Source organism: Staphylococcus sp. FSL W8-0305, assembly GCF_037966415.1.
GTDB classification, from domain to species: Bacteria; Bacillota; Bacilli; order Staphylococcales; family Staphylococcaceae; genus Staphylococcus; species Staphylococcus aureus.
In genome coordinates, this window is sequence record NZ_CP150198.1 from 288,357 (window position 1) to 403,699 (window position 115,343).

The window sequence follows — 115,343 nt, forward strand, 5'->3', positions numbered from 1 at the left end:
TTCTTTAACTAGTGCGATAAAGTTTATAAGGTCCGGTAAAGTGGACTTATATGTTGTTGCCAAATTATTTGGTTTTGTATTTTTGGCATCTGCATGTGGCGCATATATTGCAACCATGGTTCCGTCACAAATATTGAAACCTTTAATCATTATTGCACTTTCGTCGGTGTTTATATTCACATTACTTAAAAAAGATTGGGGCAATACACGTACGTTTACTCAATTTACATTTAAGAAAGCCATACTATTTGCAGCACTTTTTATTTTAATCGGCTTTTATGATGGATTTGTAGGTGGAGGAACAGGTTCATTTATGCTTTTTGTATTGTTAATCTTTGGTTTTGATTTTTTAAGCGCTGCAGGAAATGCTAAAGTTTTGAATTTTGCTTCTAATATAGGTGCGCTTGTATTATTTATGGTATTAGGACAAGTAGATTATGTAATAGGTTTAGTTATGGCTGCGAGTATGATTGTAGGGTCATATGCTGGGGCTCATTTTGCTATCAAACAAGGTGTTGGCTATGTGAAAGTATTATTTATTATTATTACTGCGATTTTAATTTTAAAAAATGCTTTTGATTATATTCAACAATTTGTATAAAATTAAATTCGCTTTTGATTAAAGCATGAAAATTGTAATCAAACCATAAATTGTCGTATGATGTAGTTAGAATTTTAAAATGCAGGAGGTCAAGTATATGACTGAAATAACATTCAAAGGTGGACCAATCCACTTAAAAGGTCAACAAATTAATGAAGGTGATTTTGCACCTGATTTTACAGTGTTAGATAATGACTTAAATCAAGTAACATTAGCAGATTATGCTGGTAAAAAGAAATTAATTAGTGTGGTACCATCAATTGATACAGGTGTTTGTGATCAGCAGACTCGCAAATTCAACTCTGAAGCTTCTAAAGAAGAGGGGATTGTGCTTACAATCTCAGCAGACTTACCATTCGCACAAAAAAGATGGTGCGCTTCAGCAGGTTTAGACAATGTCATTACATTAAGTGACCACCGTGACTTATCATTTGGTGAAAACTATGGCGTTGTTATGGAAGAACTTCGCTTATTAGCTCGTGCAGTATTTGTATTAGATGCAGATAATAAAGTTGTTTATAAAGAAATCGTTAGTGAAGGTACTGATTTCCCAGATTTTGATGCTGCTTTAGCTGCATACAAAAATATTTAATCATTAAAGAGATAAATCTTAAAATGTATACATCGTGTCCATCGTTGTCAACAGCATTAAAATAGAATTGTTTTCTATGATTGCTAAGACCTATGGGCACTTTTTATTGGAGAGGGACGAATATGGCAGAACAACAAACAATTATGGAACGCTTGTTTCATTCATTAGATGAAAAAGCTAAAACATTAAATAATGAAAATGGCCAAAGTTTTATTGAAAATCTTGGGCTAGCAATGGAACAAGTTTATACAAATGAACGAGGATTGTTAGAACAATCGACGTTACAAGATCGACGTAAAGCATTCCAATTTGCATATTTAAGTTTAATGCAGGAAGAAAAGATACAAGCAAATCATCAAATTACACCAGATTCAATTGGATTGATATTAGGATTTTTAGTTGAGCGATTTATGAACAATCAAGAAGAATTACATATTGTTGATATTGCAAGTGGTACCGGTCATTTAAGTGCTACTGTAAAAGAAGTGTTACCTGAAATTGCGGTTATGCATCATTTAATTGAAGTTGATCCAGTTTTATCACGTGTTAGTGTACATTTAGCAAACTTCTTAGAAATTCCTTTCGATGTGTATCCTCAAGATGCCATTATGCCACTACCGTTAGAAGAAGCAGATATCGTTATTGGTGATTTTCCAGTAGGCTATTATCCAATTGATGAAAGAAGCAGGGACTTTAAGCTAGGTTTCGAAGAAGGACATAGTTATTCACATTATTTATTAATAGAACAAGCAATAAATGCATTAAAAGATGCTGGATATGCCTTTCTAGTGGTACCAAGTAATATTTTTACAGGTGAACATGTAAAACAGCTTGAAAAATATATTGCAACAGAGACAGAAATGCAAGCATTTTTAAATTTACCACCAACTTTATTTAAAAATGAAAAAGCGGGAAAATCTATATTAATTTTACAAAAGAAAAAATCGGGTGAAACAAAGCCAGTTGAAGTATTATTGGCAAATATTCCTGATTTCAAAAATCCTTCACAATTTCAAGGATTTATGACAGAGTTAAATCAGTGGATGGACACAAATCGTCCTAAAAAATAATCTGTAATAGTATAGTCATAAAACTGTATGAATGATAAAATGAAAATGAAATAGTATAAAAAGCAAACGATGGAGGATCATTACTTATGTCAAAATTAATCTTGGCTATCAACGCTGGTAGTTCATCATTAAAGTTTCAATTAATCAGAATGCCTGAAGAGGAATTAGTAACAAAAGGATTAGTAGAAAGAATCGGATTAAAAGATTCTATTTTTACAATTGAAGTAGACGGGGAAAAAGTTAAAACAGTACAAGATATCAAGGATCATGTTGAAGCAGTTGATATCATGTTAGACGCATTTAAAAAACATAATATCATTAATGATATTAACGATATCGATGGAACTGGTCACCGTGTTGTACATGGTGGTGAAAAATTCCCTGAATCAGCAGCAATTACTGATGAAGTTGAAAAAGAAATTGAAGAATTAAGCGAATTAGCACCGCTTCACAACCCAGCTAACTTGATGGGTATTCGTGCTTTCCGTAAATTATTACCGAATATCCCTCATGTGGCGATTTTTGATACAGCATTCCATCAAACAATGCCTGAAAAAGCATATCTATATAGCTTGCCATATCATTATTATAAAGATTACGGTATTCGTAAGTATGGCTTCCATGGTACAAGTCATAAATTTGTGTCACAAAGAGCGGCAGAAATGTTAGATAAACCAATTGAAGATTTACGCATTATTTCTTGTCATATTGGTAACGGTGCATCAATTGCAGCTATCGATGGCGGTAAATCTATTGATACATCAATGGGCTTCACACCACTTGCTGGTGTAACAATGGGTACTCGTTCTGGTAATATTGACCCTGCTTTAATTCCATTTATTATGGAAAAAACTGGCAAAACTGCTGAACAAGTATTGGAAATTTTAAACAAAGAATCAGGTTTATTAGGATTATCAGGTACATCTAGTGATTTACGTGACTTATCAGAAGAAGCTGAATCAGGTAAAGCACGTTCACAAATGGCTTTAGATGTATTTGCTTCTAAAATTCACAAATATATTGGATCATATGCTGCGAGAATGCATGGTGTTGATGTAATCGTATTTACTGCAGGTATTGGTGAAAATTCAGTGGAAATTCGTGCAAAAGTTCTTGAAGGTTTAGAATTTATGGGCGTTTACTGGGATCCTAAGAAAAATGAAAACTTACAACGTGGTAAAGAAGGATTTATTAACTATCCGCATTCACCTGTTAAAGTTGTCGTTATACCGACAGACGAAGAAAGTATGATTGCTCGTGATGTTATGACATACGGTGGTCTAAAATAATTTTTTAATAAATATTAAGCGTCTATCTCCGCTACAATTATAAGTAGGAGGTAGACGCTTTTTGTATTGTTTGAAAATTAACTAGTGTAATGTCTTTTTTCACGAATATCTTAAAAAAATTAAGTAGTCGAAGAAGATTATGACAACATTATTAAGTGAGTTTTATTTATAAACAATAAAAAACCAAGTGCAGAAAGTTGCACTTGGTTCATAATGATCAAGTAGTTATCTAATGATCATCTATATTTAATTTTGATATTTTTCACGTAATTGAGTTGTTGCAACTTGTGGTTGGAAGTCTGCTGGTAACTCTTCAGTACGAACAACTAACACGTCACATGGAGCATGACGAACGATAGATTCTGATACAGAACCAACAATAAATCTTTCCACGGCATTTAAGCCTGATGTACCACTCATAATCAAGTCTGCATTAATTTCATGTGCAAGCTTTTTAGGAATGATAGATTTAGGAGAGCCAAACTCTAGACGCGTTTCTACATCTTTAACACCAGCGTTAGTAGCTACTTCTTTATAACCATTTAATAATTCTTCTGCAAAATGCTTAGATTTTTCAGTAAATTGAGCATCATAAACTTCATAAGAAGAATACGTTCTTGAATCAATTACATTCACAATTGTTAACTTCGCATCGTTACGTTTAGCAACACCAACTGCTCTGTTAAATGCCCATTCCGCTTCATGTGAACCGTCAACTGCGATTAAAATATTTTTGTAAGTAATCATAGTAAGTGCCTCCTTGTTCTTTCTTAATTTTATTTTACCACAATTTTCGGAAAAGTCAGTGTAATAACCTTTACAATTTTGTGGATTTTTGATTGCGCTTTCAAAATGTTCGCGTTAAGATGATTATGGAGGTGGATGGTATGAAAATTGGTATACCAAGGGAGATTAAAAATAATGAAAATCGTGTTGGTTTATCACCAAGTGGTGTGCACGCTTTAGTAGAAAGTGGACATACTGTTTTAGTGGAAACAAATGCGGGTTCAGGATCGTTCTTTGAAGATGTAGATTACAAAGAAGCAGGTGCTGAGATTGTTGCTGAACAAGCAAAAGTTTGGGATGTGGATATGGTTATTAAAGTTAAAGAACCTCTTGAATCAGAATATCCATATTTTAAAGAAGGACTAGTATTATTTACTTATCTTCATCTAGCGAATGAAGAAAAATTAACACAAGCTTTGATAGATAGAAAAGTAATTAGTATTGCATATGAGACTGTGCAGTTACCAGACCGATCTTTACCATTATTATCACCAATGAGTGAGGTAGCAGGAAGAATGTCAGCTCAAGTTGGCGCAGAGTTCCTACAAAAACTTAATGGTGGTATGGGAATTCTACTAGGTGGCGTTCCAGGAGTACCTAAAGGTAAAGTAACTATTATCGGTGGTGGTCAAGCAGGAACAAATGCAGCTAAAATTGCACTAGGACTAGGTGCAGATGTTACGATTTTAGATGTTAATCCAAAGCGTTTACAACAATTAGATGATTTATTCGGTGGACGTGTACATACAATTATGTCAAATCCGTTGAATATTGAGTTGTATGTTAAACAAAGTGATTTAGTAATAGGTGCAGTTTTAATTCCAGGTGCTAAAGCGCCAAGACTTGTAACAGAAGACATGATTAAACAAATGAAAAATGGGTCAGTTATTATTGACATTGCTATTGATCAAGGCGGTATTTTTGAAACAACTGATAAAATTACGACACATGATGATCCTACATATATCAAACATGGTGTGGTTCATTATGCAGTTGCAAATATGCCGGGTGCAGTACCGCGTACTTCGACGTTAGCTTTAAATAATGCTACGCTACCTTATGCGCTCATGCTAGCTAATAAAGGGTATAGAGAAGCATTTAAATCAAATCAACCATTATCATTAGGTTTAAATACTTACAAAGGTCACGTAACCAATAAAGGCGTTGCAGAGGCATTTGAAATGGAATATAAATCTGTAGAAGAAGCATTACACTTATAATTTAAATTTGATGAAAAGGGAATGAATTACAGCGTATTAAAGAATGACGTTATCATCTCCTTGGTTATTAAAATTAAATAATGATAAATTAAAGCTAGAAACAATGCGAAGAAATCATCGAACATGAATGATATTGATTCATTACATGTTACTGATGAACATACCTGCATATGTGTTTCTAGCTTGTTTGTTACATATTGCATTTAGACTTGGACAAAAATTTATGTCCTAGGCGCTACAATGTTATATTGGCAGTGTTTGACTGAATGAGAATGCGCTAGTAACAAGCTTTTCATTTTTGTCCCACTCTTATTTTTCGTAATGTGTTAATACTTCGTATCCTTCATTAGTGACAAGTATGTCATCTTCAATTCTTACACCTGCAACACCTGGTACATAAATACCTGGTTCGATTGTAATGACCATGCCAGTTTCTAACAAATTAGAATTAGTACTTGAAACATCTTGATATTCATGTTCCTGTAATCCTAGACCATGACCTAAGCGATGAGGGAAATATTCACCATAACCTTTTTCTGAAATAATATTTCTAGCGATATGATCGATATCTTTTAAAGGTATTCCAGGTTTAATTGCTTGGATTGCAGATGTTTCTGCTTCTAATACAATATTATAAATTTCTTGTGCTTCTTGGCTAGGTTCACCAAATTTAATGGTACGTGTCATATCGCTACAATAATGCTCATAAATTACACCTAAATCAAATAGTACATACTCATTGCTTTTTAATCTGCGATCTCCTGGTGTGCCATGAGGTGATGCGGCATGATCTCCAAATAAAACCATCGTATCAAAACTCATTTCATTGACGCCATATTGTTTGATTGTTTGCTCAATATGGTTGACTACTTCACGTTCAGTTACACTTTCTTTTAAATAAGAAACACCTATTTCGATACACTTATCTGCTAACTCAGCAGCTTTACGTATTTTGTTAATTTCATCTTCAGATTTAATATTTCTCAATTGTTTGATTGTTAAATCAACATCTCCGAATGAATTGACATTGAAACCAGAGATTAATTGTTTTTGGCGTGCTACTGTTAAGTGCTCGCTTTCAATTAGTAATTTATTGATTGTTTGAGGATAAAGTGAAAAAGGATTTTCAGTGTCTAAATATCCAACGATTTCACCTGTGAAAGGTGATGCTTTGACTTCTTCGACTTCCATTTTTGGACAAAATAGTACTTGTTTACCATCTTTCTTAATCAATAATGCAAATAATCTTTCATGGGGTTCGCTACGGTATCCAGTAAAATAATATACATTCAACGGTGTTGTAATCCATGCTGCATCAGCTTGTTGATTGTTCAGTTCGTCTATTATTTTTGATATTTTTGTCATTTTATAAACACTCCTCAACATAATATTACTTACATTTTATGCTAATTATTATTAGATTTCAAAATCGAGCTAATACATTAACTAGATTTTCAATTTTTAAAATTTGAGAATTTGTTATAATTAAGAGGCAAAAGGGTACTAAATTTATATAGCAATTGATAGGAGGATGCTCAAATGAAGTTATCATTTCACGGTCAATCAACGATTTATTTAGAAGGGAACAACAAAAAGGTTATCGTAGATCCGTTTATTTCAAATAACCCTAAGTGTGATTTGAATATTGAAACAGTGCAGGTAGACTATATCGTTTTAACGCACGGTCATTTTGATCATTTTGGTGATGTTGTAGAACTAGCAAAGAAAACAGAAGCAACAGTAATTGGAAGTGCAGAAATGGCTGACTATCTTTCTTCATATCACGGTGTTGAAAATGTTCATGGTATGAATATTGGTGGTAAAGCAAACTTTGATTTCGGAAGCGTTAAATTTGTTCAAGCATTTCATAGTTCAAGTTTTACACATGAAAATGGTATTCCAGTTTATTTAGGTATGCCAATGGGTATCGTGTTTGAAGTTGAAGGAAAAACAATTTATCATACTGGTGATACAGGTCTGTTTAGTGACATGTCACTTATTGCGAAACGTCATCCAGTTGATGTATGTTTTGTACCAATTGGAGATAATTTTACGATGGGTATTGATGATGCAAGTTATGCTATTAATGAATTTATTAAACCAAAAATTTCTGTACCGATTCATTATGATACATTCCCATTAATCGAACAAGATCCACAACAATTTAAAGATGCTGTTAATGTAGGGGACGTGCAAATTTTAAAACCAGGTGAATCTGTTCAGTTTTAAATAGAATATAGATTTTACACTAAAAAACACCTCGCTAATCTATGTGGAAGTTATCGTCTGCATATTTTTAATGGGTGTTTTTATATTCTACTGATTCAGTTGCGACGTGGACGGGGGAGACATCAGTGGTTCTTTATCATTTCTGACCTACTCTCGTAATTTTAGTTTTATACAATTAGACATTGATTATAAATTTACTACGATATAAAAAATCCAGAACCACAGTCATAATCATTTCTTGTGTTTACTCAGTCGTTTGAGACTGCATCATGATTGAAAGATTATTTGTGATTCTGGATAAAAATTTTATTTAACGATTAATACAGGGATAGTCGCACGTTTTGCTACTTTGTGGCTGACACTTCCAAGTACAAATTTCTTTTTGTCTTCTGCTTTACGGTTACTTAAAACAACAATTTCGTATTTACCGCTATTAGCATGTTTTAATAGTTCTTCTTTTGCATTACCACGAACAATTATTTGGTCATAATCAATACCATAATCTTCTAAAGCTTTGCGTGTTTTTTCCAATCGCTTGCTTCGTTCTTCAGTAAGTTTGTTTAAATGAACACCTGCTTTAATTGATGCTTGAGCATCTTGTTCGCTGATTGCGTTTAAAACTGTTACGACTGTACCTTCGCCAGCTAATTTAGACACTTCTTTTAGTGCTTTTTCATTTTTTAACTGAGTGTCTACACCAAGTAATATATTTTTATACATTAGTACATCCCTCCTCACTTACATTCTAATAAATAATAATGGATTTTTCCATTTAAAATTAAAGATTTTGTGATCTTTGTGTTTGTTGTATATTTTCAAAAAATAAAATAGGTGAAACGATCATTATTTCATTTCACTTCAATGCTTTTTATCCAAAATAAAGTTATAATGTAGTTAATACTGTTCGAAAAGAAGAGGTAAAGAATGACAAAACATGAACAAATTTTAGATTATATTGAATCGTTATCTATAGGCTCTAAAATTTCGGTGCGTAAAATCGCTAAATTTTTAAACGTATCTGAAGGGACAGCATATCGTGCAATTAAAGATGCTGATAAAATGGGCATGGTCGCAACGATAGATCGTGTTGGTACGGTTCGAATCGAAAAACGTAATCGTAATGAAATTGAACATTTAACTTTTAATGAAATTGTCAATATTATTGATGGCCAAGTGTTAGGTGGCAACAAAGGTATCACTAAGATGGTATCTAAATTTGCAATTGGAGCAATGGAACTCAAAGATATTTTAAAGTATATTGGGCCAAAGACATTATTGATTGTCGGAAATCGCGAAGATGTGCAGATTGAAGCTTTAAAAAGAGGCACGGCTATATTAATTACTGGTGGATTTAAGCCATCTAATAAAGTTATTGATTTTGCGAATGAACATGATTTACCTGTTCTATCATCAAGTTATGATACATTCCTAGTTGCAAATATTATCAACAAAGCACTTTTTAATCAGAAAATACGAAAAGATATCTTAATAGTTCAAGATATAATGACGCCATTAGATGATTTATCTGTGCTGTTTGATACGATGAAAATAGCAGATTATAAGCGTATGGCGAATCAAACTGGCCATACAAGATTTCCGGTAGTCAATGAGTCTTATAAATTAGTAGGTATTGTAACAAGTCGAGAGATGATTAATACGAAGGACGACGACGAAATAGATAAAGTGATGACGCGAAATCCTATTTATGTAAATGCTATGAGTACAGTAGCAAGTTGTGCGCATATGATGATTTGGGAAGGTATTGAATTGATTCCTGTCGTTTCGAGTAATAAAAAGACAGTGGGTGTGATTAATAGACAAGATGTTTTGAAGTCTATGCAACTTTTAGGAAGACAACCTCAAATGGGTGAAACAATTAACGATCAAATCGCCAAATATATAACAATGAATCAAGATGGAATTACAGTAGAAGTTTCACCACTGTTAATCAATCACTACGGAACAGTAAGTAAAGCAGCATTTGTAAGTATTATAGAAGAAACAATACAATATGAAATGCGTAAATTTAAAAAAGGTAATGTTATGATAGAGAACTTAAATATCGTGTATATTAAAACAGTACCTATTGAATCACATATAACAGTGCGCTTTGGCATACTAGACGTCGGAAGAAACTTCGCCAAAATAGAAGTGAACATGCATAGTCAAAACGACAAAGTAGCGAGCGCTCTCGTGATATGCCAAATGTTTGACGAAGTATAGGAACTTAGCAGAGAAAATAGGCATACGATAGATTTCACACAAATGTTGGAGTCCAACTTGCATTGTCTGTAGAATTTCTTTTTGAAATTCTCTGTGTTGGGGCCCCACCCCAACTTGCACATTATAGTAAGCTGACATTACGTCACCTTCTGTGTTGGGGCCCCTGAACTAATTAGTATGAAAAAATATATATCTAAATAATTAAATCGGGCAAATAGTTTAATATGGTAGAACAATTTTTATAATTTAGATATTTTGATATAGACTAATGCTTAAATTAAGCAATTTTTCTAAAAAAGGGAGAATGAAAATGATTAGTACGATGAATGAAATTATGAAATGTATCGAAGACAACGATACAATTATTATACACAGACATGTTAGACCAGATCCTGATGCATATGGTTCACAACTTGGTTTAAAATACTATATTCAGCAGAAATTTCCGCAAAAGCAAGTTTTTGCAGTGGGTGAAGCGGAATCATCATTAAGTTTTATTGGAGAGTTAGATAACATTGATGATAAAACATATCAAGATGCGCTTGTAATAGTATGTGATACTGCCAATGCTCCACGAATTGACGATGAACGTTATAGTACAGGTCGTAAACTTATTAAAATAGATCATCATCCTGCAGTTGATCAGTATGGTGATATTAATCTAGTTAATACGAACGCGTCATCTACAAGTGAAATCATTTACGATTTAATCTCACATTTTAATGATGAAGCAATTGTTAATAAAGATATCGCGAGTGTTTTATACCTTGGTATCGTCGGTGATACTGGGCGATTCCTTTTTAACAATACCTCAGAACATACTATGGAAATTGCTGGAAAGTTAATTGGGCATGATATTGATCATAATGCGCTTTTAAATAAAATGATGGAAAAGGATCCAAAAATGTTGCCGTTTCAAGGTTATGTTTTACAACATTTCGAACTTATGGATGACGGATTTTGCCAAGTTAAAATAACTGAAGATGTATTGGAGCAATTCGGTATTCAGCCAAATGAAGCATCTCAGTTTGTTAATACAATTGCTGACATCAAAGGTTTGAAAATATGGGTGTTTGCAGTTGATGAGGGTAGTGAAATAAGATGTCGCTTACGCTCTAAAGGGCAATTGATTATTAATGATATTGCGCAAGATTTTGGTGGCGGTGGTCATCCGAATGCGTCAGGAGTTTCAGTGAACAGCTGGGATGAATTTGAGCAACTTGCTAAAGCTTTACGCACGAAACTTAACTAATAGAAAGGGGCCATTCAATCATGGTGGCATATTTAAATATTCATACGGCTTATGATTTGTTAAATTCAAGCTTAAAAATAGAAGATGCCGTAAGACTTGCTGTGTCTGAAAATGTTGATGCACTTGCCATAACTGACACCAATGTATTGTATGGTTTTCCTAAATTTTATGATACATGTATTGCCAATAATATAAAGCCGATTTTTGGTATGACAATATACGTGACAAATGGATTAAACAATATTGAAACCGTTGTTTTAGCAAAAGATAATTATGGTCTGAAGGATTTATATCAACTATCATCGGAAATAAAAATGAATGCATTAGAACATGTGTCTTTTGAATTATTAAAACGGTTTTCTAACAATATGATTATCATTTTTAAAAATGTTGCAGACGAACATCGTGACATTGTTCGAGTTTTTGATTCGCATGAAGATACGTATTTAGATCATCGAAGTGTTTTAGTTCAGGGTATAAAGCACGTATGGATTCAAGATGTATGTTATCAAACACGACATGATGCAGATACAATTTCTGCACTCGCAGCGATAAGAGATAATACAAAATTAGACTTAATACATGATCAAGAAGATTTTGGTGCGCATTTTTTAACTGAAAATGAAATTCACCAACTTGATGTGAATCCAGAATATTTCACACAAGCTGACAGGATAGCTCAAAAGTGTAATGCAGAATTAAAATATCATCAATCTCTACTTCCTCAATATCAGACACCTAATGATGAATCAGCTAAAAAATATTTGTGGCGTGTCTTAGTTACACAATTGAAAAAATTAGAACTTAATTATGACGTCTATTTAGAGCGATTGAAATATGAGTATAAAGTTATTACTAATATGGGTTTTGAAGATTATTTCTTAATAGTAAGTGATTTAATCCATTATGCGAAAACGAATGATGTGATGGTAGGACCAGGTCGTGGTTCATCTGCAGGGTCTCTGGTCAGTTATTTATTGGGAATTACAACGATTGATCCGATTAAATTCAATCTATTATTTGAACGTTTTTTAAACCCAGAACGTGTAACAATGCCTGATATAGATATTGACTTTGAAGATACACGCCGAGAAAAGGTCATTCAGTACGTCCAAGAAAAATATGGCGAGCTACATGTATCTGGAATTGTGACTTTCGGTCATCTGCTTGCAAGAGCGGTTGCTAGAGATGTTGGACGAATTATGGGGTTTGATGAAGTTACATTAAATGAAATTTCAAGTTTAATCCCACATAAATTAGGAATTACACTTGATGAAGCATATCAAATTGACGATTTTAAAAAGTTTGTACATCGAAACCATCGACATGAACGCTGGTTCAGTATTTGTAAAAAGTTAGAAGGTTTACCAAGACATACATCTACACATGCGGCAGGAATTATTATTAATGACCATCCATTATATGAATATGCCCCTTTAACGAAAGGGGATACAGGATTATTAACGCAATGGACAATGACTGAAGCCGAACGTATTGGTTTATTAAAAATAGATTTTCTAGGGTTACGAAATTTATCAATTATCCATCAAATTTTGACTCAAGTCAAAAAAGATTTAGGTATTAATATTGATATTGAAAAAATTCCATTTGATGATCAAAAAGTGTTTGAATTGTTGTCGCAAGGAGATACGACTGGCATATTTCAATTAGAGTCTGACGGTGTAAGAAGTGTATTAAAAAAATTAAAGCCGGAACACTTTGAGGATATTGTTGCTGTAACTTCTTTGTATAGACCAGGTCCAATGGAAGAAATTCCAACTTACATTACAAGAAGACATGATCCAAGCAAAGTTCAATATTTACATCCCCATTTAGAACCTATATTAAAAAATACTTACGGTGTTATTATTTATCAAGAACAAATTATGCAAATAGCGAGCACTTTTGCAAACTTCAGTTATGGTGAAGCGGATATTTTAAGAAGAGCAATGAGTAAAAAAAATAGAGCTGTTCTTGAAAGTGAGCGTCAACATTTTATAGAAGGTACAAAGCAAAATGGTTATCACGAAGACATTAGTAAGCAAATATTTGATTTGATTCTGAAATTTGCTGATTATGGTTTTCCTAGAGCACATGCTGTCAGCTATTCTAAAATTGCATACATTATGAGCTTTTTAAAAGTCCATTATCCAAATTATTTTTACGCAAATATTTTAAGTAATGTTATTGGAAGTGAGAAGAAAACTGCTCAAATGATAGAAGAAGCAAAAAAACAAGGTATCACTATATTGCCACCGAACATTAACGAAAGTCATTGGTTTTATAAACCTTCCCAAGAAGGCATTTATTTATCAATTGGTACAATTAAAGGTGTAGGTTATCAAAGTGTGAAAGTGATTGTTGAAGAACGTTATCAGAACGGCAAATTTAAAGATTTCTTTGATTTTGCTAGACGTATACCGAAGAGAGTCAAAACGAGAAAGTTACTTGAAGCACTGATTTTAGTGGGAGCGTTTGATGCTTTTGGTAAAACACGTTCAACGTTGTTGCAAGCTATTGATCAAGTGTTGGATGGTGATTTAAACATTGAACAAGATGGTTTTTTATTTGATATTTTAACGCCAAAACAGATGTATGAAGATAAAGAAGAATTGCCTGATGCACTTATTAGTCAGTATGAAAAAGAATATTTAGGATTTTATGTTTCGCAACACCCAGTAGATAAGAAGTTTGTTGCCAAACAATATTTAACGATATTTAAATTGAGTAACGCGCAGAATAATAAGCCTATATTAGTACAGTTTGATAAAGTTAAACAAATCCGAACTAAAAATGGTCAAAATATGGCATTCGTCACATTAAATGATGGCATCGAAACTTTAGATGGTGTGATTTTCCCTAATCAGTTTAAAAAGTACGAAGAGTTGTTATCACATAATGACTTATTTATAGTTAGCGGGAAATTTGACCTTAGAAAGCAACAACGTCAATTAATTATAAATGAGATTCAGACATTAGCCACTTTTGAAGAACAAAAATTAGCATTTGCCAAACAAATTATAATTAGAAATAAATCACAAATAGATATGTTTGAAGAGATGATTAAAGCTACGAAAGAGAATGCTAATGATGTTGTGTTATCCTTTTATGATGAAACGATTAAACAAATGACTACTTTAGGCTATATTAATCAAAAAGATAGTATGTTTAATAATTTTATACAATCCTTTAACCCTAGTGATATTAGGCTTATATAACTTTTATCAACTAATAAATTATGATATAGTAAACTGATGGTTAGATATTTTTTAACCATCAGTTTACGTTTATATTAGTTTTTTATGCTTATTATTTTTATGAGTTTCACTTTACATTATTGATTAATCCATAAGAATAATTAGCACAAAAAGCAGTATACATAAATTGAGTAAAGAATTTTGTCGATATATCGTGAGAAAAAATAATAACTTTTTGATATATTGGTTTTGCTATCCATTATAATAATTAAAGGTATATCTTTAGATAGTATGGTTTAATGTATCTTTATAAATATTATTTTATTATCGTTTATCGCTATTTGTGTTACATAATTAAAACTATAAGTTCTTACTCATTCAGATATACCCAATATTTTTACTTTTATAATGTAATGCGTTTTATCCAAGTTATTTTTTAAAAATAAATATTGAATTAGGGGCTGATTTCATGTCATTAAGAGATGAAGCATTGGAAATGCACAAACGTAATCAAGGTAAATTAGAAGTTAAACCAAATGTAAAAGTTACTAATAAAGAAGAATTAAGTTTAGCATACTCACCTGGCGTTGCTGAACCGTGTAAAGATATATATGAAGACAAAAGAAAAGTATATGATTACACAATTAAAGGAAATACAGTTGCAGTTATTACTGATGGAACAGCGGTATTAGGTTTAGGTAACATTGGACCTGAAGCAAGTATTCCTGTAATGGAAGGTAAAGCAGTATTATTCAAAAGCTTCGCTGGTATCAATGGGGTGCCTATTGCGTTAAATACAACTGATACCGAAGAAATCATTAAAACAGTTAAATTGTTAGAACCTAATTATGGTGGTATTAATTTAGAGGATATTTCGGCACCACGTTGTTTTGAAATTGAAGAACGATTGAAAAAAGAAACTAATATTCCGGTATTCCATGACGATCAACATGGTACAGCAATTGTAACAATGGCAGGTTTGGTAAATGCATTGAGAGTTGTTAACAAAGATATTGCTAAAATAAAAGTTGTACTAAATGGTGCTGGTGCAGCAGGAATAGCCATTGTTAAATTACTATACGCGTATGGTGTAAGAAATATGGTTATGTGTGACTCAAGAGGCGCAATTTTTGAAGGACGTTCATATGGTATGAATCCTACGAAAGATGTTGTAGCTAAGTGGACAAATAAAGACAAGATTGAAGGGTCTCTAGAAGAAGTCGTAAAAGACGCAGATGTATTTATTGGAGTTTCTGTAGCTAATGCGCTGTCACAAGATATGGTTAAGAGTATGGCAGATAATCCAATTATATTTGCAATGGCTAATCCAAATCCTGAAATAATACCTGATGATGCCAAAGCAGCAGGTGCACGCGTTGTTGGTACAGGACGTTCAGACTATCCTAACCAAATTAATAATGTATTAGCTTTCCCTGGTATTTTTAGAGGTGCATTAGAGGTTGAAGCTACACATATAAATGAAGAAATGAAAAAAGCAGCTGTAGAAGCGATTGCTGATTTAATTGATAGTTCTGAATTAAATGAAGACTACTGTATCCCAGGACCGTTTGATAAACGTGTAGCGCCATCAGTTGCTCGTAATGTTGCTAAAGCGGCAATGGAATCTGGAGTAGCTAGGATTGAAGTTGATCCGCAAGATGTGTATGATAAAACAATGAAACTTACAGATTTACAATAAAAATAATTAACGTTTAATTAAAGTGCTTAAAAGTTAGCAATAAAGAGTCATTAAAATGATGAAAATGAAAGTTTATGATAAACATTCAACAGTCAAACGAATATAAATCAAATAAATTTAAACCCGTTTTTAACTGGTCAAGTTCAGTTTAAGGCTCTAAATGGTTAGAACAGAGGTTATTTGGAGGTTTTCCTATGTTTAAAGATTTTTTTAATCGAACAAAGAAAAAGAAATATCTTACAGTACAAGACTCTAAAAATAATGATGTGCCTGCAGGTATTATGACTAAGTGTCCAAAGTGTAAGAAAATTATGTACACAAAAGAATTAGCTGAAAATTTAAATGTGTGCTTTAATTGTGATCATCATATTGCTTTAACTGCGTATAAACGTATAGAAGCAATTTCTGATGAAGGATCATTTACAGAATTCGATAAGGGAATGACCTCTGCGAATCCATTAGATTTTCCAAGTTATTTAGAAAAAATTGAAAAGGACCAACAAAAGACAGGTCTTAAAGAAGCAGTAGTGACTGGTACAGCGCAACTAGATGGTATGAAATTTGGCGTTGCTGTCATGGATTCACGTTTTAGAATGGGAAGTATGGGATCGGTTATTGGTGAAAAGATATGTCGCATCATTGATTACTGCACTGAGAACCGTTTACCATTTATACTTTTCTCTGCAAGTGGTGGTGCACGTATGCAAGAAGGTATTATTTCCTTGATGCAAATGGGTAAAACCAGTGTATCTTTAAAACGTCATTCTGACGCTGGACTATTATATATATCATATTTAACACATCCAACTACTGGTGGTGTATCTGCAAGTTTTGCATCAGTTGGTGATATAAATCTAAGTGAGCCAAAAGCATTGATAGGTTTTGCAGGTCGTCGAGTTATTGAACAGACAATAAACGAAAAATTGCCAGATGATTTCCAAACTGCAGAATTTTTATTAGAGCATGGACAATTGGATAAAGTTGTACATCGTAATGATATGCGTCAAACATTGTCTGAAATTCTAAAAATCCATCAAGAGGTGACTAAATAATGTTAGATTTTGAAAAACCACTTTTTGAAATTCGAAATAAAATTGAATCTTTAAAAGAATCTCAAGATAAAAATGATGTGGATTTACAAGAAGAAATTGACATGCTTGAAGCGTCATTGGAACGAGAAACTAAAAAAATATATACAAATCTAAAACCATGGGATCGTGTGCAAATTGCGCGTTTGCAAGAAAGACCTACGACACTAGATTATATTCCATATATCTTTGATTCGTTTATGGAACTACATGGTGATCGTAATTTTAGAGATGATCCAGCAATGATTGGTGGTATTGGCTTTTTAAATGGTCGTGCTGTTACGGTTATTGGACAACAACGTGGAAAAGATACAAAAGATAATATTTATCGAAATTTTGGTATGGCTCATCCAGAAGGTTATCGAAAAGCACTACGTTTAATGAAACAAGCTGAAAAATTCAATCGTCCTATCTTTACATTTATAGATACAAAAGGTGCATATCCTGGTAAAGCTGCTGAAGAACGTGGACAAAGTGAATCTATTGCAACAAATTTGATTGAGATGGCTTCACTAAAAGTACCAGTTATTGCGATTGTCATTGGTGAAGGTGGCAGTGGAGGTGCCCTAGGTATTGGTATTGCCAATAAAGTATTGATGTTAGAGAATAGTACCTACTCTGTTATATCTCCTGAAGGTGCAGCGGCATTATTATGGAAAGACAGTAATTTGGCTAAAATTGCAGCTGAAACAATGAAAATTACTGCCCATGATATTAAGCAATTAGGTATTATAGATGATGTCATTTCTGAACCACTTGGCGGTGCACATAAAGATATTGAACAACAAGCTTTAGCTATTAAATCAGCGTTTGTTGAACAATTAGATTCACTTGAGTCATTATCACGTGATGAAATTGCTAATGATCGGTTTGAAAAATTCAGAAATATCGGTTCTTATATAGAATAATCAACTTAAGCATTTTTATGTTAAATCGTTACTGGGTTTTACCATAAATTGAAGTACATTAAAACAATAATTCAATATTTAGATACTGAATTTTAACTAAGATTAGTAGTCAAAATTGTGGCTACTAATCTTTTTTTAATTAAGTTAAAATAAAATTCAATATTTAAAACGTTTACATCAATTCAATACATTAGTTTTGATGGAATGACATATCAATTTGTGGTAATTTAGAGTTAAAGATAAATCAGTTATAGAAAGGTATGTCGTCATGAAGAAAATTGCAGTTTTAACTAGTGGTGGAGATTCACCTGGAATGAATGCTGCCGTAAGAGCAGTTGTTCGTACAGCAATTTACAATGAAATTGAAGTTTATGGTGTGTATCATGGTTACCAAGGATTGTTAAATGATGATATTCATAAACTTGAATTAGGATCAGTTGGGGATACGATTCAGCGTGGAGGTACATTCTTGTATTCAGCAAGATGTCCAGAGTTTAAGGAGCAAGAAGTACGTAAAGTTGCAATCGAAAACTTACGTAAAAGAGGGATTGAGGGCCTTGTAGTTATTGGTGGTGACGGTAGTTATCGCGGTGCACAACGCATCAGTGAGGAATGCAAAGAAATTCAAACTATCGGTATTCCTGGTACGATTGACAATGATATCAATGGTACTGATTTTACAATTGGATTTGACACAGCATTAAATACGATTATTGGCTTAGTCGACAAAATTAGAGATACTGCGTCAAGTCACGCACGAACATTTATCATTGAAGCAATGGGCCGTGATTGTGGAGATCTAGCATTATGGGCTGGATTATCAGTTGGTGCTGAGACAATTGTAGTTCCAGAAGTGAAAACAGATATTAAAGAAATAGCTGATAAAATTGAACAAGGTATTAAACGTGGTAAGAAACACTCAATCGTTCTTGTAGCAGAAGGTTGTATGACTGCGCAAGATTGTCAAAAAGAATTATCACAATTCATCAATGTTGATAATAGAGTGTCTGTGTTAGGTCACGTTCAACGTGGTGGTAGCCCAACAGGTGCGGATAGAGTTTTAGCATCACGATTAGGTGGATATGCGGTAGACTTATTAATGCAAGGTGAAACAGCTAAAGGTGTTGGAATTAAGAACAATAAAATTGTAGCAACATCTTTTGATGAAATTTTTGATGGTAAAGATCATAAATTTGATTATAGTCTATATGAACTTGCTAACAAGTTATCTATATAAGATTTCAGGAGGAATTATAAAATGAGAAAAACTAAAATTGTATGTACAATTGGACCAGCTTCAGAATCAGAAGAAATGATTGAGAAATTAATCAATGCTGGTATGAACGTTGCACGATTAAACTTTTCACATGGTAGTCATGAAGAGCATAAAGGTAGAATTGATACAATTCGTAAAGTAGCTAAAAGATTAGACAAAATTGTAGCAATTTTATTAGATACGAAAGGTCCAGAAATTCGTACGCATAATATGAAAGACGGTATCATTGAACTTGAACGTGGTAACGAAGTTATTGTTAGCATGAATGAAGTTGAAGGAACACCTGAAAAGTTCTCTGTAACTTATGAAAACTTAATTAACGATGTTCAAGTAGGTTCATACATTTTACTTGATGATGGCTTAATTGAATTACAAGTTAAAGATATTGACCATGCTAAAAAAGAAGTTAAATGTGATATTTTAAACTCTGGTGAGCTTAAAAACAAAAAAGGTGTTAACTTACCTGGTGTAAGAGTTAGTTTACCTGGTATTACAGAAAAAGATGCTGAAGATATCCGTTTCGGTATTAAAGAAAATGTTGACTTCATTGCAGCAAGTTTCGTACGTCGTCCTAGTGATGTTTTAGAAATTCGTGAAATTTTAGAAGAACAAAAAGCTAACATTTCAGTATTCCCTAAAATTGAAAACCAAGAAGGTATTGATAATATTGAGGAAATTCTTGAAGTGTCTGATGGTTTAATGGTTGCACGTGGTGACATGGGTGTTGAAATCCCACCTGAAAAAGTACCAATGGTTCAAAAAGATTTAATCAGACAATGTAACAAATTAGGTAAACCAGTTATTACAGCTACACAAATGTTAGATTCTATGCAACGTAACCCACGTGCTACACGTGCAGAAGCTAGTGACGTTGCCAACGCAATCTATGATGGTACAGATGCAGTAATGTTATCTGGTGAAACTGCTGCTGGTTTATATCCTGAAGAAGCTGTTAAAACAATGAGAAATATTGCTGTATCAGCTGAAGCAGCCCAAGATTACAAAAAGTTATTGTCAGATCGTACTAAATTAGTTGAAACTTCATTAGTGAATGCTATCGGTATTTCGGTTGCACATACAGCTTTAAACTTAAATGTTAAAGCAATTGTAGCTGCTACTGAAAGTGGTTCAACGGCACGTACTATCTCTAAATATCGTCCGCATTCAGACATTATTGCAGTGACTCCAAGTGAAGAAACTGCACGTCAATGTTCAATTGTTTGGGGTGTTCAACCTGTAGTTAAAAAAGGACGTAAGAGTACAGATGCATTGTTAAACAATGCAGTTGCAACAGCTGTTGAAACTGGTAGAGTAACTAATGGTGATTTAATCATTATTACTGCTGGTGTACCAACTGGTGAAACTGGAACTACTAATATGATGAAAATCCACCTAGTTGGTGACGAAATTGCTAATGGTCAAGGTATTGGACGTGGATCAGTTGTTGGTACTACGTTAGTTGCTGAAACTGTTAAAGATTTAGAAGGTAAAGATTTATCTGACAAAGTTATCGTTACAAACTCAATCGATGAAACGTTTGTACCTTATGTAGAAAAAGCGTTAGGCTTAATTACAGAAGAAAATGGAATTACATCACCAAGTGCAATTGTTGGTTTAGAAAAAGGTATTCCAACAGTTGTAGGTGTAGAAAAAGCTGTTAAAAACATAAGCAATAACGTGTTAGTTACGATTGATGCTGCTCAAGGTAAAATCTTTGAAGGATATGCAAACGTACTATAATTTATAAAAAACGTCTTTCCATTTATCAACAATGGAAAGGCGTTTTTTGGTTCATCTGGTATTTTATGACGTAATTAATAGGATATTTGATAATGATAATGTATGAATAGCAATCTATATAAATGTTTATATCTTTTATACATGCACATTATCAGCTTTAAACTTTCACTCATATTACTTTGGAAAGTTATTATAAAATAGAAGTATGGATGTATCTTTAAAATGATACATTATTCAATAGATGAGAAAGTAAAAGTATTGAGGCAAGTACGCAATTTAATATTATAAGTTGCATATAAAAACCCCTGTTGAACTTTAATATATTCAACAGGGGTAAAACTTGTTGTTAGTTATTTGATTTAGCAGCGATACGTTTATATCTTAAGTACATAAATCCTAATAGTATAAACCAAATCGGAATAAAGTATATCGCACGTCTTGTTTCAACATTGATAAACAATAGGCCAAACACAAATATAAAGAATACAAAAATGAGATAGCCCATATATTTTCCGCCAAATAATTTATACGTAGCCTTTTTATGAAGATCTGGATTTTTACGACTATAATTGATATAAGCGATGATAATCAGTCCCCAAACAACTAAGAATAATACTGTAGAGATTGTTGTCACATACGTAAATACCTTAGTAGCATCAGGGAAAATATAGTTTAATAATGCTGCCACGAGTAACAATGCTGATGAAGCAAAGATCGCTACATGTGGAACGCCATACTTATTCGTCTTAGAGAAATTCGGTGGTGCTTGTTGTTGACTTGATAAACCGAACAGCATACGACTATTCGAGAAAATACCACTGTTACATGATGAAGCAGCAGCAGTTAGTACTACAAAATTAATCAAGCCTGCAGCAAATGGAATTCCAATTAATGCGAATAATTTTACGAATGGACTGTTATCAGGATCAACTTGTTGCCAAGGAATAATCGACATGATAACCGCTAGAGCACCGACATAAAATATTAAAATTCTAATAGGAACACTATTAATCGCTTTTGGTATTGTTTTAACAGGATCTTTCGTTTCACCTGCCGTAACACCAATCATTTCGATTCCCACGAATGAGAATAAGGCCATTTGGAATGACATAAAGAATCCAGATGCTCCTTTAGGGAATACACCGTGCTCGTATAGGTTCGTGAAACTCGCATGTCCAAATTGAGTTTTATATGCAAATAGAATCATAACGAAACCTACGACAATTAAACCAATGATTGTTGCTATTTTAATGATAGAGAACCAAAATTCTAACTCTCCAAATAGTCTCGCACTCAATAAGTTAAAAGACATTAATAACAATACGCAAAAAAGTGCACTAATCCAGTTTGGAATTTCTGGGAACCAGAAGCTTACATACTTTGCTACAGCTGTTACTTCAGCCATACCTGTAATAATCCAACAGAACCAGTATGTCCAACCGGTTACGAATCCTGCAAAAGGCCCAATGTATGTATTGGTTACATCTGCGAAAGATTTAAATTCAGTATTTTGAATGATGATTTCACCTAAACCTCGCATAAACATAAATAACATAAATCCAATAATGATATATGTTAGTAATATAGAAGGGCCAGTTAATGCAATCGTTTGACCAGCGCCTAAGAATAGCCCTGTACCAATTGCGCCACCAATAGCAATTAATTGAATGTGGCGATTGCTTAGTTCCCTTTGTAATTTTTCAGCCATAATACATCTCCCTTAAATATAGATATGTTTATTATGCACTTATATTAGGATATATACAATTATTTTCGGTAAAAATGTGTAAAATTCCATGTTAATATACTTTGGATTTTATAATCATATATAATAACCAATTGAAAATTTTATTCTATGCTAAAAGTTGGTGATGAATATAATCTTGAAAAAGCTTTAATGGTGCTATTTGTGTCCATTCTGTGACATTTACATAGATTTACAAAATAATTGTTGCACATATAATGCCAGTTTTTATATTTCACAAACGAAATGCGTTTAGCTATAATATTAGTTGAAAGCCATTTCATAAAGAAACAGTAAAGGGGAAATTTATCATGGCAGAATTACAAAGAGGTTTAGAAGGGGTTATCGCAGCGGAGACTAAAATAAGTTCAATTATTGAAAGTCAATTGACTTATGCCGGCTATGATATTGATGATCTAGCTGAAAATGCGCAATTTGAAGAAGTTATTTTCCTATTATGGAACTATAGATTGCCAAATGAAGAAGAGCTTGCTCATTTAAAGGGGAAATTAAATCAATACATGACATTAAATCCTCGTGTGTATACACATTTTGAGGAGTATGTTACAGATCACGTGCATCCAATGACAGCATTACGTACGTCATTATCATATATTGCACATTTCGATCCTGATGCTGAAAATGAATCAGATGAAAATCGTTATGAAAGAGCAATGCGTATACAGGCTAAAGTAGCATCATTAGTTACAGCGTTTGCTCGAGTAAGACAAGATAAAGAACCAATTAAGCCTAATCCTGACTTAAGTTATGCAGCAAACTTCCTATATATGTTACGTGGGGAATTACCAACAGATATAGAAGTGGAAGCCTTCAATAAAGCGCTTATTTTACACGCTGATCATGAGTTGAACGCATCTGCATTTACAGCACGTTGTGCGGTATCTTCATTGTCAGATATGTACTCAGGTATTGTAGCAGCTGTAGGTTCTCTGAAAGGGCCATTACATGGTGGTGCAAATGAACAAGTTATGACGATGTTATCTGAGATTGGGTCAATTGAAAATGTTGATGCTTACTTAGATGAAAAATTTGCTAATAAAGATAAAGTAATGGGCTTCGGTCATCGTGTATATAAAGATGGTGATCCTAGAGCGAAATATTTAAGAGAAATGAGCCGTCAAATTACGAAAGACGCTGGTCGTGAAGAATTATTTGAAATGTCAGTGAAAATGGAAAAACGCATGGCAGAAGAAAAAGGATTAATTCCAAATGTTGATTTTTATAGTGCGAGTGTTTATCACTGTATGGAAATACCTCATGACTTATTCACGCCAATCTTTGCTGTAAGTCGTTCTGCAGGATGGATTGCTCATATTTTAGAACAATATAAAGATAATAGAATTATGCGTCCTAGAGCAAAATATATTGGCGAAACGAATCGTAAGTATATTCCGCTTGAAGAAAGAAAATAATCAATACAAATTAAAAATGAAGATGTAAAATTTGGAGGTAAAATAACTATGACTGCAGAAAAAATTACTCAAGGAACTGAAGGATTAAACGTACCTAATGAGCCAATTATCCCATTTATTATCGGTGATGGAATTGGACCGGATATTTGGAAGGCAGCAAGCCGAGTTATAGATGCTGCTGTTGAGAAAGCCTATAATGGCGAAAAACGCATTGAATGGAAAGAAGTGCTAGCTGGTCAAAAAGCATTTGATACAACTGGCGAATGGTTACCTCAAGAAACACTTGATACAATTAAAGAATATTTAATTGCTGTTAAAGGACCTTTAACAACACCAATTGGTGGTGGTATTAGATCATTAAATGTAGCTTTACGCCAAGAATTAGATTTATTTACTTGTTTAAGACCGGTACGTTGGTTTAAAGGAGTACCATCACCTGTTAAACGTCCACAAGATGTTGATATGGTTATTTTCCGTGAAAATACTGAAGACATTTATGCTGGTATTGAATTTAAAGAAGGAACAACAGAAGTTAAAAAGGTAATTGATTTCTTACAAAACGAAATGGGTGCGACAAATATTCGATTCCCAGAAACTTCAGGTATTGGTATTAAGCCAGTTTCTAAAGAAGGTACTGAGCGATTAGTTAGAGCAGCAATTCAATATGCTATCGATAATAACCGTAAATCAGTTACTTTAGTTCATAAAGGTAATATTATGAAATTTACAGAAGGCTCATTTAAGCAGTGGGGTTACGATTTAGCATTAACTGAATTTGGTGATCAAGTATTTACTTGGCAACAATATGACGAAATTGTTGAAAAAGAAGGCAGAGATGCTGCTAATGTTGCACAAGAAAAAGCTGAAAAAGAAGGCAAGATTATCATTAAAGATTCTATTGCTGACATTTTCTTACAACAAATTTTAACTCGTCCAGCTGAGCATGATGTTGTAGCAACTATGAACTTGAATGGTGACTACATTTCAGATGCATTAGCTGCACAAGTTGGTGGTATTGGTATTGCGCCAGGTGCAAACATTAATTATGAAACAGGTCATGCTATTTTTGAAGCAACACATGGTACAGCTCCAAAATATGCAGGTTTAAATAAAGTGAATCCATCTTCAGTAATTTTAAGTTCTGTATTAATGTTAGAACATTTAGGATGGCAAGAAGCGGCAGATAAGATTACAGATTCAATTGAAGATACAATTGCTTCAAAAGTTGTTACTTATGACTTTGCCCGTTTAATGGATGGTGCTGAAGAAGTTTCTACATCAGCATTTGCAGATGAATTGATTAAAAATTTAAAATAAGCAAAATAAACTTAGGTGAGTCTAGCAACTTTAATTGCTAGGTTCACCTTTTTAAATGAATTGAAGTTGGCAGCAGGATAGAAATGATAAAGAGTCACGAATGATTGATTATGTAGTGTTTCTTACACATTAACTAAAGCGAATGTGTATATAAGCTTAGGAATAAATGAGTAAAACTCATGCATAGGCAGTGGGATAGAAATGATATTTTCACAAAATTTATTTCGTTGTCCCAGAGTATGTCATGCAAATTATAGAAGGAAATAAAAGAAGTATTTTATTTATGTGTAAAGTAATGTAAAAAATGTGTAAAGATAATGTGTAGGATGTTATTTTTATAAATAGTTCGGTTATAATGTAAATATAATTATAAGTTAGGGAGGCATACCATGTCGCAAAAAGTGTTGGTAGTAGATGACGAACATTCAATCGTAACATTACTTAAATATAACTTAGAAACAGCTGGTTATGAAGTTGTTGTCGCATTTGATGGTGATGAGGCTTTAGAGAAGGTAGAAAATGAACAGCCAGATTTAATTATTTTAGATGTTATGCTACCTAAAAAAGATGGCATTGACGTATGTAAGACTGTAAGAACAAATAAAAATTTAGTCCCTATATTAATGTTAACGGCGAAAAATGATGAATTTGATCGGGTATTAGGTTTAGAATTAGGTGCCGATGACTATATGACTAAGCCTTTTTCACCTAGAGAAGTTGTTGCCCGTGTGAAAGCCATTTTAAGACGTTCTCAATTTGTAAAAGAAGTAGAAGAGATTGACGATGATATTACCATCGGATCGATACGTATTAGACCCGATTATTTTGAAGTATATAAGCATAATGAGCTATTGGAGCTAACACCGAAAGAATTTGAACTGTTGCTTTATTTGATAGAAAGACAAGGCAGAGTCATTACGAGAGAGCATATGTTAAATACGGTATGGAATTATGAATTTGCAGGAGACTCAAGAATTGTTGATGTACATATCAGTCATTTAAGAGATAAATTAGAAGATAATCCTAAGAAGCCACAACTTATTAAAACTGTGCGTGGCTTAGGCTATAAATTGGAAAGACCTAAAGAATAATGATGAAGTTTCACCACCGCTTAATGTTATTGATAAGCAGTATATTAATTATCAGTTTTGTTACATTAGGCATTATTATTCACGCTTCCATCACATATGTTTTATCAGAAAAACACGAACAAGCTCTAGCAACAGATGCAAGATCATATATTTATTTAGTCCAAGATAATGAGATTGATAAAGTTAAAGAAATTGTAAAACAGCAAAATATTGATTTATTGATAACTAAAAATGATAAAAAGGTGTTTAGTAGTGGCAAACTGAAACCTACTAAAACAATTGATAATTACAGTCAAAAAAAGGACGTTTTTATTTTTAATAAGAAGGTTAACGGTTATCATGTATGGATTAAAGGTTACAATAACGATATTACAGAAATGCATTGGACGTTGTGGAAATATCTTATATTGACATGTTTAGTTGTACTTATTTGTCTGTATTTTGCAAGCCGTAGTTTTAAGCGTACTTTAATCCGTCCCATTCAAGAAGTTACTTATGCAACACAATTGTTGGCAAATGGTTATTATCACATACGTGTACCTGAAAGTAATGTTGTAGAAACTAAAGCGCTTTTTGTGTCTACCAATGATTTAGCACGACGCCTTCAAAAGCTTAATAATGAGCAAAAAATTCAATCCAACCGTTTAAAAACAACGATTGAAAATATTCCAAGTGCTATTTTAATGATAGATCGAAATGGAAAAATCGTTGTTGCAAATAAAGCGTATTATGAACAGTTCAACATCTCGCATAATATTGAACAAGTAGGCTATCACGGCTATGTTAATACTGAAATTGAGCAATTAATTTTAGAAAGTTTTAAAGTTGAAAAACCTATCTATGAACAATTGGAAGTTGCAATAAACCAAGTCCATGCCAAGTACTTTGATATTTCTTGTGTTCCGATTTTAACTAGATCTCAAAAAAGTTTGCAAGGGATTTTAGTTGTGATGCATGACATAACAAATCTGAAACAACTTGAAAATCTAAGACGTGAATTTGTAGCAAATGTTTCACATGAATTAAAAACACCTATTACTTCAATTAAGGGGTTTGCTGAAACACTTATTGATGGTGCAAAAAATGATGCGGAATCATTAGACATGTTTTTGAACATAATTTTAAAAGAATCAAATCGAATAGAATCTTTAGTAACAGATCTGTTAGATTTATCGCATATTGAGCAACATACCGAGTTAGATACAGACTATATGAATTTATCAGATTTAACGCGGCGTATTATTGATAATATGATGACTCAAGCCAATCAAAAAAATATTTCCATTCATACTGAAATTGAAAAAGATGTCATTGTTAAAGCACAAGAAAGTAAAATTGCTCAAGTTATCACGAATTTGTTAACGAATGCAATTAACTATTCTTATGAAGATGGAGATATTAACGTTCGTGTGTATCGAGATGACTTTCGTGTCATTTTCGAAGTACAAGATTTTGGTATAGGTATTAAATTAGAAGACCAACAACGTATTTTTGAAAGATTTTATAGAGTAGATAAAGCACGAAGTAGAGATTCTGGTGGGACAGGTCTTGGATTATCAATTACAAAGCATATAGTAGAGGCCCACCAAGGCAATATTGAAGTGAATAGTCAAGTTGGCAAAGGCTCAACGTTCAAAGTTATTCTAAAAGATTATAAAGAATAAAAATTAAAAGTGGTAACAGCGCGTGTATTTTTCACGAAGTTGTTGCTGCTTTTTTATTTCGTTCAAATCTCTATTGGTATTAAATTAGAGTTAATGAAGTGGAATATATTCGGTTGTCAATTTTGTCATTTGCATATGTCGTTTTGTAAGTTATAAGTAATAGATTGTTGTGAATCAAGCAATTTTATAATATATTTATTATAATAAAGAAATTTTAGTAACACGCTTAAAATAGATGCTTAATTAAAAAGTAATAAGTTTTATTTGAACGGAAATAAATCTTAATTTAAACACTTGAATACACAAGTGTAATCATTCGTCATAGAAAAAGACGAGGGACGATTTAGATAAAATGTTGAAAAGTAATATTAAATACCTTGTTTATCTAATTTGATTGAGGAAACATGCATAGGTGAAAATTAGAAATACATTAAAAATATTGAATTAATTTTTCGACCTACAAGTTGAGGAAAATTTAACTAGATTTGAGGATTAGCAAAGTGAAAACAATTCAATTACACAAGACAACTTTGATATTAATTGCGATATTATTGTTTTATACTTTTATGGGTATCTTACTACCACTCATGCACGATGATTTACAATGGTTTAGCAATTATAATACTGATATTTTAAAAGTAGGATTTGCATCACTTAATGGTCGCTATATCGGAAATATCTTTGAAATTATAGCTGTACATGTAAGCTGGTTACGTTGGCTTTCATATGGTCTCATTAGTATGGGTATCATTTGGATGATTATGCACATTACACGTTGTAAAGCGTGGACAAGCTATTATTTGTTAGCATTTTCTTTGATGTTAATTTTACCAAGTGCTATTTATGCAGATACATATGGCTGGTTTGCAGGATTTTATAATTATGCGACATCAACACTAATTTCACTCTTTATCATTTATTATTGTATTAATGCAATTATATATAAAGAAAAGCAACCGGTAAGTGTTACAGTACTATTCTATGTTTTAAGCTTCTTCGGTCAATTATTTATGGAGAATGTGACATTATTCCACTGTATCATTTTAATTTTAGCTTTTCTGTATGAATTTACTGCAAATCGAACACTTAATTATAAATTATTGTTTTCATTTATGATTGCTACTATAGGTACAATCATTATGTTTTCCAATCCAAATTATCGCAAAATTTTATTTGAAGGATCAGAATATCAACAAGTTTCTAATAATCAAGGTATCTTTTCAAAATTTGCAGAAATGATATCGACATCACTTCCATATGGTGTCATTTTCAGTCAGGTTATAATTTTAAGTATGATTGCAGCGCTTATTATTTATCTACTGCTTAGAAGTGATCGGTATTTACATTTAACAATATTAAAGCGTCGTATCATTATGATAGGATTTATCACTTTACCGCTTTATTATTTACTATTTTACAATCAGTTTTTATTAAATAAAAATACAGATATTGGATTGGTTGGTTTTGCGAACATAATTGTATGTGGTTACTTTGCGTTTTCGATATTTGTAGGTATTTATTTGTCTATTAATGATCGTAAAACACAAATTACTTTATATTCCTTACTTATTTCAATATGTGTTTCGGCGTCGACACTAGTCATTGTTACTCCAATTGAACCAGGTAATTTTTTGATTGTTTATACGATACATGTAATCATTTTAATTATTTTATTAAAAGAATTTCGGAAATATAAGTCAATCAATGTTAATTTTATTAAAGGTGCATCACTAGTTTTAGCTGTGATATATCTTAGTGCATTTATTTATGTTCATTATGAACATGAAAAAAGAGTTCAGTTATTAAAACAACAAATTAAAGATCATCCACGACAAGAGGTTTATACAGTGGAATCATTGCCGTTTGAACATTATATGCATCATCCGTCACCAATCAATAAAAATTACCAAGAGTGGTTTAATAATTATGAAGAATTACCGAAAATGACCAAAGTTAAATATATTCCATTTGGTTCTGACGATTCATAACTTATTCTTACCTATAAAAATTTATAATAGCAGCATAAAAATATTAAAAAGTAGACATAATCATGAAATGATAATGTGCATCTCAAAAGTTGGACTTTTAACCTGACTTTATTGAGTGCTCATCAAGAACAATCATGATTATGTCTTTTTATTTTTTAGCTTAGTCTATATAGTCACTTGTTTTATTTGAAATTAGGTCGTGTATAAATACTCTATGAGATAGTTTCTTTAATTACGACATCACAGTCGAATATGCTAAAATATATATAAATTAGTTCTGGAGGTTAAAATTGTGAATAAATTAGTATTAATCGATGGTAATAGCTTAAGTTTTAGAGCTTTTTATGCATTACCTTTGTTATCAAACAAAGCAGGCATTCATACCAATGCAGTATATGGTTTTGCAATGTTACTAGAGAAGATTTTAAAAGAAGAAAAGCCAAATCATTTTTTAGTAGCGTTTGATGCAGGTAAAACGACTTTCAGACATGAAAAATATAGTGAATATAAAGGTGGACGCCAGAAAACGCCGCCTGAACTAAGTGAGCAATTTCCTTATATACGCCAATTATTAGATGCTTATCATATTAAACGTTATGAATTAGATAACTATGAGGCAGATGATATTATCGGAACTTTAAGTAAAGAAGCAGATAAAGCGGGCTTTCAGACAATTATTATTACGGGAGACCGAGATTTAACACAACTTGCAACGGATAATGTAACCATTTACTACACTAAAAAAGGTGTTACTGATGTTGATCATTATACACCTGACTTTATTGCTGAAAAATACAACGGGTTAACACCTAATCAAATTATTGATATGAAGGGATTAATGGGAGATACTTCTGATAATATACCAGGTGTTGCAGGTGTTGGAGAGAAAACAGCAATAAAATTGCTGAACCAATTTGACACAGTAGAAGGTGTTTATGAACATTTAGATGAAATTTCAGGTAAAAAGTTAAAAGAAAAACTTCAAAACAGCAAAGAAGATGCATTAATGAGTAAAGAATTAGCAACGATTAATGTAGATAGTCCGATTGAAGTAAAACTTGAAGATACGTTAATGACTCATCAAGATGAACAACAAGAAAAAATCGAATTGTTTAAGAAGTTAGAATTCAAACAATTGTTGGCTGACATTGATCAATCAGCAAGTGGTGAAGATGCAATAGAAAAGACATTTGAAATTGAAACGTCTTTTGATAATGTTGATTTTACTTCATTGAAAGAAGCGACCATCCATTTCGAATTAGACGGTGGCAACTATTTGCGAAATAATATTTTAAAATTCTCTTTATTTACAGGTGAGAAACATATTGTAATTAATGCGGATGACATAATTAATTATGCTGAACTAGTTTCATGGTTAGAAAATCCGAATACGAAAAAAGTCGTATATGATGCTAAAAAAACATATGTAGCATCACATAGATTGGGAATTGATATTCAAAATATTTCATTCGATATTATGTTGGCCAGTTATATAATTGATCCATCTCGTACGATTAGTGATGTTCAATCAGTTGTTTCATTGTACGGTCAAAGTTTTGTGAAAGACGATGTGAGTATATATGGAAAAGGTAAGAAATTTAAGGTACCTGAAGATGATGTTTTAAATCCATATGTTGCTTCTATTACTGATGCAATTTACTTTGCGAAACCAAATATGGATAAACAATTAGAAGAATACAATCAGGTAGAACTCTTAGCTGATTTAGAGCTACCGCTAGCTAAGATTTTAAGTGAAATGGAAGAAATTGGTATATATACAGATGTTCATGATTTAGAAGAAATGGAAAAAGAAATTCAAGAAAAATTAGACGTCTTGATTCGAAATATCCATGATGCAGCTGGTGAAGATTTTAATATAAATTCTCCTAAGCAATTAGGTGTTGTATTGTTTGAGACATTACAATTACCTGTTATTAAAAAGACGAAAACAGGATATTCTACTGCTGTAGATGTCTTAGAGCAATTGCAAGGTGAACATCCTATCATTGATTATATTTTAGAATATCGTCAATTATCTAAGTTGCAGTCTACTTATGTTGAAGGATTGCAAAAGGTAATTAGTGATGATCAACGTATCCATACACGTTTTAACCAAACTTTAGCGCAAACTGGACGTTTATCAAGTGTAGATCCTAATTTACAAAATATTCCGGTTAGACTTGAAGAAGGGCGTAAAATAAGAAAAGCCTTTAAACCAACTTCAAAAGATAGCGTTATATTATCAGCAGATTATTCTCAAATTGAATTGCGTGTATTAGCACACATTACACAAGATGAGAGTATGAAAGAAGCATTTATCAACGGCGATGATATTCATACAGCAACTGCTATGAAAGTATTTGGTGTAGAAGCTGATCAAGTCGATAGTTTAATGCGTCGTCAAGCAAAAGCGGTTAACTTTGGAATTGTTTATGGGATAAGTGATTATGGTTTAAGTCAAAGTTTAGGTATTACTCGTAAAAAAGCAAAAGCATTCATTGATGATTATTTAGCTAGTTTCCCAGGTGTAAAACAATATATGTCTGATATTGTAAAAGATGCCAAAGCTTTAGGTTTCGTGGAAACATTGCTACATCGTCGACGCTATATTCCTGATATTACGAGTCGTAACTTTAATTTACGTGGCTTTGCTGAACGTACTGCTATGAATACGCCAATACAAGGCAGTGCTGCAGATATCATTAAACTGGCAATGGTTAAATTTGCGCAAAAAATGAAAGAGACAACATATCAAGCTAAACTATTATTACAAGTACACGATGAATTAATTTTTGAAGTACCTAAGTCAGAAGTAGATTCATTTAGTGAATTTGTAGAAGAGATAATGGAAAATGCATTGCAATTAGATGTTCCATTAAAAGTAGACTCAAGTTATGGTGCAACTTGGTATGATGCAAAATAAAGTGAGGTTAATGGTGTGCCCGAATTACCAGAAGTAGAACATGTAAAAAGAGGAATTGAACCCTACGTTATAAATCAGAAAATTGAACACGTTATATTTTCGGATAAAGTAATCGAAGGTAAAGCTCAAGGCAAGGAAACAATTATAAAAGGAATTGAATTAGATACTTTTAAAACTTTATCGGAAGGCTATACCATTACTAATGTAGAACGAAGAAGTAAATATATCGTTTTTCAACTAGATAATAAACGAGAACAACGTACATTAATTAGCCATTTAGGTATGGCGGGTGGTTTTTTCATTGTAGATGAACTTGAAGATATTATGATACCTAATTATCGTAAGCATTGGCATGTTATTTTTGAGCTGTCAAATGACAAAAAGTTAATTTATTCAGATATACGTCGTTTTGGAGAAATTAGAAATGTTGCGTCTGTAGCATCTTATCCTTCATTTCTGGAAATAGCGCCTGAACCTTTTACAAATGAAGCATTGACGTATTATTTAAATCGAATTCATCAACAGTCTAATAAGAATAAACCAATCAAACAAGTGATTTTGGATCATAAAGTAATCGCAGGTTGCGGAAATATTTACGCATGTGAAGCGTTGTTTCGTGCAGGTGTTTTACCAGATAAAAAAGTAAAAGACTTAACACACCAACAACAAGAAATGGTTTTTTATTATGTTAGAGAAGTACTAGAAGAAGGTATTAAGCATGGCGGTACAAGTATTTCAGATTATCGTCATGCTGATGGAAAAACTGGTGAGATGCAATTGCACCTCAATGTATATAAGCAGCCGGTATGCAAAGTGTGTGGAAGTCAAATTGAAACAAAAATCATCGCGACAAGAAATAGTCATTATTGTCCAGTATGTCAAAAATAAAGAAAGAGTGAAATTATGCCGAAAGTTATTGGTCTAACAGGTGGAATCGCCTCAGGAAAATCAACAGTATCAGAACTCTTATCCGTATTCGGTTTTAAAGTAGTAGATGCTGATAAAGCAGCCAGGGAAGCTGTTAAAAAGGGGAGTAAAGGTTTAGCTCAAGTACGAGAAGTCTTTGGTGATGAAGCAATTGATGAAAATGGTGAGATGAATCGTCGTTATATGGGTGATTTAGTGTTTAACCATCCAGAAAAACGCTTAGAATTAAATGCTATCATACATCCTATCGTGCGAGATATTATGGAAGAAGAAAAGCAAGAATATTTAAAACAAGGATATAATGTAATCATGGATATTCCATTATTATTTGAAAATGAATTGGAAAATACAGTAGACGAAGTGTGGGTTGTATACACTTCTGAAAGTATACAAATGGATCGTTTAATGCAACGTAATAATTTGTCATTAGAAGATGCAAAAGCTCGTGTCTATAGCCAAATTTCTATTGATAAAAAAAGCCGAATGGCCGATCATGTTATCGATAATTTAGGGGATAAACTTGAATTAAAACAAAACCTTGAGAGATTGTTAGAAGAAGAAGGTTATATTGAAAAGCCGAATTACGGAGAAGGAGATTAATATTACTCTATAAATAAGTCATTACTTTACGTATGCGTGGATGTATGTAAGTAATGACTATTTTTTATAAAAAAGATAAATAAATCAACGGAAAACGCTTTCAAATTTCATATAATATGCTATACTAATTCCATAAAGTATAACACATAAAAATCAAGGGGTGCTTTTAATGTCAACGAATATTGCAATTAATGGTATGGGTAGAATTGGAAGAATGGTATTACGTATTGCATTACAAAATAAAAATTTAAATGTAGTAGCGATAAATGCTAGTTATCCACCCGAAACAATTGCACATTTAATCAATTACGATACAACACATGGAAAATATAATCTAAAAGTAGAACCGATTGAAAATGGATTGCAAGTTGGAGATCACAAAATTAAATTGGTTGCTGATCGCAATCCTGAAAACTTGCCATGGAAAGAATTAGATATCGATATTGCTATAGATGCAACTGGTAAATTTAATCATGGTGATAAAGCCATCGCACATATTAAAGCAGGTGCCAAAAAAGTATTGTTAACTGGTCCTTCAAAAGGTGGACATGTTCAAATGGTAGTTAAAGGCGTAAATGATGACCAATTAGATATAGAAGCATTTGACATTTTTAGTAATGCTTCATGTACTACTAATTGCATTGGTCCAGTTGCAAAAGTTTTAAATAATCAGTTTGGAATAGTTAATGGTTTAATGACTACTGTTCACGCTATTACAAATGACCAAAAAAATATTGATAATCCACATAAAGACTTAAGACGTGCACGCTCATGTAATGAAAGCATTATTCCTACTTCTACTGGTGCGGCGAAAGCTTTAAAAGAAGTATTACCAGAATTAGAAGGTAAATTACACGGCATGGCATTACGTGTACCAACAAAGAATGTATCGCTCGTTGATTTAGTTGTTGATTTAGAAAAAGAAGTAACTGCAGAAGAAGTAAACCAAGCTTTTGAAAATGCAGGTTTAGAAGGTATCATTGAAGTCGAACATCAACCACTAGTGTCTGTTGATTTTAATACTAATCCACATTCAGCTATTATTGATGCAAAATCAACAATGGTTATGTCGGGGAATAAAGTAAAAGTTATTGCTTGGTATGATAATGAATGGGGTTATTCAAATAGAGTTGTAGATGTCGCTGAGCAAATTGGAGCACTTTTGACATCAAAAGAAACTGTAAGTGCAAGTTAATACAATTAATTTATAGCCTAACTCTGACCTCGGAGTTAGGTTTTTTATTTTTAATATAATAATATTGTCATGCTTATTACTTAATAAGTAACGATATAATGTTTTTTATTGTTTCATTATTTGGTTAAATGAATTAAATTGAGGGATTCTTTTTTCATCTCTAGATTTATAGTATAATTAGGCATAATCAAAATAAAGAGGGTGATGTAATGAAATGCCCGAAATGTAATTCTACACAATCTAAAGTTGTAGATTCAAGGCATGCCGATGAATTAAATGCCATTCGAAGACGAAGAGAATGTGAAAATTGTGGAACACGTTTCACTACATTTGAACATATCGAAGTTAGTCAGCTTATAGTTGTGAAAAAAGATGGCACAAGAGAGCAGTTTTCAAGAGAAAAAATACTTAATGGACTTGTGCGTTCTTGTGAGAAACGACCAGTTAGATATCAACAACTTGAAGACATAACAAACAAGGTTGAATGGCAATTACGAGATGAAGGTCATACGGAAGTGTCTTCACGAGATATAGGTGAACACGTTATGAACTTGTTAATGCATGTTGATCAAGTTTCATATGTTAGATTTGCATCAGTCTATAAAGAATTTAAAGATGTTGATCAATTGTTAGCATCGATGCAAGGGATTTTAAGCGAAAACAAACGGAGTGATGCTTAAATGGGACGACAAGCCTTTGAATTCGGCTTAAGACCAAAGGATCAATTCAAAGTTATGCAACACTTTGATTTAAATACGAATCATTTAGAGGTATTGAATCGACTGTATACACCGCTAATTGGAACACAAGCAGTGGGTTTATACCATTTTATGACTCAATTCGTTAAAGAAAGTCATAATGAAACATTGATTCTTTCTCATTATATTTTTATGAATGAACTTAAAATTAATTTACTAGAGTTTAGACAACAAATGGACTTACTTGAAGCGATTGGATTGTTAAAGGCGTTTGTCAAACATGATGAACAAGAAACACAATTTGTTTACCAATTAATTCAACCGCCTTCAGCACATTTATTTTTTAATGATCCAATGTTGTCAATCTTTTTATATAGTGAAGTCGAGCATCGTCGATTTCATGAGTTGAAGAAATACTTTGAGTACCAACAAATTGATTTGAGTGAATTTAAACAGGTAACGAGACAATTTACTGATGTTTTTAAAGTGCCGTCTACAAAAATAGATATCGATACAAGTGATATTCCGATTAATGAACCGTACCAAGGAATCGATTTATCAAATGAATCTTTTGATTTTGAAATGTTGAGACAAATGTTAGGTAAACATTTTATTAGTCAAGACATTGTTACCAAAGATGCAAAGCGTTTAATTACACAACTCGCGACTTTATATGGTTTAACAGCAGATGGCATGAAGCATGTTATTTTAAATTCAATTACAAGTGGACAACAGTTATCCTTTGAAGAAATGCGTAAACAAGCACGCTCGTATTACTTAATGGAACACGAAAATCAAATGCCTAAATTACAGGTGAAATCTCCTGCTACATCATCTTCGACGGCCAAATCTACAGAAGCGAATCCAAAGCCACAAAGTGATGAATGGTTTGAATTACTTGAACAAACGAGTCCAATTGATATGTTAGCTTCTTGGTCTGAATCAGAACCAACTATATCGCAAAAGACATTGGTTGAAGAATTAATTGAACGTGAAAAAATGTCTTTTGGTGTCATTAATATTTTGTTGCAATTTGTCATGTTAAAAGAAGATATGAAACTTCCTAAAGCGTATATTTTGGAAATAGCATCAAATTGGAAGAAAAAAGGTATTAAGACAGCTAAAGAAGCATATAATTACGCTAAAAAAGTTAATCAACCTAAAAATGAGGGTTCTAGCGGAAATTACCAAAAGCGTGGTTCATACTATGGGCAGCGTAATCGCATTTCAAAAGAAAAAACACCTAAATGGTTAGAAAATAGAGATAAACCTAGTGAACAAGATTCGGCTAAAGATAATAGCGTAGATGATCAACAATTAGAGCAAGATCGACAAGCATTTCTAGATAAATTATCTAAAAAATGGGAGGAGGACAGTCAATAATGAAGCAATTTAAAAGTATAATTAACACGTCGCAGGACTTTGAAAAAAGAATAGAAAAGATAAAAAAAGAAGTAATCAATGACCCAGATGTTAAGCAATTTTTGGAAGCGCATCGAGCTGAATTAACGAATGCTATGATTGATGAAGACTTAAATGTGTTACAAGAGTATAAAGATCAACAAAAACATTATGACGGTCATAAATTTGCTGATTGTCCAAATTTCGTAAAGGGGCATGTGCCTGAGTTATATGTTGATAATAACCGAATTAAAATACGCTATTTACAATGTCCATGTAAAATCAAGTACGACGAAGAACGCTTTGAAGCTGAGCTAATTACATCTCATCATATGCAACGAGATACTTTAAACGCCAAATTGAAAGATATTTATATGAATCATCGAGACCGTCTTGATGTAGCTATGGCAGCAGATGATATTTGTACAGCAATAACTAATGGGGAACAAGTGAAAGGCCTTTACCTTTATGGTCCATTTGGGACAGGTAAATCTTTTATTCTAGGTGCAATTGCGAATCAGCTCAAATCTAAGAAGGTACGTTCGACAATTATTTATTTACCGGAATTTATTAGAACATTAAAAGGTGGCTTTAAAGATGGTTCTTTTGAAAAGAAATTACATCGCGTAAGAGAAGCAAACATTTTAATGCTTGATGATATTGGGGCTGAAGAAGTGACTCCATGGGTGAGAGATGAGGTAATTGGACCTTTGCTACATTATCGAATGGTTCATGAATTACCAACATTCTTTAGTTCTAATTTTGACTATAGTGAATTGGAACATCATTTAGCGATGACTCGTGATGGTGAAGAGAAGACTAAAGCAGCACGTATTATTGAACGTGTCAAATCTTTGTCAACACCATACTTTTTATCAGGAGAAAATTTCAGAAACAATTGAATTTTAAAATGATTGGTGTATAATGAATACAAATCTAAATCGTTTAAATGATTGAAGACAAGATGATCTAATCAATATTACACAGAAAGCCATTGTTTGATGAGAATATGGTTAATAAATTAGATGATTACTACTTCATTTATGGTATTTGTAATGAATACCCGGATCAAGACCGTTATCTTAAGTAGAGATATTTAATACATAACTTGTATTAAATAACTAGGGTGGTACCACGACGATCTCGTCCCTTGTATAGGGGCGGGATTTTTTGTTTTTTTCAGACATAAATGTTTGTTGGTGTCATAAATTCTCTGTTTATTGTTAATAGGTTTAATGTTAAAACGATGATTGTTGTTCAATTTTTTAACGAGGTCAGATAAAAGTATTTATAAAGCAAATAGGAGGGTTTAACATGGAACAAATTAATATTCAATTTCCAGATGGTAATAAAAAGGCGTTTGATAAAGGTACTACTACTGAAGATATAGCACAATCAATTAGTCCTGGATTACGTAAAAAAGCTGTTGCCGGCAAATTTAACGGGCAACTTGTAGATTTAACTAAACCGCTTGAAACTGATGGATCAATTGAAATTGTGACACCAGGTAGTGAAGAAGCGTTAGAGGTATTACGTCATTCTACTGCACATTTAATGGCACACGCGATTAAAAGGTTATATGGTAATGTTAAATTTGGTGTAGGTCCTGTAATAGAAGGTGGCTTCTACTATGACTTCGACATTGACCAAAACATCTCATCTGATGACTTTGAACAAATTGAAAAAACAATGAAACAAATCGTTAACGAAAATATGAAAATCGAACGAAAAGTGGTTTCACGAGATGAAGCGAAAGAGTTATTCAGCAATGATGAATACAAATTAGAATTAATCGACGCGATTCCTGAAGATGAAAATGTAACATTATATAGTCAAGGTGATTTTACTGATTTATGTCGTGGAGTTCACGTTCCATCAACAGCTAAAATTAAAGAGTTTAAACTATTATCTACAGCAGGTGCATACTGGCGTGGAGATAGTAACAACAAAATGTTACAACGTATTTATGGTACTGCTTTCTTTGATAAAAAAGAATTAAAAGCACATTTACAAATGTTAGAAGAGCGTAAAGAACGTGATCATCGTAAAATTGGTAAAGAGTTAGAATTATTCACAAATAGCCAATTAGTTGGTGCTGGTTTGCCATTATGGTTACCTAACGGTGCAACAATTAGACGTGAAATTGAACGTTACATTGTTGATAAAGAAGTTAGCATGGGGTATGACCACGTTTATACACCCGTACTTGCTAATGTTGATTTATACAAAACATCTGGTCACTGGGATCACTATCAAGAAGATATGTTCCCACCAATGCAGTTAGATGAAACTGAATCTATGGTATTACGTCCAATGAACTGTCCACATCATATGATGATTTATGCGAATAAACCACACTCATATCGTGAATTACCTATACGTATCGCTGAGCTAGGAACTATGCATAGATATGAAGCAAGTGGTGCTGTATCAGGATTACAACGTGTTCGAGGTATGACTTTAAATGATTCACATATCTTTGTTCGACCTGATCAAATTAAAGAAGAATTCAAACGCGTTGTAAACATGATTATTGATGTATATAAAGACTTTGGTTTCGAGGATTATAGCTTTAGATTAAGTTATAGAGACCCTGAAGATAAAGAAAAGTACTTTGATGATGATGACATGTGGAATAAAGCTGAAAATATGCTTAAAGAGGCAGCGGATGAGCTTGGCTTATCGTACGAAGAAGCGATTGGTGAAGCGGCATTCTATGGTCCGAAACTAGATGTTCAAGTTAAAACAGCGATGGGTAAAGAAGAGACATTATCAACAGCACAACTTGATTTCTTATTACCAGAACGTTTTGATTTAACTTATATTGGTCAAGATGGTGAACATCATCGTCCAGTTGTTATTCATCGTGGTGTTGTATCAACAATGGAACGATTTGTAGCATTTTTAACTGAAGAAACTAAAGGTGCATTCCCAACTTGGTTAGCGCCAAAACAAGTTCAAATCATTCCAGTTAACGTTGATTTACATTATGATTATGCGCGCCAATTACAAGATGAATTGAAATCTCAAGGCGTTCGTGTAAGTATTGATGACCGTAATGAAAAAATGGGTTATAAAATTAGAGAAGCTCAAATGCAAAAAATACCTTATCAAATCGTAGTTGGGGATAAGGAAGTTGAAAATAATCAAGTGAATGTGCGTCAATATGGATCACAAGACCAAGAAACAGTTGAAAAAGATGAATTTATCTGGAATCTAGTTGATGAAATTCGTTTGAAAAAACATAGATAGACAGTTGTCGCAATAAAATGCTTTGAAACTTTTATTGCGTATCAAGTTTTACAGGGTTGATTATGCGTGATGAATCCTGTATATTACAAGTTAGTTAAAATATTAAATTGAGTTAGAGGTTGCATGTTTAATTAGTAACTTGTCAGAAGTATTTATGGTACATAAGTTGAACAAGTGAAAGGTAAAGATGCCGAAATAGATATAAACCATAAATTATATCTATTGGGACAGTTTTCGAATAGGAACTGTACTGTCACAGAATGTGATGTGCTACCTTATATAGATAATTGCCAAAGTGGTTGCATATCTTAAAGGTATGTAGCCACTTTTTTACTTTTAATATCACTATATTCTGTAAAAAAAGGGTATGAAAGTAAATAAAGGTTATTTATTACTTGGCCTCTAAAACATGGAAAGGGAGCTTATATGTCAAAAGTTCAAAATGAAAGTAACAATGTTGTCAAAAGGGGACTTAAAGATCGTCATATTTCTATGATTGCGATTGGGGGTTGTATTGGTACAGGTTTATTTGTAACTTCTGGTGGAGCAATTCATGATGCAGGTGCTTTGGGTGCATTAATAGGATACGCAATTATCGGAATAATGGTATTTTTCTTAATGACGTCACTTGGCGAAATGGCTACTTATTTGCCAGTATCAGGCTCATTTAGTACATATGCTACAAGATTTGTTGATCCATCTTTAGGGTTTGCGCTTGGTTGGAACTATTGGTTTAACTGGGTAGTAACTGTAGCAGCAGATATTACGATTGCAGCACAAGTCATTCAATATTGGACACCATTACAAGGCATACCAGCTTGGGCATGGAGTGCGTTGTTCTTAGTTATAATTTTTAGTCTGAATTCGTTATCGGTTCGCGTCTATGGTGAAAGTGAATACTGGTTGGCATTGATAAAAGTGGTTACAGTTATTGTTTTCATTGCAATTGGTTTATTAACGATTGTCGGAATCATGGGTGGTCATGTTGTAGGATTCGAAATATTTAATAAAGGTGAAGGTCCTATTCTTGGTGGAAATCTAGGCGGAAGTTTATTATCTATTTTAGGTGTATTCTTAATTGCTGGTTTTTCATTCCAAGGTACAGAGTTAATAGGTATTACAGCTGGGGAATCAGAAAATCCTGAACGTGCTGTGCCGAAAGCGATTAAACAAGTATTCTGGAGAATTTTATTATTTTACATTTTAGCCATTTTTGTTATCGGTATGTTAATTCCTTATGATAGTAGTGCATTAATGGGAGGCGGTAATGACGTTGCAACCTCTCCGTTCACGCTAGTTTTTAAAAATGCAGGATTTGCTTTTGCAGCCTCATTTATGAATGCTGTTATCTTAACATCAGTTTTATCAGCAGGTAACTCTGGAATGTATGCCTCAACGCGTATGCTTTATTCAATGAGTAAAGATAAATTGGCGTTTGAAACATTTGGGAAAACAAATAAAAATGGTGTGCCATATATGTCTTTATTAGTAACTGCAATTATTGTAGTCATCATATTTGTGGTACAAAGTGTTACAGAAGGTGCTTATCAATACATCGTTGCTGCAAGTGGGTTAACTGGCTTTATTGCCTGGGTAGGTATCGCAGTGAGTCATTACCGATTTAGAAGGGCATTTGATAAACAAAATTATGATAAATCTAAATTGAAATATACAGCTAAATGGTTTCCGTTCGGACCTATTTTTGCAGCTATTTTATGTATTGTTGTAATCATCGGTCAAGATGTTGACTTTATTAAAACAGGAGATTTTAATTTTAGTCGCTTCTTAATTACGTATATGGGAATCCCAGTATTTTTAGCATTCTTTATTTATCATAAGCTTCGATATAAAACGAAGAAAATTCCATTAGAACAAGTAGATTTACGTCAAGACGTGTCAATGGATGAAATAAAAGGTTAAAATAAAAATAATTACAGTTATGGTGTTGACTTAAATGTGAATTGTTGATATGATTAACAACGTTGAATACGAAACGAACCAAGTAGAAGCACCCGCTTCTCACCTGTAGCGACGCATAAAGCAGTTGGCAGGTTAATCACATTACACATAACTGTGTATTAGGAAGAGCGGGTATTTTATACCTGCTCTTCCTTTTTGCTTGGTGCAAATTTCGTAAAAATTTTGGAGGTGTCAACCATAGCAAAAGATCAAACTCAAATCAATGACAAAATTCGTGCAAAAGAATTACGTTTAATCAGTCAAGATGGTGAACAAATTGGTGTTAAATCAAAGCGTGAAGCTTTAGAAATGGCTGAACGTGTAGATTTAGACTTAGTGGTCGTTGCACCGAATGCGAAACCACCAGTTGCAAGAATTATGGATTACGGTAAATTCAAATTCGAACAACAGAAAAAAGAAAAAGAAATGAAAAAGAAACAAAAAATTATCAATGTTAAAGAAATTCGTTTAAGTCCAACAATTGAGGAACATGATTTCCAAACTAAGTTGAAAAACGGACGTAAATTCTTAACTAAAGGCGATAAATGTAAAGTATCTATTCGTTTCAGAGGGCGTGCCATTACGCATAAGGAAATTGGTCAACGTGTGCTAGAAAAATATGCAGATGAATGTAAAGATATAGCAACAGTTGAACAAAAACCTAAAATGGACGGGCGTCAAATGTTTATTATGTTAGCGCCAACAGCTGAAAAATAATTAAAGCTATTACAGGAGGACTTATATTATGCCAAAAATGAAAACTCACCGCGGAGCAGCTAAACGTGTTAAAAGAACTGCTTCAGGTCAATTAAAACGTTCAAGAGCTTTCACATCTCACTTATTCGCAAACAAGAGCACTAAACAAAAACGTCAATTACGTAAAGCTAGATTAGTGTCTAAGAGCGACATGAAACGTGTAAAACAATTATTAGCATACAAAAAATAAGAACAAATACAGAAATCGGTAGGAATTACCTAAGGAGGAATTTTTTATGCCACGAGTTAAAGGTGGAACAGTAACAAGAGCGCGTCGTAAAAAAACGATTAAATTAGCTAAAGGTTACTTCGGTTCAAAACATACATTATACAAAGTAGCTAAGCAACAAGTAATGAAATCAGGTCAATACGCTTTCCGTGACCGTCGTCAACGTAAACGTGACTTCCGTAAATTATGGATTACACGTATCAACGCAGCAGCTCGTCAACATGAAATGAGCTACTCACGTTTAATGAACGGTTTGAAAAAAGCTGGTATCGACATTAACCGTAAAATGTTATCAGAAATTGCAATTTCTGACGAAAAAGCATTTGCTCAATTAGTAACTAAAGCTAAAGATGCTTTAAAATAATAACACTTATAAAAAAGAGATGGCATTGTCATCTCTTTTTTATTTTTTAAATAGCAAAATGCCACATTTAATCGCTAAAATATGACATATTTGCTAAAATGCATTTAAGAGAACAAACATTAAAGTGAGGAGTTTTATGCGATGTCTAAATTTGATGAACAAATCATTGTAGTACCTAGAGAAATTATTTTTAATAATGAAAAGAATACTTTCAATGGGTTTTTAAATAAGAATAAACTAGAAGGTCAAAATATTTTTGATGCGCTAAGTCAATATGAAGTTAAGCGACGCGGCGATATGGAAGAGGATCCATCATATAAACAACTCATTTCTTATTGTTTACTTGAAAATGAGCATGGCGAGATATTAGTGTATGAACGATTATCTGGCGGTGGAGAAGCTCGATTGCATGGACAATCTTCAATAGGTGTAGGCGGTCATATGAATGATGTTCCAGGAGCAGAATCTATTAACGAAGTATTGAGAGTTAATGCACAGAGAGAATTAGAAGAAGAAGTAGGTTTAAGTGAGCAAGATTCACAAAATATGGAATATATCGGTTTTATTAATGACGATAATAACGAAGTGGGCAAGGTACATATTGGTGTTGTATTTAAAATCACTGTAAGTACGAATGATGTAGAAGCTAAAGAAACAGATACTTTACGAATAAAATGGGTTGAAAAAGGCAACATAGAGTCATATGATGATTTCGAGACGTGGAGCGCATTAATCCTTCAAGATTTATAATCAAACGAGGTGACATATATGTCAGATATTATTCAGTTTCCTAACTCTTCGAAAAAGTTATATAAAGATATAAAACGTGCTGAACAAGACCAAAACTATGACCTGATGTATGAATATATTGTACAATATGAACGTCAATTTGAACTCACTGAAGAAATAGCAATGATGAAATGCCGTATGTTATATGAGACGGGGTCATTTCTTGAATTAAGAGAAGAAACAATTGTCTTATTGAAAACTGGCATACAACAATATGATGCATTGATGATTTATTATGTGAAAAGTTTGATAGGTTTGGAACAATATTTTGAAGCGGTAGAAGTAATTCATCAAATTATTGATGAGGTCAAAGATCACAAAACAAGAATGGCATTACATCCTCTTAAAGAATTTGCTAAGTCAAAATTAATTGAAGATGAAAAACGATTGACACAGTCATTAACTGATTTTGATACGTTATCAATGAGGGAACAGACGCACTTGATTTTGAAGTTAATAGACAATGGTCATTTTCAATTTCAAGAAACGGTATTATATATATTGAAATCTAATATGTACAGTTATAAACTAATTAGTTTAATGATTGAGTATTTAAGGTTCGCAAATTGTACACAAGAACTGACAATTGAAAAGTATGGTATGGATATAACTTTTGTACCAGCTAATTTAAAAGGGCTAGAACATACAACACTGAAAGAAAAAGTTATACCTAACGTTATGGAAACATTAAATGAAGGTGCTTTACATATCGCTGAAGAAGCACACCATATTATGAATAATCACTCTATCATGATTTATCCAATTGATATTGAAACTTTGTTTGAAACGAATAAATGGATTAATGCATACGAATGTTATTTCAAAAATATGTTAGGACTTAAATGTGAATTACAAAGTATCGATGCATTTAATTTTATTCAGCAATTAGATTTGAATAATAATAGTTAAATTGTTGCAAAATAATACTCAGCATTTTAATATAGTTTTGACGAAAAAAGTTGATTTACAAATATATAAACGTTGTGATTTCAATGTTTGTATAGGGAATAGACCTATGATATAATAGGGAAGTTGAAAAAATAAATTAGTTAATCATGGAGGTATATATACATGACAGCAACTTGGGAAAAAAAGGAAGGTAACGAAGGTTTATTAACAGTTACTGTTCCTGCAGAAAAAGTAAACAAAGCGTTAGATCAAGCATTTAAAAAAGTGGTTAAACAAATTAACGTACCTGGATTCCGTAAAGGTAAAGTGCCACGTCCAATTTTCGAACAACGCTTTGGTGTAGAAGCATTATATCAAGATGCTATCGACATTTTATTACCAGATGCTTATGGTGAAGCAATTGACGAAACTGATATTAAACCAGTTGCACAACCAGAAGTAAGTGTTACTCAAATTGAAAAAGGTAAAGATTTCATTTTTGAAGCAACAGTTACAGTTGAGCCAGAAGTTAAATTAGGAGACTATAAAGGTCTTGAAATTGAAAAACAAGAAACTGAATTATCTGATGATGAGTTACAAGAAGCAATTGACCACAGCTTAGGACATTTAGCTGAAATGGTAGTTAAAGAAGATGGTGTTGTTGAAAATGGCGACACAGTTAACATCGACTTTAGTGGTTCAGTTGACGGAGAAGAATTCGAAGGTGGACAAGCTGAAGGTTACGATTTAGAAATCGGTTCAGGTTCATTCATTCCTGGTTTCGAAGAGCAATTAGAAGGTATGAAAGTTGACGAAGAAAAAGATGTTGTCGTAACATTCCCAGAAGAATACCATGCTGAAGAATTAGCTGGTAAAGAAGCAACTTTCAAAACAAAAGTTAACGAAATTAAATTTAAAGAAGTTCCAGAATTAACTGATGAAATTGCTAATGAATTAGATGCAGAAGCAAATACAGTAGACGAGTACAAAGAAAACTTACGTAAACGTTTAGCTGAACAAAAAGCTACAGATGCAGAAAATGTTGAAAAAGAAGAAGCGATTACTAAAGCTACTGATAATACAACAATCGATATTCCTGAAGCAATGGTTAATACTGAATTAGATCGTATGGTGTCTGAATTTGCACAAAGAATTCAACAACAAGGTTTAGATTTACAAACGTACTTCCAAATCTCAGGTCAAGATGAATCTCAATTAAGAGAGCAAATGAAAGACGATGCAGAACAACGTGTTAAAACTAACTTAACTTTAACTGCAATCGCTGAAGCTGAAAAAATCGAAGCTACTGATGAAGATATCGATAAAGAATTAGAAAAAATGAGTAAACAATTTAATATCTCAGTTGAAGATATCAAAAATACTTTAGGTAATACTGATATCATTAAAAATGATGTTCGTATTCAAAAAGTTATCGATTTATTAAGAGATAACGCAAAGTTCGTTGAAGGAACTAAAGAAGATTAATCTTCATTAAATATTAAATTACAAAAATGAGTAGCAGATGCATAGCTTATGTATCTGCTACTATTCTTTAAGCAAAAAGTTTGTATGTTAATATGTTGCATTGTAATATCCAATCTAGTATAGTCTTTAACGAATAGGGGTGTAAAAAGAATGTTTAAATTCAATGAAGATGAAGAAAATTTGAAATGCTCTTTCTGCGGAAAAGACCAAGATCAAGTAAAAAAACTTGTAGCAGGAAGTGGTGTATATATTTGTAATGAGTGTATTGAATTATGCTCAGAAATCGTCGAAGAAGAATTAGCTCAAAACACTTCTGAAGCGATTACAGAATTACCTACTCCTAAAGAAATTATGGATCATTTAAACGAATATGTTATTGGTCAAGAAAAAGCTAAAAAATCTTTAGCTGTGGCTGTTTATAACCACTATAAGCGTATTCAACAATTAGGACCAAAAGAAGATGATGTTGAGTTACAAAAAAGTAACATTGCCTTAATTGGGCCAACAGGTAGTGGTAAAACATTATTAGCTCAAACATTAGCCAAGACGTTGAATGTACCATTTGCAATTGCAGATGCGACAAGTTTAACTGAAGCTGGTTATGTAGGCGATGATGTTGAAAATATCTTGTTGAGATTAATTCAAGCAGCTGACTTTGACATTGATAAAGCCGAAAAAGGTATTATTTATGTAGATGAAATTGATAAAATTGCACGTAAATCTGAAAACACATCTATAACACGTGACGTTTCAGGTGAAGGTGTTCAACAAGCATTGCTTAAAATCTTAGAAGGTACAACTGCAAGTGTTCCGCCACAAGGTGGACGCAAACATCCAAACCAAGAAATGATTCAAATTGATACAACAAATATCTTATTTATTCTTGGTGGTGCCTTTGATGGTATTGAAGAAGTGATTAAGCGCCGTCTTGGTGAAAAAGTTATTGGTTTCTCAAGCAATGAAGCTGATAAATATGACGAACAAGCATTATTAGCACAAATTCGCCCAGAAGATTTGCAAGCCTATGGTTTGATTCCTGAATTTATCGGACGTGTGCCAATTGTAGCTAATTTAGAAACATTAGATGTAACTGCGTTGAAAAACATCTTAACGCAACCTAAAAATGCACTTGTGAAACAATATACTAAAATGCTGGAATTAGATGATGTAGATTTAGAGTTCACTGAAGAAGCTTTATCAGCAATTAGTGAAAAAGCAATTGAAAGAAAAACAGGTGCGCGTGGTTTACGTTCAATCATAGAAGAATCGTTAATCGATATTATGTTTGATGTGCCTTCTAACGAAAATGTAACGAAGGTAGTTATTACAGCACAAACAATTAATGAAGAAACTGAACCAGAATTATACGACGCAGAAGGTAATTTAATTAATAATAGTAAAACATCAGCTTAATCATTGATGTGTTATAAAAGTGAAAAGCTCCAATCAAAGTTGACGCTCAAATAGTTTAACTTTGATCGGAGCTTTTTTATAATGTATACCGAAAGGTTCAAATATTATATAATGGTAAAGTTGAAAGAGAATATAAAAAAGTGAGGATATAAAATGAAAGTTAATCCTAATAATATAGAATTAATCATTAGTGCAGTAAAGGAAGATCAATATCCAGAAACAGAATTGTCTGAAGTTGCACTGAGCGGTCGATCTAATGTAGGTAAGTCTACATTTATCAATAGTATGATTGGCAGAAAAAATATGGCACGTACATCACAGCAACCCGGCAAAACGCAAACGTTAAATTTTTATAATATAGATGAACAACTTATTTTTGTGGATGTTCCAGGGTATGGATATGCTAAAGTAAGTAAAACACAACGTGAAAAATTTGGGAAAATGATTGAGGAATATATAACTAAGAGAGAGAATTTACAATTAGTTATTCAATTAGTTGATTTAAGACATGATCCAACACAAGATGATATCTTAATGTACAATTATTTGAAACATTTTGATATTCCTACTTTAGTTATATGCACTAAAGAAGACAAAATTCCAAAAGGCAAAGTTCAAAAGCATATTAAAAATATTAAGACACAATTAGATATGGACCCAGACGATACAATTGTAAGTTATTCATCAATTCAAAATAATAAACAACAACAAATATGGAATTTAATTGAACCGTATATTTCATAGTTTTTGTACGACAAAACTTATACAAAAATTTTAAAAATAATGTAAGCACGAAACTTTTAATTAGTACACAATTGATAACATTTTTCAACGTTCATCATTTTGTCAAAAACTCAAAAGTAAATTAGAAAGATTATAATTTATTTAAGCATCGTACTTAATTGGATTTTAAATTATGTTATAATATTTGTATTGTTAGTATATATGGGGGCGTTTCAAATGCATTTTATTGCAATTAGTATAAATCATCGCACAGCTGATGTTGCACTAAGAGAGCAAGTTGCTTTTAGAGATGATGCCTTACGAATTGCCCATGAAGATTTATATGAAACTAAATCTATTTTAGAAAATGTCATATTATCAACATGTAATCGAACTGAAGTATATGCTGTTGTTGATCAAATTCACACAGGTCGTTACTATATTCAACGATTTCTAGCTCGTGCATTTGGATTTGAAGTAGATGATATTAAAGCAATGTCAGAAGTAAAAGTGGGGGACGAAGCAGTAGAACATTTATTGCGTGTCACTTCTGGTTTAGATTCAATCGTACTTGGAGAAACTCAAATTTTAGGTCAAATAAGAGATGCATTATTCTTAGCGCAAAGCACAGGTACGACAGGAACAATTTTTAATCATCTATTTAAACAGGCAATTACTTTTGCAAAAAGAGCACATAATGAAACAGATATAGCTGATAATGCTGTAAGTGTGTCTTATGCTGCGGTCGAGTTGGCGAAAAAAGTATTTGGCAAATTGAAAAGTAAGCAAGCTATCATTATTGGTGCAGGGGAAATGAGTGAATTATCACTATTAAATCTTCTTGGTTCTGGAATTACTGATATTACAGTAGTAAATAGAACAATTGAAAATGCTATGAAATTAGCAGCAAAGCATCAAGTGAAATATGATGAACTATCATCATTACCAAATTTACTTGAAAGTGCAGATATTGTGATTAGTTCGACGAGTGCACAATCTTATATCATTACAAATGAAATGATAGAAAGAATTGCAGAAAATAGAAAGCAAGATTCACTAGTATTGATTGATATTGCAGTTCCTCGAGATATTGAACCTGGTATTAGTGCCATCACAAACATCTTTAATTATGATGTTGATGACTTAAAAGGTTTAGTTGATGCAAACTTACGTGAGCGACAATTAGCGGCTGCAACAATTTCGGAACAAATTCCTGCAGAAATACATGCACACAATGAGTGGGTTAGTATGTTGGGTGTTGTTCCAGTGATTAGAGCTTTACGTGAAAAAGCTATGGCAATTCAAGCGGAAACGATGGACAGTATTGATCGTAAATTGCCAGGGTTAAGCGAAAGAGAACGTAAAATTATATCTAAACATACAAAAAGTATCATCAATCAAATGTTGAAAGATCCTATTAAACAGGCCAAAGAATTAAGTAGTGATAAGAAAAGTAATGAAAAATTAGAGCTATTTCAAAATATATTTGATATCGAAGCTAAATGTCCTCATGAGCAAGCGAAGCAACAAAAAGAAAGCAAGGTCAAGGAAATTTCAGCGCGACGTATCTTTAGTTTTGAATAAGCATATTAATATGGTGATAATATGCAAGAAAACCTGTTTATTCGATTCAATGAAATTATATTATTAATATACTTAATCAGTATCATTTGCTATTTTTATGATTTTGTCCAAAAAAGTCATAAGATTAGAAGTTTAGGCATATATTTATTGGGGATTGTTTGGGTTTTACAAACAATCTCTTTATCTATTTTTATTATACAAACTAAACATATTCCATTAGGGTCTATTTCAGATGTATTCTATACTTTAAGTTGGCTGATTATTTCAATCTCTTTAATTCTTAACCTTATCAAAGTTTTGAATTTCTCTGTGTTTTTCTTGAATTTAATAGGGTTAACACTTTTAGGGATGAATACATTTCAACCGACACATTATACTAATAAGGTTCAGAAAATTGCTGTTGTAGACGAGTTACTGTTAGTCCATATTGGTCTAGCTGTGTTAAGTTATGTCTTCTTTGCCTTAGCTTTTGTCAATGCATTACTGTATATCATGCAATACCGTAATTTGAAGGAAAAGCGTTTTGATCAAAAATACTTTAGAATAGGTAGCGTTGCTACACTTGAATCAATTGTGTTTTATTCAACGTTAAGTGGGTGGATAATTCTCATATTTAGTATTATTTTAGGTACACAATGGGGTGTAATTTCAGTTGGTGAACGTATATTCATTGACCCGAAGGTAATACTCTCTTCAATTATTACAGTATTATATGGAAGTTATATTTTACTTAGAATCAACAAATGGTTGAATTCAAGGTATTTAATATACTATAACATTATTTTATTTTGCTTAAATATGATTAATTTATTTTTTGCAACACATTTTGTGAATTAAGAAAATAATCTAGAGCAATCCGTTCCTAGGAGGAATTGAACATGCGTAAATTAGTCGTTGGCTCCAGAAGAAGTAAATTAGCTTTAACACAAAGCCAGCAATTTATTGATAAATTAAAAGCTGTCGAGCCAAATCTAGAAATTGAAATTAAAGAAATTGTCACGAAAGGCGATCGTATAGTAGATAAACAATTGTCTAAAGTCGGAGGCAAAGGCTTATTTGTTAAAGAAATACAACATGAACTTTTTGAAAAAAATATCGATATGGCAATACACTCGCTGAAAGACGTACCAAGTGTAATTCCGGAAGGTTTAACATTAGGTTGTATCCCTGATAGAGAATTACCTTTTGATGCGTATATTTCTAAAACACATACACCACTATCCCAATTGCCAGAAGGTAGTATTATTGGTACTAGTTCATTACGTCGTGGTGCACAAATATTATCTAAGTATCCTAATTTAGAGATTAAATGGATTAGAGGTAATATAGATACACGATTAGAAAAGTTACAAACTGAAGATTATGATGCGATTATTTTAGCTGCAGCTGGTTTAAGAAGAATGGGCTGGTCAGATGATATTGTAACATCTTATCTTGATAGAGATACATTGTTACCTGCAATTGGACAAGGTGCTTTAGGGATAGAATGTCGTAGTGACGATGAAGAACTATTAACATTATTAAGCAAAGTACATAATGATGAGGTTGCAAAATGTGTGACTGCTGAACGAACGTTTTTAGCAGAAATGGATGGTAGTTGTCAGGTGCCAATCGCAGGATATGCTACAATCTCAGATCAAAAAGAAATCGAATTTACAGGTTTAATTATGACCCCAGATGGTAAAGAACGATTTGAATATACAATGAACGGAACAGATCCGGTTGAGTTAGGAAAAAAAGTGAGTAACAAATTAAAAGAGCAAGGTGCTTATGAAATTATAAAACGCTTAAATGAACAACATTAAATAATGGAGTGACGTTTAAATATGAAGCCAGTTGTAGTTATGACACAAACAAATGACATGCAAAGTGATTTAGTATCAATTATTCACAAACCTTTTATTGATATAAAGCCACTAAATTTTGATATTCATTTGTTAAATCAACGCTATGACTGGCTTATTTTTTCATCTAAAAATGCTGTGAAATTCTTTTATAAATATCTAAAAGGAATTAATGTTGATAACATTGCTGTGATAGGAAGTAAGACAGCGCAATATTGTGAATCACTTGGCATTCGAGTTGATTTTATGCCAAACGACTTTTCTCAAGAAGGATTTTTAGAATCATTTAATCAAACTAACCAAAAAATACTTTTGCCTTCGAGTGAATTGGCGAGACCATTGTTATCAGCAGCGTTATCTGAAGATAATGAAGTTGTTAAAATAGATTTATATACTTCAGTGCCTAACAAACAAAATATACAAGATGTTAAAGAAATGATAGAACATCAACAAATCGATGCATTAACATTTTCAAGTTCGTCGGCAGTACGTTATTATTTTAATGAAGGATTTGTACCAAAATTCAAGTCGTATTTTGCTATTGGAGAACAAACAGCACGGACCATTAAATCATATCAACAGCCAGTAACAATTGCAGAAATTCAAACACTCGAATCACTAATTGAAAAGATTTTAGAAAGTAGGGGCTAAAAATGAAATTTGATAGACATAGAAGATTGAGATCATCAGCGACAATGAGAGATATGGTTAGAGAGAATCATGTAAGAAAAGAAGATTTAATATATCCAATTTTTGTAGTTGAAAAAGACGATGTGAAAAAAGAAATTAAGTCATTGCCAGGTGTATACCAAATCAGTTTGAATTTACTTGAAAGTGAATTAAAAGAAGCTTATGACTTAGGCATACGTGCCATTATGTTTTTCGGTGTTCCAAACTCAAAAGATGATATAGGTACTGGTGCATACATTCACGATGGTGTTATTCAACAGGCAACACGTATTGCTAAAAAAATGTATGATGACTTATTAATTGTTGCAGACACTTGTTTATGTGAATATACTGATCATGGTCATTGTGGTGTGATTGATGACCATACACATGACGTTGACAATGATAAATCATTGCCACTACTTGTTAAAACAGCAATTTCTCAAGTAGAAGCTGGTGCTGATATTATTGCACCAAGTAATATGATGGATGGTTTTGTTGCTGAAATTCGTCGTGGATTAGATGAAGCCGGCTATTACAATATTCCTATAATGAGTTATGGTGTCAAGTATGCATCAAGTTTCTTCGGACCTTTTAGAGATGCAGCAGATTCAGCGCCATCATTTGGGGATAGAAAAACGTATCAGATGGACCCTGCTAACCGTTTGGAAGCACTTCGTGAATTAGAAAGTGATCTTAAAGAAGGGTGCGACATGATGATTGTTAAACCTGCTCTAAGTTATTTAGATATAGTTCGAGACGTTAAAAATCATACGAATGTTCCAGTTGTTGCATATAATGTGAGTGGAGAATATAGTATGACTAAAGCAGCGGCACAAAATGGTTGGATTGATGAAGAACGTGTCGTTATGGAACAAATGGTTTCAATGAAACGTGCAGGTGCTGATATGATTATTACGTATTTTGCAAAGGACATTTGTCGCTATTTAGATAAATAAGGTTTTATATGTATGATTTTCCATAAACTATAGGAGGAATTTACTTTATGAGATATACGAAGTCAGAAGAAGCAATGAAGGTTGCTGAAACTTTAATGCCTGGTGGTGTAAATAGTCCAGTACGCGCATTTAAATCAGTAGATACACCAGCAATTTTTATGGATCACGGTAAAGGCTCAAAAATTTATGATATCGATGGTAACGAGTATATCGACTATGTACTAAGTTGGGGGCCACTTATTTTAGGACATAGAGACCCTCAAGTTATTAGTCATTTACATGAAGCAATTGATAAAGGTACAAGTTTTGGTGCATCAACATTACTTGAAAATAAATTGGCGCAGCTCGTTATTGACCGAGTACCTTCAATAGAAAAAGTGCGTATGGTGTCATCTGGTACAGAAGCTACATTGGATACTTTAAGATTAGCACGTGGTTATACTGGCAGAAATAAAATTGTAAAATTTGAAGGTTGCTATCATGGTCATAGTGATTCGTTATTAATCAAAGCTGGGTCAGGGGTGGCAACATTAGGATTGCCGGATTCTCCTGGTGTGCCTGAAGGTATTGCTAAAAATACAATTACAGTTCCATACAATGATTTAGATGCACTTAAAATCGCTTTCGAAAAATTTGGAGACGATATTGCTGGTGTAATCGTAGAACCTGTTGCTGGTAATATGGGTGTCGTACCGCCGATTGAAGGTTTTTTACAGGGATTAAGAGATATTACGACTGAATACGGCGCATTGCTAATTTTCGATGAAGTAATGACTGGTTTCAGAGTCGGTTATCATTGTGCACAAGGTCACTTTGGTGTGACACCAGATTTAACTTGCTTAGGAAAAGTTATCGGTGGAGGACTACCAGTAGGTGCTTTTGGTGGTAAAAAAGAAATCATGGATCATATAGCACCATTAGGAAATATTTATCAAGCTGGTACGTTATCAGGAAATCCTCTTGCAATGACAAGTGGTTATGAAACGTTAAGTCAATTAACGCCAGAGACATATGAGTATTTTAATATGTTAGGCGATATACTTGAAGACGGTTTAAAGCGTGTATTTGCTAAACACAATGTACCAATAACTGTAAATAGAGCAGGTTCAATGATTGGTTATTTCTTAAATGAAGGACCTGTAACTAATTTTGAACAAGCGAATAAAAGTGATTTGAAATTATTTGCAGAAATGTATCGTGAAATGGCAAAAGAAGGTGTGTTTTTACCACCATCTCAATTTGAAGGTACATTCTTATCTACGGCACACACGAAAGAAGATATTGAAAAAACGATTCAAGCATTTGATACGGCTTTAAGTCGTATTGTAAAATAAATATACGGACAAATTGAGAGCCTGAACTTTGTTCAGGCTCTTTTTAAATGTATATCAGGCATGGCGGCGACTTGATAGTGAAAGTCCATATATGCTTTGTAGTCAAAACTGCTAGCGGATATTGTTATCTTAACAAACGTGAAGCTCAAGCAGCAATTTAGTCATTTTATTTTTTATTGAAAGAAGTAGAAAACATGACAATGATATATAGAAATAATTTCATTGTGTTCGTTTTATCATTTTTTATTAGTATTCTACTGTATTCATCGCACGTATTACTCCCATTTATGTTTGGTCCTATTATCGCATCAATCATTTGTGTAAAAGTTTTCAAACTTGATATTAAATGGCCATTCTTACTTAGTGAATTAGGAATTGTACTATTAGGTGTGCAAATCGGATCAACGTTTACGAAAAATGTCGTTATGGATATTAAAGACAATTGGCTTTCGATTATTGTAGTATCTATTTCGATATTATTAATTGCCTTAGTAATGGCATTTATTTTTAAAAAAATTGCACGTATTAATACAGAAACAGCTATTTTAAGTGTTATACCAGGAGCACTAACACAAATGTTGGTCATGGCTGAACAAGACAAACGTGCTAATTTGTTAGTTGTTAGCTTAACGCAAACATCACGAATTATATTTGTTGTTGTTTTAGTACCGTTCATTTCATATTTTTTTCATGATGGTAACATGCATGCGAATGGTAAGTTAACAAAAGTCTTGCCTTTATCACAAGTATTAAACATAGGGCAAATAGTTATTTTAGCGATAGCTATCTTTATAGTTTATCTAATTATGTCTAAAATAAAGTTTCCAACATTTCAATTATTAGCACCACTCATTGTATTAATTGTTTGGAATTTTTCTACAGGTCTAACATTTACACTAGATCATTGGTTGTTGAACATGGCACAACTAATATATATGATTAGAATTGGAGTTCAAATTGCGCATTTATTGTCAGATTTAAAAGGTAGACTAGCAATCGCAATTACAATTCAAAATATTATGTTGATAATTGGTGCGCTAATCATGGTTTATATCATACATTTCTTTGATAATAATCCTATTAATGAATTGTTTCTTGGTGCAGCACCAGGAGGGGTTAATCAGATAGTTTTAGTTGCATTAGCTACTGGTGCCGATGTTGCTATGATTACGAGTTATCATATTTTCCGAATCTTTTTCATCCTATTTATTATTGCACCAGGAATTAATTACTTTTTAAAATATCGTTCGAATAAGCGTGAAGATTAGAAACTATCATCCATTTAAGTTAAATTATGCTTAGGATAGAATTCATTATTAAGGTTTAAGCAAAGGTTTTACATCTATTTTTAAATTAAGATATCTAATATTAGAAGTGCATTAACATGGAACTTTAACTTGTGATTTGAATAAATTTCTACATTAAAAAACGAGACAGTCTATTAGTTAAAAATAGATGATGTCTCGTTTACTTTATGATGCTATAGCAAATTAATTGTGTCTAGGCTTTGATGGACAATCTTTTAAATGTGCATCATATAAACCGGCTGCCTCTAAAAACGAAAATACTGTTACTGGACCTAAAAATTTGAACCCGTATTGTTTTAAATCTTTAGATAGTTGTGTTGCAGTATCATCAACTGTGATACGATCAGAAGCATGTTCATACTGCAAATCTTTAGGCTTACCATTTACATAAGACCATAAAAATTTACTAAAACTACCAAATGCTTGTTCAATTTTTAAATACCCTTGAGCTTGATTAACAATTGCTTCTAATTTTTTACGATGATGAACGATATTTGGAAAAGTCATTAAGCGGTCGATATCATGAGCGGTCATTTGTGCTACCTTTTCTGGTTCGAAATCATAAAATGCTTCTTCATAGGCTTCTTTCTTTTTTAAAATAGTTAACCAAGATAGCCCAGCATGTTGTGATTCTAATGCTAAAAGTTTAAACAATGCCTTGCTATCATAGAGCGGTTGTCCCCATACATGATCATGATAGTCTAAGTAGACTGGATCTTTAGTTCCAAATGCGCATTCATTCATTTTATTCCCACCTATACATTGACTTATTTTGTCAATCATTATACTATAAGTTAAGAGTTTAATATAGGATTTGGGAAGAGTAAGTTCAAATTATTTTAAAGAGAGCATATGATTTGGTGTGAGTATGTAAATGATTTTTACTGAAGGTAGCCCACAGAGTATCTTAGCTGAACGTGATTAATAGTAGGCTAAGACGTGTTTGAGCGTTAATCATAATCTAGAGTGCTTGAAGAGATGAAGCATTTCAAATTTCACGATGATAGTATTGGTATGATTATTCCAATTATGTTAAAAGAGTGAATTTGATATTAATCATCCTTCTTGAATATAGGTGGTACCACGGAATATCCGTCCTATTTGTATATAGGATGGATATTTTTTATTTTTTAGGAGGTATAGCAAATGGAAATGAAACCAAAATATGATCCTCGTGAAGTTGAAGCGGGACGTTATGAAGAATGGGTGAAGAATGGTTATTTTAAACCGTCAGAAGATAAATCAAAAGAAACATATACAATTGTTATCCCGCCACCAAATGTAACTGGTAAATTACATTTAGGACATGCATGGGATACAACTTTACAAGATATCATTACACGTATGAAACGTATGCAAGGATACGATACGTTATACTTACCAGGTATGGATCATGCTGGTATTGCGACACAGGCAAAGGTAGAAGCTAAATTAAATGAACAAGGAATAACTAGATATGATCTTGGTCGTGAAAAGTTTTTAGAACAAGCATGGGATTGGAAAGAAGAGTATGCGTCATTTATTCGTGCGCAATGGGCTAAATTAGGTCTAGGTTTAGATTATAGTAGAGAACGTTTTACTTTAGATGAAGGTTTAAGTAAAGCAGTTAAAAAAGTTTTTGTTGATTTATACAATAAAGGAATTATTTATCGTGGCGAACGTATTATAAATTGGGATCCTAAAGCACGTACAGCTTTATCTGATATTGAAGTAATACATGAAGATGTTCAAGGTGCGTTTTATCATTTTAAATATCCTTACGCTGATGGTGAAGGTTTTATTGAAATTGCAACTACAAGACCAGAAACGATGTTAGGTGATACAGCGATTGTTGTTAACCCTAATGACGAACGATACAAAGATGTAATCGGTAAAACTGTTATATTACCAATCGTAGGACGCGAACTGCCTATTTTAGCAGATGAATATGTTGATATAGACTTCGGTTCTGGTGCTATGAAAGTGACACCAGCACATGACCCTAATGATTTTGAAATTGGTCAAAGACATCAATTAGAAAATATTATCGTTATGGATGAAAATGGTAAAATGAACAACAAAGCTGGTAAATACGAAGGTATGGACCGTTTTGATTGTCGTAAACAGCTAGTTGAAGATTTAAAAGAACAAGATTTAGTTATCAAGATTGAAGATCATGTTCATTCTGTAGGTCATTCAGAACGATCTGGCGCTGTTGTTGAACCATATTTATCAACGCAATGGTTTGTGCGCATGGAAGACTTAGCGAAACGTTCATTAGATAACCAAAAAACAGATGATCGTATTGATTTTTATCCGCAACGTTTCGAACATACATTTAACCAATGGATGGAAAATATTAGAGATTGGACGATTTCAAGACAATTATGGTGGGGTCATCAAATTCCGGCTTGGTATCATAAAGAAACAGGAGAAATATATGTTGGAGAAGAAGCGCCAACTGATATTGAAAATTGGCAACAAGATGAAGATGTATTAGATACGTGGTTCTCAAGTGCTTTATGGCCTTTCTCTACGTTAGGTTGGCCTGATTTAGAAAGCGAAGACTTTAAACGATACTACCCAACAAATGCCTTAGTTACAGGTTACGACATTATCTTTTTCTGGGTAGCACGTATGATATTCCAAGGCTTAGAATTTACAGATCGTCGTCCATTTAATGATGTGTTATTACACGGCTTAGTTCGCGCTGAAGACGGGCGTAAGATGAGTAAATCATTAGGTAATGGTGTGGATCCAATGGATGTTATTGACGAATACGGTGCTGATAGCTTGCGTTACTTCTTAGCAACGGGTTCATCTCCAGGACATGATTTAAGATACTCAACTGAAAAAGTTGAGTCAGTGTGGAACTTTATCAATAAAATTTGGAATGGAGCACGTTTCAGTTTAATGAATATCGGTGAAGACTTTAAAGTTGAAGATATCGATTTAAGTGGTAACTTATCATTAGCAGATAAATGGATTCTAACACGTTTAAATGAAACGATTGCAACAGTTACTGATCTAAGTGACAAATATGAATTCGGCGAAGTTGGACGAGCATTATATAATTTCATTTGGGATGATTTCTGTGATTGGTACATTGAAATGAGTAAAATTCCAATGAATGGTAATGATGAAGAACAAAAACAAGTTACACGTTCAGTATTGAGTTATACTTTAGACAATATTATGAGAATGCTACATCCATTCATGCCATTTGTAACAGAGAAAATATGGCAAAGTTTACCACATGAAGGTGAAACAATTGTTAAAGCTTCATGGCCAGAAGTGCGTGAATCATTGATTTTTGAAGAAAGTAAACAAACAATGCAACAACTTGTTGAAATCATTAAATCTGTAAGACAATCACGTGTAGAAGTAAATACGCCATTGTCTAAAGAAATACCTATTTTAATTCAAGCTAAAGATAAAGAAATTGAAACAACTTTATCACAAAACAAAGATTATTTAATCAAATTCTGTAATCCTAGTACGTTAAATATAAGCACTGACGTGGAAATTCCTGAGAAAGCAATGACATCAGTTGTAATTGCAGGTAAAGTGGTATTACCATTAGAAGGGCTAATTGATATGGATAAGGAAATCAGCCGTTTGGAAAAAGAATTAGCTAAACTTCAAAGCGAATTAGATAGAGTAGATAAAAAGCTCTCTAATGAAAACTTTGTAAGTAAAGCACCTGAAAAGGTTATAAATGAAGAAAAACGTAAAAAACAAGATTATCAAGAAAAATATGATGGTGTGAAGGCAAGAATTGAACAATTAAAAGCATAGGAGTTAGTAACAATGAATTACCTAGAGAGCTTGTATTGGATACACGAAAGAACTAAATTTGGCATCAAACCAGGTGTTAAACGTATGGAATGGATGCTAGCACAATTTAATAATCCTCAAAATAACATTAAGGGTATTCATGTAGGTGGCACGAATGGTAAAGGCTCTACAGTTGCTTACCTTAGAACAGCTTTAGTTGAAAATGGTTATGAAGTAGGTACATTTACGTCGCCGTTTATTGAAACATTTAATGAACGAATTAGTCTAAATGGTGTGCCAATATCAAATGACGCTATTGTAGAATTAGTATCACGTATTAAACCAGTTAGTGAAATGATGGAACGTGAAACAGATTTAGGTGTTGCAACTGAATTCGAAATAATCACAGCGATGATGTTTTTATATTTTGGTGAAATACATCCTGTTGATTTTGTCATTGTTGAGGCTGGATTGGGTATAAAGAACGATTCGACAAATGTCTTTACACCGATTTTATCAATCTTAACTAGTATCGGTCTAGACCATACAGATATTTTAGGTGGTACTTATCTAGATATTGCTAGGGATAAAGGCGCGATTATAAAGCCTAACGTTCCAGTTATATATGCTGTTAAAAATGAAGATGCATTAAAGTATGTTCGTGAACGCGCAATTGAACAACATGCAAAGCCAATTGAATTAGATAGAGAAATTGTTGTTGTATCGCAAAATGATGAATTTACTTACCGTTATAAAGATTATGAATTAGAAACAATCATTTTAAGTATGTTAGGTGAACATCAGAAACAAAATGCTGCATTAGCCATAACAGCTCTTATTGAATTAAATGAACAAGGATTAATTGAATTAGATTTCAATAAGATGATAGACGGTATTGAATCAGTTCGTTGGACTGGACGTATTGAGCAGGTGCATGACAAACCTTTAATCATTTTGGATGGCGCACATAATTCAGAGAGTATAGATGCTCTAATTGATACAATTAAACAGTACCATGATAAAGAAAAAGTAGATATTTTGTTCTCAGCAATAAACGGAAAACCGATTAACGAGATGGTCAAACATTTAAGTTTAATTGCGCATACATTTTATGCAACTGAATTTGATTTTCCGAAAGCGTTACGCAAAGAAGAAATTGTAGGTAGCATTGAAAATGACGATATACAATTAGTAGATGACTACGTAGAATTTATAAAAAATTATCAAGGTGATACATTAGTAATTACCGGTAGTCTGTACTTCATAAGTGAAGTTAAATCAAAATTAGACTTTGAAGCATTATAAAACTAAAATAGCCATGAAGAATCTATTTAATCAATAGGTAGCTTCATGGTTATTTTTTATGCTCTAAATCGTATGTGTTTATAAGGTTAATTTCTTGCCATTATTAAATTTGCCGAGCAGTAATGGGCTGTTAAAGTATCCATCAATTATGCTTAGTAATATTGAAAAATTTAAATGAAAAAGAGGTTCAATATTTGGAGAATAGTGTATATTTACATTTTGGTAATAAGTAACTATAATTTACGTAAGGAGGTTGTCATTTGGTAGTATTGTTATCTTATAGTTGCAGTTGTATTTTTAGTTTTCTATATCAATTTATATCTATTGAAGAAACGTCATTTGATTATTTACATAGAAGATCGAAATGTGATTATTGTAATTCATCACTCAAATGGTATGAATTAATGCCGATTATTAGTTTTTTATTATTAAAAGGGAGATGTCGAAACTGTCATAAGCGTATTTCGCTAACACATTTCTTTGGGGAAACCTTTGCTTTAATACCTATCGTCTTTATTAAGTATGATTTCACATACGTAAATGCTACGCTTTTTATAACTACATATGTTTTTCTGCTTATTTTTACTATGACCGATATCACTTCTTTAATGTTAGATTGTCGCTTAATTATAATTTATTGTATTGTTTCTCTCTCGTTAAGTATTACTTATCCAGTAGCTTTTATCATTATTAGTATGACCACGCATATATTCTACTTTTTATTTCGGTCATATATTGGTTATGGTGACGTTTTACTAATATCTGCACTTTCTTTGTTTTTCCCTCTCCAATTCACTATTTATGTCATTATATTTACATTTGTCATTGCTGGTTTAGTTGCTTTAATTACCATGATATTTAAGCCGATTAAACTATTACCCCTTGTTCCATTTATATTTATTTCCTTTTTTATCAATTCACTTTTTTATAATGATATCCATCAATTTTTAGGAGGCGTATATTTTTGAAAATTAAAGAAATGGTAACTTCAGAAATGCCAAGAGAACGTTTGTTAAGCCATGGTGCAAAAAGTCTTTCGAATACAGAATTATTAGCTATATTAATTAACACCGGAAGAAAAGGATTCTCGAGTATTGACATTAGTAATGAACTGCTTAAATCTGCATCGAATCTGAATGAATTGAAAAAATCTTCAATTAACGATTTGATACAAGTTAAAGGGATTGGATTACAAAAAGCAATTACATTAAAAGCGGCATTTGAGTTAGGGGAAAGGATGGGGAGAAGAGCTGAAAATAATCGTATAAAAATAACGCAACCAAGTGATGTTGCTGATTATATGATTCCAACAATGAAAGATTTAACACAAGAACATTTTGTCATTTTATTGTTAAATTCAAAAAATGTAGTGATTAAAGAAACCTGTGTTTTTAAAGGTACATTAAATAGTTCGATTGTACATCCACGTGAATTTTTTAGTATTGCGGTGAGAGAAAATGCCAATGCAATCATCGCAGTTCATAATCATCCATCCGGTGATGTAACGCCCTCACAAGAAGATATAATAACAACAATGAGGTTGAAGGAGTGTGGTTTGATTTTAGGAATAGATTTATTGGATCATATTATAATCGGTGATAATAGATTTACCAGTCTTGTAGAAGCGGGTTACTTTGATGAAAATGATTGAAGTTGATAGAATTAATGACGTATCTTGTGTATAATACCTACGAAGTACTTTCATTGGAGGAAAAATAGTGACTCTATTTATTATTATCGGGGTTCTCGTGCCAATGGTTTATACCATGCAGTTAAATATTAAAAATGAACCTGTAACAAAGCGCAATCTATTAATAACATTAGCTTTATCTACGTTAGGTATTTTAGTAACGGCATTAGCAGGTGTGATTGTTACGAAACAAGCTTTTCCTTTATTAAGTGTAGCAATAGGCTCAATTATTACTGGAATCGTTTGGGGCCTATTACTAAGTGGTAGCTACGCGCTGATACGATTTTTATCTAACGCATTTGGGCGTAAATAATAGTAATCTGTTCATCAAGTAGTATACGTGCTTGAAAACAAATTAAACTCCTAATGTGGAACTAGTTAAAAAATTCTAAACTAGTACATTAGGAGTTTTGTTATGCAGAATAGATTTAATTGTTAAATTGAAAGTGTGGTAAAAATCCACTATTTATTTGAAAAAAATCGAGCAACCATATTAAGCCTTGATATCCTAAGTAAATACATAATAAAACAAGTCCGACATAAATTAAAAATCGCAAAATAGAAAGTCCAACTCTAAAAAGGAGGATGACTAATAGTGCTATTAAAATAATTGTGAGTATACTCAATGCTACAAACCTCCTCATACGCTTTTAAATCATAACAAAATTATAAGCCATTTTAAATGAACGTGCATCAGTCCTAAGATATATCATGATTAAGGCTGAAGACTGAGGAAAATATACATAATAAAATATATAATTAGATGAAGACATTGGAGGCGAACTATGAGATTGATATTTAGTATGATTAAAAACATTATAGCAGTAATAGCAATTGTGATAATTGTTTATATCGCCTTGAAATACGCACCTTTTTTAAAAGAACAAGATTGGAATCCTGTAAATCACGATAATGATCAAATGAATCAAGTTACGCAACCCACTAATGATGCCCAACATGTTTATGTAAGTGGTGAGAAATATTCATTAAAAGAAAATGATTTAATAAAAAATGTACCATTAAGCCAAATTAAAAATGTATTTAAAATGATAGATAAACTAGAGTTTATGGCTGTGTCTGGAATGAATCGCATGGCTTATAATGATCAATATATTATAGGTCAAAGAGGAGACGAATTTATTCTTTATAAATTTGGAGATGAGTCAATGCGTGTTTACAATACTGAATTTGAAATGCAACAAGACTTAAATGAATTAGGGCAAAATTTACAACTAAAACCCGAAAATGCTTATCAATAGGAAATTATTGCATAAGAAATATATTTTAGTTATCCTGTCACTAGAATAAATTTAAAAGGTTGGTGTAGTTCAAATGGCAGAACAATCAAAACAGAAACAAGCTAATGAACAACAAAAGGCCCAGAACTTATTCGCACGTTGGAGACAACTTCAGAATTCGAACAGTGAATCCTCGAACGATACAAACAGATAATTTTAAAATTTAAATCGATTATTTAAACTACTAGTGACTGGAATGTTTGCTAGTAGTTTTTTGTTTTTAAAATGCCACAATTTTTTTTACGGAGTTGTTCATTTTCAAAGTAATTCGTAGTTAGTGCTTTATTTCATAATGGGAGTAATATAAAATAGAAAAGGATATACAATATTTTGACATAATAGAGGTGTTCTGGGTGCTTAAGTTTTTTAAAAATAACAAATTAATTGTTGTTTTATGTGCAATTATCGTTTTTATTGCATTAATTGGGCTGTCCATACGTTCACAATCTCAATCACCTCCTGAACAATATATAGGTGATTCTGTGTCTTTTGGACAACGAGTTGTGAGTTATCCAGTTAATTTTGTTGCTGGTACGATTGGGGACTTTTTTAAAAAAGGAGATTCTAAAGAATCTAAAAATAAGATTAGCCAGTTAGAATCTAAGAACCAACAATTAGAAGCGGAAAATGAAAAATTAAAAAAAGAGCTTGATTTAAAAGATATTTCAAAATTTGATCCTATTTCTACTACGGTTTTAGCAAGAAATCCGGATCAGTGGATGAATACAATTGTAATTGATAAGGGATCTAAATCAGGTATAACTTCAAATATGGCTGTGATGACATCACAAGGTTTTGTTGGAAGAGTTACTAAAGTTAATAAATTTTCTTCACAAGTTGATTTAATCTCAACTAATACACGTGCGGGTAAATTATCTGTAAATATACAACACGGTTCTAAAAATATATTTGGCTTAATTGATCGTTATGATGAAAAGAACTCAGAACTTGTAATTAGTGATATTAATAATAGAGATAATATCTCAAAAGGTGATAAAGTCGTTACAAGTGGATTAGCTGATCAACTACCAAGTAATTTATATATAGGAGAAGTGACTAAGGTTCAAAATGATCAATACGGCTTAGCTAAAGAAGTTAGGGTTAAGACTGGTGCAGACTTAACAGATTTGAGCCATGTTTATGTTGCAAAAAGAGATCCTAAAACAATTCCTGATGATGAAAGCAGGGATAAATAATGCGTACACTGTATTATTTTTTGATAGGTATTTTACTATTTTATATAGATACTGCAATTGGGCTTCTTATACCAATGCACATAGGTAAGTTTGAACTTGTATTTGTACCACACCTTACATTTATGTATATTTTAATGATGGTAGTGTATCGTAGCTTTGGCGTATCATTATTGCTCAGCATATTTTTAGGTGTAATGACTGATGTATACTTTGGTAGTATTTATGGAGTGTACTTATTTGGCTATATATTGTTTTTAGCACTTATAGATCGATTCTTTAAAATTTTTTACAAAGATCATTCGATGTTATTCATTATTATATTAGCTAGCACCTTATTATTAGAAGTCTATGTGGCATTAATATACGGTATGTTAGGATTCATTCAATTTGATATTATTCATTTTGTAGTCTTTAGATTATTGCCAACATTAATTATGAATTTTGTACTGTTGATCATGCTTTATCCGTTGATTATAAAGTTCCTTAAAAAAACAAACAATGACATTGACATGAAACGCCGTCAATGGTAAGATGCAATAGTTGAGTAGTTATAAGTAGCTACATACAACCGCTCAAATATAGGTTCAAGAACATTTTTAATGAAGAAAGCGATTTTCCCACAGAGTGCAAACGCTTGACTCATTTGCAGAAGTTATTGAAAGAAAGCGATTGTCAATCAAGGCGTTGAAGGAAGAAACGAGAAGAGTTTATCTTTATAAATGACTCGAGTTGCGACCGAAACAACGTAGAGTGCAAACGCTTGACTCAATAACGAAATGTCACCTATGTATGGCGTGACTTATTATACAGGAGGTGCAAAGTATGTTTGCTATTATTGAAACAGGTGGAAAACAAATCAAAGTAGAAGAAGGTCAAGAAATCTTCGTTGAAAAATTAGACGTAAACGAAGGAGATACTTTTACATTTGATAAAGTATTATTTGTAGGTGGAGATTCAGTTAAAGTTGGAGCGCCAACAGTTGAAGGTGCAACAGTTACTGCTACTGTTAATAAACAAGGTCGCGGTAAAAAAATCACTGTATTCACATACAAACGTCGTAAAAATTCAAAACGTAAAAAAGGCCATCGTCAACCATACACTAAATTAACAATCGATAAAATCAACGCGTAATTATTATGATTACTGTTGATATTACAGTTAATGATGAAGGCAAAGTAACAGACGTTATTATGGATGGCCATGCTGACCATGGTGAATATGGTCATGATATCGTTTGTGCTGGAGCTTCAGCTGTATTGTTTGGTAGTGTTAATGCGATTATAGGATTGACATCTGAGAGACCAGATATCAATTATGACGACAATGGTGGTCATTTTCATATAAGAAGCGTTGATACAAATAACGATGAAGCGCAACTAATTCTTCAAACAATGCTTGTGTCTTTACAAACTATTGAAGAAGAATATAATGAGAATATTAGATTAAATTATAAGTGAGGTGCATTCCGATGTTAAAATTAAACTTACAATTCTTCGCATCTAAAAAAGGGGTAAGTTCTACAAAAAACGGACGTGACTCTGAATCAAAACGCTTAGGTGCTAAACGTGCTGACGGTCAATTCGTAACAGGTGGTTCAATTTTATATCGCCAACGTGGTACTAAAATTTACCCTGGTGAAAATGTAGGTCGTGGTGGCGATGATACATTATTCGCTAAAATCGACGGCGTTGTTAAATTCGAACGTAAAGGTCGCGACAAAAAACAAGTTTCTGTATATGCAGTAGCTGAATAATTTTGTCTAGTTAACACCAGAAGTGAATCTTCTGGTGTTTTTTACTTTTTATAAAACGTTTTTCATTATTATTTTCATTTTGTTATTAAAAAATGGGAATTATAGACATTATACTAAATGTGCAACTGCATAAGAGCCCCTAATCGCTAAACTATAAGGGGACAAAGGAATACAGTTGCAGTATAAAAAGCAAAAAGTATCGAATTTGGTACTCGGAAATATCAGCAATTTGAGTAAAGTAAACTTAAAAGCAACTGCATAAGAGCCCCTAATTATTTACAATATATAAGGGGCTAAAAGGATTACAGTTGCAGCGTTTAAAGAATAAACTGTACCACAATTGGTGTTGAGAAATATAAGTATTTTAAAGCAAAGATTTATAAAAGCAACTGCATAAGAGCCCCTAATTATTTACAATATATAAGGGGCTCTAATATGCTATAATTATTGGGAAAATGAAAATTATATGTAAAAGAGGTGAGATATATGTTTGTCGATCAAGTCAAAATATCTCTTAAAGCCGGTGATGGTGGTAATGGTATTACCGCATACAGAAGAGAAAAATATGTACCATTTGGTGGACCAGCTGGCGGTGACGGTGGTAAAGGTGCTTCAGTCGTATTTGAAGTGGATGAAGGTTTAAGAACGTTATTAGATTTTAGGTATCAACGTCATTTTAAAGCAAGCAAAGGTGAAAATGGCCAAAGTAGTAATATGCATGGTAAAAATGCGGAAGATTTAGTATTAAAAGTTCCACCTGGCACAATTATTAAAAATGTTGAAACAGATGAAGTGTTAGCAGATCTTGTTGAAGATGGTCAAAGAGCTGTAGTAGCGAAGGGCGGTCGAGGTGGCCGAGGTAATTCACGTTTTGCAACACCTAGAAACCCTGCACCTGACTTCAGTGAAAAAGGTGAACCAGGTGAGGAATTAGATGTATCTTTAGAATTGAAATTATTAGCTGATGTAGGATTAGTAGGTTTCCCTAGTGTGGGTAAATCGACTTTATTATCTATCGTTTCAAAAGCTAAGCCTAAAATAGGGGCATATCATTTTACAACGATTAAACCAAATCTAGGAGTTGTTTCAACACCTGATCAACGAAGTTTTGTTATGGCAGATTTACCAGGTTTAATTGAAGGTGCATCTGATGGCGTTGGATTAGGACATCAATTTTTAAGACATGTAGAGAGAACAAAAGTTATTGTTCACATGATTGATATGAGTGGTTCTGAAGGTAGAGAGCCTATTGAAGATTATAAAGTCATTAATCAAGAATTAGCCGCGTACGAGCAACGTTTAGAAGATAGACCTCAAATCGTAGTAGCTAACAAGATGGATTTACCTGAATCACAAGATAATTTAATCTTGTTTAAAGAAGAAATTGGCGAAGATGTGCCAGTTATTCCAGTTTCAACAATAACGCGTGATAATATTGATCAATTATTATATGCAATAGCAGATAAATTAGAAGAATATAAAGATGTTGACTTCACAGTTGAAGAAGAGGAGTCAGTTGGCATTAACCGAGTATTATATAAACATACACCGTCACAAGATAAATTTACAATTTCAAGAGATGATGATGGTGCTTATGTGGTAAGTGGTAATGCTATTGAAAGAATGTTTAAAATGACTGACTTTAACAGCGATCCAGCAGTACGTCGATTTGCTCGTCAAATGCGTTCGATGGGTATTGATGATGCACTTAGAGAACGTGGTTGTAAAAATGGTGATATCGTTAGAATTCTTGGCGGAGAATTTGAATTCGTTGAATAGGAGCGTAACATGATGGACAATAAAGATTATAAAAAGTTTTATTTAATTAGAGAAGATGTCTTGCCTGAATCCGTGGTTAAAACATTGAAGATTAAAGATGCCTTAAAAAGTGATCCGACATTGTCCATTTATGATGCCGTTAAACAGTTTGATCTATCTAGAAGTGCTTTTTATAAATATAGAGAAACGATATTTCCAGTAGACGATAAAATGCTTGACCATCGAGAATTTACATTAATTTTATATGTAACTGATATTGTGGGTATGTTGGCACGTGTACTAGATGTTATATCAAAGTTAGAACTATCTGTATTAACGATTCATCAAAGTATTCCAATGGAAGAAAAAGCAACAATAACATTATCACTGAATGCTAAATCTAAAGAAACTTCAGTAGAAGATGTTATTGGCGCTTTGAGAAATTTAGATTATGTATCAAAAGTAGAATTAATTAGTATGAGTATGTAAGGATGTGCCTATAATGTACGCGTATGTCAAAGGTAAGTTAACACATTTATATCCTACACACGTAGTTGTTGAAACTGCTGGTGTTGGTTATGAAATTCAAACACCAAATTCTTATCGTTTTCAAAAGCATCTAGATCATGAAGTTTTAATTCATACATCTTTAATTGTTCGTGAAGATGCACAATTATTGTATGGATTTAGTAGTGAAGAAGAGAAAGATATGTTCTTGAGTTTAATTAAAGTCACTGGTATTGGTCCGAAATCAGCTTTAGCTATTTTAGCGACAAGTACACCTAATGAAGTAAAACGTGCCATTGAAAATGAAAATGATACGTATTTAACTAAATTCCCAGGAATTGGTAAGAAAACGGCAAGACAGATTGTCTTAGATTTAAAAGGTAAAGTGAAAATCACTGAAGAAGATAGCGATTCATTATTACAAGTAGACGCTACATCGACGGAGCAAGATCAATTCGTGCAAGAAGCAATGTTAGCGTTAGAAGCATTAGGTTATTCTAAACGAGAGCTTGCAAAAGTTGAGAAAACGTTAAATAAAAATAAATATGACTCAGTTGATGAAGCTGTTAAGGCAGGTCTTCAATTAGTTGTATCTTAATTTTAAATAGATTAATAGGGGAAGTGTTGTCATGAATGAGCGTATGGTTGATCAATCAATGCATAGTGAAGAAACTGATTTTGAATTGTCGCTTAGACCTACGAGATTACGACAATATATTGGTCAAAATTCAATAAAAAGTAATTTAGAAGTATTTATTAAAGCGGCTAAACTTCGTCATGAACCATTAGATCATGTATTGCTTTTTGGCCCCCCTGGATTAGGTAAGACAACATTATCTAATATCATTGCCAATGAAATGGAAGTTAATATACGTACAGTATCAGGGCCTTCATTAGAAAGACCTGGTGATTTGGCTGCAATTTTATCAGGGCTTCAACCTGGAGATGTTTTGTTTATTGATGAAATACACAGACTGAGTAGTGTTGTTGAAGAAGTGCTATACCCTGCAATGGAAGATTTCTTTTTAGATATTATCATTGGTAAAGGCGATGAGGCTAGAAGTATCCGTATCGACTTACCTCCATTCACTTTGGTAGGTGCAACAACACGAGCTGGTAGCTTAACAGGTCCACTAAGGGATCGATTTGGTGTGCACTTAAGATTAGAATATTATAATGAATCAGATTTAAAAGAAATCATTATTAGAACAGCTGAGGTTTTAGGCACAGGTATTGATGAAGAAAGTGCTATTGAACTTGCTAAACGTTCTAGAGGGACTCCAAGAGTAGCCAATCGACTATTGAAACGGGTAAGAGACTTCCAGCAAGTGAATGAAGATGAACAAATATACATTGAAACAACAAAGCACGCATTAGGTTTACTTCAAGTTGATCAACACGGACTAGATTACATTGATCATAAAATGATGAACTGTATTATTAAGCAGTATAATGGTGGACCTGTTGGTTTAGATACGATTGCCGTAACAATTGGCGAAGAACGTATTACAATTGAGGACGTTTATGAGCCATTTCTTATTCAGAAAGGCTTTTTAGAACGTACGCCGCGTGGCAGAAAAGCAACACCATTAGCTTATGAACATTTTGCAAAGTCGAATGAGGAGAGAGAATAACGTGAATATTGAAGAATTTGACTATGACTTACCAGAATCATTAATTGCTCAAACGCCTTTAAAAGATCGTGATCATAGTCGTTTATTAGTCATGGATAGAGAAACTGGTGAAATGAAACATTTACATTTTAAAGATATCATTGAGTATTTTAGACCTGGTGATACATTAGTGCTTAACGATACGCGAGTAATGCCAGCTAGACTTTTTGGTTTAAAAGAAGAAACTGGTGCAAAAGTTGAAATGTTAATGTTAACTCAAATTGAAGGTAATGATTGGGAAGTCTTACTGAAACCAGCTAAGCGTATTAAAGTTGGTAATAAATTGAATTTTGGTAATGGCAAAATTATAGCTGAATGCATAAAAGAAATGGATCAAGGTGGACGTATCATGCGTTTACATTATGAAGGTATTTTACAAGAAAGATTAGATGAATTAGGGGAAATGCCACTGCCACCATACATCAAAGAACGTTTAGATGATCCAGATCGTTATCAAACAGTTTACGCTAAAGAAAGTGGTTCAGCGGCAGCACCAACAGCTGGATTACATTTTACTGATGAGTTATTAACTGAAATTAAAAATAAAGGTGTTAATATCGCATTTGTTACATTACATGTTGGATTAGGTACGTTTAGACCGGTGAGCGTCGACGATGTGAATGACCACGAAATGCATAGTGAATATTATCAAATGACACAAGAAACAGCTGATTTATTAAATGATACTAAGTCCAAAGGACATCGCATTATATCAGTTGGTACAACTTCAACACGTACACTTGAAACAATTCGACGCGATCATGATAAATTTGTTGAAACGAGTGGCTGGACTAATATATTTATTTATCCAGGATTTGATTTTAAAGCTATTGATGGCCAGATTACTAATTTTCATTTACCAAAATCAACATTAGTTATGCTAGTATCAGCGTTTAGTACTCGTGAAAATGTTCTGAATGCTTATAAAACGGCAGTAAATTTAGAATATAGATTCTTTAGTTTTGGCGATGCAATGTTAATTATATAAAAAGAATGTGAGGATTTTGAATATGCCTGCAGTAACATACGAACACATTAAAACTTGTAAACAATCAGGTGCGCGTTTAGGTATCGTGCACACACCACACGGTTCATTTGAAACACCTATGTTTATGCCAGTTGGTACTAAAGCAACCGTTAAAACAATGAGTCCAGAAGAGTTAAGACAAATTGAAGCAAAAATCATTTTGGGCAACACATATCATTTGTGGTTACAACCCGGAAATGATATTATCAAACACGCTGGGGGATTACATAAATTCATGAATTGGGATGGTCCGATTCTAACAGATTCAGGCGGTTTCCAAGTGTTTAGTTTAAGTAATTTACGTAAAATTACAGAAGAAGGCGTGGAATTTAGACATCATACTAATGGGTCTAAATTATTTTTGAGTCCTGAGAAATCAATGCAAATTCAAAATGATTTAGGTTCTGATATTATGATGGCATTTGATGAATGTCCACCGATGCCTGCTGAATATGATTATGTAAAAAAATCTATTGAACGTACAACGCGTTGGGCGAAAAGATGTCTAGATGCACACCAAAGACCTGAAGATCAAGCATTGTTCGGCATTATACAAGGTGGCGAATATGAAGATTTAAGAGAACAAAGTGCAAAGGATTTAGTAGAATTAGATTTTCCTGGTTATGCAATCGGAGGTTTGTCAGTTGGTGAACCTAAACCGGTTATGTATAAAATGGTTGAACATACAGAGCAGTTTATGCCTAAAGATAAACCAAGATATTTAATGGGTGTAGGATCTCCAGATGCGTTAATCGAATGTAGTATTCGCGGCATGGATATGTTTGATTGTGTCTTACCGACACGTATTGCCAGAAATGGTACTTGTATGACATCGCAAGGTCGTTTAGTTATTAAAAATGCAAAATTTGCAGATGATTTAAGACCGTTAGATGAGAATTGTGACTGTTATACATGTCAAAACTACTCAAGAGCGTATATACGTCATTTAATCAAGGCAGAGGAAACTTTTGGTATTCGTCTTACTACTATTCATAATTTACATTTTCTGCTAAAATTAATGGAAGATATAAGACAAGCCATTCGAGAAGATCGTCTTTTAGATTTCAAAGAAGAATTCTTCGAGCAATATGGATTAAATGTTGAGAACCCAAAAAACTTTTAAGCAAGAGGAGCGTATAAAATGCAATTTTCATTACTTATATATATAGTCGTAATTTTTGCGGTTATGTATTTCTTGATGATCAGACCACAACAAAAACGTGCGAAACAGCATCGTGAGTTGATTAATAACATTCAATCTGGTCAAAGAATTACAACTATTGGTGGTATTAAAGGTACTGTTAAAGCAGTAGATGAAACAACTGTTGTTATTACAGTTAATGGTCATGGTACTGAATTAACTTTCGAAAAACCTGCTATTAAACAAGTTGACCCTTCATAACAAGAAGTGGTATTAAAAAGGATGAAACGAATAGCGTTTCATCCTTTTTAAGTTATAAGTAGTATGTAGAATAGCTTATTTTTATTCCAAAAAAAGAAATTGTGATACATAATAATTGTTAAATTTAAATTAAATATATCTATGACTATTTTTACTCCCTGCTCTAGTATGTTAATATGTATAAGGCTAATAAATTTTGTAAGAAAGATTTAACTTGCGTTATAAAATAGTATTCAAGTATTCTAAATACATACGTAAATAATGAGGTGTTCATGTGAAGAAAAGTAGTAGAATAATTGCGTTCTTGCTTTTAGTCGTATTGTTGTTTGCCGGAATGGCTGCAACTTATAAAAGTGTTATAAAGAATGTCAATTTAGGACTTGATTTGCAAGGTGGATTTGAGGTGCTTTATCAAGTCGACCCTTTAAATAAAGGCGACAAAATAGATAAAAAAGCCTTACAATCAACAGCGCAAACATTAGAAAATCGTGTTAACGTTTTAGGTGTTTCCGAACCTAAAATTCAAGTTGAAGAACCTAATAGAATTAGAGTTCAACTTGCTGGTGTAACAGACCAGAATGAAGCACGTAAAATTTTATCTTCTCAAGCTAATTTAACAATTCGCGATGCAGAAGATAAAGTAAAATTAAGCGGTTCTGATATTAAACAGGGATCTGCCAAACAAGAATTTAAACAGGAAACAAACCAGCCAACAGTTACTTTCAAAGTAAAAGACAAAAACAAATTTAAAAAAGTAACGGAAGAAATCTCTAAGAAACGTGATAATGTCATGGTTGTTTGGTTAGATTTCAAAAAAGGTGACAGCTATAAAAAAGAAGCACAAAAGAAAAACCCTAAATTTATTTCTGCAGCAAGTGTTGATCAACCAATCAATTCTGATAGCGTAGAAATCTCTGGTGGATTTAAAGGACAAGAAGGCGTTAAAAAAGCAAAACAAATCGCCGAATTGTTAAATGCAGGTTCTTTACCAGTTGACTTGAAAGAAATTTATTCAAACTCAGTAGGTGCCCAATTTGGTCAAGATGCATTAGATAAAACTGTGTTTGCATCGTTTATTGGTGTAGCATTAATTTATTTATTCATGCTTGGATTCTACCGATTACCTGGTTTAGTAGCGATTATTGCATTGACAACTTATATCTATCTAACGTTAGTAGCATTTAATTTCATTTCCGGGGTTCTAACTTTACCAGGATTAGCGGCGTTGGTATTAGGTGTAGGTATGGCTGTAGATGCCAATATTATCATGTATGAGCGTATTAAGGATGAACTTCGAATAGGTAGAACGATAAAGCAAGCCTTTTCTAAAGCAAACAAAAGTTCGTTCCTAACAATTTTTGATTCTAACTTAACAACAGTTATCGCCGCAGCAGTATTATTCTTCTTCGGTGAAAGTTCAGTTAAAGGTTTCGCGACAATGTTATTATTAGGTATTCTAATGATCTTTGTTACAGCCGTGTTCTTATCAAGATTCTTATTATCATTACTTGTTTCATCAAATATATTCAAAAATCAATATTGGTTATTTGGTGTTAAAAAGAATAAACGACATGATATTAATGAAGGTGTAGATGTTCATGACCTTAAAACTTCATTCGAGAAATGGAATTTTGTTAAATTAGCTAAGCCATTAATTGGAGTAAGTATTTTAATTGTAGTTGTCGGTTTAGTTATTCTTTATATCTTCAAGTTAAACCTAGGAATTGATTTCTCAAGTGGTACACGTGTAGATTTCCAATCTAAACAAGCAATTACTCAACAAAAGGTTGAGCAAGTTGTAAAAGGTAGTGGACTTAAAGCGGATCAAATTCAAATCAATGGTAAAGATAATAAAGTAGCAACTGTTCAATTTAAAGACGATTTAACGCGTGCTCAAGATAATAAATTGAGTGATAATATTAAATCGAAATTCGGTGACACACCTCAAATTAACACTGTATCACCAATTATTGGACAGGAATTAGCAAAAAATGCAATGCTTGCATTAATCTATGCATCGATAGGTATCATCATCTATGTATCATTACGATTTGAATGGCGCATGGGTCTTTCATCTGTATTGGCATTATTACATGATGTATTCATTATAGTAGCGATTTTCAGTTTATTTAGAATTGAAGTAGATTTAACATTTATCGCCGCTGTATTAACAATTGTCGGTTATTCAATTAATGATACAATCGTAACGTTTGACCGTGTACGTGAAAACTTACAAAAGGTTAAAGTGATTACTACAACAGAACAAATTGATGATATCGTTAATAGATCAATTAGACAGACAATGACACGTTCAATTAATACAGTATTAACAGTTATTGTAGTAGTAGTTGCTATACTATTCTTCGGTGCTCCTACGATATTCAACTTTACTTTAGCATTATTTATCGGATTGATTTCTGGTGTATTCTCTTCAATCTTCATTGCCGTTCCGCTTTGGGGAATAATGAAAAAACGTCAGTTGAAAAAATCGCCGAAACACAAATTAGTTGTATATAAAGAAAAGAAATCGAACGATGAAAAGATTTTAGTTTAAAATGAATTAAGCGGTATGTGAAACATTAAAGAGTTCACATACCGCTTTTTACTTTGTTTAAATTTAACAAAATATATATAAATAAGTTCCCGCATTCATTTTTAAAAAATGGTATAATTAAAGTCTTGATTATTTAGATAAGTGCTTTTTATTTAAAGTAATTTTAGATATAATGTCTTTTGGAAATGAGGCGTAAATATATATGATTAAACCGAAGTATAAGTGGAAATTAACTAAACCAGCTGAATACATAAGTGATGAATTAACATCAAAATTAAAGTTAACGCCAATCGTAAAAAAAATATTAGAAAGTAAATCGATTATTGATGAACAAGCAATTGAATCCATCATTTCAGATACAGATATCAATCATGACGCATTGCAATTGAGCGATATGACTAAGACTATTGAAAGAATTAAAAGAGCGATAGCGAATGATGAGAAAATCCTAGTTTATGGTGATTACGATGCCGACGGTGTTACCTCAACTACAATTTTAGTGACAACATTACAACTTTTAGGTGCACAAGTAGGATGGCATATTCCTAACCGCTTTACCGAAGGATATGGACCAAACGAGCTAGCATTTAGAAATGCTCATGATGAAGGCATAACATTAATCATAACTGTTGATAATGGCATACAAGGTCATAATGAAATTAAAATGGTTCAAGATTTAGGAGTTGATGTCATTGTAACTGATCATCATGAAATTGGTAGTACATTACCAGAAGCATATGCAATCGTACATCCAATGCATCCATCGTTTAATTATCCGTTCCAACAATTGTGTGGTGCAGGTGTTGCGTACAAATTAGCACAAGCATTGATTGAAAATGTACCTGATTATTTTAAAGCATTAGTTGCGATAGGTACCATTGCGGATTTAGTATCATTAACTGATGAAAATCGATCATTAGTGAAACAAGGATTAAAAGTCTTAAATGATCAATGTCCGACCTCTGTTAAAGCATTGCTAAAAGAAGCGGGATACAATGACAATATTGATGAAGAAACAATTGGTTTTATTATTGGACCTAGACTTAATGCTGTAGGTCGTTTAGATGACGCATCATTAGCTTGCGAATTGTTGATGACTGACGACGAAGAAGAAGCTGCATTTTTAGCAGAACAAGTTGAACAATTTAACCGCGAAAGAAAAGATATTGTAGCAACTATCACAGAAGAAGCAATGGCAATGGCAGAAATGAAAGTTAAAAATGGAGATTTATTTTTACTTTTAGCAAAAGAAAATTGGCATGAAGGTGTCTTAGGTATTGTTGCTTCGAAAATTGTCGAAACATTTGCTTTGCCAACATTAATTTTAAATATTGATAGGGAGCAAAATCATGCAAAAGGTTCCGCCAGATCAATTGATCAAGTGTCGATGTTTGAAATACTATCAGCACACCAAGAGTTAATCGCTAAATTTGGCGGCCATCATATGGCTGCAGGTATGACGATGGATATTGAAAATATAGAATCGTTAGCTGAAGGTTTAAATAAATGGATGAAAGAATTATCTAAAACAACTTCGTTAGATCCCGTAAAGCCAGTAGATGTATTATTAACAGAAAATGATATAACGATTAAAAATATTCGTGATATGAATCGTTTAAGACCCTTCGGAACAGATTTTTCTAGACCTATTTTTGAAATGGATGATTTATCAGTTTCTTCAGTTAAGGCGATAGGTCAACAAAAAAATCATCTGAAATTGACACTTGGTGAAAGTAATATCGCCGCGCTATTTTGGCAAAATGGACACTTAGAACCTGAATTACAAGATGAACAGCCAATTAATATATTAGGATCTGTTCAAATCAACGAATGGAATGGTAATCAATCACCGCAATTAATTATTCAAGATATTGCGATGAACGAACAGCAAATATTAGATTATAGAAGTAAGCGAAAAAGTTTACCTTTTACAGAAAATGATGAAAATATTGTCGTGCTTATTCATCCTAAAAGTGATAAAGTAAATGCGAATGAATATTATTATGGTGAAGAAATTAAACAACAAACTGATAAAGTAGTATTAAGAGATTTACCTACGTCAATGGAAGATTTGTCTAATTCCCTGCAACAACTGCAATTTTCTCAACTTTATATAGTTTTGCAACATAATCATTCGATTTACTTCGATGGTATACCTAATATGGATGTTTTTAAAAAGTGTTATAAAGCATTAATAACTAAACAAGAAACAAATATCCAGAAAGAGGGTATGTTATTGTGTCAACATTTAAGTGTGAAACCAGATACACTTAAATTCATGTTGAAAGTTTTCTTAGACTTAAAATTTGTAACACAAGAAGATGGTTTAATTCGAATCAATCAACAACCTGATAAAAGATCGATTGATTCCAGCAAAGTATATCAATTAAGACAACAACGTATGGATGTTGAAAAGCAATTATTATATCAAGATTTTTCAGAAATAAAAAATTGGATAAAGTCACAATTGTCGTGAGCAATTTAGGAGGAAATATTAATGGATTTAAAGCAATACGTATCAGAAGTTCAAGATTGGCCGAAACCAGGTGTTAGTTTCAAGGATATTACTACAATTATGGATAATGGTGAAGCATATGGCTATGCAACAGATAAAATTGTAGAATACGCAAAAGACAGAGATGTTGATATCGTTGTAGGACCTGAAGCGCGTGGCTTTATCATTGGCTGTCCTGTAGCTTATTCAATGGGGATTGGCTTTGCACCTGTTAGAAAAGAAGGGAAATTACCTCGTGAAGTCATTCGTTATGAGTATGACCTAGAATATGGTACAAATGTTTTAACAATGCACAAAGATGCAATTAAACCAGGTCAACGTGTGTTAATTACAGATGATTTATTAGCTACTGGTGGTACGATTGAAGCAGCAATAAAATTAGTCGAAAAATTAGGTGGTATCGTAGTAGGTATTGCATTTATAATTGAATTGAAATATTTAAATGGTATTGAAAAAATTAAAGATTACGATGTTATGAGTTTAATCTCATACGACGAATAAAAAATAATATAATTTTATCAAATAAAATCCTTCATCAAATGAATAAGAACGAATGACTTAATTAAAAAAGTTGTTTAAGTTTTCTTAACATGAGATGTTAGGATTTTTTATTTACTGAAAATGTTAGATGATTGAGCATTATACCTTAATAACAACGTTTATTTATTTCATAAATTGTAGTATCATAGAACTAATATTTAAAAAATGAAACAGTAGATTTAGGTCGAATTTTTGTAAAAGTTTTAAAAGTAGGAATAGTATACAAATTAAACTCGCTCAAGTAAAATTAATATTACGATTAATGACGACAGGATAAATATTTATCGTCGACGGACGTATGATTGGTGTGGGACAAATACTATTCAACAAGAGCACCTAAATCATTGTTTAAGGCGAAGTAATAAATATGAATGGGGTGTATCATATAATGAACAACGAATATCCATATAGTGCAGACGAAGTTCTTCACAAAGCAAAATCATATTTGTCAGCAGATGAATATGAGTATGTTTTAAAAAGCTATCATATTGCTTATGAAGCACATAAAGGTCAGTTCCGAAAAAACGGATTACCATACATTATGCATCCTATACAAGTTGCAGGTATTTTAACAGAAATGCGATTAGACGGACCGACGATTGTCGCAGGTTTTTTGCATGATGTAATTGAAGATACACCGTATACATTTGAAGATGTAAAAGAAATGTTCAATGAAGAAGTTGCTCGAATTGTTGATGGTGTGACGAAGCTTAAAAAAGTAAAATACCGATCAAAAGAAGAACAACAAGCTGAAAATCATCGCAAGTTATTTATTGCGATTGCCAAAGATGTACGCGTAATTTTGGTGAAATTAGCAGACAGATTACATAATATGCGTACCTTGAAAGCCATGCCGCGCGAAAAACAAATTAGAATTTCTCGAGAAACATTAGAAATTTATGCACCTTTAGCACATCGTCTTGGTATTAATACAATCAAATGGGAACTAGAAGATACGGCTCTTCGTTATATTGATAATGTACAATATTTTAGAATAGTCAATTTAATGAAGAAGAAACGTAGTGAACGGGAAGCGTATATCGAAACGGCTATTGATAGAATACGTACCGAAATGGACCGAATGAATATCGAAGGCGATATAAATGGTAGACCTAAACATATTTACAGTATTTATCGGAAAATGATGAAGCAGAAAAAGCAATTTGATCAAATTTTTGATTTGTTGGCGATACGTGTTATTGTCAATTCTATTAATGATTGTTATGCGATACTTGGGTTGGTGCATACGTTATGGAAACCGATGCCAGGACGTTTTAAAGATTATATTGCAATGCCTAAACAAAATTTGTATCAGTCATTGCATACTACAGTAGTAGGTCCAAATGGAGACCCGCTCGAAATCCAAATACGAACGTTTGATATGCACGAAATTGCTGAACATGGTGTTGCAGCACACTGGGCTTACAAAGAAGGTAAAAAAGTAAGTGAAAAAGATCAAACTTATCAAAATAAGTTAAATTGGTTAAAAGAGTTAGCTGAAGCGGATCATACTTCGTCTGACGCTCAAGAATTTATGGAAACCTTAAAATATGACTTACAGAGTGACAAAGTATATGCATTTACCCCAGCGAGTGATGTTATTGAGTTGCCATATGGTGCTGTGCCGATTGATTTTGCTTATGCGATTCACAGTGAAGTAGGTAATAAGATGATTGGTGCCAAGGTGAATGGCAAAATTGTACCAATTGACTATATTTTACAAACAGGCGATATTGTTGAAATACGTACTAGTAAACATTCATATGGACCAAGTCGTGATTGGTTGAAAATTGTTAAATCGTCTAGTGCCAAAGGTAAAATTAAAAGTTTCTTCAAAAAACAAGATCGTTCATCTAACATTGAAAAAGGACGAATGATGGTTGAAGCTGAAATAAAAGAGCAAGGATTTAGAGTCGAAGATATTTTGACAGAGAAAAATATTCAGGTTGTTAATGAAAAATATAACTTTGCAAATGAAGATGATTTATTCGCAGCTGTAGGATTTGGCGGCGTGACATCCTTACAGATTGTTAATAAATTAACTGAAAGACAACGTATTTTAGATAAGCAACGTGCTTTAAATGAAGCACAAGAAGTTACGAAATCATTGCCTATTAAAGACAACATCATTACTGATAGTGGTGTCTATGTAGAAGGTTTAGAAAATGTACTTATCAAGTTGTCAAAATGTTGTAATCCTATACCAGGTGATGATATTGTAGGTTATATCACCAAAGGTCATGGTATTAAAGTACATCGCACTGATTGCCCAAATATTAAGAACGAAACTGAACGACTAATTAATGTTGAATGGGTAAAATCAAAAGACGCAACTCAAAAATATCAGGTTGATTTAGAGGTAACTGCGTATGACCGAAATGGCTTGTTAAATGAGGTACTACAAGCTGTTAGCTCGACAGCCGGCAATTTAATTAAAGTTTCAGGTCGTTCAGATATTGATAAAAATGCAATAATAAATATTAGTGTCATGGTGAAAAACGTGAATGATGTTTATCGTGTGGTAGAAAAGATCAAACAACTTGGTGATGTTTATACAGTAACAAGAGTTTGGAACTAGAGGTGCAAAATATGAAAGTAGTTGTACAAAGAGTTAAAGAAGCATCGGTGACGAATGATACATTAAATAATCAAATCAAAAAAGGATATTGTTTATTAGTCGGTATCGGTCAGGACTCTACAGAGCAAGATGCAGATGTAATTGCAAAGAAAATTGCTAATGCAAGATTATTTGAAGATGACAATAATAAATTAAACTTTAATATCCAACAAATGAATGGTGAAATATTATCAGTTTCACAATTTACTCTCTATGCAGATGTAAAAAAAGGTAACCGTCCAGGTTTCTCAAATTCTAAAAATCCTGATCAAGCAGTAAAAATATATGAGTATTTTAATGATGCGCTACGAGCGTATGGTCTAACTGTGAAAACAGGTGAATTTGGAACACACATGAATGTTAATATAAATAATGATGGTCCAGTCACTATTATTTATGAAAGTCAGGACGGCAAAATTCAATGAAAAAAATAGAGGCATGGTTATCTAAAAAGGGTCTTAAAAATAAACGTACTCTAATAGTAGTGATTGCCTTTGTCTTATTTATCATCTTTTTATTTTTATTGCTGAATAGCAATAGTGAAGATAGTGGGAACATTACGATAACTGAAAATGCTGAATTACGTACAGGTCCAAACGCTGCGTATCCAGTCATTTACAAAGTTGAAAAAGGTGACCATTTTAAAAAGATTGGTAAAGTAGGTAAATGGATTGAAGTTGAAGATACATCCAGTAATGAAAAAGGTTGGATAGCTGGATGGCACACAAATTTAGATATTGTCGCGGATAATACGAAGGAGAAAAATCCTTTGCAAGGTAAAACAATAGTGCTTGATCCTGGTCATGGAGGTAGTGACCAGGGTGCTTCAAGCAATACTAAATATAAAAGTTTAGAAAAAGATTATACGTTGAAAACAGCAAAAGAATTGCAGCGTACTTTAGAAAAAGAAGGCGCAACTGTTAAGATGACAAGAACAGACGATACATATGTTTCACTAGAAAATCGTGATATCAAAGGCGATGCCTATTTGAGTATACATAATGATGCCTTAGAATCATCTAATGCAAATGGAATGACAGTTTATTGGTATCATGATAATCAAAGAGCTTTAGCAGATACGTTAGACGCTACGATTCAGAAGAAAGGTCTACTTTCTAATCGCGGTTCAAGACAAGAAAATTATCAAGTGTTAAGACAAACAAAAGTTCCTGCTGTTTTATTAGAATTAGGTTATATTAGTAACCCAACTGATGAAACGATGATTAAAGATCAATTACATAGACAAATTTTAGAACAAGCAATTGTTGATGGCCTTAAAATTTATTTTTCTGCGTAGGGCTTGCAAAAATATGTGAAAGTAGTTATCATTGATATTGAATTTTATAACTAAAACCGTTAGTATTCTTGAAATGGTAAATGAAATAGGTAGCAATCTAACTAAGATTGTGTAGGAATATAATCCATAGACTGAAAGATTATGCTGAGTAGTTTATATACATTGAACACAAGAAGAGGTGCTTTATGAAAAGTAAAGCCGTTAAACGTACGTTAAACGTTTTGAGTGGGTTTATTAAATGAACGCTTATAAAAAGTAATGATGATTACAATTAGGCATGTTTTTTAAACCAATGAGGGTGGCAACACGGATATTCGTCCCTTGTGCAGTTTCAGGCTGTGCAAGGGCTTTTTCTTTTGCTTTTAAAATTATGATTTATCGTGCAAAGTTAAGTGGTCGTATATAGTTTTAGTTTTAAAAAGGTAATTAAATAAAATAGTTTGCCGAGGGAGATGTCAAAATGATTAAAATACCTAGAGGGACGCAGGATATTTTACCTGAAGATTCAAAGAAATGGCGTTACATTGAAAATCAATTAGATGAATTAATGACATTTTACAATTATAAAGAAATAAGAACACCAATTTTTGAAAGTACAGATCTTTTTGCAAGAGGTGTTGGTGATTCAACCGATGTCGTACAAAAAGAAATGTATACATTTAAAGATAAAGGCGATAGAAGTATTACATTAAGACCTGAGGGAACAGCTGCAGTTGTGCGTTCATATATTGAACATAAAATGCAAGGTAATCCAAACCAACCAATTAAACTTTATTACAATGGACCGATGTTTAGATATGAACGTAAGCAAAAAGGGCGCTATCGTCAATTTAATCAATTTGGTGTAGAAGCTATTGGTGCTGAAAATCCTAGTGTAGATGCAGAAGTATTAGCTATGGTTATGCATATTTATCAATCATTTGGATTAAAACATTTAAAGCTTGTTATTAATAGTGTAGGGGATATGGCATCTCGAAAAGAATATAACGAAGCGTTAGTGAAACACTTTGAACCAGTAATTCATGAATTTTGTTCAGATTGTCAATCACGTTTGCATACAAATCCGATGCGAATTTTGGATTGTAAAGTTGACCGTGATAAAGAAGCGATTAAGACTGCACCTAGAATCACTGATTTCTTAAATGAGGAATCTAAGGCATATTATGAACAAGTAAAAGCTTATTTAGATGATTTAGGTATTCCATATATTGAAGATCCTAACTTAGTTCGTGGATTGGATTATTATACACATACAGCATTTGAATTAATGATGGATAACCCTAACTATGATGGTGCCATTACAACTCTTTGTGGTGGTGGCCGTTATAATGGTTTATTAGAATTGCTAGATGGTCCAAGTGAAACAGGTATTGGTTTTGCGCTAAGTATAGAGCGATTATTGCTTGCACTTGAAGAAGAAGGTATCGAATTAGATATTGAAGAAAACTTAGATTTATTCATTGTTACAATGGGTGATCAAGCAGATCGATATGCTGTGAAGTTATTAAATCATTTGAGACATAATGGTATTAAAGCAGATAAAGACTACTTACAGCGTAAAATTAAAGGACAAATGAAACAAGCAGACCGTTTAGGTGCCAAGTTTACAATCGTTATTGGTGATCAAGAATTAGAAAATAATAAAATCGATGTTAAAAATATGACAACTGGTGAATCTGAAACAATTGAATTAGACGCATTAGTCGAATATTTTAAGAAGTAGAGAGGGCGTTAAAATATGAGTAAGAGAACAACTTATTGTGGATTAGTTACTGAAGCATTTTTAGGACAAGAAATTACATTAAAAGGATGGGTTAACAATCGTCGTGACCTAGGTGGATTGATTTTCGTTGATTTAAGAGATAGAGAAGGAATTGTACAAGTTGTGTTTAATCCTGCATTTTCAGAAGAGGCATTGAAAATTGCTGAAACAGTACGTTCTGAATATGTTGTAGAAGTTCAAGGTACAGTTACGAAGCGTGACCCTGAAACTGTTAATCCTAAAATTAAAACTGGCCAAGTTGAAGTACAAGTTACAAATATTAAAGTGATTAATAAATCTGAGACACCACCATTTTCTATAAATGAAGAAAATGTTAACGTTGATGAAAATATTCGATTAAAATACCGTTATTTAGATTTACGTCGTCAAGAGTTAGCGCAAACATTTAAAATGAGACATCAAATTACACGTTCTATTCGTCAATATTTGGATGATGAAGGGTTCTTTGACATCGAAACACCAGTACTAACGAAGTCAACACCTGAGGGTGCACGTGACTATTTAGTACCATCTCGTGTCCATGATGGTGAATTTTATGCATTACCACAATCGCCACAATTATTTAAGCAATTATTGATGATTAGCGGATTTGACAAATACTACCAAATTGTAAAATGCTTCCGTGACGAAGATTTACGTGCAGATCGTCAACCTGAATTCACACAAGTCGATATTGAAATGAGTTTTGTAGATCAAGAAGATGTGATGCAAATGGGTGAAGAAATGCTTAAAAAAGTTGTTAAAGAAGTTAAAGGCGTTGAAATTAATGGCGCTTTCCCACGCATGACATATAAAGAAGCGATGCGTCGCTATGGTTCTGATAAACCAGATACGCGTTTTGAAATGGAATTAATTGACGTTTCTCAATTAGGACGTGATATGGACTTTAAAGTATTTAAAGATACTGTTGAAAATGATGGTGAAATTAAAGCAATTGTCGCTAAAGGTGCAGCTGAACAATATACACGTAAAGATATGGATGCTTTAACAGAATTTGTAAACATCTATGGTGCTAAAGGATTAGCATGGGTTAAAGTTGTGGAAGATGGTTTGACAGGTCCAATTGGACGTTTCTTTGAGGCAGAAAATGTTGAAACATTACTTACATTAACTGGTGCTGAAGCTGGTGACTTAGTAATGTTTGTTGCAGACAAACCAAATGTCGTTGCACAAAGTTTAGGTGCATTACGTGTCAAATTAGCTAAAGAATTAGGTTTAATCGATGAAACAAAATTAAACTTCTTATGGGTGACAGATTGGCCATTATTAGAATATGATGAAGATGCGAAACGTTACGTTGCAGCACATCATCCATTTACATCTCCAAAAGAAGCCGATATTGCTAAGCTTGGCACTGCGCCAGAAGAAGCTGAGGCAAATGCTTATGACATAGTATTAAATGGTTATGAATTAGGTGGCGGTTCAATCAGAATTCATGACGGTGAGTTACAAGAAAAAATGTTCGAAGTTCTTGGATTTACTAAAGAACAAGCACAGGAACAATTCGGCTTCTTACTAGATGCATTTAAATATGGTGCACCACCTCATGGCGGTATTGCATTAGGATTAGACCGATTAGTCATGTTATTGACTAATAGAACAAACTTGAGAGATACAATTGCATTCCCTAAAACAGCATCTGCTACATGTTTATTAACGAATGCGCCTGGTGAAGTTTCTGATAAACAATTAGAAGAACTTTCTTTGCGAATTCGTCACTAAATTTTAAAAAATCAATAAACTTTGGTTTGTTATAATTTCATTAATTTTAATTATGTGGTAATATAACATCATAAGATAGTCATCTGAGTTGTTCGTAAGTTTGCTTTTTAATTTGGGCCTAACACTCTTTGATCAAGGGAGCCCAATGGGTTTTCTTGCAGCGTACACGCCTTATATGAAGGACGTACAAAACAAGAAACAGGGCACCCACCTGTATATAACAGGCCGAATGATCAAGCTATTATAACTACGGCAATACGGACTCTATCGATACGCAAGACTTTGTCTTGCGTATTTTTATGCTTTTCTTTAAGTTTTTAATAAAGAATTAGTTGGGTTTAATAGCGTTTAATAATTGTTTCCTCGTTGAATTTTGGAAAAATAATCAAAGCAATAATGCTAAACATAAAATTTTAAGTTACTATGTACTTATGTATAAATCAGTGAAAGAGGTAAAATAATGAAACATCAATTTTCAAGAAATGAACTAGCGATTGGACATCAAGGTTTAGATTTATTGAAGCAACAAACTGTTGTCATACTTGGCGTTGGAGGTGTTGGTTCATTTGCTGCGGAAGCATTAGCAAGAACGAATATTGGTCATATTATATTAATAGATAAAGATGATGTTGATATTACAAATGTAAACAGACAATTACACGCTTTAACTACAACGGTAGGACAAAGTAAAGTTTCTTTGATGGAAGAACGTATTAAATTAATTAATCCAGATTGTAAAGTCACGCCTTTACATATGTTTTATACAGAAGAGACATATGAAGAAATTTTCGATAATTACGATATAGATTATTTTGTAGATGCAAGTGATACAATAATGTACAAAGTACACTTAATGAAAGAGTGTCTTGACCGAGGGATTAAAGTGATTTCCAGTATGGGTGCTGCAAATAAAACAGATCCAACACGTTTTACAATTTCAGATATCTCTAAAACACATACCGATCCAATGGCCAAAATTATTCGTCAAAAATTGAAAAAACTAGGAATTCGTAAAGGGATTCCAGTTGTATTTTCAGATGAAAGTCCAATTGTCATAAGAGAAGATGTAAAAGATATAGTTGGAGATAAAAATGCTATCAATCGAAAAGGACAAATGCCACCTTCTTCAAATGCCTTTGTGCCAAGTGTAGTTGGATTAATTTGTGCAAGTTATGTGGTGAATGACGTATTAAAAGATATTCCAGTTCGTCGCATTAAAGACAAAGGGCAATAATTAAAATTGAAAGTCATAATTTTCAACGTAAGGCAAGTGTAACCATACCATAAAACTAAAACTGACTAGTTCGCAAGCATTGTAGAATATGCCTCGTGTACTAGTCAGTTTTGTTTTGATTATAGCTAAAATATCAAAGGTAATCGATTTAATCTTATTTTTATGGCCTTTGTTTAAGTAAATTGTTATATATTTCTTTGAGTTGTCGTTCACTTTTAGATGTCGTTTTTGGTTCATAATAAATTTTGTTTTTAAGTTTATCAGGTAAATATTGCTGTGAAACATAGCCATTAACATATTGGTGTGGATATTTGTAACCAATAGATCGGCCTAAATCTTTAGCACCTTGATAATGTCCATCTTTTAAATGGTTTGGAATTTGGCCCACATGACCGTTTCTAATATCGGACAATGCACTATCAATGGCACTCATTGCTGAATTTGACTTAGGTGATAAGCATAGTTCGATTACTGCTTGGCTTAGTGGGATTCTAGCTTCTGGTAAACCTAGACGTTCTGCTGATTCAATAGCAGCAAGTGTTCTCTGACCAGCATTAGGTGAGGCTAAGCCTATATCCTCATAGCTAATTACAAGTAATCGTCGAACTATTGTAGGTAAATCTCCAGCTTCAATTAATCGTGCTAAATAATGTAAAGCGGCATTGACGTCGCTACCACGGATAGATTTTTGGAAAGCGCTCATAACATCGTAATGCATGTCACCATCCTTATCACTTACAAATGCACCTTTTTGTAAGCAGTCTTTAGCATCTTGCAATGTAACATGTCGATAACCGTCCTTGTCATTATCTGCGCTTAATACAGCTAATTCCAATGCATTTAACGCACTACGAACATCACCTTGACTTTGTGTAGAAAAGTAGGTCATGGCATCTTCATCAATTTTGGGTTGATATGTTTTCAAACCATTCTCTTCATCTTCTATTGCACGAGTTAACGCTTGGCGCACATCTTCGTCATTTAAAGGATATAACTCGAAAATTTGCGCTCTTGAACGAATCGCTGGATTGATAGCATGATAAGGATTTGAAGTTGTAGCACCGATCAAGACGATTTTGCCATTTTCTAAATGAGGTAATAAAAAATCTTGTTTGGCTTTATCTAGTCGATGGATTTCATCTAATAACAAGATAACTTGACCAGACATTTTAGCTTCTTCAACAACAAGTTGCATATCTTTTTTAGTGTTAGTTACAGCATTCAATTGTCTGAATTTATATTGCGTACTGCCCGAAATTGCTTTGGCAATACTTGTTTTGCCTATACCAGGTGGACCATAAAAAATCATTGAAGTTAATTTTTTTGTGTCAACCATTCTTCTGATAATGCCTCTTGGTCCCACTAAGTGTTGTTGGGAAATGATTTCATCTATATTTTTTGGGCGCATTCTCGACGCTAATGGTTCTGTACTCACATTTGTCACACCTTTCTTATACTATCTTAACTCAAAAAATGCTAAAATGGGAATATCAATATTCGAATTAAGTGAGGTTATACAATGAAAATTTCTACTAAAGGGAGATATGGACTTACATTGATGATTTCTCTTGCTAAAAAAGAGGGGCAAGGATGTATATCATTAAAGTCAATTGCTGAAGAAAATAATTTGAGTGATTTATATTTAGAACAGCTTGTAGGTCCTTTAAGAAATGCGGGGTTAATTCGAAGTGTACGCGGTGCTAAAGGTGGATACCAATTAAGAGTGCCAGCGGAAGAAATCTCAGCAGGGGATATTATAAGACTGTTAGAAGGTCCAATTACATTTGTTGAAAGTATTGAATCAGAACCACCTGCGCAAAAACAACTATGGATTCGCATGAGAGATGCAGTGAGAGATGTTTTAGATAATACAACATTGAAATATTTAGCGGAATATGTAGATACAAGTGAAGATTTAGACGGATACATGTTTTATATTTAACCGTATAAATACTATACTATAACATAAAAACTTCATATTATAATGTTTAGCGAACCTCCTTTGTGGTATATAAATATATACATCTAAGGAGGTTTCACTATGGCAGACGAAAGTAAGTTCGATCAATTTAAAGGCAATGTTAAAGAAACAGTAGGTAACGTTACTGATAACAAAGAATTAGAAAAAGAAGGTCAGCAAGATAAAGCGACTGGTAAAGCAAAAGAAGTTGTTGAAAATGCTAAAAACAAAATAACTGATGCAATTGATAAACTTAAAAAATAAGTTCAATTAAACTAATCAAATATAAGAGGAGCGATTAATATGAGTTTTATAGATAAAGCTAAAGACGCAGTAGAAAAATTTAAAAATAGCGATAATGAACAAGTTAAAAATGTAAAAGATAAGATAAATGAATATACAGGATCTAATAACGAAGAGAAAAAAGAAAATGAAGATAAAGAGAAATAAATTTCTTTAAATTTTGGATATGATTTTCAATATTTTGAAAGCGCCCCATCAAATAAACACTTACACAGTGTAAAATTGAAGGGGCGCTTTAATATTTGCATTAGAATTTTAAGTGAATTTGAATCATTACTAAAATAAATAATTGAACAATAAAGACAACTTTTATTCAAAATGCTGTTACTGTTTATTTTTATTAATATTATGGATACATACTTTCACTTAGTTTATTTATCACATTATAAAGTGTTTTTTTCATTTAACTGATTTATAACATTTTTGAATCGACGATAAGAGTCTAATTGCATATCTTTATCATAAATATAACTTATAGCCATAATTTCGTTGACTTCACCATAAGTTTCCATAAAATCTTGAATTTTTTGTTGAACAGTATTTTCTGAACCTATTAATGATATTTTCTGTCTTTCCATAGCCATCGCATATTCTCTCGGCGTTAATATATTTTGCAGTTCATGTGTTGGCGGTTGAACGGGCTGCATTCTGCCACGAGTGATACTAACCATTACTTGTGCCATAGATGAAGCTAAATATTGTGCTTCGTCATCATTTTCAGCAACGATTGTATTTAAACATACAATAACATAAGGTTCGTCTAATACATCAGAAGGTTCAAATAACGTTTTGTAGATTTCGATAGCTTCTTTCATTTGTTGAGGTGCAAAATGTCCAGCGAACACATATGGAAGCCCTTTGCGAGCAGCTAAATGTGCAGAATCTGTTGAAGAACCAAGAATATATAAAGGCACATTTTTACCTACTGCTGGATAAGCACGAACATATGCTTGTTGGTGAGCGGGGCCGAAATATTGTTGTAATAATGAAACTTCTTCCGGAAATTTATAAACACCATCATGTTGATCTCGTCTTAATGCACTTGCGGTCATCATATCTGTTCCAGGTGCACGTCCTAATCCTAAATCGACACGATTTGGAAATAATGTTGCCATCGTGCCAAATTGTTCCGCAACGATTAATGGAGCATGGTTAGGTAACATGATTCCTCCAGAACCTACACGTATGTGTTTCGTATGTTCTAACGTATGTTGAATTAATAAAGCAGTTGCTGAACTTACTAGGTTGGGAGCGTTATGGTGTTCAGCAATCCAATATCTTTCATATGATAATTCGTCTAAATGTTGTGCGAGCTTAACCATATCATTAATTGCTGTTCGTTCATCTTCACCTTCTCGAATAGGGACAAGGTTTAATGCTGAATATTTAATCGCCATTTTTATATCGTCCTTCCTTTTTTTGATATAAGAAGTATACCAATCGAATAACCAGATAAATATTAAATTGCTCATAACCAAAATAATAGTACGTTACATTTTACAAATGATAAAATATCTTCAAATACTAAAATTTATAAAAAAGACAAGAATAAAGCGATAAACTTAAAAAGCCTATCGAAAAGCATGTGTAGAAAATGGTAAAATATAATTAAAAACATTATAAATAAAGTTAAACAGAAAAGTAGAAAAATAGTATGTAAGGTGCTATTATTGGAACATTGATAAAATTGTGAGGAGTGTCCAAACATGGAAATTTATGCAGATTATGCTGCGACCACACCAGTAAAACCTGAAGTAGTAGATGCGATGATGACGATTTACAATTCGCATTATGGTAATCCATCATCAATACATGCTAAGGGAAGAGATGCGCGTAAATATTTAGATGAGTCAAGACGTCAAATTGCACAATTACTTGGTGCAGATACACATGAAATTATATTTACGAGTGGCGCAACAGAATCGAATAATACGGCAATTAAAGGCATAGTAAAAGCAAATGAACAATTGGGTAATCACATTATCACATCGAAGATTGAACATCATTCTGTGTTACATGTTTTTGAACAATTAGAGCGAGAAGGTTTTGATGTAACATATCTAGATGTTGATGATACAGGTGCTATTGATTTAGATCAACTTGAAGAAACAATTACAGATAAGACGATTTTAGTATCTATTATGTTTGTAAATAATGAAGTTGGCACAGTGCAACAAATTTATGATATTCAAGATATTATTGCTGAGACAAATGCATATTTCCATGTTGATGCGGTTCAAGCAATTGGACATCTTGATGTTAAGTTTGACGAATTTGAGATCGACGCAATGAGTATTACTGCTCATAAGTTTGGCGGACCAAAAGGTGTCGGTGCATTATTAGTTAAAGACCATGTCACATTAGATTATCCTCAACTTGGCGGTGAACAAGAATTGAAACGCCGTGCAGGCACTGAAAATCTTGCACAAATTGTTGGGATGGCTAAAGCATTACAATTAGCAGAAAAGAATCGAGACGATAACAATATTCATTTAATGAATTTAAAAGAACAATTTTTAGTTAAATTACAAGAAAGAGCGATTCCATTTGAATTAAATGGTTCAATGACGGATGCTACAGGCCATATTGTAAATCTATATTTTCCGTTTGTTGAAGTTGAAACGATGTTAACATTGTTGGATATGGCACAAATCTATGTGTCGTCTGGATCTGCATGTACAGCAGGCTCTACACAACCGTCGCATGTTTTAGATGCAATGTTCGAAGATGAAGAGCGATCAAATCATTCGATTCGATTTAGTTTTAACGAATTGACTACTGAAAATGAAATTAATGCAATTGTAGCTGAAATTCATAAAATATATTTTAAATTTAAGGAGGAGTCATAATTGTCAAATAAAGATATACGTGTTGTCGTTGGTATGTCAGGCGGTGTAGATAGTTCTGTAACAGCCCACGTCTTAAAAGAACAAGGTTATGATGTCATTGGCATATTTATGAAAAACTGGGATGACACTGACGAAAATGGCGTATGTACTGCAACTGAAGATTACAACGATGTTATTGAAGTGTGTAATCAAATTGGCATTCCATATTACGCTGTTAATTTTGAAAAAGAATATTGGGATAAAGTCTTTACGTATTTCTTAGATGAATATAAAAAAGGTCGTACTCCAAACCCAGACGTTATGTGTAATAAAGAAATTAAGTTTAAAGCCTTTTTAGATCATGCGATGAATTTAGGTGCAGATTATGTAGCAACAGGACATTACGCACGCATACATCGTCATGAAGATGGTCATGTTGAAATGTTACGTGGTGTAGATAATAATAAAGATCAAACATACTTCTTGAATCAATTATCTCAACAACAACTTTCAAAAGTGATGTTCCCAATTGGCGACATCGAAAAGAGTGAAGTGCGTCGAATTGCTGAAGAACAAGGACTTGTTACTGCTAAGAAAAAAGATTCTACAGGCATTTGTTTTATCGGCGAAAAAAACTTTAAAACATTTTTATCTCAATATTTACCTGCGCAACCGGGTGATATGATTACACTTGATGGTAAGAAAATGGGTAAACATAGTGGGTTGATGTATTACACAATAGGACAAAGACATGGTTTAGGTATAGGTGGAGATGGCGATCCTTGGTTTGTTGTCGGTAAAAACCTAAAAGATAATGTTTTATATGTAGAACAAGGATTCCATCACGATGCATTATACAGTGACTACTTAATTGCTTCAGACTATTCATTTGTAAATCCAGAAGATAATGACTTAGATCAAGGTTTTGAATGTACAGCTAAATTTAGATATCGCCAAAAAGATACGAAAGTTTTTGTGAAACGTGAAAACGACCATGCACTACGTGTTACTTTTGCTGAGCCAGTAAGAGCAATCACACCTGGACAAGCAGTTGTTTTTTATCAAGGTGATGTGTGTCTTGGTGGAGCAACAATTGACGATGTGTTCAAAAATGAAGGTCAATTAAATTATGTTGTTTAAGCAATGACAACAATAAATTACTTATTTGAAGTTTCAGCGTTGGAAATGACGAAAGACAGTTTTTGATGAGAATAATTCATGATGATAGAGTCTGGGACATCACAATGTCCTAGGCTCTACAATGTTATATTGGCGGGCCCCCAACACAGAAGCTGACGGAAAGTCAGATTTCAATAATGTGCGAGTTGGCGGGGCCCAACACAGAGAATTTCGTAAAGAATTTTAACAGGCAATGGAAGTTGGCGGGGCCCAACACAGAGAATTTCGTAAAGAAATTCTACAGGCAATGAGAGTTGGGGATAACAAATTAATTTTGTAAAAATATCATTTCTGTCTCACCCCTATGCATGAGTCTAATTATGTATTCCTATTTTAAGTACATAATAGTGGTGGCTAATGTGGAAGAACCATTACATAATAAACCGTTAATGGTTCTTTAGCATTTCCATTCCATTCCCGCTTTTTCATGAATGAAGATGATATTAGATTATATTTTATTCGTTGTTAAGTGATTCGAGACATACAATTTATCAAGATGTTATAATTGATGAGAAATGAGGTTCGTAAATGATAGATCAACAAACAATATATCAATACATACAAAATGGAAAAATAGAAGAAGCGTTACAAGCATTGTTCGGAAATATCGAAGAAGATCCTACAATTATTGAAAATTATATTAATGCCGGCATAGTACTTGCTGATGCGAATGAGATTGAAAAGGCAGAGCGTTTTTTCCAAAAAGCTTTAACAATAGATCCGAAGAATGGCGTCGTATTTTATAATCTAGCAAATGTATATTATAATCAGCAACGTTATCAAGAATCTATTAAATTATATCAACAAGCATTACAAACAGAGATTGAACAAGTTGATTGTAATTATATGATCGGTATGGCGTTTAATCAGTTAGAATCATTTAAGCTGGCATTGCCGTATTTAATGACTGCTGCAGAACTAGATAAAGACAAAGATGCAGAAGTTCAATTTCAATATGGTCTTGTATTATGTCAATTAGAGATGTTTAATGAAGCCATAACTCAACTTAAACATGTATTAACGATTGATAAAAATCATGTTGATGCAAGATACAATTTGGGTTTAGCGTTATTTATGAAAAATGAGAATATTGATGAAGCCATAACTCATTTTAAAGAAGCTGTGACTATCGACCCTAAACACTTATTAAGTCAGCATGCGCTGAAAACATTCACTAAAATGAAAGAGGAGGAGTAACATGTCAGACCCTACACTATTTGATTATTCAATGATCAAAGGTACTGTTGAAGCGATATTGTTTCAAAACAGTGATAATTTTTATACAGTGCTTAAAGTAGATACTATTGAAACAAATGAAGACTTTGATACAATGCCAACTGTTGTAGGGTTTCTTCCGAATATTGTTGAAGGCGATGTCTACACATTTAAAGGGCAAGTTGTTGATCATCCACGTTATGGTAAACAATTAAAAGCAGAGACTTTTGAAAAAGAAATGCCACAAACGAAAGAAGCAATTATAAGTTATTTATCAAGTGATTTGTTTAAAGGTGTAGGTAAAAAGACAGCTCAAAATATTGTTAATACATTAGGTGACAATGCGATAAACGATATATTAGATGACCATTCAGTTCTAGAAAAAGTTTCGGGATTATCTAAAAAGAAACAGAAACAAATTGCAGAACAAATTTCAGCAAATCAAGAATCTGAAAAAATAATGATTCGTTTACATGATTTAGGGTTTGGTCCTAAACTTTCAATGGCAATTTATCAGTTTTATCTCGGTGATACACTGACTATTTTAGATCGAAATCCATATCAATTGATTTATGATATTAAAGGTATTGGTTTTAATAAAGCAGATCAACTTGCTAGAAATATTGGTATCGCTTATAACGATAATGAACGATTAAAAGCTGCGTTGCTCTATACGTTAGAAGAAGAATGTATTAAACAGGGACATACATATTTGCCTATCAATGTTGTTATAGATTTAACGGTTGATGTCTTAAATTATCAAGATGAAGAGGTCATCGAACCTGAAAAATTAGACGAAATGTTGCAATACTTAAATGAGGAAAAACGACTAATTATTGACAATGAACAAGTTGCAATTCCAAGTTTGTATTATTCTGAAATCAAAAGTGTTCAAAACTTATTCAGAATAAAGACGCATACAAATAAACTTACGGAAATTGAACAGTCAGATTTACAAATGCATATTGGCGAAATAGAGGATGCGAATCAAGTGAACTATGCAGCTTCACAAAAAGAAGCTTTGCAAACGGCTATCAATTCTAAGGTGATGCTATTAACCGGTGGACCGGGAACAGGAAAGACGACAGTAATTAAAGGCATTGTAGAATTATATGCTGAGATTCATGGCTTATCATTAGATTATGATGATTATGTCAATGATGATTATCCAGTTGTATTAGCAGCGCCAACAGGAAGAGCGTCCAAGAGACTACAAGAGTCAACTGGATTAGAAGCTATGACGATTCATCGTTTAATAGGTTGGAATCAAGACACAAAGCCAGAGGATATATTAGAAAATGAAATTAACGCACGACTCATAATCATTGATGAGATGTCTATGGTAGATACTTGGTTGTTCCACCAATTTTTAAGTGCAGTTCCTTTAGATGCACAATTGATATTTGTAGGTGATGAGGACCAATTGCCTTCTGTAGGTCCTGGTCAAGTATTTAAAGATTTAATTGAATCGAAAGCTATACCACGAGTTAATCTGACTGAAGTATATCGTCAACAAGATGGTTCAAGCATTATAGAATTAGCACATCGAATGAAGTTGGGTCAGAAAATTGATATTACACAGCGTTTTCATGATAGAAGTTTTATTAACTGTCAGGCAAACCAAATACCAACAGTTGTTGAGAAGGTAGTTACTAGTGCTGTTAATAAAGGGTATACTATGGCTGATATTCAAGTGCTTGCACCAATGTATAAAGGAAATGCCGGTATTAAACGTTTAAATCAAGTTTTACAAGATATTTTAAACCCTAAAAAGAAAGACACACGAGAAATTGAGTTTGGTGATGTAGTCTTTAGAAAAGGTGACAAAGTATTACAACTTGTTAATAGGCCAAATGATAACATATTCAATGGTGACATAGGAGTTATTGTTGGTATTTTTTGGGCGAAAGAAAATGCCCTTAATAAAGATGTGCTTGTTGTGGATTTTGAAGGTAATGAAATTACATTTACGAAACAAGATATGATGGAATTAACACATGCATATTGTACATCAATCCATAAATCACAAGGTTCAGAATTTCCTATTGTTATCATGCCTATTGTTAAACAGTATTTTAGAATGTTACAAAGACCGATATTATATACTGGTTTAACTAGAGCGAAAACCAGTTTAGTTTTACTTGGTGATTCAGAAGCATTTGATATTGGATTGAAAACAAATGGTCAAGCGCGTTTAACACAATTATGTACATTGTTGAAAAATTATTTTAATTCAGAAGATGAAGACATGCTGGAAAATACAGCAACTAATGATACAGGAGCTTCGCAAACGACAATAGATGATCAAGTAGAAGCGCCAATGTCATCGAATGCTAGTGAAGAAGTTACGTCTGATTCAACAAAAACAGATACAAATGTATTAACGGAAGCTACAATGTTTAAAATTGACCCAATGATTAATATGGGAGAAATCACGCCGTATGACTTTATAGAACGTTGACAACAAGCGTAAATGTAACTAAAATAGAATTAAATTCGTATAAAGATGAGTAGTTAATGATTTGTTTATCAGAGATGTACTGGTTGGTGAAAAGTACAACAAACATTAGTGAACGCTACTTTATGCACAACTGTATAGTCGATTTAAAGTGATAAATGTATTGAATTGCATTTATAACTAGGGTGGTACCGCGATAACGTTCGTCCCTTTTGAGGATGGGCGTTTTTTATTTTTTAATAATAAAAAGTGATATTGATTTATACTAGTTTTTCAAATCGACTATCTGTGTCATCAATTTTTATGGAATGGTAATTTAAAAACAGTAAATAGGATGTGTAAATGATGAAAAAGTTAAAAGCGAGTGAAATTAGACAAAAATATCTAGATTTCTTTGTTGAAAAAGGACATATGGTTGAACCTTCTGCACCATTAGTGCCAATTGATGATGATACATTATTATGGATTAATTCAGGTGTAGCAACATTAAAGAAATATTTTGATGGACGTGAAACACCTAAAAAGCCAAGAATTGTAAACTCTCAAAAAGCTATTCGTACAAATGATATTGAAAATGTTGGTTTCACAGCGCGTCACCATACATTCTTTGAAATGTTAGGTAACTTCTCAATTGGTGATTACTTTAAACAAGAAGCGATTGAATTTGCTTGGGAATTTTTAACGAGTGATAAATGGATGGGTATGGAGCCAGATAAATTGTACGTTACGATTCATCCGGAAGATATGGAAGCATACAACATTTGGCATAAAGATATTGGGCTTGAAGAAAGTCGTATTATTCGCATTGAAGGTAACTTCTGGGATATTGGTGAAGGACCTTCAGGACCGAACACTGAGATTTTCTATGATCGCGGAGAAGCATATGGACAAGACGATCCGGCAGAAGAAATGTATCCAGGTGGAGAAAATGAACGCTATCTTGAAGTATGGAACTTAGTATTTAGTGAATTCAATCATAATAAAGATCATAGTTACACACCATTACCTAATAAAAACATTGATACCGGCATGGGGCTTGAGCGTATGGCCTCAGTTTCTCAAAATGTACGTACTAACTATGAAACAGATTTATTTATGCCTATAATGAATGAAATCGAAAAAGTATCAGGTAAACAATATTTAGTAAACAACGAACAAGATGTGGCATTTAAAGTAATTGCTGACCACATTCGTACGATTGCATTTGCAATTTCTGATGGTGCATTACCTGCCAATGAAGGTAGAGGATATGTATTACGTCGATTGTTACGTCGTGCCGTTCGTTTTAGTCAAACGTTAGGAATCAATGAGCCATTTATGTACAAACTTGTTGATATTGTTGCAGACATTATGGAACCATATTATCCAAATGTTAAGGAAAAAGCAGATTTCATTAAGCGTGTTATAAAGTCTGAAGAAGAACGATTTCATGAAACATTAGAAGATGGTTTAGCGATTTTAAATGAATTAATTAAAAAAGCTAAAGCGACAACAAATGAAATTAATGGGAAAGATGCATTTAAATTGTATGATACGTACGGGTTCCCAATTGAATTAACTGAAGAAATAGCAGTGCAAGCAGGATTGAAAGTTGATATGACAACATTCGAGTCAGAAATGCAACAACAACGTGATCGTGCACGTCAAGCACGTCAAAATTCTCAATCAATGCAAGTTCAAAGTGAAGTATTGAAAAATATTACATCTGCAAGTACTTTTGTTGGTTATGATACTGCGACAGCTCAAACGACACTAACACACTTGATATATAATGGTGAAGAAGTTTCACAAGTTGAAGCGGGTGAAACAGTATACTTCATGTTAACGGAAACACCATTTTATGCAGTCAGTGGTGGACAAGTTGCGGATACAGGTATTGTATATAATGACAATTTTGAAATTGCTGTTAGTGAAGTAACCAAAGCGCCAAATGGTCAAAACTTGCATAAAGGAGTAGTACAATTTGGCCAAGTAAATGTTGGCGCTACAGTGTCTGCTGAAGTGAACCAAAATGATCGACGTGACATTCAAAAGAACCATAGTGCAACACATTTATTACATGCAGCGTTGAAATCAGTACTGGGTGATCATGTTAACCAAGCTGGTTCATTAGTAGAAGCAGATCGTTTACGTTTTGATTTCTCTCATTTTGGTCCAATGACTAATGATGAAATTGATCAAGTTGAACGCTTAGTAAATGAAGAAATTTGGAAAGGTATTGACGTTAACATTCAAGAAATGGATATTGTTTCAGCTAAAGAAATGGGCGCAATGGCATTATTCGGTGAAAAATATGGTGATGTTGTGCGTGTAGTAAATATGGCACCATTTTCAATTGAATTATGTGGTGGTATTCATGTCCGCAATACTTCTGAAATTGGCTTATTCAAAATAGTAAGTGAGTCAGGTACAGGAGCTGGTGTGCGTCGTATTGAAGCATTAACAGGTAAAGCAGCTTTCTTATATTTAGAAGATATTCAAGAGAAATTTAATACGATGAAATCACAGCTGAAAGTGAAATCTGATAATCAAGTAGTCGATAAGTTAACACAATTGCAAGATGAAGAAAAAGCATTATTAAAACAATTAGAGCAACGTGACAAAGAAATCACATCACTTAAAATGGGTAATATTGAAGATCAAGTTGAAGAAATCAATGGCTATAAAGTATTGGTTACTGAAGTGGATGTACCAAATGCGAAAGCAATTCGCTCGACAATGGACGATTTTAAATCTAAACTACAAGATACAATTATCATTCTTGCAAGTAATGTTGATGATAAAGTATCGATGGTTGCAACTGTCCCTAAATCTTTAACAAATAATGTTAAAGCCGGTGATCTTATCAAACAAATGGCACCAATCGTTGGTGGTAAAGGTGGCGGTCGTCCAGATATGGCTCAAGGTGGCGGTACACAACCTGAAAATATCTCAAAATCATTAAGCTTTATTAAAGATTACATTAAAAATCTATAATTTAAAGCCATAATATTGTATGATGATAGTGAGTTATATTTGTAATTAAAGGAGTGTCGCAAATGGAAAACTTTGATAAAACAATGAAATTCGACTATGAAGAACTTCCAACACAAGATGTAAGAGATGTTTTAAATAATGTTTATCGAACATTAGATGAACGAGGATATAATGCCGTAAACCAAATTGTAGGTTATTTATTATCAGGTGACCCTGCGTATATTCCACGCCAAAATGAAGCAAGAAATCAAATTCGTCATATTGATAGAGATGTTATTATGGAAGAGCTTGTTTCTTACTATTTAAAAGAGCAAAATAAATAATTTATGTTACAACATAAAATTTTAGGACTCGATGTCGGTAGTAGAACGGTAGGAATTGCAATTAGTGATATAATGGGTTGGACGGCACAAGGATTAGACACACTCCGAATCAATGAAGAAAATAATGAATTAGGTATTGACCAATTAGTAGACATTATTAAAAAACATAATGTGGGTACAGTCGTAATAGGACTACCTAAAAACATGAATAATTCAATAGGATTTCGAGGCGAAGCTTCGTTAACATATAAAGAAAAATTATTAGAAGCTTATCCTTCTATTGAGATTGTGATGTGGGATGAAAGATTAAGCACAATGGCTGCTGAACGATCATTATTAGAAGCAGATGTTTCAAGACAAAAAAGAAAACAAGTGATTGATAAAATGGCAGCGGTATTTATTTTACAAGGCTATTTAGATTCACTACATTAAAAGGAGATTTTACTATGACTGAACATAATCATGATTCACAACTAGAAATTAATAACGAAGAAGAATTATTAACTTTATTCGATGAAGAGGGAAATGAAGTTTTATACCGAAAAGTTTTAGAATTTTATCATCCTGAATTCAAAAAAGAGTATGTTATCTTAGCTGAAGAAGGTGCTCAATCAGATGAAGACGATATGATTGAGCTTGTACCAATGATCAATGAACCAGATGAGTCAGGTGACGGTGGTAAGTTAGTACCAATCGAAACTGATGAAGAATGGGACATGATTGAAGAAGTTGTAAATACTGAAATGGAAGAATAATTAAAAAGATTTTACTCTTGCTAACCTTAAGATGGGGAGGCAAGAGTATTTTTTTAAGTCAAACAATGTATAAATAATTAACGCTTATAATTTTATTGAAAATATGGTAAAATATCTAAAGTTAAATTTTATATGAATGATTCGCTTCTATAAATAAAATAGCTTTGCGTCTAACACGAAATCAGTCATTTAATTGGTTGGCAAAATTATAATCAATTGTGAAGGCTGATTTATTTTATTGTCATAATCATATTGACTTATTTTACATAAAGGAAGTTTAAAACATGGATGACCTAAATAAAAAATATTTAATAGATTTACATCAACATCAAAATAGTTCAATCGAAGTTTTGCGTGAATTTGCCGAAGTAAATGAAGTGCCAATCGTGGATCGTTTAACATTAGATTTAATTAAGCAATTAATTCGTATGAATAATGTTAAAAATATTTTAGAAATTGGTACAGCAATCGGCTATAGTTCTATGCAATTCGCTTCTATATCTGATGACATTCATGTCACAACGATAGAGCGTAATGAAACGATGATTCAATATGCTAAACAAAATTTAGCTACTCATCATTTTGAAAACCAGGTTCGAATTATTGAAGGTAATGCTTTAGAGCAATTTGAAAATGTAAATGACAAAGTTTATGATATGATATTTATTGATGCAGCAAAAGCGCAATCAAAGAAATTTTTTGAAATATATACACCACTTTTAAAGCACCAAGGTCTCGTAATTACAGATAATGTTTTATATCACGGTTTTGTATCGGATATTGGGATTGTTAGATCGAGAAATGTAAGACAAATGGTTAAAAAGGTTCAAGATTATAATGAGTGGTTAATAAAGCAACCAGGATATACAACGAATTTTTTAAATATAGACGATGGATTAGCGATTTCAATTAAAGGAGAATGACTATGACAGAATTACTTGTCACACCCAAGTCATTAAGCCATATGGAAACACTTATTGATTTAGGTGCAGATGCTTTTGTAATTGGCGAGCAAAAGTTTGGTTTAAGACTTCCAGGGGAATTCAATAGACAACAAATGACAGAGGCTGTCGCATTAGCTCACAAAAACGATAAAAAAGTATATGCGGCGGTGAATGGATTATTTCATAATTATCATTTAGATGCTGTAGAAGATTATATTAATTTTTTACATGAAATACGAGTTGACAGAATTATTTTCGGGGATCCAGCAGTAGTAATGTATGTGAAGGCGCAAGAAAATCCAATACCACTTCATTGGAATGCAGAGACGTTAGTAACTAATCATTTTCAATGTAATTACTGGGGTAAAAGAGGCGCATCAAGAGCTGTCTTAGCACGTGAGCTGAATTTGGATGAAATTATTAATATAAAAGAAAATTCAAATGTGGAAATTGAGGTGCAAGTTCAAGGAATGACTTGTATGTTCCAATCAAAGCGTATGCTACTAGGCAATTATTATACGTTCCAAGATCGTCAAATGAAAATTGAACGTCGCAATGATGAACAATCTTTATTGCTTTATGATGAAGAAAGACAAAATAATTACCCAGTTTACGAAGATTACAATGGTACGCACATTATGTCACCAAACGACATTTGTTTAATTGAAGAATTAGCACCATTTTTTGAGGCGGGTATAGATTCATTTAAAATCGATGGTATTCTACAAACGGAAGAATATATTAATGTGGTAACGGAACAGTATCGTCAAGCGATAGATTTGTACAATGAAGATCCTGAAATCTATGAAGATGAGAAATTTATGTTGATGGACCCAATTGAAGAAATTCAACCTGATCATCGACCATTTGACGAAGGTTTCTTATATAAACAAACAGTATATTAAGGAGGTTAATCATGAAGACAATAGAAGAGATTAAATCAACTCCTAAAACAGTTATGAAGAAACCAGAATTATTAGCACCTGCTGGAAACTTAGAAAAGTTAAAAATAGCAGTACATTATGGCGCTGATGCCGTATTTTTAGGTGGTCAAGAATATGGATTACGTTCAAATGCTGATAATTTCACGATGGAAGAAATAGCTGAAGGTGTTGAATTTGCGAACCGTTACGGTGCCAAAATTTATGTTACGACAAATATTATTGCACATGATGAGAATATTGAAGGTCTAGAATCATATTTGCGTAATTTGGAAAAGACTGGTGCGACAGGTATCATTGTTGCAGATCCTTTAATTATCGAAACATGTAAAGAAGTTGCGCCAAAACTTGAAATTCATTTATCTACTCAACAATCACTTTCTAATTACAAAGCTGTAGAATATTGGAAAGAAGAAGGATTGGATCGTGTTGTATTAGCACGTGAGACCGGCGCGATGGAAATGCGTGAAATGAAGGAAAAAGTAGATATTGAAATCGAAGCATTTATTCATGGTGCTATGTGTATCGCCTATTCAGGTAGATGTACATTAAGTAATCATATGACTGCAAGGGATTCCAACAGAGGCGGTTGCTGTCAAAGTTGTCGTTGGGATTATGAATTATTAGAAGTTGATGATAATGGTGAACTTGATGTATTTTATAATCAAGGTGAAGTTACACCATTTGCGATGAGTCCTAAAGATTTAAAATTAATCGAATCTATTCCTCAAATGATGGATATTGGTGTGGACTCATTAAAAATTGAAGGACGTATGAAGTCAATTCACTATATTGCAACAGTTGTCTCAGTATATCGTAAAGTCATTGATGCGTATGCGGCAGATCCTGACAACTTTAAGATTAATCCGGAATGGTTAATTGAGTTAGATAAATGTGCAAATAGAGACACTGCACCTGCATTCTTTGAGGGAACACCTGGTTATGAAGAACAGATGTTTGGTCAACAACAATCTAAAAAATCACCATTTGATTTTTGTGGTTTGGTATTAGATTATAATGAAGATACAAAAATTGCGACTATTCAACAACGAAATAACTTTAAACCAGGTCAAGAAATAGAATTCTTTGGTCCAGAAATTGAAACATTTACACAAGTAGTAGAAGCAATTTATGATGAAGAAGGTAACAGCTTAGACGCGGCGCGCCATCCATTACAAATCGTTCAAATTAAAGTGGATCGCCCGATATATCCAAACAACATGATGAGAAAGGAAATTGGCTAATGAAAGCTACTACAATCATTGGCATAGCTGGTGGATCTGGCTCAGGAAAAACAACTGTAACTAACGAAATTATGAAAAACTTAGAAGGTCATAGTGTCGCTTTACTTGCTCAAGATTACTATTATAAAGATCAAAAGCACTTGACTTTCGACGAGCGCCTAGAAACCAATTATGACCATCCATTTGCATTCGATAATGATTTATTAATTGAAAATCTTAAAGACTTGAAAAATGGTAAAGCAGTAGAAGTACCGACATATGATTATGCTAGTCATACAAGAAGTGACATTACCATTGATTTTAAACCTAAAGATGTTATTATCGTAGAAGGTATTTTCGCTTTAGAAAATAAGGTATTACGTGATATGATGGATGTTAAAATATATGTTGATACAGATGCAGACTTGAGAATATTACGCCGTTTAACACGAGATACTAAAGAGCGTGGGCGTTCAATGGACTCTGTTATCAATCAATATTTAAGTGTTGTTAGACCTATGCATGACCAATTTATTGAACCGACTAAGAAATATGCTGATATAATTATTCCTGAAGGTGGGAGCAATAAAGTTGCAATAGATATTATGACAACAAAAATTCAGTCTTTAGTTAGCAAGCAATAGTATAATTCAGTAAAGGAAGATGACAATATGGAAAATCAAAAGCAATATCCAATGACTCAAGAAGGTTTTGAAAAATTAGAGCGTGAACTTGAAGAATTAAAAACAGTTAAGCGTCCTGAAGTTGTAGAGAAAATTAAAGTTGCACGTTCATTTGGTGACTTATCAGAGAACTCTGAGTATGATGCAGCAAAAGATGAACAAGGATTCATCGAACAAGATATTCAAAGAATTGAGCATATGTTAAGAAATGCATTAATCATTGAAGATACTGGAGATAACAACGTTGTTAAAATTGGTAAAACAGTAACGTTTGTAGAATTACCAGGTGATGAAGAGGAAAGTTATCAAATCGTTGGTTCAGCTGAATCAGATGCATTTAATGGTAAGATTTCAAATGAATCACCAATGGCTAAAGCGTTAATTGGTAAAGGTTTAGATGATGAAGTGCGTGTTCCACTACCTAATGGTGGCGAAATGAACGTAAAAATTGTTAATATCCAATAAATGATCAAATAGATTGTTTAATTGCGCGATTGAAGTGTGTTAATGATACTTCGGTCGTGCTTTTTTATATTCAAAATAAAAAAATCGGACAGATGAAAAGTGAAAATTTTCCATCAGACCGATTGATAGCAGAATCTAAATTAGTGTAAGAGTTTCAATATTAACTACTCCATTTTAAAAAAGCAAAATATTTCCGAAGAAACAAATTGATTATCATTTGTTATTGTATGCGATTTGAATTACTTATTAAACAACTTGTGCTTCTCAATGATACAATGAAAAGGTATTCAATACTGGTTTATTGCAATACAAAGGGGGATTTAGAGTGGATGTAAGATTTATTAACGAGCAGACGATTATGATTTATTTTGAAAATAAAATATCCGAAGAGACATATCGAAATGTCACAGCAATGGTACGGTGGATACGAGAAAAAGAAATATTAGAAATTCAAGATATTGTCCCTTCGTATCGAGCAGTTCTAATATATTTTGATGAACAAGCTATAACACCTTCTAAATTAATTGAAAATTTAGAACTTAACAAATTTAATGAAAAAAATGTTCATGCTGTGAATCAAACCAATAGTATTATTAAAATACCTGTTCAATATGGTGGTACATATGGACCTGATATTGAAGAAGTAGCAAAGCATAATCGAATAACTGTTGAGCAAGTTATTGAAAAACATACAAGTAAACCTTATTTAATATATATGCTAGGATTTATGCCTGGATTTCCATACTTAGGCGGACTTGATGAACAACTACATACACCTAGACGTAATCAGCCAAGGTTAAAAATTCATGCAGGTTCTGTAGGTATTGCGAATAATCAAACAGGACTATATCCATCAGATTCTCCTGGCGGATGGCAAATTATTGGACGCACACCGTTAAAAGTATTTAGCAGCGAGCGTGAACCAATGTCAATGTATGAAGCAGGAGAATGGATACAATTTTATGCAATAGATGAACAGGAATTTATACAAATCGAAAGAGATATATCAGATGGCAACTTTAATGTTGATGACTGGGTGGTGATCGAAAATGTCAATTAAGATTTTACAACCAGGTCTCTTTTCAACGGTACAAGATCTAGGAAGAAAAGGTTATGAACATATTGGGTTTTCAGGCGCAGGTGCCATGGATCAATTTAGTTTTAAGGTTGCGCAGTCATTAATTAACAATGATGGTCCAGCGATTGAATATACTTTGATTGGTCCTACCATTCAATTTAATACGCAAAATACATTTGTTATAACCGGTGGTAGTGTTAATGCCTCGCTAAATAATAAAACTATATCAATGAATTCTGTCATATTAGCTGAGAAAGGTGACATTTTAAAAATAGGTGCTATAACCAAAGGTGCACGCGGTTATCTTACTTTTGGTCATACTATCAACGTACCTCCAATTGCTGAAAGTTATGCAACACATACCCGAAGTAGTATAGGAGGATTCAAAGGTAGAAAGTTATTAGCTAATGATGTAATAACAGTGAAAATAAATAATGACTTTAAAGAAAACATTGGAAAGACTATTCATTTACAGGACGATTTATTGCCAGAAAATAATATTATACACATTCTTCAAGGACCTCAATTCGAGGCATTTTCTGAAGAGGCTAGAGCGAAAATTGTAAATCATCCATATTTAATTACCGAACAATCAGACCGTATGGGGTATCGTTTGGAAGGTGACAGCGTTGCACCTATTAATCAAGCAGATATCATTTCTGAACCGGTTGCTCTTGGCAGTGTTCAAGTACCAAATGATGGTCAACCTATTATTCTTCTTAATGATAAACAAACGATAGGTGGTTATACCAAAATTGCAACTGTATGCAAATTTGATCTGCCAAAGTTAGCACAGATGAAACCACAAGATACAATTCAATTTAAATGGATATCATTCCAAGAAGCTGTAGATAAGAATCGGGAACAAATGTCTCTGTTTAATGAAATTCTTAAGAGTCATCAAAAGACTCCAATTTTTGATACATCTAGCTTGCGACATACTTCGAAAAAATTAGCAACAATTTTAAAAGGGGATTTGTAAAATGAATATTGAAAAAATCGAACAAATAATCAAATTAGTGAAGGAAAATGATGTTAAGAAATTTAAATATAAAAATTTTGAAGATGAAATAGAAATTGACTTCACTGATTCGAATCATTTGGCTGCACACAGTAATCAATCAAATCAAAGTATGAACAATAATGATTTGACAGCTTCAAAAGTGAATGATAACTCCGATGTTTCGACAAATGATTATCATGACATTAAATCACCAATGGTAGGTACATTCTTTTTACAAGACAGTAAAGAATTAACTGAACCAATTGTGAAAGTCGGTGACAAAGTTAACAAGGGAGATATTATAGGATATGTTGAAGCGATGAAAGTATTAAACGAGGTAACAACAGATGTTGCTGGAGAAATCACTGAAATAGTAGCTGATCATGGCACAAATGTTGAATACGACCAAGTTTTGGTACGTATTAAGTAAAGGGGGTAAGTAAATGCTTCGTTGTTTAATTGCGAACAGAGGTGAAATTGCTGTAAGGATTATAAGAGCTTGCAGAGAATATGGGATTGAAACTGTAGCAGTTTATGCAAAAGGGGACGAGCAAAGCTTGCATGTACATTTAGCGGATCAAGCTATATGTATTGGAGAAGCTAATGCTTTAGATAGTTATTTAAATATTGACCGCATCATATCTGCTGCACAAATCACTGGTGCTAATGCAATTCACCCAGGATATGGCTTTTTATCAGAATCAACAAAATTTGCTCAAACCGTTGAGGAACAAGGCATAGCGTTTATAGGGCCTACTAAAAAAACGATGGAAATGATGGGGGATAAAATAACAGCAAGACAAACAGTTCATCATGCAGGTGTTCCTGTGATTCCAGGATCAAATGATGCTGTGAATCATGTGTCTGAAATTGAGAAGCTTGCCAAAGACATCGGTTATCCAGTTGTTATCAAAGCTGCCAGTGGCGGTGGTGGTAAAGGTATACGTATTGTAAAGAAAGCTGAAGATTTAGAAAAGGCATTTAAAGAAGCTAAAAGTGAAGGAAAAAAATACTTTGATGATGATCGTGTTTATGTTGAGGCTTTTATACCTGTTGCAAAACATGTTGAAGTTCAAGTTATGGGGGATGGGCAGGATAATTATGTACATTTAGGGGAACGTGATTGTTCTGTACAACGTAAAAATCAAAAATTAATCGAAGAATCTCCTTGTGCAGCATTAACTGAAGAAAGACGACAACAAATATGTAACGATGCTGTTAAAGTTGCACGTGCAGCAAATTATAGAAGTGCAGGTACGATTGAATTTTTAGTAACTGATAACGCACATTACTTTATTGAAATGAATGCTCGAATACAAGTTGAACATACTGTTACAGAGATGCGAGCAGAACGTGATTTGGTTGCAGCACAATTGTATTTATTGGAACATAATCATTTACCTTTTTCACAAAACGATATTCAATTTAATGGTCATGTGATAGAAGCGAGAATAAATGCCGAAAATCCTGAAAAGAAATTTCAACCAACACCAGGTAAAGTGACAGCGTTACATTTACCTCAAGGCTTTAATGTGCGAGTCGATTCTTTACTATATCACGGTTATCAAGTTTCACCATATTATGATTCTTTAGTAGCTAAAGTAATTGTAAAATCTCATGATAGAGCTTCAGCAATTGATAAATTGAGAGCTACCTTAGATGAAATGGTGATAGATGGATTTTCTACAACTGCCGATTTTTTATATGCAGTTTTAAATTATCCACTATATCGTGATGGAGATGCAAAAGATGTTGATATTAAATTTTTAGAAAAACATCAAATTGTTAAAGGGGTGGAATTATAATGCGAGTTGATTTGAATTGTGATTTAGGCGAAGCATTTGGAAATTATTCCTTTGGTGGTGATCATCAAATTATTCCGTTAATTACAAGTGCGAATGTTGCTTGTGGTTTTCACGCTGGTGATGAAAATGTAATGAATGAAACGGTAAAACTTGCCAAAGCACATAATGTTGCAGTAGGTGCACATCCTGGTTTACCTGATTTGAAAGGCTTTGGCAGACGAAATATAGATATCTCTAACGAGGAGATTTATAATTTGATGATTTATCAATTAGGTGCATTACAAGGGTTTTGTCGCATTCATCAAGTTAAAATTAATCATGTTAAACCACATGGTGCATTGTATCAGATGGGTGCAAAAGACAGAGAAATAGCAAGCGTTATAGCACAAGCTGTTTATGACTTTGATCCATCACTAGTGTTAGTAGGATTAGCAAATTCATATCTAATTTCAGAAGCAAAGAATGTCGGATTAATTACAGCTTCTGAAGTGTTTGCTGATAGACGATACGAAGATGATGGGCAGCTCGTTAGTAGAAAAGAAAGTGATGCTGTGATTACTGATACTGACGAAGCACTTAAGCAGGTTTTGAAGATGGTGAAGGAAAATAAAGTTATTTCAAAAAACAATAAGGAAGTAACGTTACAAGCAGATACAATTTGTGTGCATGGTGATGGAGAACATGCATTATTATTTGTTTCGAAAATTAGAGAAATTTTAATGAAAGAAGGCATTGATATTCAATCCTTATAGGGGGCTAAAAAATGGGGAGAAATTTAAAGCTTAAACATCGCGAAAGTGATTTTGAATTTACTAAAAACCATAAGAGATTATTGTTAGGTTCTGTATTTCTAATGGCAACCTCTGCAATAGGACCAGCATTTTTAACACAAACGGCAGTATTTACATCGCAATTTTTGGCGAGTTTCGCATTTGCCATATTACTGTCTATTATCATTGACATTGGTGCACAAATTAATATATGGCGCATATTAGTTGTAACTGGTTTAAGAGGTCAAGAAATATCAAATAAAGTTGTTCCTGGGCTTGGTACTGTTATCTCAATATTGATTGCATTTGGTGGTCTAGCTTTTAATATTGGTAATATTGCTGGTGCCGGTTTAGGTTTAAATGCAATTTTTGGATTAGATGTAAAATGGGGCGCAGCTATTACTGCAATCTTTGCAATATTAATCTTTGTAAGTAAAAGTGGACAAAAAATTATGGACGTTGTTTCAATGATTCTTGGTATTGTGATGATTTTAGTTGTGGCATATGTGATGTTTGTTTCTAATCCACCTTATGGTGATGCTTTTGTGCATACATTTGCGCCAGAACATCCAATGAAATTAGTCTTGCCAATCATTACGTTAGTTGGTGGAACTGTAGGTGGTTATATTACCTTTGCAGGTGCACATCGTATATTAGACTCTGGCATTAAAGGTAAGCAATATTTACCATTTGTAAATCAATCAGCAATTGCAGGTAAACTACAGGTATTATGAGAACGTTACTTTTCCTAGCGGTATTAGGAGTTGTTGTAACAGGTGTGACACTAAGTTCTGAAAATCCACCAGCGTCAGTTTTTGAACACGCAATTGGACCAATTGGAAAGAATATTTTTGGTATTGTGTTATTTGCTGCAGCTATGTCATCAGTAATTGGCTCAGCATACACAAGCGCAACATTTTTAAAAACACTTCATAAATCACTTAAAGAAAGAAGTAATTTAATTGTGATTGTGTTTATCGTTATTTCAACAATGATTTTCTTATTTATTGGAAAACCAATCAGCCTTTTAATTATAGCAGGCGCGATAAATGGATGGATTTTACCTATTACGTTAGGTGCAATTTTGATTGCAAGTAAAAAGAAATCAATTGTAGGTGATTATAAACACCCAAATTGGATGTTCATCTTTGGTATCGTTGCAGTACTTGTTACAATATTGACAGGTATATTCTCATTCAAAGAAGTGCTTCAGTTATTTTAAAAGACATTTCGACTAATAGCATCACTGTAAATGTTGTTAGTATTAGGCCGAAATGTGTTTTGATTATCGGTGATTCATTTATACAGCATAATTAGATATATTTTAAGAGAGAGTGGTGCATGACAAGTGTACTGCTCTTTTTGTTATGATGAAAAATCTTTTTCTATTGATTGAGAAAATAGTTATTTATATAGTTTTTAAAGAAAAAAAGTGATAATATTTAGCTAATCTAATGAAAATGGATTTATTGGACTAAAAATACATTTTAAATGAGTAGAGGAGGCTGCAAATGGGTTACAGAACTTTAAAAAGTATTTTTCATGAACACAATGAAAGTAAAATGAAGGAAGAGTATATTAAGCGATTTAATTCTTTAGCATCTTTCAATACTAATATTAATATCATACCTATGGAAAATGGAAAAAAAGTTAATGATTTGGAATATCCTCTATTCTTTATGGTGACTAAAAATCTATCAAAAAACAAGAATTAATATCAATTAATAGTAGAAAAATTGATAGAGCACTTAATTCTTTACCATATGCAGCTAGAGAACAATATTTTAATGATTTATTAATCGATGAATTACAAAGTACTAATGAAATTGAAAATGTATTTAGTACTAAACAAGAGATTGCACATGCGTTAAATAACCAAGCATCAGACTTTCTTAAGTTCAGGGGCCTCGTGGATCAATATAAAGAGATAGAACTTAATAAAAAAATTAAAGTTGATAATGTAAGAGACATTAGAGCGATTTATGATAAATTAGTTTCAAATGAAATTAACGAACAAGATAAGTTAGATGGAGAGCTATTTCGTAAAAATTTTGTCGGTGTGCATGATGGGTCAACGAATAAATATATACATGTTGGGTTACAACCTGAAACCAAAATTGTTGAATATATAGGTGAAATGCTAACATTTTTAAAATATTTTGATGCGCCTCAGCCGTTCAAAATCATGGCTAGTCATTATATGTTTGAATATATACATCCTTTTTATGATGGCAATGGTAGAGTTGGAAGATTTATAATTGCCAAGCTCTTGAGTGATTATTATGATAATTATACTGCTTTGACATTTTCATATGTTATAAATAGGAATAAATCGAAATATTACAAGGCGTTTATGACTGCTTCAAATCATTTGAATTGTGGTGATTTGACGGAATTTATTGACACAATGCTTGAGTTATTGATAGCAGGACAAGAAAGAATACTTGATGAGTTAATACCAAAAATGGATGCGACTGAAAAATTAACGCTTTATTTAACTAGTCATTATAAAAAGATAGATTATGAATTTTTGTATCTCCTTTCAATGGATAAATTGTTTGGAAATAAAAGAAATAGATTAACATTAATTGATTTAGAAAACATATTGGGAGTAGGAAGAGTAAAAATTAATAATACAATTAAAAAATTTGGTAACTACTTAGTTAAAATTAAAAGTAGACCAACAATTTATGAGATAAGTGATGAATTTCTAAATTCGATTATAAAATAAATGTAATATGTGATTCAGCTATACTTATTGTATTTGTAAGATTGCGTAATTGCTTCATTAAAAAATATATTTGTTGAGAGTGGTGCATGACAAGTGTACTGCTCTTTTTGTTGTGTATCAGTATTGTGATGTTTTAATTCGAATATTATATGAATCATTATGAAATTTAATAAAAATAATTGAAATAATTATCATTTTTTCTGATATACTGTTAAACGGTTTGGAATTTTTAAGTTTACACTGTATTGGTTGATATAACTCAACTAATAATTGCGAACAGAGTATTTCAAATTGAAAAGTATTATGAGTGTGATACATAAATCAAAATTGTAGGCTCAAGGGAGTGGGACAGAAATGATATTTTCGCAAA

General features: G+C 32.8%; 105 protein-coding genes, 1 other RNA gene, 2 pseudogenes, 1 riboswitch and 3 other annotated features (1 of these 112 only partly in view). Of the genes and pseudogenes, 100 read left to right on the plus strand and 8 right to left on the minus strand.

The window, feature by feature from the left end:
- The 4 genes from NST10_RS01600 to NST10_RS01615 all read left to right on the plus strand — a co-directional run.
- Nucleotides 1-601 carry the 3' portion of a TSUP family transporter gene (locus NST10_RS01600; RefSeq protein ID WP_000365308.1) on the plus strand. The gene continues 170 nt to the left of window position 1, outside the view, so the window shows 601 of its 771 coding nt (coding positions 171-771); its start codon lies beyond the left edge, outside the window; its stop codon occupies nucleotides 599-601.
- 97 nt (nucleotides 602-698) lie between these two features.
- Complete coding sequence (gene tpx / locus NST10_RS01605; protein WP_000136257.1) at nucleotides 699-1,193, plus strand: thiol peroxidase; 495 nt, start codon at nucleotides 699-701, stop codon at nucleotides 1,191-1,193.
- A 122-nt stretch (nucleotides 1,194-1,315) separates the two neighbouring features.
- Nucleotides 1,316-2,263, plus strand: coding sequence for a class I SAM-dependent methyltransferase (locus NST10_RS01610; RefSeq protein WP_339210772.1), 948 nt, complete (start codon nucleotides 1,316-1,318; stop codon nucleotides 2,261-2,263).
- An 86-nt stretch (nucleotides 2,264-2,349) separates the two neighbouring features.
- On the plus strand, nucleotides 2,350-3,552 hold the full coding sequence (locus NST10_RS01615) for an acetate kinase (protein WP_000040067.1): 1,203 nt from the start codon (nucleotides 2,350-2,352) through the stop codon (nucleotides 3,550-3,552).
- A gap of 246 nt (nucleotides 3,553-3,798) precedes the next feature.
- On the opposite strand, the gene NST10_RS01620 is transcribed toward NST10_RS01615, so the two are convergent.
- Complete coding sequence (locus tag NST10_RS01620) at nucleotides 3,799-4,299, minus strand: universal stress protein (protein ID WP_000634175.1); 501 nt, start codon at nucleotides 4,297-4,299, stop codon at nucleotides 3,799-3,801.
- 140 nt (nucleotides 4,300-4,439) lie between these two features.
- Here NST10_RS01620 and ald point away from each other — a divergent pair, with 140 nt between their 5' ends.
- Together ald and NST10_RS01630 are read left to right on the plus strand one after the other, a co-directional pair.
- Entirely contained in the window at nucleotides 4,440-5,558 is a 1,119-nt protein-coding gene (ald, locus tag NST10_RS01625) for an alanine dehydrogenase (RefSeq protein WP_000689997.1), read from the plus strand.
- A 127-nt stretch (nucleotides 5,559-5,685) separates the two neighbouring features.
- A complete protein-coding gene (locus NST10_RS01630) occupies nucleotides 5,686-5,790 on the plus strand; it encodes a hypothetical protein (RefSeq protein WP_031785418.1) in 105 nt (34 codons plus the stop codon).
- A gap of 77 nt (nucleotides 5,791-5,867) precedes the next feature.
- On the opposite strand, the gene NST10_RS01635 is transcribed toward NST10_RS01630, so the two are convergent.
- Nucleotides 5,868-6,923, minus strand: a complete 1,056-nt coding sequence (locus tag NST10_RS01635; RefSeq protein ID WP_339210782.1) for a Xaa-Pro peptidase family protein — start codon at nucleotides 6,921-6,923, stop codon at nucleotides 5,868-5,870.
- Between the two features lie 174 nt (nucleotides 6,924-7,097).
- Between NST10_RS01635 and NST10_RS01640 the strand changes: the two genes are divergently transcribed.
- On the plus strand, nucleotides 7,098-7,787 hold the full coding sequence (locus NST10_RS01640) for a metal-dependent hydrolase (RefSeq protein WP_000777184.1): 690 nt from the start codon (nucleotides 7,098-7,100) through the stop codon (nucleotides 7,785-7,787).
- A 306-nt stretch (nucleotides 7,788-8,093) separates the two neighbouring features.
- On the opposite strand, the gene NST10_RS01645 is transcribed toward NST10_RS01640, so the two are convergent.
- Nucleotides 8,094-8,507 carry a universal stress protein gene (locus NST10_RS01645; RefSeq protein ID WP_000277602.1) on the minus strand — a complete coding sequence of 138 codons (414 nt, stop codon included), beginning with the start codon at nucleotides 8,505-8,507 and terminating at the stop codon, nucleotides 8,094-8,096.
- Nucleotides 8,508-8,711: 204 nt separating this feature from the next.
- Here NST10_RS01645 and NST10_RS01650 point away from each other — a divergent pair, with 204 nt between their 5' ends.
- The 8 genes from NST10_RS01650 (at nucleotide 8,712) to pyk (ending at nucleotide 21,170) form a co-directional block, all read left to right on the plus strand.
- On the plus strand, nucleotides 8,712-10,010 hold the full coding sequence (locus tag NST10_RS01650; protein WP_000160430.1) for a CBS domain-containing protein: 1,299 nt from the start codon (nucleotides 8,712-8,714) through the stop codon (nucleotides 10,008-10,010).
- A gap of 310 nt (nucleotides 10,011-10,320) precedes the next feature.
- On the plus strand, nucleotides 10,321-11,262 hold the full coding sequence (pde2, locus tag NST10_RS01655) for a pApA hydrolase Pde2 (protein WP_000626091.1): 942 nt from the start codon (nucleotides 10,321-10,323) through the stop codon (nucleotides 11,260-11,262).
- Between the two features lie 20 nt (nucleotides 11,263-11,282).
- A complete protein-coding gene (locus NST10_RS01660; protein WP_000226930.1) occupies nucleotides 11,283-14,480 on the plus strand; it encodes a DNA polymerase III subunit alpha in 3,198 nt (1,065 codons plus the stop codon).
- Between the two features lie 448 nt (nucleotides 14,481-14,928).
- On the plus strand, nucleotides 14,929-16,158 hold the full coding sequence (locus NST10_RS01665; protein ID WP_000058389.1) for a malic enzyme-like NAD(P)-binding protein: 1,230 nt from the start codon (nucleotides 14,929-14,931) through the stop codon (nucleotides 16,156-16,158).
- Nucleotides 16,159-16,352: 194 nt separating this feature from the next.
- Nucleotides 16,353-17,210: an acetyl-CoA carboxylase, carboxyltransferase subunit beta gene (gene accD, locus NST10_RS01670; protein WP_000471571.1), complete on the plus strand. Its 858-nt coding sequence runs from the start codon at nucleotides 16,353-16,355 to the stop codon at nucleotides 17,208-17,210.
- On the plus strand, nucleotides 17,210-18,154 hold the full coding sequence (locus tag NST10_RS01675) for an acetyl-CoA carboxylase carboxyltransferase subunit alpha (protein ID WP_000883646.1): 945 nt from the start codon (nucleotides 17,210-17,212) through the stop codon (nucleotides 18,152-18,154). The genes accD and NST10_RS01675 overlap by 1 nt, the downstream gene beginning before the upstream one ends.
- Before the next feature lie 268 nt (nucleotides 18,155-18,422).
- Nucleotides 18,423-19,391, plus strand: coding sequence for a 6-phosphofructokinase (gene pfkA / locus NST10_RS01680; protein ID WP_000717560.1), 969 nt, complete (start codon nucleotides 18,423-18,425; stop codon nucleotides 19,389-19,391).
- 21 nt (nucleotides 19,392-19,412) lie between these two features.
- Nucleotides 19,413-21,170, plus strand: a complete 1,758-nt coding sequence (gene pyk, locus NST10_RS01685; RefSeq protein ID WP_001232655.1) for a pyruvate kinase — start codon at nucleotides 19,413-19,415, stop codon at nucleotides 21,168-21,170.
- A 346-nt stretch (nucleotides 21,171-21,516) separates the two neighbouring features.
- Here pyk and NST10_RS01690 read toward each other — a convergent pair whose 3' ends face one another.
- Nucleotides 21,517-22,878 carry an amino acid permease gene (locus NST10_RS01690; protein ID WP_000818532.1) on the minus strand — a complete coding sequence of 454 codons (1,362 nt, stop codon included), beginning with the start codon at nucleotides 22,876-22,878 and terminating at the stop codon, nucleotides 21,517-21,519.
- A gap of 347 nt (nucleotides 22,879-23,225) precedes the next feature.
- On the opposite strand from NST10_RS01690, the gene NST10_RS01695 reads away from it, so the two are divergent.
- The 32 genes from NST10_RS01695 to NST10_RS01850 all read left to right on the plus strand — a co-directional run bounded on the left by NST10_RS01695 (nucleotide 23,226) and on the right by NST10_RS01850 (nucleotide 57,667).
- The gene (locus NST10_RS01695; protein ID WP_000829166.1) at nucleotides 23,226-24,347 is read left to right on the plus strand and encodes a citrate synthase; all 1,122 of its coding nucleotides are present in this window, start codon (nucleotides 23,226-23,228) and stop codon (nucleotides 24,345-24,347) included.
- 48 nt (nucleotides 24,348-24,395) lie between these two features.
- Complete coding sequence (gene icd / locus NST10_RS01700; RefSeq protein WP_000123171.1) at nucleotides 24,396-25,664, plus strand: NADP-dependent isocitrate dehydrogenase; 1,269 nt, start codon at nucleotides 24,396-24,398, stop codon at nucleotides 25,662-25,664.
- 389 nt (nucleotides 25,665-26,053) lie between these two features.
- Nucleotides 26,054-26,755: a response regulator transcription factor gene (locus NST10_RS01705; RefSeq protein WP_000080025.1), complete on the plus strand. Its 702-nt coding sequence runs from the start codon at nucleotides 26,054-26,056 to the stop codon at nucleotides 26,753-26,755.
- Nucleotides 26,756-26,757: 2 nt separating this feature from the next.
- Entirely contained in the window at nucleotides 26,758-28,419 is a 1,662-nt protein-coding gene (locus NST10_RS01710; RefSeq protein ID WP_073392727.1) for a HAMP domain-containing sensor histidine kinase, read from the plus strand.
- A gap of 500 nt (nucleotides 28,420-28,919) precedes the next feature.
- A complete protein-coding gene (locus tag NST10_RS01715; protein ID WP_000849445.1) occupies nucleotides 28,920-30,407 on the plus strand; it encodes a hypothetical protein in 1,488 nt (495 codons plus the stop codon).
- Between the two features lie 292 nt (nucleotides 30,408-30,699).
- Nucleotides 30,700-33,330 (plus strand): DNA polymerase I, encoded by a 2,631-nt coding sequence (gene polA / locus NST10_RS01720; RefSeq protein WP_001038301.1) that lies wholly within the window; start codon nucleotides 30,700-30,702, stop codon nucleotides 33,328-33,330.
- Nucleotides 33,331-33,345: 15 nt separating this feature from the next.
- On the plus strand, nucleotides 33,346-34,218 hold the full coding sequence (mutM, locus tag NST10_RS01725; RefSeq protein WP_001114454.1) for a bifunctional DNA-formamidopyrimidine glycosylase/DNA-(apurinic or apyrimidinic site) lyase: 873 nt from the start codon (nucleotides 33,346-33,348) through the stop codon (nucleotides 34,216-34,218).
- Between the two features lie 15 nt (nucleotides 34,219-34,233).
- Nucleotides 34,234-34,857 (plus strand): dephospho-CoA kinase, encoded by a 624-nt coding sequence (gene coaE, locus NST10_RS01730; protein WP_001127168.1) that lies wholly within the window; start codon nucleotides 34,234-34,236, stop codon nucleotides 34,855-34,857.
- 169 nt (nucleotides 34,858-35,026) lie between these two features.
- The gene (gap, locus tag NST10_RS01735; protein ID WP_000106134.1) at nucleotides 35,027-36,052 is read left to right on the plus strand and encodes a type I glyceraldehyde-3-phosphate dehydrogenase; all 1,026 of its coding nucleotides are present in this window, start codon (nucleotides 35,027-35,029) and stop codon (nucleotides 36,050-36,052) included.
- A gap of 209 nt (nucleotides 36,053-36,261) precedes the next feature.
- Nucleotides 36,262-36,732 carry a transcriptional regulator NrdR gene (gene nrdR / locus NST10_RS01740; protein ID WP_000650082.1) on the plus strand — a complete coding sequence of 157 codons (471 nt, stop codon included), beginning with the start codon at nucleotides 36,262-36,264 and terminating at the stop codon, nucleotides 36,730-36,732.
- Nucleotides 36,733-38,133 carry a replication initiation and membrane attachment family protein gene (locus NST10_RS01745; RefSeq protein WP_000533488.1) on the plus strand — a complete coding sequence of 467 codons (1,401 nt, stop codon included), beginning with the start codon at nucleotides 36,733-36,735 and terminating at the stop codon, nucleotides 38,131-38,133. It abuts the gene before it with no gap.
- Complete coding sequence (gene dnaI / locus NST10_RS01750; RefSeq protein WP_000808621.1) at nucleotides 38,133-39,053, plus strand: primosomal protein DnaI; 921 nt, start codon at nucleotides 38,133-38,135, stop codon at nucleotides 39,051-39,053. Before NST10_RS01745 ends, dnaI begins: the two co-directional genes overlap by 1 nt.
- 92 nt (nucleotides 39,054-39,145) lie before the next feature.
- Nucleotides 39,146-39,241: a hypothetical protein gene (locus tag NST10_RS01755; protein WP_016186894.1), complete on the plus strand. Its 96-nt coding sequence runs from the start codon at nucleotides 39,146-39,148 to the stop codon at nucleotides 39,239-39,241.
- 224 nt (nucleotides 39,242-39,465) lie between these two features.
- A complete protein-coding gene (thrS, locus tag NST10_RS01760; RefSeq protein ID WP_000435132.1) occupies nucleotides 39,466-41,403 on the plus strand; it encodes a threonine--tRNA ligase in 1,938 nt (645 codons plus the stop codon).
- Between the two features lie 105 nt (nucleotides 41,404-41,508).
- A riboswitch (Lysine riboswitch) is annotated at nucleotides 41,509-41,684 on the plus strand.
- Nucleotides 41,685-41,829: 145 nt separating this feature from the next.
- Nucleotides 41,830-43,323: an amino acid permease gene (locus tag NST10_RS01765; RefSeq protein ID WP_000049150.1), complete on the plus strand. Its 1,494-nt coding sequence runs from the start codon at nucleotides 41,830-41,832 to the stop codon at nucleotides 43,321-43,323.
- A 74-nt stretch (nucleotides 43,324-43,397) separates the two neighbouring features.
- Nucleotides 43,398-43,523, plus strand: a sequence feature (ribosomal protein L20 leader region).
- Between the two features lie 28 nt (nucleotides 43,524-43,551).
- Entirely contained in the window at nucleotides 43,552-44,079 is a 528-nt protein-coding gene (infC, locus tag NST10_RS01770; RefSeq protein WP_001791219.1) for a translation initiation factor IF-3, read from the plus strand.
- A gap of 28 nt (nucleotides 44,080-44,107) precedes the next feature.
- Nucleotides 44,108-44,308, plus strand: a complete 201-nt coding sequence (gene rpmI / locus NST10_RS01775) for a 50S ribosomal protein L35 (RefSeq protein WP_001125540.1) — start codon at nucleotides 44,108-44,110, stop codon at nucleotides 44,306-44,308.
- Between the two features lie 46 nt (nucleotides 44,309-44,354).
- Complete coding sequence (gene rplT, locus NST10_RS01780; RefSeq protein WP_001138360.1) at nucleotides 44,355-44,711, plus strand: 50S ribosomal protein L20; 357 nt, start codon at nucleotides 44,355-44,357, stop codon at nucleotides 44,709-44,711.
- A 141-nt stretch (nucleotides 44,712-44,852) separates the two neighbouring features.
- Nucleotides 44,853-45,461, plus strand: coding sequence for an NUDIX domain-containing protein (locus NST10_RS01785; RefSeq protein ID WP_000032653.1), 609 nt, complete (start codon nucleotides 44,853-44,855; stop codon nucleotides 45,459-45,461).
- An 18-nt stretch (nucleotides 45,462-45,479) separates the two neighbouring features.
- Nucleotides 45,480-46,409, plus strand: coding sequence for a hypothetical protein (locus tag NST10_RS01790; RefSeq protein ID WP_001280014.1), 930 nt, complete (start codon nucleotides 45,480-45,482; stop codon nucleotides 46,407-46,409).
- A gap of 4 nt (nucleotides 46,410-46,413) precedes the next feature.
- Nucleotides 46,414-46,524 carry a hypothetical protein gene (locus NST10_RS01795; protein ID WP_001790560.1) on the plus strand — a complete coding sequence of 37 codons (111 nt, stop codon included), beginning with the start codon at nucleotides 46,414-46,416 and terminating at the stop codon, nucleotides 46,522-46,524.
- Nucleotides 46,525-46,571: 47 nt separating this feature from the next.
- A complete protein-coding gene (gene tig / locus NST10_RS01800) occupies nucleotides 46,572-47,873 on the plus strand; it encodes a trigger factor (protein WP_000127572.1) in 1,302 nt (433 codons plus the stop codon).
- A gap of 150 nt (nucleotides 47,874-48,023) precedes the next feature.
- Nucleotides 48,024-49,286 (plus strand): ATP-dependent Clp protease ATP-binding subunit ClpX, encoded by a 1,263-nt coding sequence (gene clpX / locus NST10_RS01805; protein ID WP_000472293.1) that lies wholly within the window; start codon nucleotides 48,024-48,026, stop codon nucleotides 49,284-49,286.
- Between the two features lie 153 nt (nucleotides 49,287-49,439).
- Complete coding sequence (yihA, locus tag NST10_RS01810) at nucleotides 49,440-50,030, plus strand: ribosome biogenesis GTP-binding protein YihA/YsxC (RefSeq protein ID WP_000867694.1); 591 nt, start codon at nucleotides 49,440-49,442, stop codon at nucleotides 50,028-50,030.
- A 216-nt stretch (nucleotides 50,031-50,246) separates the two neighbouring features.
- Nucleotides 50,247-51,593 (plus strand): glutamyl-tRNA reductase, encoded by a 1,347-nt coding sequence (hemA, locus tag NST10_RS01815; protein ID WP_339210825.1) that lies wholly within the window; start codon nucleotides 50,247-50,249, stop codon nucleotides 51,591-51,593.
- A 21-nt stretch (nucleotides 51,594-51,614) separates the two neighbouring features.
- A complete protein-coding gene (locus NST10_RS01820) occupies nucleotides 51,615-52,430 on the plus strand; it encodes a cytochrome c biogenesis protein (RefSeq protein ID WP_001157326.1) in 816 nt (271 codons plus the stop codon).
- Between the two features lie 41 nt (nucleotides 52,431-52,471).
- On the plus strand, nucleotides 52,472-53,398 hold the full coding sequence (hemC, locus tag NST10_RS01825; protein WP_001230225.1) for a hydroxymethylbilane synthase: 927 nt from the start codon (nucleotides 52,472-52,474) through the stop codon (nucleotides 53,396-53,398).
- 21 nt (nucleotides 53,399-53,419) lie between these two features.
- On the plus strand, nucleotides 53,420-54,088 hold the full coding sequence (locus NST10_RS01830) for a uroporphyrinogen-III synthase (protein WP_000805946.1): 669 nt from the start codon (nucleotides 53,420-53,422) through the stop codon (nucleotides 54,086-54,088).
- A gap of 2 nt (nucleotides 54,089-54,090) precedes the next feature.
- Nucleotides 54,091-55,065 (plus strand): porphobilinogen synthase, encoded by a 975-nt coding sequence (hemB, locus tag NST10_RS01835; protein WP_000667126.1) that lies wholly within the window; start codon nucleotides 54,091-54,093, stop codon nucleotides 55,063-55,065.
- A gap of 47 nt (nucleotides 55,066-55,112) precedes the next feature.
- Nucleotides 55,113-56,399 carry a glutamate-1-semialdehyde 2,1-aminomutase gene (hemL, locus tag NST10_RS01840; RefSeq protein ID WP_001270861.1) on the plus strand — a complete coding sequence of 429 codons (1,287 nt, stop codon included), beginning with the start codon at nucleotides 55,113-55,115 and terminating at the stop codon, nucleotides 56,397-56,399.
- Nucleotides 56,400-56,446: 47 nt separating this feature from the next.
- Nucleotides 56,447-56,560: a hypothetical protein gene (locus NST10_RS01845; protein ID WP_031788448.1), complete on the plus strand. Its 114-nt coding sequence runs from the start codon at nucleotides 56,447-56,449 to the stop codon at nucleotides 56,558-56,560.
- 33 nt (nucleotides 56,561-56,593) lie between these two features.
- Nucleotides 56,594-57,667 carry an AbrB family transcriptional regulator gene (locus NST10_RS01850; protein WP_000178006.1) on the plus strand — a complete coding sequence of 358 codons (1,074 nt, stop codon included), beginning with the start codon at nucleotides 56,594-56,596 and terminating at the stop codon, nucleotides 57,665-57,667.
- Nucleotides 57,668-57,889: 222 nt separating this feature from the next.
- Here NST10_RS01850 and NST10_RS01855 read toward each other — a convergent pair whose 3' ends face one another.
- Entirely contained in the window at nucleotides 57,890-58,450 is a 561-nt protein-coding gene (locus tag NST10_RS01855) for a DNA-3-methyladenine glycosylase I (RefSeq protein ID WP_001001218.1), read from the minus strand.
- 57 nt (nucleotides 58,451-58,507) lie between these two features.
- Nucleotides 58,508-58,809: a binding site (T-box leader), on the plus strand.
- Between the two features lie 43 nt (nucleotides 58,810-58,852).
- On the opposite strand from NST10_RS01855, the gene NST10_RS01860 reads away from it, so the two are divergent.
- The 5 genes from NST10_RS01860 (at nucleotide 58,853) to NST10_RS01880 (ending at nucleotide 64,770) form a co-directional block, all read left to right on the plus strand.
- Nucleotides 58,853-61,483 (plus strand): valine--tRNA ligase, encoded by a 2,631-nt coding sequence (locus NST10_RS01860; protein ID WP_000425358.1) that lies wholly within the window; start codon nucleotides 58,853-58,855, stop codon nucleotides 61,481-61,483.
- 12 nt (nucleotides 61,484-61,495) lie between these two features.
- Nucleotides 61,496-62,767 (plus strand): folylpolyglutamate synthase/dihydrofolate synthase family protein, encoded by a 1,272-nt coding sequence (locus NST10_RS01865; RefSeq protein ID WP_001108339.1) that lies wholly within the window; start codon nucleotides 61,496-61,498, stop codon nucleotides 62,765-62,767.
- Nucleotides 62,768-63,027: 260 nt separating this feature from the next.
- Nucleotides 63,028-63,735: an A24 family peptidase gene (locus NST10_RS01870; protein WP_000261106.1), complete on the plus strand. Its 708-nt coding sequence runs from the start codon at nucleotides 63,028-63,030 to the stop codon at nucleotides 63,733-63,735.
- Nucleotides 63,732-64,418, plus strand: a complete 687-nt coding sequence (radC, locus tag NST10_RS01875; RefSeq protein WP_000692881.1) for a DNA repair protein RadC — start codon at nucleotides 63,732-63,734, stop codon at nucleotides 64,416-64,418. The genes NST10_RS01870 and radC overlap by 4 nt, the downstream gene beginning before the upstream one ends.
- A 67-nt stretch (nucleotides 64,419-64,485) precedes the next feature.
- On the plus strand, nucleotides 64,486-64,770 hold the full coding sequence (locus tag NST10_RS01880; RefSeq protein WP_000171861.1) for a hypothetical protein: 285 nt from the start codon (nucleotides 64,486-64,488) through the stop codon (nucleotides 64,768-64,770).
- 115 nt (nucleotides 64,771-64,885) lie between these two features.
- Here the strand turns inward: NST10_RS01880 and NST10_RS01885 are convergent, their stop codons facing one another.
- Nucleotides 64,886-65,083: a hypothetical protein gene (locus NST10_RS01885; RefSeq protein WP_000025835.1), complete on the minus strand. Its 198-nt coding sequence runs from the start codon at nucleotides 65,081-65,083 to the stop codon at nucleotides 64,886-64,888.
- Nucleotides 65,084-65,242: 159 nt separating this feature from the next.
- On the opposite strand from NST10_RS01885, the gene NST10_RS01890 reads away from it, so the two are divergent.
- The 25 genes from NST10_RS01890 to NST10_RS02010 all read left to right on the plus strand — a co-directional run bounded on the left by NST10_RS01890 (nucleotide 65,243) and on the right by NST10_RS02010 (nucleotide 89,333).
- Nucleotides 65,243-65,716 carry a DUF4930 family protein gene (locus tag NST10_RS01890; protein ID WP_001236733.1) on the plus strand — a complete coding sequence of 158 codons (474 nt, stop codon included), beginning with the start codon at nucleotides 65,243-65,245 and terminating at the stop codon, nucleotides 65,714-65,716.
- Between the two features lie 73 nt (nucleotides 65,717-65,789).
- The gene (locus NST10_RS01895; protein ID WP_000840603.1) at nucleotides 65,790-65,909 is read left to right on the plus strand and encodes a hypothetical protein; all 120 of its coding nucleotides are present in this window, start codon (nucleotides 65,790-65,792) and stop codon (nucleotides 65,907-65,909) included.
- A 199-nt stretch (nucleotides 65,910-66,108) separates the two neighbouring features.
- Nucleotides 66,109-66,951, plus strand: a complete 843-nt coding sequence (mreC, locus tag NST10_RS01900) for a rod shape-determining protein MreC (protein ID WP_000911041.1) — start codon at nucleotides 66,109-66,111, stop codon at nucleotides 66,949-66,951.
- Nucleotides 66,951-67,481 (plus strand): rod shape-determining protein MreD, encoded by a 531-nt coding sequence (gene mreD / locus NST10_RS01905; RefSeq protein ID WP_001259929.1) that lies wholly within the window; start codon nucleotides 66,951-66,953, stop codon nucleotides 67,479-67,481. Before mreC ends, mreD begins: the two co-directional genes overlap by 1 nt.
- A gap of 26 nt (nucleotides 67,482-67,507) precedes the next feature.
- Nucleotides 67,508-67,761, plus strand: a sequence feature (ribosomal protein L21 leader region).
- A gap of 12 nt (nucleotides 67,762-67,773) precedes the next feature.
- Complete coding sequence (gene rplU / locus NST10_RS01910) at nucleotides 67,774-68,082, plus strand: 50S ribosomal protein L21 (protein WP_000457386.1); 309 nt, start codon at nucleotides 67,774-67,776, stop codon at nucleotides 68,080-68,082.
- A 5-nt stretch (nucleotides 68,083-68,087) separates the two neighbouring features.
- On the plus strand, nucleotides 68,088-68,408 hold the full coding sequence (locus NST10_RS01915; protein WP_000633692.1) for a ribosomal-processing cysteine protease Prp: 321 nt from the start codon (nucleotides 68,088-68,090) through the stop codon (nucleotides 68,406-68,408).
- An 11-nt stretch (nucleotides 68,409-68,419) separates the two neighbouring features.
- The gene (rpmA, locus tag NST10_RS01920) at nucleotides 68,420-68,704 is read left to right on the plus strand and encodes a 50S ribosomal protein L27 (RefSeq protein WP_000916187.1); all 285 of its coding nucleotides are present in this window, start codon (nucleotides 68,420-68,422) and stop codon (nucleotides 68,702-68,704) included.
- Nucleotides 68,705-69,190: 486 nt separating this feature from the next.
- On the plus strand, nucleotides 69,191-70,483 hold the full coding sequence (gene obgE / locus NST10_RS01925; protein ID WP_000496098.1) for a GTPase ObgE: 1,293 nt from the start codon (nucleotides 69,191-69,193) through the stop codon (nucleotides 70,481-70,483).
- Between the two features lie 12 nt (nucleotides 70,484-70,495).
- The gene (locus NST10_RS01930) at nucleotides 70,496-70,951 is read left to right on the plus strand and encodes an ACT domain-containing protein (RefSeq protein WP_000368902.1); all 456 of its coding nucleotides are present in this window, start codon (nucleotides 70,496-70,498) and stop codon (nucleotides 70,949-70,951) included.
- Between the two features lie 13 nt (nucleotides 70,952-70,964).
- Nucleotides 70,965-71,567: a Holliday junction branch migration protein RuvA gene (ruvA, locus tag NST10_RS01935; RefSeq protein WP_000271546.1), complete on the plus strand. Its 603-nt coding sequence runs from the start codon at nucleotides 70,965-70,967 to the stop codon at nucleotides 71,565-71,567.
- Between the two features lie 31 nt (nucleotides 71,568-71,598).
- Nucleotides 71,599-72,603: a Holliday junction branch migration DNA helicase RuvB gene (gene ruvB, locus NST10_RS01940; protein ID WP_001005767.1), complete on the plus strand. Its 1,005-nt coding sequence runs from the start codon at nucleotides 71,599-71,601 to the stop codon at nucleotides 72,601-72,603.
- A 1-nt stretch (nucleotide 72,604) separates the two neighbouring features.
- Entirely contained in the window at nucleotides 72,605-73,630 is a 1,026-nt protein-coding gene (queA, locus tag NST10_RS01945) for a tRNA preQ1(34) S-adenosylmethionine ribosyltransferase-isomerase QueA (protein ID WP_001019178.1), read from the plus strand.
- 22 nt (nucleotides 73,631-73,652) lie between these two features.
- Nucleotides 73,653-74,792: a tRNA guanosine(34) transglycosylase Tgt gene (gene tgt, locus NST10_RS01950; protein WP_001112045.1), complete on the plus strand. Its 1,140-nt coding sequence runs from the start codon at nucleotides 73,653-73,655 to the stop codon at nucleotides 74,790-74,792.
- An 18-nt stretch (nucleotides 74,793-74,810) separates the two neighbouring features.
- The gene (yajC, locus tag NST10_RS01955; RefSeq protein ID WP_001160682.1) at nucleotides 74,811-75,071 is read left to right on the plus strand and encodes a preprotein translocase subunit YajC; all 261 of its coding nucleotides are present in this window, start codon (nucleotides 74,811-74,813) and stop codon (nucleotides 75,069-75,071) included.
- 274 nt (nucleotides 75,072-75,345) lie between these two features.
- Nucleotides 75,346-77,625, plus strand: coding sequence for a protein translocase subunit SecDF (gene secDF, locus NST10_RS01960; protein ID WP_000749802.1), 2,280 nt, complete (start codon nucleotides 75,346-75,348; stop codon nucleotides 77,623-77,625).
- 202 nt (nucleotides 77,626-77,827) lie between these two features.
- Nucleotides 77,828-80,101 (plus strand): single-stranded-DNA-specific exonuclease RecJ, encoded by a 2,274-nt coding sequence (recJ, locus tag NST10_RS01965; RefSeq protein ID WP_000595001.1) that lies wholly within the window; start codon nucleotides 77,828-77,830, stop codon nucleotides 80,099-80,101.
- 21 nt (nucleotides 80,102-80,122) lie between these two features.
- On the plus strand, nucleotides 80,123-80,641 hold the full coding sequence (locus NST10_RS01970) for an adenine phosphoribosyltransferase (RefSeq protein WP_000364542.1): 519 nt from the start codon (nucleotides 80,123-80,125) through the stop codon (nucleotides 80,639-80,641).
- A 427-nt stretch (nucleotides 80,642-81,068) separates the two neighbouring features.
- Nucleotides 81,069-83,258: a bifunctional (p)ppGpp synthetase/guanosine-3',5'-bis(diphosphate) 3'-pyrophosphohydrolase gene (locus NST10_RS01975; RefSeq protein ID WP_001058583.1), complete on the plus strand. Its 2,190-nt coding sequence runs from the start codon at nucleotides 81,069-81,071 to the stop codon at nucleotides 83,256-83,258.
- 11 nt (nucleotides 83,259-83,269) lie between these two features.
- Nucleotides 83,270-83,722 carry a D-aminoacyl-tRNA deacylase gene (dtd, locus tag NST10_RS01980; RefSeq protein WP_000869979.1) on the plus strand — a complete coding sequence of 151 codons (453 nt, stop codon included), beginning with the start codon at nucleotides 83,270-83,272 and terminating at the stop codon, nucleotides 83,720-83,722.
- A complete protein-coding gene (locus tag NST10_RS01985) occupies nucleotides 83,719-84,594 on the plus strand; it encodes an N-acetylmuramoyl-L-alanine amidase (RefSeq protein ID WP_000717800.1) in 876 nt (291 codons plus the stop codon). The genes dtd and NST10_RS01985 overlap by 4 nt, the downstream gene beginning before the upstream one ends.
- Before the next feature lie 460 nt (nucleotides 84,595-85,054).
- Nucleotides 85,055-86,317 carry a histidine--tRNA ligase gene (gene hisS / locus NST10_RS01990; RefSeq protein ID WP_000590826.1) on the plus strand — a complete coding sequence of 421 codons (1,263 nt, stop codon included), beginning with the start codon at nucleotides 85,055-85,057 and terminating at the stop codon, nucleotides 86,315-86,317.
- 15 nt (nucleotides 86,318-86,332) lie between these two features.
- Complete coding sequence (aspS, locus tag NST10_RS01995; protein WP_000044796.1) at nucleotides 86,333-88,099, plus strand: aspartate--tRNA ligase; 1,767 nt, start codon at nucleotides 86,333-86,335, stop codon at nucleotides 88,097-88,099.
- A 77-nt stretch (nucleotides 88,100-88,176) separates the two neighbouring features.
- Nucleotides 88,177-88,367, plus strand: a non-coding RNA gene (gene ssrS, locus NST10_RS02000) — 6S RNA.
- Between the two features lie 64 nt (nucleotides 88,368-88,431).
- Nucleotides 88,432-88,560 (plus strand): hypothetical protein, encoded by a 129-nt coding sequence (locus tag NST10_RS02005; protein ID WP_001791215.1) that lies wholly within the window; start codon nucleotides 88,432-88,434, stop codon nucleotides 88,558-88,560.
- The gene (locus tag NST10_RS02010) at nucleotides 88,560-89,333 is read left to right on the plus strand and encodes a tRNA threonylcarbamoyladenosine dehydratase (RefSeq protein ID WP_000682640.1); all 774 of its coding nucleotides are present in this window, start codon (nucleotides 88,560-88,562) and stop codon (nucleotides 89,331-89,333) included. Before NST10_RS02005 ends, NST10_RS02010 begins: the two co-directional genes overlap by 1 nt.
- 160 nt (nucleotides 89,334-89,493) lie before the next feature.
- On the opposite strand, the gene NST10_RS02015 is transcribed toward NST10_RS02010, so the two are convergent.
- Nucleotides 89,494-90,768: a replication-associated recombination protein A gene (locus NST10_RS02015; protein ID WP_000102741.1), complete on the minus strand. Its 1,275-nt coding sequence runs from the start codon at nucleotides 90,766-90,768 to the stop codon at nucleotides 89,494-89,496.
- Between the two features lie 84 nt (nucleotides 90,769-90,852).
- On the opposite strand from NST10_RS02015, the gene NST10_RS02020 reads away from it, so the two are divergent.
- The 3 genes from NST10_RS02020 to NST10_RS02030 all read left to right on the plus strand — a co-directional run bounded on the left by NST10_RS02020 (nucleotide 90,853) and on the right by NST10_RS02030 (nucleotide 91,743).
- Complete coding sequence (locus tag NST10_RS02020) at nucleotides 90,853-91,275, plus strand: Rrf2 family transcriptional regulator (RefSeq protein WP_000704122.1); 423 nt, start codon at nucleotides 90,853-90,855, stop codon at nucleotides 91,273-91,275.
- A gap of 99 nt (nucleotides 91,276-91,374) precedes the next feature.
- Complete coding sequence (locus NST10_RS02025) at nucleotides 91,375-91,557, plus strand: CsbD family protein (RefSeq protein ID WP_000752909.1); 183 nt, start codon at nucleotides 91,375-91,377, stop codon at nucleotides 91,555-91,557.
- Nucleotides 91,558-91,596: 39 nt separating this feature from the next.
- On the plus strand, nucleotides 91,597-91,743 hold the full coding sequence (locus NST10_RS02030) for an SAS049 family protein (protein WP_000008061.1): 147 nt from the start codon (nucleotides 91,597-91,599) through the stop codon (nucleotides 91,741-91,743).
- A 236-nt stretch (nucleotides 91,744-91,979) separates the two neighbouring features.
- Here the strand turns inward: NST10_RS02030 and NST10_RS02035 are convergent, their stop codons facing one another.
- Nucleotides 91,980-92,993: an LLM class flavin-dependent oxidoreductase gene (locus tag NST10_RS02035; RefSeq protein ID WP_000985898.1), complete on the minus strand. Its 1,014-nt coding sequence runs from the start codon at nucleotides 92,991-92,993 to the stop codon at nucleotides 91,980-91,982.
- Nucleotides 92,994-93,302: 309 nt separating this feature from the next.
- Between NST10_RS02035 and NST10_RS02040 the strand changes: the two genes are divergently transcribed.
- From NST10_RS02040 to NST10_RS02135, 20 genes and pseudogenes are all read left to right on the plus strand, one after another.
- On the plus strand, nucleotides 93,303-94,445 hold the full coding sequence (locus NST10_RS02040; RefSeq protein WP_000409167.1) for a cysteine desulfurase family protein: 1,143 nt from the start codon (nucleotides 93,303-93,305) through the stop codon (nucleotides 94,443-94,445).
- Complete coding sequence (mnmA, locus tag NST10_RS02045) at nucleotides 94,446-95,564, plus strand: tRNA 2-thiouridine(34) synthase MnmA (RefSeq protein ID WP_000066097.1); 1,119 nt, start codon at nucleotides 94,446-94,448, stop codon at nucleotides 95,562-95,564.
- 567 nt (nucleotides 95,565-96,131) lie between these two features.
- A complete protein-coding gene (locus tag NST10_RS02050) occupies nucleotides 96,132-96,800 on the plus strand; it encodes a tetratricopeptide repeat protein (protein ID WP_000567025.1) in 669 nt (222 codons plus the stop codon).
- 1 nt (nucleotide 96,801) lies between these two features.
- Nucleotides 96,802-99,279, plus strand: a complete 2,478-nt coding sequence (locus NST10_RS02055) for an ATP-dependent RecD-like DNA helicase (protein ID WP_001283316.1) — start codon at nucleotides 96,802-96,804, stop codon at nucleotides 99,277-99,279.
- A 342-nt stretch (nucleotides 99,280-99,621) separates the two neighbouring features.
- A complete protein-coding gene (gene alaS / locus NST10_RS02060; protein WP_000734077.1) occupies nucleotides 99,622-102,252 on the plus strand; it encodes an alanine--tRNA ligase in 2,631 nt (876 codons plus the stop codon).
- A gap of 62 nt (nucleotides 102,253-102,314) precedes the next feature.
- On the plus strand, nucleotides 102,315-102,575 hold the full coding sequence (locus NST10_RS02065; RefSeq protein WP_000426912.1) for an IreB family regulatory phosphoprotein: 261 nt from the start codon (nucleotides 102,315-102,317) through the stop codon (nucleotides 102,573-102,575).
- A 3-nt stretch (nucleotides 102,576-102,578) separates the two neighbouring features.
- Nucleotides 102,579-103,007 (plus strand): Holliday junction resolvase RuvX, encoded by a 429-nt coding sequence (ruvX, locus tag NST10_RS02070; RefSeq protein ID WP_000939059.1) that lies wholly within the window; start codon nucleotides 102,579-102,581, stop codon nucleotides 103,005-103,007.
- Between the two features lie 14 nt (nucleotides 103,008-103,021).
- Nucleotides 103,022-103,330 (plus strand): DUF1292 domain-containing protein, encoded by a 309-nt coding sequence (locus NST10_RS02075; protein WP_000134779.1) that lies wholly within the window; start codon nucleotides 103,022-103,024, stop codon nucleotides 103,328-103,330.
- Nucleotides 103,331-103,614: 284 nt separating this feature from the next.
- Nucleotides 103,615-104,253, plus strand: a complete 639-nt coding sequence (locus tag NST10_RS02080) for an O-methyltransferase (RefSeq protein WP_000342261.1) — start codon at nucleotides 103,615-103,617, stop codon at nucleotides 104,251-104,253.
- Between the two features lie 2 nt (nucleotides 104,254-104,255).
- Nucleotides 104,256-105,179, plus strand: coding sequence for a peptidase U32 family protein (locus NST10_RS02085; RefSeq protein ID WP_000137775.1), 924 nt, complete (start codon nucleotides 104,256-104,258; stop codon nucleotides 105,177-105,179).
- Nucleotides 105,180-105,190: 11 nt separating this feature from the next.
- Entirely contained in the window at nucleotides 105,191-106,459 is a 1,269-nt protein-coding gene (locus tag NST10_RS02090) for a U32 family peptidase (protein ID WP_000848304.1), read from the plus strand.
- Complete coding sequence (gene udk, locus NST10_RS02095; RefSeq protein ID WP_000648617.1) at nucleotides 106,459-107,082, plus strand: uridine kinase; 624 nt, start codon at nucleotides 106,459-106,461, stop codon at nucleotides 107,080-107,082. The genes NST10_RS02090 and udk overlap by 1 nt, the downstream gene beginning before the upstream one ends.
- Before the next feature lie 27 nt (nucleotides 107,083-107,109).
- Nucleotides 107,110-107,586 carry a transcription elongation factor GreA gene (gene greA / locus NST10_RS02100; protein ID WP_000431312.1) on the plus strand — a complete coding sequence of 159 codons (477 nt, stop codon included), beginning with the start codon at nucleotides 107,110-107,112 and terminating at the stop codon, nucleotides 107,584-107,586.
- A 325-nt stretch (nucleotides 107,587-107,911) separates the two neighbouring features.
- A complete protein-coding gene (pxpB, locus tag NST10_RS02105; RefSeq protein ID WP_000383173.1) occupies nucleotides 107,912-108,646 on the plus strand; it encodes a 5-oxoprolinase subunit PxpB in 735 nt (244 codons plus the stop codon).
- Nucleotides 108,636-109,646: a biotin-dependent carboxyltransferase family protein gene (locus NST10_RS02110; protein WP_000023330.1), complete on the plus strand. Its 1,011-nt coding sequence runs from the start codon at nucleotides 108,636-108,638 to the stop codon at nucleotides 109,644-109,646. The genes pxpB and NST10_RS02110 overlap by 11 nt, the downstream gene beginning before the upstream one ends.
- Before the next feature lies 1 nt (nucleotide 109,647).
- Entirely contained in the window at nucleotides 109,648-110,097 is a 450-nt protein-coding gene (locus tag NST10_RS02115) for a biotin/lipoyl-containing protein (protein ID WP_001019343.1), read from the plus strand.
- A gap of 13 nt (nucleotides 110,098-110,110) precedes the next feature.
- On the plus strand, nucleotides 110,111-111,472 hold the full coding sequence (locus tag NST10_RS02120) for an acetyl-CoA carboxylase biotin carboxylase subunit (RefSeq protein WP_000942731.1): 1,362 nt from the start codon (nucleotides 110,111-110,113) through the stop codon (nucleotides 111,470-111,472).
- Complete coding sequence (gene pxpA, locus NST10_RS02125) at nucleotides 111,472-112,224, plus strand: 5-oxoprolinase subunit PxpA (RefSeq protein WP_001261800.1); 753 nt, start codon at nucleotides 111,472-111,474, stop codon at nucleotides 112,222-112,224. The genes NST10_RS02120 and pxpA overlap by 1 nt, the downstream gene beginning before the upstream one ends.
- Nucleotides 112,225-112,235: 11 nt before the next feature.
- Nucleotides 112,236-113,464: pseudogene (locus NST10_RS02130) on the plus strand (NRAMP family divalent metal transporter).
- A 289-nt stretch (nucleotides 113,465-113,753) separates the two neighbouring features.
- Nucleotides 113,754-114,973, plus strand: a pseudogene (locus tag NST10_RS02135) (Fic family protein).
- Nucleotides 114,974-115,343: the final 370 nt, after the last annotated feature.

What these genes read in the sequence shown, in the direction of transcription:
- tpx (WP_000136257.1), top strand. Translation starts at nt 699, where the DNA reads ATGACTGAAATAACATTCAAAGGTGGACCAATCCACTTAAAAGGTCAA.
- NST10_RS01610 (WP_339210772.1), top strand. Translation starts at nt 1,316, where the DNA reads ATGGCAGAACAACAAACAATTATGGAACGCTTGTTTCATTCATTAGAT.
- NST10_RS01615 (WP_000040067.1), top strand. Translation starts at nt 2,350, where the DNA reads ATGTCAAAATTAATCTTGGCTATCAACGCTGGTAGTTCATCATTAAAG.
- NST10_RS01620 (WP_000634175.1), bottom strand. Translation starts at nt 4,299, where the DNA reads ATGATTACTTACAAAAATATTTTAATCGCAGTTGACGGTTCACATGAA.
- ald (WP_000689997.1), top strand. Translation starts at nt 4,440, where the DNA reads ATGAAAATTGGTATACCAAGGGAGATTAAAAATAATGAAAATCGTGTT.
- NST10_RS01630 (WP_031785418.1), top strand. Translation starts at nt 5,686, where the DNA reads ATGATATTGATTCATTACATGTTACTGATGAACATACCTGCATATGTG.
- NST10_RS01635 (WP_339210782.1), bottom strand. Translation starts at nt 6,923, where the DNA reads ATGACAAAAATATCAAAAATAATAGACGAACTGAACAATCAACAAGCT.
- NST10_RS01640 (WP_000777184.1), top strand. Translation starts at nt 7,098, where the DNA reads ATGAAGTTATCATTTCACGGTCAATCAACGATTTATTTAGAAGGGAAC.
- NST10_RS01645 (WP_000277602.1), bottom strand. Translation starts at nt 8,507, where the DNA reads ATGTATAAAAATATATTACTTGGTGTAGACACTCAGTTAAAAAATGAA.
- NST10_RS01650 (WP_000160430.1), top strand. Translation starts at nt 8,712, where the DNA reads ATGACAAAACATGAACAAATTTTAGATTATATTGAATCGTTATCTATA.
- pde2 (WP_000626091.1), top strand. Translation starts at nt 10,321, where the DNA reads ATGATTAGTACGATGAATGAAATTATGAAATGTATCGAAGACAACGAT.
- NST10_RS01660 (WP_000226930.1), top strand. Translation starts at nt 11,283, where the DNA reads ATGGTGGCATATTTAAATATTCATACGGCTTATGATTTGTTAAATTCA.
- NST10_RS01665 (WP_000058389.1), top strand. Translation starts at nt 14,929, where the DNA reads ATGTCATTAAGAGATGAAGCATTGGAAATGCACAAACGTAATCAAGGT.
- accD (WP_000471571.1), top strand. Translation starts at nt 16,353, where the DNA reads ATGTTTAAAGATTTTTTTAATCGAACAAAGAAAAAGAAATATCTTACA.
- NST10_RS01675 (WP_000883646.1), top strand. Translation starts at nt 17,210, where the DNA reads ATGTTAGATTTTGAAAAACCACTTTTTGAAATTCGAAATAAAATTGAA.
- pfkA (WP_000717560.1), top strand. Translation starts at nt 18,423, where the DNA reads ATGAAGAAAATTGCAGTTTTAACTAGTGGTGGAGATTCACCTGGAATG.
- pyk (WP_001232655.1), top strand. Translation starts at nt 19,413, where the DNA reads ATGAGAAAAACTAAAATTGTATGTACAATTGGACCAGCTTCAGAATCA.
- NST10_RS01690 (WP_000818532.1), bottom strand. Translation starts at nt 22,878, where the DNA reads ATGGCTGAAAAATTACAAAGGGAACTAAGCAATCGCCACATTCAATTA.
- NST10_RS01695 (WP_000829166.1), top strand. Translation starts at nt 23,226, where the DNA reads ATGGCAGAATTACAAAGAGGTTTAGAAGGGGTTATCGCAGCGGAGACT.
- icd (WP_000123171.1), top strand. Translation starts at nt 24,396, where the DNA reads ATGACTGCAGAAAAAATTACTCAAGGAACTGAAGGATTAAACGTACCT.
- NST10_RS01705 (WP_000080025.1), top strand. Translation starts at nt 26,054, where the DNA reads ATGTCGCAAAAAGTGTTGGTAGTAGATGACGAACATTCAATCGTAACA.
- NST10_RS01710 (WP_073392727.1), top strand. Translation starts at nt 26,758, where the DNA reads ATGAAGTTTCACCACCGCTTAATGTTATTGATAAGCAGTATATTAATT.
- coaE (WP_001127168.1), top strand. Translation starts at nt 34,234, where the DNA reads ATGCCGAAAGTTATTGGTCTAACAGGTGGAATCGCCTCAGGAAAATCA.
- gap (WP_000106134.1), top strand. Translation starts at nt 35,027, where the DNA reads ATGTCAACGAATATTGCAATTAATGGTATGGGTAGAATTGGAAGAATG.
- nrdR (WP_000650082.1), top strand. Translation starts at nt 36,262, where the DNA reads ATGAAATGCCCGAAATGTAATTCTACACAATCTAAAGTTGTAGATTCA.
- NST10_RS01745 (WP_000533488.1), top strand. Translation starts at nt 36,733, where the DNA reads ATGGGACGACAAGCCTTTGAATTCGGCTTAAGACCAAAGGATCAATTC.
- dnaI (WP_000808621.1), top strand. Translation starts at nt 38,133, where the DNA reads ATGAAGCAATTTAAAAGTATAATTAACACGTCGCAGGACTTTGAAAAA.
- thrS (WP_000435132.1), top strand. Translation starts at nt 39,466, where the DNA reads ATGGAACAAATTAATATTCAATTTCCAGATGGTAATAAAAAGGCGTTT.
- NST10_RS01765 (WP_000049150.1), top strand. Translation starts at nt 41,830, where the DNA reads ATGTCAAAAGTTCAAAATGAAAGTAACAATGTTGTCAAAAGGGGACTT.
- rpmI (WP_001125540.1), top strand. Translation starts at nt 44,108, where the DNA reads ATGCCAAAAATGAAAACTCACCGCGGAGCAGCTAAACGTGTTAAAAGA.
- rplT (WP_001138360.1), top strand. Translation starts at nt 44,355, where the DNA reads ATGCCACGAGTTAAAGGTGGAACAGTAACAAGAGCGCGTCGTAAAAAA.
- NST10_RS01785 (WP_000032653.1), top strand. Translation starts at nt 44,853, where the DNA reads ATGTCTAAATTTGATGAACAAATCATTGTAGTACCTAGAGAAATTATT.
- NST10_RS01790 (WP_001280014.1), top strand. Translation starts at nt 45,480, where the DNA reads ATGTCAGATATTATTCAGTTTCCTAACTCTTCGAAAAAGTTATATAAA.
- tig (WP_000127572.1), top strand. Translation starts at nt 46,572, where the DNA reads ATGACAGCAACTTGGGAAAAAAAGGAAGGTAACGAAGGTTTATTAACA.
- clpX (WP_000472293.1), top strand. Translation starts at nt 48,024, where the DNA reads ATGTTTAAATTCAATGAAGATGAAGAAAATTTGAAATGCTCTTTCTGC.
- yihA (WP_000867694.1), top strand. Translation starts at nt 49,440, where the DNA reads ATGAAAGTTAATCCTAATAATATAGAATTAATCATTAGTGCAGTAAAG.
- hemA (WP_339210825.1), top strand. Translation starts at nt 50,247, where the DNA reads ATGCATTTTATTGCAATTAGTATAAATCATCGCACAGCTGATGTTGCA.
- NST10_RS01820 (WP_001157326.1), top strand. Translation starts at nt 51,615, where the DNA reads ATGCAAGAAAACCTGTTTATTCGATTCAATGAAATTATATTATTAATA.
- hemC (WP_001230225.1), top strand. Translation starts at nt 52,472, where the DNA reads ATGCGTAAATTAGTCGTTGGCTCCAGAAGAAGTAAATTAGCTTTAACA.
- NST10_RS01830 (WP_000805946.1), top strand. Translation starts at nt 53,420, where the DNA reads ATGAAGCCAGTTGTAGTTATGACACAAACAAATGACATGCAAAGTGAT.
- hemB (WP_000667126.1), top strand. Translation starts at nt 54,091, where the DNA reads ATGAAATTTGATAGACATAGAAGATTGAGATCATCAGCGACAATGAGA.
- hemL (WP_001270861.1), top strand. Translation starts at nt 55,113, where the DNA reads ATGAGATATACGAAGTCAGAAGAAGCAATGAAGGTTGCTGAAACTTTA.
- NST10_RS01845 (WP_031788448.1), top strand. Translation starts at nt 56,447, where the DNA reads ATGTATATCAGGCATGGCGGCGACTTGATAGTGAAAGTCCATATATGC.
- NST10_RS01850 (WP_000178006.1), top strand. Translation starts at nt 56,594, where the DNA reads ATGACAATGATATATAGAAATAATTTCATTGTGTTCGTTTTATCATTT.
- NST10_RS01855 (WP_001001218.1), bottom strand. Translation starts at nt 58,450, where the DNA reads ATGAATGAATGCGCATTTGGAACTAAAGATCCAGTCTACTTAGACTAT.
- NST10_RS01860 (WP_000425358.1), top strand. Translation starts at nt 58,853, where the DNA reads ATGGAAATGAAACCAAAATATGATCCTCGTGAAGTTGAAGCGGGACGT.
- NST10_RS01865 (WP_001108339.1), top strand. Translation starts at nt 61,496, where the DNA reads ATGAATTACCTAGAGAGCTTGTATTGGATACACGAAAGAACTAAATTT.
- NST10_RS01890 (WP_001236733.1), top strand. Translation starts at nt 65,243, where the DNA reads ATGAGATTGATATTTAGTATGATTAAAAACATTATAGCAGTAATAGCA.
- NST10_RS01895 (WP_000840603.1), top strand. Translation starts at nt 65,790, where the DNA reads ATGGCAGAACAATCAAAACAGAAACAAGCTAATGAACAACAAAAGGCC.
- mreD (WP_001259929.1), top strand. Translation starts at nt 66,951, where the DNA reads ATGCGTACACTGTATTATTTTTTGATAGGTATTTTACTATTTTATATA.
- rplU (WP_000457386.1), top strand. Translation starts at nt 67,774, where the DNA reads ATGTTTGCTATTATTGAAACAGGTGGAAAACAAATCAAAGTAGAAGAA.
- NST10_RS01915 (WP_000633692.1), top strand. Translation starts at nt 68,088, where the DNA reads ATGATTACTGTTGATATTACAGTTAATGATGAAGGCAAAGTAACAGAC.
- rpmA (WP_000916187.1), top strand. Translation starts at nt 68,420, where the DNA reads ATGTTAAAATTAAACTTACAATTCTTCGCATCTAAAAAAGGGGTAAGT.
- obgE (WP_000496098.1), top strand. Translation starts at nt 69,191, where the DNA reads ATGTTTGTCGATCAAGTCAAAATATCTCTTAAAGCCGGTGATGGTGGT.
- NST10_RS01930 (WP_000368902.1), top strand. Translation starts at nt 70,496, where the DNA reads ATGGACAATAAAGATTATAAAAAGTTTTATTTAATTAGAGAAGATGTC.
- ruvA (WP_000271546.1), top strand. Translation starts at nt 70,965, where the DNA reads ATGTACGCGTATGTCAAAGGTAAGTTAACACATTTATATCCTACACAC.
- ruvB (WP_001005767.1), top strand. Translation starts at nt 71,599, where the DNA reads ATGAATGAGCGTATGGTTGATCAATCAATGCATAGTGAAGAAACTGAT.
- tgt (WP_001112045.1), top strand. Translation starts at nt 73,653, where the DNA reads ATGCCTGCAGTAACATACGAACACATTAAAACTTGTAAACAATCAGGT.
- yajC (WP_001160682.1), top strand. Translation starts at nt 74,811, where the DNA reads ATGCAATTTTCATTACTTATATATATAGTCGTAATTTTTGCGGTTATG.
- recJ (WP_000595001.1), top strand. Translation starts at nt 77,828, where the DNA reads ATGATTAAACCGAAGTATAAGTGGAAATTAACTAAACCAGCTGAATAC.
- NST10_RS01970 (WP_000364542.1), top strand. Translation starts at nt 80,123, where the DNA reads ATGGATTTAAAGCAATACGTATCAGAAGTTCAAGATTGGCCGAAACCA.
- NST10_RS01975 (WP_001058583.1), top strand. Translation starts at nt 81,069, where the DNA reads ATGAACAACGAATATCCATATAGTGCAGACGAAGTTCTTCACAAAGCA.
- dtd (WP_000869979.1), top strand. Translation starts at nt 83,270, where the DNA reads ATGAAAGTAGTTGTACAAAGAGTTAAAGAAGCATCGGTGACGAATGAT.
- NST10_RS01985 (WP_000717800.1), top strand. Translation starts at nt 83,719, where the DNA reads ATGAAAAAAATAGAGGCATGGTTATCTAAAAAGGGTCTTAAAAATAAA.
- hisS (WP_000590826.1), top strand. Translation starts at nt 85,055, where the DNA reads ATGATTAAAATACCTAGAGGGACGCAGGATATTTTACCTGAAGATTCA.
- aspS (WP_000044796.1), top strand. Translation starts at nt 86,333, where the DNA reads ATGAGTAAGAGAACAACTTATTGTGGATTAGTTACTGAAGCATTTTTA.
- NST10_RS02010 (WP_000682640.1), top strand. Translation starts at nt 88,560, where the DNA reads ATGAAACATCAATTTTCAAGAAATGAACTAGCGATTGGACATCAAGGT.
- NST10_RS02020 (WP_000704122.1), top strand. Translation starts at nt 90,853, where the DNA reads ATGAAAATTTCTACTAAAGGGAGATATGGACTTACATTGATGATTTCT.
- NST10_RS02025 (WP_000752909.1), top strand. Translation starts at nt 91,375, where the DNA reads ATGGCAGACGAAAGTAAGTTCGATCAATTTAAAGGCAATGTTAAAGAA.
- NST10_RS02030 (WP_000008061.1), top strand. Translation starts at nt 91,597, where the DNA reads ATGAGTTTTATAGATAAAGCTAAAGACGCAGTAGAAAAATTTAAAAAT.
- NST10_RS02035 (WP_000985898.1), bottom strand. Translation starts at nt 92,993, where the DNA reads ATGGCGATTAAATATTCAGCATTAAACCTTGTCCCTATTCGAGAAGGT.
- NST10_RS02040 (WP_000409167.1), top strand. Translation starts at nt 93,303, where the DNA reads ATGGAAATTTATGCAGATTATGCTGCGACCACACCAGTAAAACCTGAA.
- NST10_RS02050 (WP_000567025.1), top strand. Translation starts at nt 96,132, where the DNA reads ATGATAGATCAACAAACAATATATCAATACATACAAAATGGAAAAATA.
- NST10_RS02055 (WP_001283316.1), top strand. Translation starts at nt 96,802, where the DNA reads ATGTCAGACCCTACACTATTTGATTATTCAATGATCAAAGGTACTGTT.
- alaS (WP_000734077.1), top strand. Translation starts at nt 99,622, where the DNA reads ATGAAAAAGTTAAAAGCGAGTGAAATTAGACAAAAATATCTAGATTTC.
- NST10_RS02065 (WP_000426912.1), top strand. Translation starts at nt 102,315, where the DNA reads ATGGAAAACTTTGATAAAACAATGAAATTCGACTATGAAGAACTTCCA.
- ruvX (WP_000939059.1), top strand. Translation starts at nt 102,579, where the DNA reads ATGTTACAACATAAAATTTTAGGACTCGATGTCGGTAGTAGAACGGTA.
- NST10_RS02075 (WP_000134779.1), top strand. Translation starts at nt 103,022, where the DNA reads ATGACTGAACATAATCATGATTCACAACTAGAAATTAATAACGAAGAA.
- NST10_RS02080 (WP_000342261.1), top strand. Translation starts at nt 103,615, where the DNA reads ATGGATGACCTAAATAAAAAATATTTAATAGATTTACATCAACATCAA.
- NST10_RS02085 (WP_000137775.1), top strand. Translation starts at nt 104,256, where the DNA reads ATGACAGAATTACTTGTCACACCCAAGTCATTAAGCCATATGGAAACA.
- NST10_RS02090 (WP_000848304.1), top strand. Translation starts at nt 105,191, where the DNA reads ATGAAGACAATAGAAGAGATTAAATCAACTCCTAAAACAGTTATGAAG.
- udk (WP_000648617.1), top strand. Translation starts at nt 106,459, where the DNA reads ATGAAAGCTACTACAATCATTGGCATAGCTGGTGGATCTGGCTCAGGA.
- greA (WP_000431312.1), top strand. Translation starts at nt 107,110, where the DNA reads ATGGAAAATCAAAAGCAATATCCAATGACTCAAGAAGGTTTTGAAAAA.
- NST10_RS02110 (WP_000023330.1), top strand. Translation starts at nt 108,636, where the DNA reads ATGTCAATTAAGATTTTACAACCAGGTCTCTTTTCAACGGTACAAGAT.
- NST10_RS02115 (WP_001019343.1), top strand. Translation starts at nt 109,648, where the DNA reads ATGAATATTGAAAAAATCGAACAAATAATCAAATTAGTGAAGGAAAAT.
- NST10_RS02120 (WP_000942731.1), top strand. Translation starts at nt 110,111, where the DNA reads ATGCTTCGTTGTTTAATTGCGAACAGAGGTGAAATTGCTGTAAGGATT.
- pxpA (WP_001261800.1), top strand. Translation starts at nt 111,472, where the DNA reads ATGCGAGTTGATTTGAATTGTGATTTAGGCGAAGCATTTGGAAATTAT.